Here is an 80,898-nt window from a genome sequence, read left to right on the forward strand (position 1 = left end):
TGTGCCGTGTAAGGGAGAGAGAGTCTTGGCGTGCAATACAGGGTTGCCAAGGGCCGCTAATAATTGTGCCTGAGCGCGGCAAATTTTATGGTATTTCTGCGCCGCAGAAACCTTTCTCGGATCGGTGCTAAACACCCCTTGTGTATCGGTCCAGATGCACACTTCGTCTACGCCCATATAACGAGCAAATAAGGTGGCGCTGTAATCGCTGCCATTGCGCCCCAAGGTCACTGTTTGACCCCGCTGATCGGCGGCGATAAAACCGGTGATCACATTAATCTTATCCGAGCTAATTAAACGCTGACACTGCTGCTCATTAACGCGATGCAATAGTTGTCCCTGTTGGGCACATAACAGCTGGCGCGCATCCCAAGCCAGCGCCTCAACGCCCAGTTGCTGCAAATAGCTGGATAACAAACGCGCCGACCATAGCTCGCCATGGGCCAATAATGCCGCCTCCTGCAAACTCCCCTGCTCAAATTCTTGCCATACCTGCGCTAATTCCTGCTCCAACAGATTTAATACCAGCGCTTTGTTCTCGCCGCTTAACAGCTCTTGGATCAGCTCCTGCTGATGATTACGCAACAGGCTTATCACATCCACAGCGCAATGCTGATCTTGTTGCTCAAACGCCTGCCATAACTTAACCAAAGTATCCGTGGTCTTACCGGCGGCGGACACCACGACTATGTCACCCACCTGGCTATGTGCGAGAATAATATTGGCGACCGCATAATAACGCGCCGCGCTGCTTAGGCTAGAGCCGCCAAATTTATGTACTACCTTGGCCATGAATCCGACTCCCGACTAGCTGTTATGAAGTAGTGTAAAGGCACGCTCAAGATCGGCAATCAGATCTTCTTTATCTTCGATGCCAACAGAAATACGAATAAGGGTGTCACCCACGCCAGCTGCTAAGCGCGCTTCCTTATCCATGCCCGCATGGGTCATGGTCGCCGGGTGACAAATTAAACTCTCGACACCGCCCAGTGACTCGGCCAGGGTAAATTGCTGCACCGAGGTAAGAAACTTGGCACTGTCTTTTAGCTCGCCTTTGATATCAAAGCTCACCATGCCGCCAAAGCCACTTTGTTGCGCCTTGGCCAACCGGTGTTGTGGGTGAGTGACCAGGCCAGGATAGTAGACCTTCTCCACTCCAGGATGCCGTTCCAGATACTCGGCGATGGCCCGGGCGTTTTCTTCATGCTGGCGCAAACGTACTTTCAGGGTACGCAATCCGCGCAGGGTAAGATAGCTATCGAACGGCGCACCGGTAATACCAATATTGTTGGCCCACCAGGCCAGCTCTTCGCCCAGTTCCGGTGTTTTACAAATCACCGCACCACCCACCACATCGGAGTGACCGTTAATGTATTTGGTCGTTGAATGCACCACGATATCGCATCCCAATGCCAATGGGTTTTGCAGCGCCGGCGATAGGAAGGTGTTATCCGCCGCCACCAGGGCACCCACCTGGGCCGCGGCGGCGCACACGGCCTTAATATCGGTCAGGCGTAAAATTGGGTTACTCGGGGTTTCAACCCATACCAATTTTGGTTTAGCAGCGATCAATTGCTGATAGCACTGAGCGTCGGTGAAATTCACCACCTTCACCTGCAACAGACCCCGCTTTGCAAGCGAGGTAAACAGACGGTAGCTGCCGCCATAACAGTCATGAGGGATCACCAGGGTATCCTTTGGTGTCAGTAACTGCGTCACTAGATGCACCGCAGCCATGCCAGTGGCCGTAATGATCCCGCGTGCGCCGCCCTCAAGCTCCGCCAAGGTCTCGGCAAGAATATCGCGATTAGGGTTACCGCTACGGCCATAGTCATACTGGCGCTTGGTATCAAAGTCGGCGAAAGAATAGGTGGTAGATAAATAAATTGGGGGCACAACTGCGCCATGATGCTGATCGGCATCAATGCCGTGGCGCACCGCAATGGTCTGTTTATTTAGCTTGGGCATAGTGCCTCCAATCAGATATAGATGTTTAGACGTCCAAAAGGTTAAAATATCCAAGTTTAGATGTCAAAACATTTATACGTCTAAATAGCTATATGAGGAATATTTGACTATCCTTTCCAACACGATAAAATTTCGGCCTTATTGATGCCTAAGTGACCAAAAACAAGACGCAAATTATGGCCAAGTGGAATGGTGAATATATTCACCCTTATGCGGAACACGGTAAGAAAGCCCAACAGGTAAAAAAGATTACCGTTTCAATCCCGCTCAACGTTTTAAAAGTATTAACAGACGAACGCACCAGACGCCAGGTGAACAACCTGCGTCATGCCACTAACAGTGAATTACTCTGTGAAGCGTTTTTACACGCCTTTACCGGGCAGCCACTGCCCAGCGATGAAGACTTACGTAAGGATAATCCGGAAAAGGTGCCGCAGGAAGTGCGTAAGATCATGGCGGAAATGGGATTAGAGATCCCGGAGATCGGTGACGATTAAACGCTTAAAACATAAAAAAAGCCCCAAGCTAGCTTGGGGCTTTTTTTATTGGCAATGCCAGTAATTACTTGTCATTCATGTAGTCACTTGGCAGTTCAATTTGCGCTACACCCGATGCCACAGCCGCTTCGGCCACCGCTTTAGCAACACGAGGCAATAAGCGCGGATCCATTGGCTTAGGAATAATGTATTGCGGGCCAAATTCAAGCTCGGTGACACCCGAAGCCGTCAACACCTCTTGTGGTACCGGCTCTTTAGCGATACTACGAATGGCTTCGACCGCAGCAATCTTCATTTCATCGTTAATTGCCGTGGCACGCACATCCAGGGCACCCCGGAAAATAAACGGGAAGCATAATACGTTGTTTACCTGGTTCGGATAATCAGAACGACCGGTAGCCATGATCAAGTCTTGACGGACGCCGTGAGCCACTTCTGGCTTAATTTCCGGATCCGGGTTTGAACAGGCAAAGACCACGGGCTTGTCGGCCATCAACTTTAACTCATCGGCAGAAAGCAGATCAGGACCAGATACACCAACAAACACGTCGGCATCGGCAATCACGTCTTGCAGGGTACGCTTATCCGTATTGTTCGCAAATAGCTGCTTATATTCATTCAGGTCGTCACGACGAGTGTGGATAACGCCTTTACGGTCTAGCATATAAATGTGCTCGCGCTGAGCACCACATTTAATCAACAGCTCCATACAGGCTACGGCTGCGGCACCGGCACCTAAACATACGATAAGAGCGTCGCTGATATCTTTACCTTGAATCTCAAGGGCATTGAGCATACCCGCTGCGGTTACGATAGCAGTACCATGCTGGTCATCGTGGAACACAGGCACATTACAACGCTCGATCAGCGCTTTTTCAATTTCAAAACACTCCGGCGCCTTGATGTCTTCAAGGTTAATACCACCAAAGGTATCGGCAATGTTTTCAACCGTGTTGATAAAGTCTTCCGTGGTACGGTGCTTTACTTCGATATCGATCGAATCTAGGCCAGCGAAGCGTTTAAATAATAATGCCTTACCTTCCATTACAGGTTTTGATGCCAACGGACCTAAATTACCCAAGCCTAAAATTGCCGTGCCGTTTGAGATCACCGCAACCATGTTGCCTTTCGCGGTGTACTTATATGCATTGTTGGCGTCGGCGGCAATTTCGCGTACCGGCTCGGCCACACCCGGACTATAGGCCAAGGCGAGATCGTTGACCGTTTCTGCACTTTTAGTCAGCTCAACGCTGATTTTGCCAGGAACGGGATGAGCGTGATAATCGAGAGCTTGTTGACGAAAGTCTGACATGAAAAAGTATCCTGCTAGAAATGTTGGTGAGAGTTCAGGTAACTACGGCAACAATACTGCTTTTCCAGCTATATTCCAAGTAATATCAGGTCTATCCTGTTGTACGAAATTAAGCGGTTTTAGCATCATGATCCCGGTTAATTATTTTAATTTCCCCAAGCATGAGCGACATTCACATGCCTTTTAGGGGTGAAAAAAAGCAATTAAAGCTGCATAAATCATAACTAAAGATATAAAAAATGCAATTCATATAACAATAGAGAATAAAAAATAGGTTCGTTAACTAAATAGGAAAAATAGCACCAAATTTCCTCACTTTAACCTCATTTAGATGCATTATTGCTACTTTTATAAATACTATCGGCGGTAAAAAAAGCAAAGTGACTTGTATCAATACTGGGAATGGATAAAAACAATTGCGCTCATGAAGTGAGAACTAGAGCAGACAAGGCATTAATTTGGAGAGAGAAAAGCAACAGGCACAAAAAAAGCACCCGAAGGTGCTTTTTTCTAATAAGCAATGAATTACTTCTTGCTGCTAAGCGCACCGAAGCGCTTATTGAAGCGGTCAACACGACCACCTGTGTCAAGAATCTTCTGCTTACCAGTGTAGAAAGGGTGACACTCTGAACATACGTCAAGGTGAATGTCTTTACACAAAGTTGAACGAGTTTCGAACTTGTTGCCACAAGAGCACGTTGCATTGATTGCTTCGTACTTAGGGTGGATACCTTCTTTCATGGGGGTTACCTCTAAATAGGCCGTATCGCTCTCCAAACCCGAAGTTTGGCACCATACGCGTTAGTTTCAATGTGCTAAGACCAGTAAAGTTTTGCTCAGCACCCTTAAGGCCGCGTATTTTATTTAACTAGCGGTTAATGTTCAAGCATTAATTGCCGCTATTCACCTCGCCATGAATTTAGTACATTAACAGCATGTCTGATGCTGTGAGTTTACCCTTGTCGTCTTCACCGAGCCCCCAACAAGCTAGTATTTTAATAACCCAAAATGAAAGCTATGTGGAAGTGGCCATCAAGGTGCCCTTACACCGTAGTTTTGACTACCTAGTCGACGACCCGGATATGGCAGCCAGCCTTGAACCCGGTATGCGGGTGCTGGTGCCCTTTGCCAACCGCCAAGTGACAGCCCTAGTATTGGCTACCAAAGCCAGCAGCGAGTTGCCAAAAGACAAGGTAAAGACGGTGATTAAGGTGCTCGATAGCGCTCCTGTTATTGACACGACCCATTTGCAACTATTGAAATTTACCGCCCGTTATTATCATTATCCCTTGGGTGAGACTATTTTCACCGCCTTACCTAAGGCACTGCGCCAAGGGGAAGATATAGATAAAACCAGCATCAACTATATTCAGCTCACCGAAAAGGGCCGCGCGTTACCCACCCTAAGGGCAAAGAAACAGCAGGCGCTGATGTCGCAGTTGGCGCAATCGGGGAAATCACCGGTAACCGAGGTAAAAGCCCTGGGCTACACCAAGGCCACTATCGATGCCTTAGTCGATAAGGAACTGGCCGAGATCAGCATCGAATTCTCCAGTCATTGGCGCGACAATGAAATCAAGGTAGCAAGTAAGCCGAAGCTAAACGCCGAACAGGCGGTGGCTTGCAGTGCCATAAATCAAAGCTCAGGCTTTACCTGCTTTTTACTCGAAGGCGTCACCGGCAGCGGAAAAACCGAGGTTTACCTGCAATGTCTGGAAGAAGTCATCAAGCAAGGCAAACAAGCGCTGGTGTTAGTGCCGGAAATTGGCCTGACGCCGCAAACGGTCAACCGTTTTCGCCGCCGCTTCCCAGACACCCCAATTATGCTTTGGCACTCGGCGCTCACCGACAACGAACGCTTGCAAACCTGGCGCTTTTGTCAAAAAGGCAGCTGCGCCATAGTCATAGGCACCCGCTCGGCCATTTTTATGCCGTTTTTATCCCTAGGTATGATCATAGTCGATGAAGAGCACGACGCGTCATTCAAACAACAAGACAGCCTGCGCTATCACGCCCGCGACCTCAGTGCTTATCGTGCCCAACAGCATAATATTCCGTTGGTATTGGGCAGTGCAACCCCGGCGCTGGAGACCCTGAACCGGGCGATTGAGGGAAAATATCATCTGCTGTCATTAACGCAGCGAGCGCAAACCAGCAGCGATAACCACTATGAACTGGTGGATATCAAGGGCCAGTATCTGCAAGCAGGTTTAAGTCACGCCAGCCTCGCCTATATACAACGAGAACTAGGCCGCCATAAGCAGGTGATGGTATTTCTCAACCGCCGCGGCTTCTCACCTTCACTGATCTGTCACGAGTGTGGCTGGCTCAGCGACTGCCCGCGTTGTAGCACCAGCGCCACCTATCACAAGTCCATGCGACGCCTGGTCTGCCACCACTGCGGCGAACAAACGGCGCCCCCCATGCAATGCCCGGATTGCGGCAGCACACAGATACACCCTGTGGGCCTGGGCACGGAGCAGTTGGAAGAAGCATTAAGCAAACAGTTCCCAGACATCCCCATCAGCCGCATAGACAGGGACTCAACACGTAAAAAAGGCAGTTTAGAAGAGGAACTTGAACGCATCAATCAGGGCGGCGCCCGCATTTTAGTGGGCACACAAATGCTCGCCAAGGGCCACCATTTCGCCGATGTCAGCCTGGTGATAATCCTGGATGTCGATGCCGGACTGCATTCCTGTGATTTTCGGGCCACCGAGCATCTGGCGCAATTACTCACGCAGGTAGCAGGCCGCGCCGGAAGGAGTGGCGAGCCGGGCACAGTATTGCTGCAAACCCACTTTCCAGAGCATCCGCTACTGCAAGATCTGGTCAATAACGGCTATCAGCATTTTGCTCGCTACGCCCTGCAAGAGCGCCAGGAAACCGAGTTACCACCCTATAGTCATTTAGCCTTATTGCGTGCCGAAGCCCACGATTTATCGCTAGTGCTTCGTTTTTTAACGGATTTAGTTCCCGCAACCCGTATCCCTAAGATACAATTACTGGGACCAATACCCGCTCCTCTGGAGCGCGTTGCTGGTAAATTTAGGTACCAGTTGCATATCCAGGGTGCTGATCGAGGCGCGTTACACGCCTTTGTGACGCAACTTATCGACTACTTAGGCTCGCATAAGTTGGCACAAAAGGTGCGCTGGAATTTGGACATAGATCCCATCGACATGATGTAAAGAGAGTCAACACACACGTATGGCGCAACACGACTACATAAATCGCAAAAGACCCCAACGCGGCGCAAAGAAAAAGGCCCCGCCGAAAAAGAAGTTGCCTGTCTTGCTAATTATCGCCGCCATTATTTTATGTGCCGGCTTTGGCTATGGCCTGTGGTACATCAAAAATAATGCCGACCCCGAGGCCGTCGAACAGGTAAAACAGCCGCCGCAACAAGAGTCGAAACCTGTTATTCACAAACCAGAAACGCCCGAGTTTATCAACGAGATAAAACAGGCCGAAATTGAGGTGGAAGTTAAAGAGGTTGAGCAAAAAGGCCCTTACGTCATGCAGTGTGGTTCATTTAGAACCTATGCCCAGGCAGAAACGCTGAAGGCCAAAATTGCCTTTACCGGCCTGATGGCCGAGATCCGTCGCACCGAAGGTTCAAACGGCGTGTGGTATAAGGTGCGCTTGGGTCCTTACCCCACCAAGCGCGGCGCAGAAAGCGATAAAAACAAACTCAAACGCCAGGCCAAAATCATGGGCTGTGGCATCTGGCTGTGGCAATAAGCCTCAGCCCCCATTAAAAACACAGCCAGTCCGCGGGGATTTCGCCTTATACCTTGAAATCCCCGACCCACGCCCATATTACCTCGCTATTAGACTCAACAAAGCCCAGATTGATTAAGGGCAAAGGATTCACATGACTACGATAGTTTCTGTACGCCGCGAAGGTAAAGTCGTTATTGGTGGCGATGGCCAGGTTTCCCTTGGCAACACGGTAATGAAAGGCAACGCCCGTAAGGTGCGCCGCTTGTTTAACGGCAAGGTTATTGCCGGTTTTGCCGGCGGTACCGCAGATGCCTTCACCCTGTTTGAGCGTTTCGAAGCCAAATTGGAAATGTATCAGGGTAACCTCACTAAGGCGGCGGTAGAAATGGCTAAAGACTGGCGCAGCGACCGTGCTCTGAGACGGCTTGAGGCCTTATTGGCGGTGGCCGATGAAACCGCGTCATTGATCATTACCGGTAATGGTGACGTGGTACAACCCGAGAACGACCTTATCGCCATCGGCAGCGGCGGCAACTTCGCCCAGGCCGCAGCCACCGCACTGTTAGAGAATACTGAGCTATCAGCACGAGAAATCGTTGAAAAGAGCCTTAAGATAGCCGGCGACATTTGCGTATTCACTAACAACTTCCAAACCATTGAAGAATTGTAATTAAGGAGCTGCCATGTCAGCCATGACTCCCAGAGAAATCGTCCATGAACTTGATCAGCACATTATTGGTCAAGGCAATGCCAAAAAGGCCGTCGCCATCGCTCTAAGAAACCGCTGGCGCCGCATGCAGCTTGACGAAAGCCTGCGCCAGGAAGTGACCCCGAAAAATATTCTGATGATCGGCCCAACCGGTGTGGGTAAAACCGAAATCGCCCGCCGTTTGGCCAAGCTTGCCAATGCTCCTTTCTTAAAGGTTGAAGCAACTAAGTTCACCGAAGTTGGCTATGTTGGTAAGGAAGTTGAGACCATTATTCGCGATCTGGTAGAGATCGCTTTTAAAATGGTACGCGACCAGCAAGCTAAGAAGCACAGCTTCCGCGCCGAAGAAGCCGCCGAAGAGCGTATTCTCGATGCCCTATTACCGCCTGCGAAAGACAGCTGGGGTGAGACGCAGCCAAGTGAAAATACTTCGACTCGCCAGGCATTCCGTAAGAAGCTACGCGAAGGTCAGTTAGACGACAAAGAGATCGAAATCGATATCGCCGAACAAGGTGCCAACGTTGAGATCATGGCGCCTCCGGGCATGGAGGAAATGACCAGCCAGCTGCAGAGCATGTTCCAAAATATGTCAGGCGGCAAAACGAAAAAGCGCAAGCTGAAGATCAAAGAAGCATTCAAGCTTTTGGTTGAAGAAGAAGCGGCGAAGCTGGTCAACCCGGAAGACGTCAAAGAGCTGGCCATCGATGCGGTTGAACAAAACGGTATCGTATTCCTCGATGAAATCGACAAAATCTGTAAGCGTGGCGAAAGCAGTGGCCCGGATGTAAGCCGTGAAGGCGTTCAGCGCGACCTGCTGCCACTCATCGAGGGCTCTACGGTCAGCACCAAGTACGGCATGGTTAAAACCGACCATATCCTGTTTATTGCATCGGGTGCATTCCAAATGGCCAGACCGTCGGATCTGATCCCCGAGCTTCAGGGTCGTCTGCCGATTCGTGTCGAGCTTGATGCTCTAAGTGCTAACGACTTTAAGCGCATCCTCACCGAGCCACACGCGTCGTTAACGGAGCAACAAATCGCGCTGTTAAACACCGAGGATGTGAGTGTAGAGTTTACCGAAGACGCAATTGAGAGCATTGCTCAGGCGGCGTGGCAGGTCAATGAGAAGACAGAAAATATCGGCGCCCGTCGCCTGCATACCGTAATGGAGCGCCTAATGGAGGAGATCTCCTTCGAAGCCAGCGATAAGGCCGGCACAACCCTGGTGGTAGATGGCGATTACGTCAACCAGCACCTCGGCAACCTGGTTCAGGATGAAGACCTAAGTCGCTTTATTCTATAAGCGTAGGGGCCTTGTGCCCCTTCTTTGTTTTAGGGGAACATTATGCTGGTCAAGACGTTACATTATCATCGCCGTACCAAGTTGCTGGATATCCACTTTGATAATGGCGAGCAAGTAAGCCTAAGCGCCGAATTTTTGCGGGTGCACTCACCCTCCGCGGAGGTACAAGGGCACCATCAAGGACCACCGAAACTGGTGGCCAATAAAAAAGCGGTGGCGATTAGTGATATAGAGCCCGTTGGCCACTATGCGGTGCGCTTGCACTTTGATGATGGCCATCAAAGCGGCTTGTATAGCTTTGGCTATCTTGCCGAGCTCTGCAATCATCATGAGCAATTATGGCAAACCTATCTTGAGCGCTTAAAAATGGCCAATGCCCAGCGCGATGCCAGTATTGCTATCCGTGTAACCCCATAAGCGTGTGCCATGACATCATGGCTCCTATAAGCAGACAATAAAAAAGCCGCGAATGCGGCTTTTTTATTTATCCGTTGAGGCTACACCTGATACTTCGCCACGGCCTCACGTAATACTCTCGCCTGCTGCGCCACTTCCTCACTGGTGTGGGCATTGGTAGTGGCATGGCCGCTGGCCTGCTCGGCGATATCGCGAATACGTACTACGTTTTGGTTCACTTCCGACGCCACCTGAGATTGTTGTTCGATGGCCACCGCAATTTGCGTGCTCATTTCCATAATGGTTTCGATTTCTTGAGTGATATTACCCAGCAGATCTCCAGCTCTTGACGCCTGCTCGGCACTCTCGCCGCCTTGCTCACGACAACGCTGCATAATGCTTACCACTTCCTGGGTACGCTGTTGCAAGGCCGAGATGATGTTCTCAATCTCCTGGGTTGAATCCTGAGTACGTTGCGCCAGAGAGCGCACCTCGTCAGCGACCACGGCAAAACCACGACCCTGCTCGCCGGCACGGGCCGCTTCAATGGCGGCATTGAGCGCCAAAAGGTTGGTCTGCTCGGCAATACCGCGGATCACATCCAGCACCGAGCCTATGGTATCGGCATCTTTCTCCAGTTGACCGACCACCCCAGAGGCACCGCCAAGGGATTCGGACAACTCGGCGATACGTGAAACGGTCGATTCCACCTCCTGACGCCCCTGAGCGGCATTGTCATTAGTGGTTTGCGCGCGCATTGCCGCTTCCTCGGTGTTACTGGAAATATCCTGAATGGTGGCCTGCATCTCGGTGGCGGCGGTGGCCACCATGTCCGCTTCCTGCAACTGCTCCTGCACGCCACTGCTGGTCGATGCCGTGGTATTGGCCAGCTCCGCGGTGGCTCCGTTAAGGGTTTCCAAAGCACTGTTTACATCAAATATCAAGCCGCGAAAATCCGAGGTTAGGGCATTGATATTCTTGCTTAGTTCGGCAATTTCATCATTGCCTTGCACCGGTATTTGCAAGCTTAAATCGCTTTCCTGACGTATACGGGCGATAGCCGCCACGGCACTGTTGATAGGCTGAATAATGGCGCGACTGGTCATCACCAGCAGCACGACGACCAGGAGTGCGGCTAGAACCAAGGTGATGATCGCCACAGCCTGGGCCGAACGCATCTGCGTATCTATTTGCTCCTTGGTACTAAGCAGCACTTCAGTAGCAAGCTTATCGCTGGCTTCCACCGAGGCCAACAGCTGACCCAGGGCACCGCTTTCCAAGTTAAAACCGAGTGCTTGTTGCGCTTCAACTAACGCTTTGAATTTCAGATGGTACTGATTCAAAAGAGCAGTTAGACGCGAACGATAGTTGCTATCAAAATCGGCAATGGCAATCTGCCCCTCTAAGCGGGCAAAGTGTTGCTCAAATTTGTCAAAATATTTGCTGTCCAGACGCAGCATAAAATCTTTTTCAGCGCGGCGCAGCTGTAACATTAACGCCAACATTTCAAAGTTTTGCTGCTGTTCGAGGAGCTCTTCGACTTTATGTACGGCGCTGCGTAACTCGCCATAAAGGGCGTCTTTGGGGTGCAAGCCAATGACACGTTGCAGGCTGACCACGTGCTCAAAGTCTTCCTTATAAATGCGGGCCTGCTCGGCAAACCTATCTATTTGCTGTGGCGCCACGCCGAGGGCAACAAATTGCTCACGCAGCTGGGCAACCCGGTTTTCCAAGGCGCTATACTCATTGGCAAAGTATTCGAGGTCGGTTTCGCTTTTATAAAATAAGAAGTTTTTCTCGTACTTTCGCATGGATAGCTCATGAACATTCAGCTCTTCGGCATTTTCCAAGGTGGCGTTTAACAGGCCCATAACCTGAGCTGTATACATGACCACGGCGAAGAGCACCAACAAAGCTGCTGCGACCACCCCGCCGTTAACCTGAAGGCGACGTTTGATCGTGAGCTTTTTCATAAAATTCATGGCTAATACCTTATTATTTTTTACGGCAGTATTTATCCGCGGATTCTAGCTAGCAACGGGGATACATCGCAATATCTTTGTCGCTTTACGCCGTATTTGGGATAAAAACCGTACTAAATAACTAGCCAAAATTTATGTTAAAGCACTCCCTGCCAAAGTTGTTGATTTAGGCTTTGCCGCTCCTGCCACTGCCCCGCCAGCAACCAGGAAATTAACGGCGCCGGATCATGGGGAAAATTGATGCGCTCTTTTTTGTCCATATTGAGCCAATCGTCGAGGGCATCCTGGTCAAGATAATGCATCACATGCGCCCGCTGCATATTTTGCAGGGTTAAGGCATTGGAATGTTGCTCAAACTGACCGTTAAGGGGTTTCAACAAGAGTTTTTTGCCCAAGGTTAGTGCTTCACTCGACAATTCAAAGCCGGCATTGGCAATAACGCCGCTGGCACTGGCCAAGTCCCGTAAAAAGCCCAGCCTGGAGGGTTTTCGTAAATGAATATGGGCCATGGACTGATCTTCCGCCTTGGGGTGGTAACAATAAAATTCCTTGCCGGGAAAGTCCTTCAGATAGGCAATAACCTCATCGAGATCTTCAAAGGGAAGATAGACCAGCACCTTGTTGTCGACATACTCGCTGTCGACCGGGCCGGCATGCTCGATAAAGGGTGGAATAATCGAATCATCAAAGGGTTGCCAATGCACACCCAGATAAACATCGGCGGGGGCAAAATTACGTATCATCGCCTTGGTCAGTATATTGTCTCCAGTGACCGGCACACTGGCCGAGAGGAATGCGGCCTGATGACTCATGCCCACCACCGGCACCTTTTGCCGCTTTGCCGCCCAGGCGGTAATGGGTTCAAAGTCGTTAATCACCAGATCATATTGCTTGAGGTTCAGCTCACGTATGTCTTTGAGTAGTTCACACACCTTGGCATTTTTCAGGGTTTTTAAACCATTAACACGGCCACGTTCGGTGACAAATGTTAAGCCCTGCCGGGTCTGGTAAGGACCAAACTCATGCATATCAAAATACTGGTCACGGCTGCGCCCGGAAAATAAATAATCCACTTCCACACCGGCCTTGGAAAATGCCTTTGCCATCACCCGAGCCCGGGTGGTGTGGCCGTTCCCTGTGCCTTGTACGCCATAAAGAATCTTCATAAAGTCCCTGTGATAAGTAATGCAAATACGGCACAGCCGTAACCAAGTAACGAACCTAAAACTATGTCTAACGGATAATGCACTCCAAGCAACACCCGCGAGCAGGCCACGAGTGTCGCCCAACCATATAAGTATGGTGCAAGCTGTGGATAGAACTGGCCGACGATGACTGCAAACACCCAGGCCGCAGCACTGTGCCCCGAAGGCAAACTAAACTTATCGCTCGGACGAATATGGGCATAGCAGGTCAGCACATCACAGGGGCGTACACGTTGAAACAGGTTTTTGGTGAAAAAATAGATAGGCCGCTCGATGGCATAACCAAGCAATAACACCAGCAGCAGGGTGATCTGTTCGGGCGTGCTATATACCAACAAATAGAGTCCAAACAACGCATACAAAATGCCGTCACCGGAGCGTGACATCAAGCGAATGCCATGGTGCTGCCAGCGCCGATACCGAGCTCGAAACAACACCTTAAATAACGCCCGATCAAAGCGATCTAATTGCGCGAGTATCATGCTCTTTCGCCTGTGATATGTTCATTGTTTTGAATATAGTCAGCGAAAATAACAGTTACATGACGTTTTTTAGACAGTAATGTGTCCAGGGCCTGTGGTGCCTGGCACCTTTATATGTCAATACCTTAGCTTGCTAAGCCCCATAACCTAGGTATACTTGAGACAACAAAGTCTCTGGGAGAGTCCGATGGAATATAGTACCTCTGAACTGTGTGATCACTTTGCTGATGTAGTCGATGTACTCGAACCTATGTTCATTAATTTTGGTGGCCGTGGCGCTTTTTGTGGGCGCATCCGCACCATCAAGTGTTTTGAAAGCAACCAGCTCATTCGCGAAGTTTTGCAACAAGACGGTACCAATTCGGTACTCTTAGTCGATGGTGGCGGCTCAACTCGCCGCGCATTGATCGACATAGAACTGGCCGAGTTGGCGGTGGAAAACAACTGGGAAGGGATCATAGTGTATGGCGCCGTGCGTCATGTCGATGAACTCGAAGAGCTAGAGCTTGGCATTCAGGCCATTGCTTCGATTCCCGTTGCCGCCGACAACCTTGCCCCGGGCGAAGAAGGTATTCCGGTTAATTTCGCCGGCGTCTCCTTCTACGAAGACGATTTTCTGTACGCAGATAGCACCGGTATTATTATCTCCGCCGAAGAGCTTGAACTCGAATATGTCGAGGACGAAGAGCTGGTTGGCATAGAAGATTAATCACCGCTATGGAATATGCAGTTACTATCTATGACGAGCAGAGCATTGCCGATTTAGTCGCCGCCCGCAGCGCCGAGCAGCGAGTATTTCAGAGCATTGCCCTACTCGATACCGCGGTGGAATTTAGCCAGGCGCTAAAAGACGCCAAAGACTTTGGTATTCGCTATGTGATCGTCGGCATTCCCGAAGACATAGGCCCCCGAGCCAACTTAGGAAAAGGCGGAGCGGATCAGGGGTTTCGTGCCTTTTTGTCGAAGTTCCTCAATATCCCGGTGAATGAGTTTACCCCGGTGCAGGACGTCTTGTTACTTGGTGAGGTCGACTGTGCCGACTTACAACAGCAAAGTCAGGCGCTCGATAACGGCAACGCCGACAACTTGGCGCAATTACGCTCCTTATGCAGTGAGCTGGATCAGCGTATCGAACCGGTCATCGCCGCCATATTCGATGCAGGGCTGACCCCCATAGTCATAGGTGGCGGCCACAACAATTGCTACCCACTGCTGGCGGCCAGCGCTAAACATTACAATACCGCAATTAATGCCATTAACCTTGACCCACACGGCGACTTCCGTGCTCTTGAGGGACGTCATAGCGGCAATGGTTTCCATTACGCGGCGGCGGCGGGCTATCTTAAACACTATCATGTAGTGGCACTGGATCAGCAAAAGAACAATGCCGCAATTTTAGCGGCCATGGCGCAACATCACAGCACCTATACCAGCTATCACAGCCTCAAGGTGTTGGCACAAACCTCGATTGTTGACAGTGTCAATGATGCCCTGGACAGCTTTACCCATCAGGCACCTTTAGCCATAGAGCTGGATATCGATGCCATTACCCTGGCACCGGCCAGCGCCTTAAATTATCGTGGTATGTCTTTGTCTGACGCCGAGCAATATGTCTATAACGCCACCTGTGACAGCGATGTAGCCTATTTGCATTTATGTGAGGCTGCCCCCAGTCAGGATCCCAATGGTCTTAACGCCGGCTTTAATGCCGCAGGACAATTGCTGAGCGCTCTGGTTATCGCCTTTTTACGCGCTCGCTACCACAACTAAACTATGGTTGAACGCCTCTACCAGGTAGGGGCGTTCTGCTGTTGTAACTTCTGCTGCCATTGTCGCGACCAGCTCAATAAGCCATCCGCCGGCAAAGGATGAGTAAATACATAACCCTGCGCCCCCTGCACATTAAACTCTTTCACATAGCTTAATTGCGTGCTGCTACCAACGCCCTGACAGATGACCTTGGCCTTAAGATGACGATGCATTTCGATTAATCCGTTTAACAGTGCCTTATTAGCACTGGTGTAGTCGACATCGGCCGAGAGGCTTGGATCGACTTTGACGTATTCGAGATTGATCTTCGGCAACTTTGCCAGGAATAGTGGTGTTTCACCCATGCCATCGAGACACAAATGAATCCCCTGCTGATGCAGGCGAGTTAATAGTGCGAGTCCACGTTTATCCAATGACATCAGCACCGAAAGCGGGCATTCGATAATCAAGTCTCCCGGCTTTAGGGTATGCTCACGCAGGATGCGGCCGGCAAACTCAACAAATTCATCGTGCAATATTTCCTCACCGAAAAGGTTGACGCTTACCGGCATGGCCAAGCCGTCCATCTTCAGCGCCATAGCCATTTCGGCGGCGCGCTCCAACACATGGAAGGCCAACTTATAACCGCGCCCCACGGCCCGTAAGTCATGAATAAAGTCTTTCGCTTCCACCACACCACGCTCAGGGTGCTGCCAACGCAAAAGTAACTCGGCATAAAGAGGCTTATTATCCTCCAGGCCAATGACCGGCTGGAAATACAAAGAAAAATCACGTTCAAAGTCCGCCGTGCTCAGCAAATGTAGTTGCTGCTGATGGGCTGCGGCTTGCTGCTCGAGAGCATCATTATAATGGCAGATACGCTGCTGCGGATGATACTCGATGGCTTTGTAGCCCTGTTGTAATAACTCATCCAAAGAGGTTTCACCGGCCATCCCTGTACTAAGCGCAATATGCGGCTTCAGTTCCACCACCCCATGACGGGAGTTAAAGGGCTTTTGCAATACCTCGGCGATGTCCTCGGCTAGCCGCTCATGACTATGGCTGTCTGGGCTGATATCTATGACTAAACCGTAGCACAGGGGAGCTACCTGAAAGACCTCGACGGCAAACTGCTGGCGCTTCTGCAGGTTCAGCACGGTAGGCTGCGCCGCCGCCTGATTAATACGAGCCAGGCTTTGCATCAATACCAGCTCGGCAAACTCCTGACCGAGCGAGCGGTTTAGCTGCTCGTAGCCTTCAACCTGAAGAAGTAATAAGGCAACTCGGTGATTATGCTCTTGGCGCCAAAGATTATATTGGGCAACCGCCTGTCCCCAGGGAATAACGGGCAGGTTACGGGCGTTAAGCTCATTATGTTGCGCCTTTAACAACTGCTCATCGTCGCTGCCTTCGAGTTCCATAAAAGCCATGACTTGCAGTACTAGAGGCAGGATACACAGCCAAGCAAAATGCAATGGCAACACCAGATTGAGAGCTACAACCAGTAATTGCAAGGCGACTAAGGCGCCCCGAGCGAGCACCATTTGTCGACCTTGATGGCGATAGAAAAGCCACCAACGCCCGGCAAAAGCCAGGACCAAAATCCCGCTAGCCACATGCCATTGGCCACCAACATAGGCTAATCCTGCAAGCGAATAGCACATGGCGCTGATGCCATCTTTACGTTCACTGAGCAACACCACGCTGATCAGTAATGCCATTATAAATAAGCCGCAAATAAAGGCACCAAGATGAATACTGGTTATCATAGTTTTTATAATCATTGTGTGAGTGGCTGAGACTCCAGCCACTTAGGATTTAGTCACACATGATCAAAAAGCCTTACTTAATGCACCCTGAATCCATAGTTTTTTCAACGGTGCGGTGCCGAACTCGTAGCTCAATTGCGATGGGTGCTCAATGTCCCATAAGGCTATATCGGCACGCATATTGGCAGCAAGCTGACCACGATCATTCAGGCCCAGGGCCTTGGCAGCATGACGGGTTACCCCAAGTAAACTCTGCCCCGGCGTTAAGCGGAACAGGGTGCAGGCCATGTTCATCATTAACTGAATAGAACACAGTGGCGAAGTACCCGGGTTAAAATCGGTCGCGATGGCAATAGGCACTTCATAGCGCTGCAGCAGCTCAATAGGTGGGTACTTGGTTTCGCGTAGGTAGTAAAAGGCGCCGGGCAGCAGCACAGCGACCATGTCTGCATCCTTCATGGCTTTAACACCGGCCTCGTCAAGGTGCTCTAAGTGGTCCGCCGACAAGGCCTGATAGCGGGCTGCCAATGCTGTGCCATGCATGTTGGAAAGCTGTTCGGCGTGCAGTTTTACATTAAAGCCCAGCTCCTTGGCACGCTTAAACACGCGCTCGGTTTGCGCCTGATTAAAACCGACATTCTCACAAAACACATCAACCGCGGTGGCCAGTTTTTTCTGCGCTACCGCTGGCAGCATCTGCTCACACACAAGATCGATATAGCCGTCGGCATCGCCTTTGTACTCAGGTGGCAGGGCATGGGCACCCAAGAAGGTACTTTCGATATGCACCGGGTGGTGCTCATTGAGTAACGCCGCAACTTCCAGCAACTTGATTTCGCTGGCTAAATCCAGTCCATAACCAGACTTGGTTTCTACCGTGGTGACACCTTCACGCATTAGCGCATCAAGACGCTGCTTGGCTTTGGTAAAGAGCTCTTCGGGCTCGGCGGCGCGTGTTGCTCGTACCGTGGTGGCGATACCACCGCCTTGTTGGGCAATGCTTTCATAGCTTTCACCCTGCAAACGGCGCTCAAACTCCTGTGAGCGATTACCCCCAAAAACTATATGGGTGTGGCAGTCCACCAACCCAGGAGTCAGCCAGGCACCGCCCGCTGAATACACGGGTAATGACAACAGATCCACCTCTGGCATCTCTGCCATAGGCCCCACCCAAGCGATTTTATCGCCGCTTAGCAATACAGCGCCGTTTTCGATAATACCGTAGTCATCGCTGGCAGTCGCAACCATGGTCGCAATATTGGCATCAATAATAACCTGATCAATGTGCATGCTGTTCTCCAAAATTAGCCCTACTTGTCCAGGGTCTGTGGACCTTCGCTGTTTTTTCTGCAGCAGTTTGTTGTGTATTTATACAAGGCAGAGCGTGTATGGTGTAGTTATTCTACACGAGCATGCGATACCACAGTAGAAATACACTACAGGCGCTGCCCTGCGGGTTTACCTGAACGCTTCCTGATCTTTGTTGCTCGCTGTTTACATAGAATAACTATGCTGCATAGCTCGCATGACGATCAGAAGGCGTTTAGATTGAACATAAAGTGAACCGCAGAGATAAACAGACCCTAGAAGAAATTATGCGCCATGTTACACACGGCCAGTCAACAGCGCAAAGTTTCTCCCCCTTGCACAAAGCAAGCGTTAGGAGAGAGTGTTCAGTAAATTGTGCAAAAATCTTTGCGCTTTAGATATCCAGGCTATAGGTAAAGCCAAGCGCTTCGATGGCGCTGCCATCTATTACCCGTGCCACGGGTTGCTCGGCGCTAAATTCCGGCACTTGAGTTCCCTGACGCTGACAATGCGCTTGGTAATATTCCAGCTTGCTGGGATGGCGAGGGTGTACCAGGTTATAAACGGGTTGTGCCTTTGGATAGTTCTCAATTAAGGCAAGAATGCCGGCTATCACATCATCGCGCTGCACCATATTCACCACATCCTCCGCGTGCGAGGATAAGATTTTACCGGCGACAAAGCGACCAGGCTCCCTTTGTGGTCCAATTAAGCCCCCTAAACGCAGTACCTTAGCACCAGATGCCAAAGCCACTTGCTCGGCCGCGGCCAAACGCTGTTGCCTTGCCGTTACCAGACCTAGGGGACTGTGCTCGTCATATTGACCGCTTTGTTGATCATAAATCCCGGTGCTGGAACAAAGCACAAAGCCTTTCCCATGGAGTTGTTGATATAAAGCCAAGGCGTGCTCTAGGCTTTGCTGATAATTACTCGGCTGACGCCTGGCCCCGGGACTCATAGCACAGACCCAATAGGCATCGGTAAGGGACACATTGTGCAACAGGGTGCCGTCCTCTTGCAGCGCAAACTGACGCTCATGGGCTTGCGTCCCCAGCTCCCTGTGCGTGGCCTGTACCTGCCACCCCTGTGCTATTGCCGTTTGTGCCAGAGCCTCACCAAGCCAACCGGCACCGATTATCACTAATTTCTTATCCATTTATTACCACCATTTGCCACACCATCATAGTTATGCGCGCGTCTGTTTTGGGTTGAAGCACATCATACTATTGTCGCCACAAACCGAACAAGAGTCGCAACTATTGTTGTAGATCAACACCCGGTCAGAGGCTTTTATTTACACTGCACCGCATCATTAACCAAAATGAATATGCGTCGTGATCAAACAAGTGCAATGGCAGAGTAAACTCATTAACAAATACAATGTGTCTGGGCCTAGGTACACCTCGTACCCAACGGCTTTGCAACTGGAGCCCGGCGCCAATACACAAACCCTGGTGCAGGCTTTGCAGCAGTGCCCAAATGGCGGACTCTCGCTGTATATTCATATCCCGTTTTGTCATCAACTGTGTTACTACTGCGGTTGCAACAAGGTGGTCACTCGCCATCAGCACAAGGCCGACCTATATCTGGATTATCTTGAAAAAGAAATGGCGTTACTCAGCGCCCATTGTCGGCACCTGGAGGTGCAACAACTGCATTTAGGCGGCGGCACGCCCACTTTCTTGGATACAGGGCAAATGGCACGCCTTATGGCAATGCTGGAGCAACACTTTACGTTTTCCGTCGACGGCGAGCGAAGCATAGAAGTTGACCCAAGGGATCTCGCCCTCGAGCGCATCGATGAATTACAGCAACTGGGCTTTAATCGTATTTCCTTTGGGGTACAGGACTTCAATGATGAGGTACAGCTGGCGGTCAACCGCCCACAATGCGCCGATCAGGTAGAAGCCCTGGTACGCCGCGCCAAAGCGGTGGGGTTTAACTCGGTGAATGTGGATATGATCTATGGCCTGCCCCTGCAAACACCCGAATCCTTTGCCGTCTCCATTGAGCGTCTATTGAATATAGGTCCGGATCGGGTATCGGTATTCAACTATGCTCACCTGCCAAGCCGGTTCGCCGCCCAGCGCAAGATTAAAGATGCCGACCTACCCGATGCAGCGGCCAAGCTCACCATGTTTAAACAAACTCTAGAGCGCATGACAGCGGCAGACTATCAGTTCATCGGCATGGATCACTTCGCGAAGAAGGATGACGAGCTGGCCATTGCCCAGCGCGAGGGACATCTGCACCGCAACTTCCAGGGCTATACCCTGGGTGGCGACCTGCCCTTGCTTGGCCTTGGGGTGTCGGCCATCTCGCAGTTGCACGGCCATATTATCCAAAACCAAAAAGAGCTAAAAAGCTATTATGGGGATTTAGAGCAAAACCGCCTGAGCGCCTGTAAGGAAATCCGCTTAAATGAAGAAGATGAGTTAAGGGCGGCTGTGATCAAGCAATTAATTTGTCACTTTGAACTCGATATGGCGGCGTTTTCACAGCGCTATGATATCGACTTTAAACAACATTTTGCCACCGAATTAGCGCAGCTACAGGGCTTTATCGACGACGATATGCTCACTATCAAGGACGACCTCATCAGCATCAATGCCTCCGGCGTGCTTTTTATTCGCATCATCTGTATGTGCTTCGATGCCTACCTGCAAGGCCAAATAAATCAGCAGCGCTTCTCTCGGGTTATCTAATAACGCTAGACAGCAAAAAGCCGCCAACAGGCGGCTTTTTTAATGGGTACTTTTACAAGCAAAGCGCAGATGTTTACATAAATACATGCTTGGTATTCGGGTCGGCGGAAAACTGGAGAACCAGCTTTTCACTGTCGACCAGGATTTGCTCTTCAAGCTCCTGCTCTTTACGCCAACGGGCACTGTCTTGCTTAAAGATTTCCTTCTTCGAGTACTTTTTACGCGCCTCATGGGTCGGCAAGTCTTTAACCGCCTCATACATAGCAAAAACACCTGGGTATTCCACTTCCAGGTCAAGCTCCTGGGCACTGGTGTGTTGACTCATCAACACCCATACCCGCAAGCACCCCTCTGAATATTCACACTGACCCTCTTTCATGGCCTTGGCGATCAGGTTAATGCTATCGCTGAGCTTAGCGTTACGGGCGGCGCGCTTTTGCGCATATTCGGCCTGCTGTTTTGCCAGGCGCTGATTTTGCTCACGCACCTGCCACAATAAGCGACCGGCATAAAATGCCAGGCCGGCAATGATCAAGGCGCCAATAACTAGAGCTATGATCCACAGGCCATTCATTTTTCATCCTCGTCATCAAGCCATTCGTTGGCCAAAGAATCATTCATATAATCATCAAGCAGGTCTTCATCGTCCTCGAAATCGTCATCCAAGCCGAGGATTTCACACAGCTGCTGATGGCGCTCAACCTTGGCATTAAAGTACTTGGCATCTTTGCCTTGCAGGATTTCGCCATTATCGTGGCGCTCAATCAAGGCCAGTAGGCGCTCATCGGACTCCAACTGTTCCAGCTCTTGCTCCGGTGTTAGCTCCGGCTCTTTGTAGGTGCTGAGCACCGCCTGCGGTTTAAGGTCTTTACGTACCTGCGGCTTTTGCGGCTGTGCTGTCACAGCCTCAGGGGTCAGGCTCACCTGCTTTTTACTGCCAACACGCTTATCGCTATTGACGCTGCCCTTAGCCTCAGTGCTTTCCACCTTTAATAGCTGCGAATTACGGTTACCCGCCTGGGCACCCTTTTTCTTTTTCTTGGTGCGCATCTCTTTTAGCGCACGAAGCTCTCTTAGTTTGTCTTTACTTAAGCGCGCGGTGCCATTGTTAATGACTTTGCGTGACTTCTTCTTTCTGGTCATAGCGTTCTCTATGTTGCGGGCTTTGTTAAAAAGATGACATCGGCCGCGATAAATTCAAGGGTTAATCCAAAACGCTCGGCAATATAAGCAAAGGTCTCTTTGCTATAAAAGGCAATGTGCGTCGGATCATTTTTGTAGTGCCAGGTAGCAAAGCGTTGTACATCGATCACCAATTTTGTCATTAACGCTAACGTCCCACCTGGGCGCAATAATTCTAGCCACAAGTGCAATTGCTGCTGCGGATGTGCTAGGTGCTCGATCACTTCGGTACTACAAACGAAATCATAGCGAGCCTGTAATACCTCTTGCCTAGGCTGGTAATACAGATCATACAAGGCCACGGTATGCCCCTGCTCTTGCAACATGGTTGCCAATAATGGCGCCGGACCACAGCCAAAATCCAAACCTGAACTGGCCGTCGATAAGCGCTCATTTAAGGGCGTAAAAATCCGTGTAAGAAAGCGACGATAACCTTCATCGGCGAGGTCATTCTCGTGCTGATCATAGATGGCTTTTTCATCGGCTGCACTTAAGTGCTGATGCGCGGCCACAAACACTAAGGCGCAACCGGCACATTGCCAATAGTCGCGTACTTTATCTTGATGATAATGGCTGGTTTGCGCACTGTCGCACAAGGGGCAGGAGATCGCTTTCATGGTGCGCATTGTAACAGGACAAATAAAAAGGCGGTAGAGCAAAACTCTACCGCCGGATAACTCGAGCGCCAACTACTATTGGACACTTCTCCCTTCGACTTTTTTATCAGTCTGTATTTATTATTTTTATTATTACTTTCCGTATTGTTTTTATTTTTCTTCCGTGTATTGCTTTATTTTTCTCGGTCTTCCTAACGCTTTCTATTTCTTCCTTGTGGTGCATCTTTCGATGCTCCCCTAGCGCACTAGCTTGTCGCGCTTCCTATGCTCTGATCCCTGTTGTAATTCTTTGTTGCGACAGCAGATAATTTACTGACTCATAAATTAGTTACAACTAATTTATAACCTTTTTATTAAAAAACACCTATTCAGTTATAACTAACCCTAACCTTTTCATTAAGTTAGCATTAATTATCCATTTTATTTGAGCAATAACTCACATAAAACTATGGTCAATATCTCACAATCAAGTAAGACATATCCCAATTTAAAAAGAGCCGTTAAAAAAGCAGCTAGTGCTGCTTTTTTAAATATTTAACTAAGCTGTCGCTGCTAAGAGGTCTACTCTAGGCAGGAGAGTTCTTAGTGCAGACCACCAAGGTACTTAGAAAGTACTTCAATGTCTTTATCGGTTAGCTTCATCGCGATATCACGCATCATGCCGTTGTGGTCATTGCCACGCACACCGCTGCGGAACTTCTCAAGCTGACTCTTGATGTACTCAGGATGCTGGAAAGACACCTTAGGGAAACCTGCTAATGAGGTACCGTTACCACGAGGACCGTGACACGCTGCACAGGCAGGAATACCACGCTCGGCATCACCGGCTTTGTAAAGTTTTTGACCAACTTCCACTACGTCTTCAGGAGTTGAGCCTTCAGACATATGTAAAGATGAGAAGTAAGCAGCCAAGTCTTTCATGTCTTGGTCGCTCAGTGGCATAGCCATGCCACTCATAACAGGATCCATACGACCCTCTTTGCCGCCAGAAGTCATGCCAAGTTTGAATTCTTTCAATTGCTTGTAAATGTACTCTGCATGCTGACCCGCAATCTTAGGGTACATATTAACTGGGGCGTTACCATCTGCGCCGTGACAAGCAGCACATGTAGCCGATTTGTCTTTACCAGCGTTAATGTCGCCATCGAATGCTGCTGCGTTGTTTGCACTCAACACACCAACTAGCAAAGTTAAAGATAGTGCTAATTTCTTCATGGTAAATTCTCTGTTCCAGACCCTGTATTTCAATACAATCGTTTCGATGCAATGGCACTATTCTACACGATAAAAATTTCTCTGGCACGTTTTCTACCCATATTAAACTTATAAAAAGCGGGGTTTTAAGGAAAAAAATTGAAGTGAACTGGATTTAAATCAATTTATCCTGTGGTTGGAGAGCCTTTAGGTTCACCCCAAACTGATATAAAATAACCCTTAGATCAGTTTCGAGCCCCTCACTTCAGGAGTCAATGTGGCTAAATCACGTGTCAATTACACCCAAGCGCAATTCATCACCAGCGCCCCGGATATTACTAAATTACCGGAAGATACTGGTATTGAAATCGCGTTTGCAGGGCGTTCAAACGCCGGAAAGTCTAGCTCGCTCAATACCCTTACCGAGCAGAAATTGGCGCGAACCAGTAAAACTCCGGGCCGTACCCAGTTGATTAATGCCTTTGCCTTAGGCGAAGATCAACGCTTAATTGACCTACCCGGCTATGGTTTTGCCAAAGTTCCTATCGAAATGAAAAAGAAGTGGCAGAAATCTTTAGGTGAATATTTGCAAAAACGCCAAAGTCTAAAAGGCTTGGTGGTGCTTATGGACATTCGTCATCCGTTAAAAGATCTGGATAGACAACTTATCGAGTGGGCGACCGGCAGTGATATTCCGGTGTTGGCGCTGCTTACCAAGGCCGATAAATTCAAACAGGGTAAGCGTAAATCCGAAGTACTTAAGGTGCGTCGAGAGCTGGCCGAAGTCTCCGAGTCTATCAAGGTACACGCCTTTTCTTCCCTCAAAGGCACCGGCTTGAACGAGCTGCAAAAACAGCTTGATGAATGGTTTTTGGGCCCGGTTCAGGTTAACCCGCCGAGCGAAAACGAAGCCGCTCCAGAGTAAATCACAAATTCCTGCTGCGTGGTCTCAACCAACTCCTGAGCCCACGCATAAAATACCGCCCGCGAAATCTTGGCCTCGACATTATGAGGCAACTGCAAATAAGGCACTTCCTGGCCTTGTGCATCTTTGCGTACCAGCAAAGGGTGCGCTGCACCGACTATGAACTCACGGCCGATATTGTCACGGCAAATCACCAGCGGATGCTCGGCATCGTGCTCCGGCAACTCTTGCAGACGCCAATCTACGATCAGCAGGGGCGCATCGGCAACGCTGATGGCCATTTTTTCAACCGGTGTTTTTAAGTAATACTGACCCTGCTCGCGGCACAGCACCTTGGCAAACAATTGCACCAAGGGCATGCGCTTTATGGCACTGCCCTGGTGATGCCAAACACCATCGGCGCTGATATGAATGTCAATGGCGCCGCAATCCTGCGGCTGCCACTGCTCCATCGGCGCGCTTTGCTGTTCGATCAAACGCGACAAGGAGGCTAAAGGATCGTTATTTTGACTCATTCAGGGTCAGCACAAAAGAGACTGGCACGGCGCGGGTAATGGATTTCAACCCGGCCACTTTTTGCAACTCGTCAATGCCCGAGGTCAGGGCAAAATCAGCAGGCTTTACCAATACCGGGGCCATTGAGCTTACCTGGATATTATTGTTTTTATCCAGGCTGGCCAGCAGATCGATATTAACGGTTTGCGTTTTCCCATGCAGGCTGACGGTCGCGTCCAGGTTGGCTTGCGCGCTACCTTGTTGCTTAAGCTCGGCCAAAAGCGCTTTAACATCCGCCTGCAAAGTTAATGCAGGAAACTCTACGGTGTTAAATAACATCTTCTGCATGCGCTCGTTGCGAATAGGGATCTGCGTTTCCACGCTGGCCAGGTCTATGGTTAAATTAAACTCACCGGCGTCGCTCAACACCCCTGAAATCTGCTTAAAGTAATGATTTTCTGCTATTTGGTTATTCTTAACGGAAACAAAATTCACACGGCTTTGGTCATTGGCCACCTGCCAATCGGCATGAGCCTGAGCACCACCGAATAGCGCGGCGGAGAGCAAAAGTGTACGAGTAATCGAATTAAACATAACGCAGTTCCTTAATTAGCGAGATTGACCTAGGGTAAGTTGGATCCTAGAACTAGAGTGTAATTGAGATAACGGCGAAAGTTAATATAGGAAGAAAAAGCCGGCTTACCAATTAGCAAGCCGGTTATAGCAATCTGGGGAGAAGCTATCAATACGCTGTACCATCGCCAGGCGAGTGGCACATCATCAACAGGATGTCCTACAGGATGAGGACGGGCGGACTTTACCAAATCACCCCCCATAAATAAACGCCCTCGCCGCCTTTATGCGCATATTTAATTCCTTATAAACCAAAAAATACCAAATATTATACAATTTAACAAAAGCTTAACTATTGAACAGTTTTTGCAAAAATTTTTCGCAGGCACCCAGCCTAAATTGGCAAAGTGAGGTTAAAAGGGCAAAAAGAAAGAATAAGGGGAGCCGACGCTCCCCCCTTTATTTTGACTTAATGTGCTTGTTGCCAGTTGTCGCCACTGTCGGCTTCGGCGATCAAGGGCACATCCAGCTCGGCGGCTGCGGCCATCAGCGCACAAATTTGCTCTGTGTAGGCTGCAACATTCTGCTCCTTGATTTCAAACACCAATTCATCGTGCACCTGCATCAGGATCTTCACGCTGTCCTTGGGCTGTTCTTTTACCCACTGATGTACAGCGATCATGGCTTTTTTGATGATATCTGCGGCCGTACCCTGCATCGGCGCGTTGATCGCTGCACGCTCGGCGGCCTTACGGCGAGCACCGTTGCGGGCGTTGATCTCGGGCAAATGCAAACGACGACCAAAGAGGGTTTCCACATAGCCCTTTTCGGCGGCGCTTTCACGGGTGCGCTCCATATACTCTAAAACACCGGGGAAGCGTTCAAAGTATTTATCCATATAATGCTGGGCTTCATGGCGCGGAATATCTAACTGGCGCGCCAAACCGAACGCCGACATACCATAGATCAAACCGAAATTAACGGCCTTGGCCTTACGACGCATATCGCTGGTCACATCTGCCAACGGCACCGAGAAAACCTCACTGGCGGTGGCACTGTGCACATCCAGCCCCTCGGCAAAAGCATTAAGCAAACCCTTATCCTGAGATAGATGCGCCATGATACGCAGCTCGATTTGCGAGTAGTCGGCGGCGACGATCTTGTAACCAGGGCTTGCAATAAAGGCTTCGCGAATACGGCGGCCTTCTTCCGAACGAATCGGAATATTCTGCAAGTTCGGATCCGTCGAGCTTAAGCGTCCGGTGGCCGTTACCGCCTGATGATAGGAGGTATGCACCCGCTTGGTTTTCTCATTGACCATCAGCGGCAGCTTATCCGTGTAGGTGGATTTGAGCTTGGATAAACCGCGATGCTCGATGATTAACTTAGGCAACGGATAGTCGTGGGCCAGCTCCTGCAATACCTCTTCTGCGGTGGAGGGTGCGCCCTTCGGGGTTTTCTTAATCACCGGCAGTTCCAGCTTCTCGAATAAGATGGCTTGTAGCTGCTTGGGCGAGCCCAGATTAAACTCCTCGCCAGCCATCTCATAGGCTTCTTTTTCCAGCTCCTGTAGGCGCTCACCCAGACGTTGCGAGTGTTGCGCCAGCATCTGCGAGTCAATCACCACACCGGTGCGCTCGATATCGGAAAGCACCTCGACCAAGGGCAATTCAATATCGCAAAACACCGATTTCAACTTGTCGTCGGCGGCGACCTTGGGCCATAAATGTTGATGCAAACGCAAGGTAATATCGGCGTCTTCGGCGGCATACGGAGCGGCTTGCTCCAACTCGATTTGGTTAAAGGTCAGCTGCTTTTTACCCTTGCCAGCAATGTCTTCAAAGCTGATATTTTTGTGACCCAGGTATTTTAACGCCAGCGAGTCCATATCATGACGAGTGCCGACGCTGTTAAATACGTAGGACTCAAGCATGGTATCGAAGGCTAGCCGTTAAATTCGATGCCGGCATTGGCCAATATGCTCTTATCGTATTTAAGGTTTTGTCCAACCTTGGCTTTATTTTTATCACTTAAGATAGGTCCCAGCTTGGCTAGGATCAGCTCCAGCGGCAGTTGCTCGGGTGCCCCCGGATAGTCGTGGGTGATAGGCAAATAAGCGGCTTCGCCTACTTCCACGGCAAAGCTCATGCCCACTAGCTGCGCCTGCATATAATCCACACTGGTGGTTTCTGTATCAAAGGCAATCAGCTCGGCGTCTTGTAACTTCTTAACCCAGGTATCCAGCTGCTCTTCGGTCAAGATGGTTTCATAATGGGCGTCCGCTTTCGGTACTTCCTGTGCATCAGTAGGCGTGTCTAAATGCGTGTCGGTATCCGTGCCTTTATCCAGCAACTCGGCGAGCCAGCGGCGGAATTCACATTCACCGTATAGTTTAATTAATGCATCGGTATCCGGCTCAAGTAATTTCAGCGTCTCAAGATCGGATTCAAGCTCGACATCAAGCTTAATGGTTGCCAGCTCATAGCTCAGTGGCAATTGGCTAACTGCATTACGTAACTTTTCACCAATTTTGCCCTTGATCTCATCGGCATGATCAATAACCCCTTGTAAGGAATCATATTTGTCCAGCCACTTCACCGCGGTTTTCGGGCCACAACCCTCAACACCTGGGATATTATCAACCTTATCACCCATGAGAGCGAGGTAATCGATAATGCGCTCCGGGCCAACACCAAACTTTTCTTTTACCGAGTCGGGATCGGAAATACTGTTGGTCATGGTGTTGATAAGGGTGACATGCTCGTTTACCAATTGGGCCATGTCTTTATCACCGGTGGAAATCAACACGTGGCGCTTTTGTTCACTGGCAATACGGGCATAGGTGCCGATCACATCATCGGCTTCTACGCCTTCAATACTGATCAACGGAAAACCCATGGCACGGATGATCTCGTGCAAGGGCGCTATCTGGCTGCGCAGATCGTCCGGCATAGGAGGTCGATGCGCCTTATATTCGCTGTACATATCGTTGCGGAAGGTTTTGCCCTTGGCATCGAAGACCACCACCATATGGGTTGGGTCGTATTGCTTCACCAGGCTCTTAAGCATGTTTACCACACCATAGATGGCGCCGGTGGCCTCCCCTTTGGAATTAGTTAAATGTGGCGGCGCATGATAGGCACGAAATAAATAGGAGGAGCCGTCAACTAAGATAAGCGGATTTTCAGGGATTTGCGCCATTTTTCAGCACTCAAGTAGGGTTATTGCTAATGGCTAAAGGATGCCATAAGGCGACTAAGAAAACGAGCGGCAATATAACTCAAACGATCTTTAGATTGGCTTCTAAGGCCCGGTTTTAGATTGCGTAACATTGGCTGCCGGTCACACCGGCACATGATCGGGGAAAACCGGCTCAGTGTAGCCGGTGGGATGCACTAATACGGCGCATATGCACCATTATAAGCTGTGGATAACTTTGTAGATAAAAAGCACGCGAAAACCTCCGAAGTCATAAAACTGACATCAGATTTAATTTAACTCTTTGTTTTTAAGCGAAAAAAAGAAGAGACTCCGTATCTTATTTTCTTATTATTTTTTTAATCCTTTGTGGAAAGTGGTTATTGCTAAGGGGCTTTTAGAGTAACCCTTCTAAACAACCAGCTAAGCATTCTAGCATAATGGATCAAAGATCCCAGCGATCCTTTATAACTTTTTTCTCTTAAGTTATCGTTCATAAAGCATAAATGAGCATTGACGGGAGCTGGCTTAGCTGGCTACCTTACTGTTTTAGTTATTTTTCAGTTAGGAACTCAAGTTATGACCAAGGTAGCGATCATCCTTAGCGGCTGTGGTGTATTTGATGGAGCCGAAATTCACGAATCGGTATTAACCCTGCTTTATCTCGACCTGGCTGGCGCCCAATACCAGTGTTTTGCCCCCAATATTAATCAACATCATGTGCTCAATCATCTTACCGGCGAAGAACAGCCGCAAACACGCAATGTACTTGAAGAAGCGGCGCGCATTGCCCGCGGTGAGATCCTTGATCTGAAAGAGTTGAACGTTGACGACTACGATGCCCTGGTGGTCCCCGGCGGCTTTGGCGCCGCAAAAAACCTGTGCGACTTTGCCCTAAAAGGTCCAAATAGCAGCCTGAACGCCGACGTTGAGCGCGCATGTAAGGCCTTCGCTGAGCAGCATAAACCCGCCGCCTACCTATGTATCGCCCCGGCAATTATCGCCCATATCTATCCGCAAGGTACCAAGGCGACCATAGGTAACGATGCCGATACCGCCGCCGCACTGACCGCATTAGGCGCCGAACACGTAGACTGCAGCGTAGATAACATAGTGGTTGATGAGCAGGCCAAGGTGGTGTCTACTCCGGCTTATATGCTGGCGGGATCGATTAAGGAAGCGGCCAGTGGCATTGAAAAGGCCATTAATAAGTTGCTGAGCCTGGTTTAATAACTGAGCAATAATCAACCAGAGGCAAGTGAAAATTTGCGCTAAAGCATAAAATGTCTACTTTTTAACACATTAATAAAGGCTAGGCATTTTATAAATTGTTTGGCGAGGTTATAATTTGCCGATATTTCGTCACCCGGTCGCTTTGACCGCTAGCATCCGAATGAGCAAAGAAACATGAAGAAATTATCTGCCGCATTGTTATTGTTATCCACTGCTGTATACGCACAGCCTCAAGACAACGCTATGACCGAAGAAGCGATCAAGAAGCGTCTTCAGCCTATTGGCGCAGTTTATCTAGCTGGTCAAACGGCTGCCGCTGATGCCGCCCCTGCTGGTCCTCGCAGCGGCGAACAGGTATATCAGGCTTCATGTTTCGCATGTCACGGCTCTGGCGCACTAGGTGCACCTAAAACAGCGGCCGACTGGGAGCCTCGTCTAGCCAAGGGCGAAGACACTCTGCTTGACCATGCAATCAACGGCTTCAACGCCATGCCACCTCGCGGTACCTGCATGGACTGCTCCGATGATGAGATCAAAGCCGCTATCGCATTTATGACTAAGCAATAAGCGCTTAGCACATAACATATTGTTTTAAGGGAGGCTTTGCCTCCCTTTTTGTTATCTGAATACCTTGACCTGAGTTACAAAAGATGGAATATTCAACGGTTAAGATTTAGCCAAAAACCTAGTGGCACGTTCAGTGGATGAGTGTTCGGTAATTAAGTTGCGTAAGCAAAACAAGCGGTTAAAGGAACTGCTGCAGAAATATAAGCATCAGCATCATCTTCAATATGCGCTGATCGGCCTTTCCGAGCAGGCCAGTACGCATCCGGATCTAAACTCCTTTTATCCCGCAATCCGACAACTCCTCGCCGACTATGTCCCCAGTAAAAACTTCTATGTAGTGTTACAAAACCCCAGCTCCGGGCTACTCGAACTGTCTTACTTCGTTGATCAAAAAGACACAGAGTCACATCCGGAATTAACCGAGCAACATTTTGAACAAAGCCTCACCGGCTATGTATTTCGCTCCCGTGCCACCGCCTACTTTAACCGCGCCACCATGGCCGCGGCGGCGGCGGAAGGTAAATTTAAGCTACACGGCACCCGCTCTGAGCATTGGCTGGGAGTGCCCATCTATCAAGACACCCAGGTTATTGGCGTCATGGTGTCGCAAAGTTACGAGCGAGAGCTAGGTTACAGCCAGGAGCAAATTGAGCTGTTCGAGGTGATCGCCCTGTATTTGGCCACCGCCATTGAGCGGGTGAAAAAACGCGAGCTATTAGAGCGGCAGGTGGAGCAGCGCACCCTGGCACTGACACAAAGCAATCATGCCCTCAATGAAGAAATCGCCCAGCGCAAAAAAGCACTGGAGCGCCAGCAAACCCTGTTTAAAATTGCCGATCTCGCCACCCAGGCCATCAGTATCGATGATGTGTATTACCATGTGCATCAAATCATGAAGACCATCACCTATGCCCAAAACCTCTATATTGCCCTGTATGATCGCGACAACAACTGGCTGACCTTTCCCTATGCCGTTGATGAAAGCGAGCCGGACTTTAGCCCCCGCCCCTTTGCCAAGGGCTACAGTGAATTAGTGCTTACCAGCAAAAAATGCCAGTTGATCAGCCGTGAGCGCGGTGAACGGCTTTGCGAGCAGGGCCTGGTTGAACGCACCCGAGCGCTCACCCAAACCGGACGATGCACCAGCTGGCTCGGCGCGCCGCTGAAAACCGCCCAGGGAGTTATAGGCGTGATAGTCTGTCAGGCCTACAACAATAAATATGAGTTTGTGCAAGAAGATGTCGAACTGATCGCTTACGTCTCCAACCAAATTGCCAATGTCTTACAAAACCAGCTCTCACAGCAGGCGCTAAGAAAAAGCCACCAACAACTGGAGCTGCGTGTGGCCGAGAAAACCAAGGAGCTGCGCCAGGCCAATGTCCATCTGCAACTACAAATAGACGAGCGTCGTAAAATAGAACAACAGCTGTATCATGATGCCCACCATGATGCCCTCACCGGGCTACCCAATCGCAACCTCTTTATCGCCCAGCTCGAACGAACCATGGCTCATTTTCAGCACATACCCGAGCAAAGCTTTGCCGTACTTTTTATCGATCTTGATAAGTTTAAAGACATCAATGATCAGCTCGGGCACCAGTTTGGCGATCAATTCCTGATTGCCGTGGCCACCAAGTTAAAACAATGTGTGCGAGAGCATGATTTGGTCGCCCGTTTGGGTGGCGATGAATTTGTCGTCTTGCTGTCGCGCCTGCAGGAAAAGCAGCAGGCAGAGGATGTGGCCAAGCGTATTATCGCGGTGATGCAACAACCCTTTTGCCATCAGGGAAATTGCATTCAAGGCGGCGCCAGCATCGGCATTACCTTTAGCCATGAGCACTACGGTGACATCGACGAGGTGATCCGTGACGCCGATGCCGCCATGTATTACGCCAAGCAAAGCGGTAAGGGACGCTTTGAGTTTTATCATCCCCTGCTGAACTATGGCGATGAGCAAACGCACAGCCAAAGCGAACACCATTTAATGGACTTACACACCCATTTTCAAAGCAGCCAGGTGCTCGCTGCCGACCAGCAACCAATCTGCCACTTGCTCAGCGCCTATGGCGAGCATCCGGTACTGGGCAGCACCAGTTTCGAGCAGCTTAAACGCTTTAGCAGCGATCGCTATGAGCTGGCCCAGGTAGAGCTCAAACTATTGCAACAAGGCTTTGCCCAGCATAATAACCAAGGCTTAACCCTGCTCCCTTGTTCCGTTCAGTTGCTTGAAGATGAGTATTTCCCAAGTCTGTATTCTTGGGTGAGCCAGATAGATGACATCGAGCATTTATGTTTGCTGTTTGAGGAACCGGAATTGAGTTGCGCCAGTGCCAAGCAGTTGCACAATCTGGAGACCCTGTACCAAAGTGGTGTGGACATCGGCCTGAATGACTTCGCCAAGGAGCGCTGTGAGCTAGGGCTGTTGGCACAATTCCCCTACTACTGCGTGCTGCTAAGTAACACCTTTAGTCGTCGCCTGCTGCAAGAGCCTGCCTATATGCGCATGCTGCCTGGCATACTAGCGCTGACCCAGCAGGCGAACTGTAAACTAATAGCAAAAGACCCGGAAGCCTTGGCCGAGCGCGACAAGCTTGAGCGCCTGGGCATAGAATACTTTGTCGGTCAACGCTCGCCGCTGGCACAACAAGGGCCGTTAGATACGCTTACTTCTTTAGCATCGCCCGTAAATTAGCGACCCGCGCCTGCCCCTGTTGCATGCGCTGCTCCTGGTTTTGCGGCGGCTTTCTCGCCTCAAAGGCAAGATCCTGTTGCGGCAGCTCCTCAATAAAGCGGCTGATCTCCGGGGTGATCACCTCACCGAATTGGCGGCGATTTTTGGCATAGGTCATCACCAATTCCTGCTGCGCCCGGGTAATGCCCACATAGGCCAAACGCCGCTCTTCTTCGACATTGTCCTCATCGATGCTGCTCTGATGCGGCAGCAGGCCTTCTTCCATGCCCACCATAAACACATAGGGGTATTCCAGACCCTTGGAGGCATGCAGAGTCAGCAGTTGCACCGCATCGCTGTCGTCCTCTTCCTCATTACGCTCCATCATATCGCGCAGCGCCAGCTTGGTGACCACCTCAGGCAGGGTCAAAGGCTCATTATCGGCATCACCGGTGAGCATATCGGTGATCCAGCGGTACAGCTCGGAGACGTTTTTCATGCGCATCTCGGCGGCCTTGGCGCTGGTCGAGGTTTCATACAAATAAGCCTCGTAGTTGATCTGGCGCACCAGATCTTTAACCGCCTCCAGGGTGTCGCTACGCTGGGCATTATCCGCCAGCTCCACCACCCAGCGGGCAAAACCCATCAGCGCATTAAAGCCACGCCCCTGCAAACGCCCAGCCAGCTCGGGCTCAAAACAGGCGGCAAACAGACTAATGTGTTTTTCATTGGCCAGGCTGCCGAGCTTTTCCAAGGTCACCGGGCCGATTTCCCGCTTCGGGGTATTGACGATGCGTAAAAACGCATTGTCGTCATCCTGGTTCACCAACAAGCGCAGGTAGGCCATCATGTCTTTGATTTCCGCACGGGCGAAAAACGACATGCCACCGCTGATCTTATAGGGAATGCGGTTGCTCATTAGCGCCTTTTCAAATAACCGGGCCTGATGGTTACCGCGGTAAAGAATGGCGTAATCCTTGTAATTGGTGCGTTTGGTAAACTTATGGGAGATGATCTCCGCCACCACCCGCTCCGCCTCATGCTCCTCATCCCGGGTGGCGATCACCTTGATCTCCTCGCCATAATTGAGCTCACTAAAGAGCTTTTTATCAAACACATGAGGGTTATTAGCGATCAAGATGTTGGCCGCTTTTAGGATGCGCCCGGCACTGCGGTAGTTTTGTTCCAGCTTAATCAAGCGCAAGCCGGGAAAGTCTTTGCTGAGTAACACCAGATTTTGCGGCTTGGCACCACGCCAGGAATAAATCGACTGGTCGTCGTCGCCCACCACGGTAAAACGGGCGCGCTGCCCCACCAAGAGCTTTACCAACTGGTACTGGCTGGTGTTGGTATCCTGGTATTCATCCACCAGCAGATAACGGAAGCGGTTTTGCCAACGCTCGCGCACCTCGGCATTGGAGCCGAGCAAGAGGGTTGGGATCATAATGAGATCGTCAAAATCCATGGCGTTATAGGCGCGCAACTGGGTTTGATAGCGGGCATAGAGCTGAGCAAACAGCGCCTTTTGCGGCTCTCTAGCCATGGCGATGGCCTGCGGCGGCAGGATGAGTTCATTTTTCCAATCGCCAATCTGCATTTTCAGCAGATTGAGTAAGTCTTTATCCCCTTGCAATTCATCGGCGGTCAGCTCATTAAGCAGCTGATTGGTATCCTGATCATCGAAAAGTGAAAAACCCGCCTTAAAGCCCAAGGTCTTCAGCTCTTTTTTAATGATCTCCAAACCCAGGGTGTGAAAGGTCGACACCCACAAGCCTTTGGCCTCTTGCTTGCCCAGGGTTTGTGCCACCCGCTCGCGCATTTCCCGCGCCGCCTTGTTGGTAAAGGTCACCGCAGCAATATTTCGCGCCTGATACTGACAGTTTTGCACCAGGTGGGCGATTTTATTGGTAATAACCCGGGTTTTGCCCGAGCCGGCACCGGCCAACACTAGGCAGGGTCCGCTAATGTACTTTACCGCTTCATTTTGCTGGGGATTGAGCTTCATAAACACTAATCTAAATCACATGGGACCGGCTATTTTAGCCTATCTGTGACCACGATACAGCCATGATAGGCAGGGCTATGGAAATTAGTTACACTTAGGGCAGATAAAGATAGGAGCCAGAACATGATTAACCCGAGCAAAATTGAAGAAATCGCCCGCCAGATCGGCAGCAACATGCCCAAGGGCATGCGCGATATCGCCGAGAATTTTGAGAACAAAACCAAGCAGGTATTGCAAAACAAACTTGCGGAGATGGATTTTGTCAGCCGTGAAGAGTTCGACATTCAAAGCCAGGTACTGGTGCGCACCCGCGAAAAGTTAACGGCGTTGGAAGAGAAGGTCGCTGCGCTTGAAGCCATACTGGCGACACAAGCGAAGGACGCAGGTTCGGAATAAGGCTCCCGCCTTACAAACCGGCTGTGGCGCTGACTGCGCTTTTAAATTGACTTTATGTCATGGTGACGACTTCACAAAAAAGGGGAATAACACAGTCCCCCTTTTTTCATCCCCAGCTTTCCAGCAGTTGCAAGCCCGTTTCGGACGCAATGTAAGTAGACAACACTGATACACCGAATTACATATTTAAGGGCATTGGCTTTGTTAGCCTGTCACTCTTATTACCTTGAAGATATATAGCTCCTGGGAAGACGAAACTAGCTAATTCTATAGCAATTTGTTATTTATATAGCTGTTAAGTGAACATAGAAATTGTCAGCAGACAAGCGTCTTCAGTTCCCTCTAATAAGCAAGGACGAATACTTGACGAGTTCATCAATCAAACAAATAATCGGCTTCTTTGGTGTGTTGCTTTTGATGCCACTGTTACTAAGTGCTGAAGGAACCTATACAGAGAGAGATGGATTACTTGCTGTTGCGGTCATAGGCTTTATTATATTCTTGGTAATATTTTCGTTTATCTACTTCCTCACTGACCAAGGTGTAATTCTAAACCGCGAAGCTAGCAAGCATGAGAGAGTAGTGCTAAGCGGCTCTTTATCCGTTTTGCCTTCGACCCTGCTTGTGATTCTTTTACCTGCAATCAACTTCGTAGATGAATCAAGGTACATCCAAAGCATTCCTAAACATAAGGTCCGAGTTGAGTCTAAAAGTTGTGTTCTCAACTTCTGCACACTTGAATTAACTGACGTTACTAACGGTAAAACCTGGCTTTTCTCTTCTTTTAAGGGAGTTAAGTTAAAAGGCGATTGTTATTTTTTGGATACCGGAGTTGGAAGCTTAGGGCTCACCTACATGCATAATTTCTTTAGTTGTGAAGAGGTCCGAGCCTTCAATGGATTTCGGGATGTATATGAGCCAACTCAGTAAAAAAACCGCTAATTGTGTACTCGGTGTCACATTGCACTAAAACCCCAACCCTCTTTTTCCCTATTCAATAATTAAAATCAAAATTCACAGGTATTGGTCTTCCCGTTTAGATTCGCGGAGTTTCCAAGGGACGGTTGGCGCAAACCGCCCTTTGGTTGCCGTCGCCAACGCGGCAAATTCTTTTGGAGCAAAACCCCACTTACAGATATCACCAATAATCTTACATATTGATTTATTGATGTTTTTAATAGATTTCCCCTCCATCTATTTATAGACTGCCCGCTCTCCATAGGGTGGCACAGCCAATAAAGCCACTCGCTTCTCAAATGAAAAAGGAAATCACATCCATGCTCGAGTCTGATGTTTTTAATCGACGAGCCACCAGCAACAAAGAAATCAGCCCAGGGCTTTACAATCTGACCATAGGGCTGTGTTTACTCTGGGGTTTTTCTGTAAACTGGTTTTTGGTCGTTAATATCGACCCGCAAACCCTGTGGGCCATCAACCCCTGGGTCTTCTTTATCGGCTATTTTGCCTCCTGCTTTGTCGGGGTCTGGCTCTTTAACGAGTCGAAGAAACCAGTTGTCAGCTTTCTCGGTTACAACCTGGTGGTGGTGCCCTTTGGCTTAATCGTTAATATGGTGGTGGCGCAATACAATGAGGCTCTGGTGATTGAAGCGATTCGCCTTACCGCCGGCGTCACCCTGATCATGATGCTGTTGGGCTCCATGTTCCCTCGCTTCTTCCAACGCATTCTCGGAGTATTAAGCATCGCCTTGCTGACAGTCTTAGTGGTCGAACTATTTCAGATATTTGTCCTGGGGATACATCATGAGTGGATCGATTGGGCCGTCGCAGTGATCTTTTGTGGTTACATTGGCTACGACTGGGGTCGAGCAAACCAAATACCGAAAACCCTGGATAATGCCGTAGACAGTGCTGCGGCCTTGTATATGGATATAATTAACCTGTTCTTACGCATCCTTCGCATACTGGGGCGAAAGCAGTAACAAAAAAGGGAAGCTCATGGCTTCCCTTTTTTCATCATCTTACCGAGGTTAGTCGGTCAGCTCGCCACGAACACGCTTAGCCACGTCTTCAAGGGCTTCTTTGTAGCTGTCACCCAACTCCTGCTGACAACGCGCCACAGAATTCATGTCGTGCAGGCGGCCATTTTCCAGGCTGTACACCCAGCCATGCACCGTTAGTTCCTGGCCACGCGCCCAGGCGTCTTGCACTATGTTAGTACGACATACATTGCGCACCTGCTCGATCACGTTCAGCTCGATTAATCGGGCGAGGCGCTCCTGCTCCGGTGCTTGCTCAAGCAGCTCCAGATGGCGCTCTTTAATATCGCCCACGTGACGCAACCAGTTGTCTATCAAGCCGAACTTCGCTTCGTCTAGAACTGCCTTAATACCACCACAACCATAGTGACCCACCACCATGATGTGTTTAACCTTAAGTACCTCAACGGCATACTGCATGACCGACAAACAGTTGTGGTCGGTGTGCACTACCACGTTTGCTACGTTGCGGTGCACAAATAGCTCGCCCGGCATCAAATCAACGATTTGGTTTGCCGGTACGCGTGAGTCCGAGCAGCCAATCCACAGATACTCAGGGTTTTGTTGCTCTGAGAGTTTCTTAAAGAATTCCGGATCTTGTTCGGTAGTACGCTTAGCCCATTGCTTATTGTTTTCAAAAAGATGACTTAAGTTTTTCACAACAACTCTCAATTTAATTTCGCTTCTATAAAGATATTTCTCGGTGTCAGTGACGCTTCACAAAACTCGAAAATATCCACCCGATAATTTGCTTGCTGCAAATATAAAGCACGATCGAGCACGAGCCAAACCTCAATTGCCCGCCGAAACAGATGTCTTACCAGTTCGATACGATCCGTCATGTGTTTTCGATCAGCGCCAAGGAGCAAATAATGCGGGTAATTCAAGCCTTCGGGAAGGGTTAACCCCTTCTGCGCCGCCGCCCACTGGCAAAAATCTTTAAACTCGCCGCTAAATACTTGTTTGCCCACCGAAGGCACCGGAGTGTACTCACTGCGAGCAAACACATCGCGCACCAGCTGATCAAAACCAAGACGCCATTGCACCTCGGTTTGGCGCAGTCGCTGCACTCGCTGCCCGGCGGTCACCGTTTGCTGCAAGGCCAGTTTCAGATCGCTGCTGTAAAAGCTGTTTTGGCTGGCCCTCGCGGCCTGGCTCATGGCCTGGTAACGCTCGCCGTCGATAAACAAATGATAGCAGCACGGAGAAATAGATAAACGTGGTGTGCCCAAGCGGCTGGCCTGACGCATCAGTTCCTGATGCAAACCGCCGCAGGCATGCAGAGCCACCGCATGGTCGCACTGGCGCAACCAACTCTGGCAATCATCCTCAAGCACATTGGCGACGTTAAAGCGTATCGGCAAGGCAAAACGCTGCGCCAATTCTTCTCCCTGGGCACATAACTGCGGCTGAATTTCAACGCTCTGTACGCCGATACCGTATTGATGTGCCAACAGACGCCCTAAATGACCCTTGCCCGCACACCACTCCAGCAGGGTTGCGGCGTTTTCTTCGGGCTGCAAATGGGCAACAAAGGCCTGTAGCTGAGTGAGCTTTCTGCCCTTGATGCCATTGCTCAACCAAAAGGGTAAGGCCGGTTGCTCACCGGCTTCACCGTGACGTTGCGGCAACATACTCAGCTCATTCAGCTGTGCCAATTCGGGAATGTGGGATTGGAAAAACGCCAGCAACTGTTGAGGTTTGGCTTCAAGCTGCGCCACTTGCTCATCGCTTAGACCATCCAGTACCCGGGCCAGCTCGGGCCAGGGGTATTGGCTACAGGAAAAGGCCACACACTGCCAGTAACGGCGGGTTTGGTATAAGAGATGATCCAGCGCTTCAAAGTGCGCAAGCAAGGCTGACATAAGGGTACGGCGGTTAACAATTTGCCGGCGATTATAGCAAAGTTAGTGCCGCCACGTCGCAGTAAATCTATGCCTTCTTGGAATGGCGGGCGCAGTAAAACAGGTGAATATAAGCGGGCACCGCCACCAGCATCAGCACTAGAGCCAGCACCATCATCCAAGATAAATTCACCGGCGAGTGCGGTGGCGCCGGCCGATAAATAAAACCGTCAAAATGCTTAGCCAGCTTTTTCGGCTCCAGGTGGTAAAGCTCGGTTATCACCCGCCAACGGGCATCGGACATGGCGCCGATGGAGTTGCCCGACTGCATGATCAGGGGCTTGAGCTGATCAGCCTCGAATGCCAGTTGCTCCAAGGATTTATTGGGCGCGTAATGTTGTTGCGTGATGGCAATAGCCTGATCGAGATTCAATAAGGCATAGCGCCAGCCGCGCATGCTCGCCTGATGAAAGCGCTCTACCACCTCGGGGGAATGGGCAAGCAGGTGCTGCGAGGTAAAAAGCACGTCGCCATAGACATTCAGGCCATAGCGTTTTGGGCAAACCAGACGATAATCTATGCCCATCTGGCTGAGTTGATAAGGTTCATTGGTGACATACACCTGCATGGCATCGATTTCTTGCGCCAGCCAGGCGTCTAAATTGGACTTGCCCACATGGTCCACCACCTCGACATCGACCTGACGATGATCCAACAGGCTCATCAGTTCGGCGTCTTCACCCTTGGTAAGCGGACTAATACGCTGGCCCTGAAAATCTTCGGGATTGAAAATCGCCGAGTCTTTGCGTACCAGCCAACAATAGGGAGAAGATTGCAGCAAGGCCGCCAGTGCCACCACCGGCTTACCTTCGAGTCTTTGCTTGATAATGCCCGAGTGGGTAATACCGAAATGAGCACCACCACTAAGCACCTTAGCCATAGTATCCGTGTCCGTTGGCGACGCCGGCACTATATTGACCTCTAAACCCGCATCACGGTAGTAGCCCAGCTCCTTGGCAACATAATAACCGGCAAACTGGAATTGATGTTGCCACTTCAGCTGCAGGGTCACCTCGGTGGGCGTATCGGCCCAAGCCCAAGGCGCTGTGCACAGCAACAACAGCCGAACACAATAGCTAGCGAATGCAGTTATTTTGTTCACGATTCATCCCTGATTACGTTGACTACTCCACTATAAGCAAGCTTCACCGATATTGCCAGCCGCGTTACTTTGGCCCTGGCGATGAGCCAAAAACTGCCGGTAACAAGGGTTCTCCGTTTCGTCTATATATTGATAACCCAAACGCTGCAAATGCTGATTAAATGCACCCTGCTCCACCTCGGGTACCTCAAAGGCGGCGAGCACATTGCCAGTCGCGGCACCATGGTTACGGTAATGGAACAGGCTAATATTCCACTTGCTGCCCAGGGTATCTAAGAAGCGCGCCAAGGCACCTGGATACTCGGGAAACTCAAAGCGCAGTAGTCGCTCTGCAAGCTGCTCGCTGGGCTTACCACCGACCATATAGCGCACATGCAGCTTGGCCAGCTCGTTATCCGACATATCGACATAGTCGTAACCTTGCTCGTCTAGCGCTGCCAGTAACTCTTGCAACTCGCTGGCGCCCTGGCGCAAACCAATGCCGACAAAGATTTGAGCCTCTCCGGGCCCGGCATACCGATAGTTAAACTCGGTAATGGCACGCCCCCCCAAGGACTGGCAAAAACGTTTAAAGCTGCCCTTCTCTTCTTTGATGGTGACCGCCAGCAAGGCCTCATTTTTCTCACCCAGCGCAGTGCGCTCGGCGACATGACGCAAGCGATCAAAATTCAGATTGGCGCCGGAGAGCACCGCCGCCAACTTAAGCCCCTTCTCCCCGGTGTTTTGCACCCACTTTTTCAAACCGGCCAGCGCCAAGGCTCCGGATGGCTCAGCGACGGCGCGGGTGCCGACAAAAATATCCTGCACCGCGGCGCAGATTTCATCGCCGCTAACGGTGACTACTTCGTCGCAGAATTGCTGCGCCAGCCTAAAGGTTTCGGTGCCAATGATCTTCACCGCCACACCATCGGCAAAGCTGCCAACACGCTCCAGCTCCACCGGCTTACCGGCGCTCATGGCTGCCTGTAAACAGGCGCTTTCTTCGGCTTCCACGCCAATCACGCGAATATCCGGACGCAGAGACTTAATATAGACCGCCATCCCGGCCAGCAAACCACCGCCGCCCACCGGCACAAACACCGCATCGAGCTCTGGCAACTGCTGCATCAGCTCACGGGCTATGGTGCCCTGGCCGACGATCACATCGGGGTCGTCAAAGGGTGGGACAAACACCGCCCCTTGGCGCTCGGTAAGTTCCAATGCATGGGCCTTGGCGGCATCAAAATGATGACCATGCAACACCACCTCAGCACCAAAGTTACGCACCGCATCGACCTTGATCTGCGGCGTGGTCAGTGGCATGACTATGGTTGCCTGATGACCGAGTTCGGTGGCGCTCAGTGCCACCCCCTGGGCATGGTTGCCCGCCGAGGCAGTCACCACCTTGGAGCCCTTGGGTAATTTGCTCAGCTTGTTGTAGGCGCCACGTAGTTTAAAGGAATAAACCGGTTGCTGGTCTTCGCGCTTAAGCCAGATTTTTGAGCCCAGTTTTGCTTCTAACGCACTGAGCTCACTGACCTCGGTCACCTTGACCAAGGGCTCCATATTGGCCTGAATGATGGCGCGAAAATAATCGAGTTCGCTTGCCGCCATCAACTTAACTCCTCAAGCTTTTGCAAGTCGCGCACCGCGCCCTTGTCTGCACTGGTGGCAAGCAAGGCATAGGCTTTTAACGCCGGAGTAACCACACGCTGGCGATCAAGCGGCTTATACGCCTGCTTACCACGAGCTTCTTGCTGGGCACGTCGCTCTGCCAGTTGATCCTCGCTCAGGGCTAAGTTAATGCCACGATTAGGGATATCTATGACGACCTTATCGCCATCCTCTACCAGGGCGATGGCGCCACTACTGGCGGCCTCTGGCGACACATGGCCGATAGATAAACCGGAGGTACCGCCGGAAAAGCGACCATCGGTGATCAAGGCACAGTCTTTATCCAAAGCCATAGACTTTAAGTAACTGGTGGGGTAAAGCATTTCCTGCATACCCGGGCCCCCTTTGGGGCCTTCGTAACGAATGATCACCACATCACCCTTTTGCACCTTGCCCTCGAGTATGCCATCGACGGCATCATCCTGAGATTCATAAACCTTGGCTGTGCCTGTAAACACCAGCATGTCTTCGGCGACGCCGGCGCTTTTAACAATACAGCCGTTGGGCGCCAGGTTGCCGTAAAGCACGGCCAAACCGCCATCCTGGCTAAAGGCATGTTCGACACTGCGAATACAGCCCTGCTGACGATCCAGGTCTAACTCATTCCAACGATAGTCCTGGCTCATGGCCTTGGTGGTTCGAATGCCCGCCGGACCGGCGCGATAAAAGGTCTGCGCCCGCGTATTTTGCGAGTCGGTGGCGTCAAAACGGGCGATCACCTCGGCCAAATTCTCGCCGGCAACATGGCCAACGGATAAATCGAGCTTATCGGCCTTGGCCAGCTCATTGAGTATGGCCATTATGCCACCGGCGCGGTGCACATCTTCAATGTGGTATTGCTGCGTGGCGGGTGCCACTTTACAGAGAAATGGCGTGCTGCGGGACAGTCGGTCGATGTCCGCCATATCAAAATCAACGCCGGCCTCTTGCGCCGCGGCCAACAGGTGTAACACGGTATTTGACGAGCCGCCCATGGCGATATCCAGGGTCATGGCGTTCATAAAGGCCGCCTGGTTGGCGATATTGCGCGGCAGTACAGACGCATCATCGTCGCCATAAAAACGGTTACACAAATCGACGATGCGCTGACCCGCCTCCACATAAAGCTGCATGCGATCCTTGTGGGTTGCCAAGGTGGTGCCATTACCCGGCAGAGCCAGACCTAAGGCTTCGAGCAAGCAGTTCATGGAGTTGGCGGTAAACATGCCGGAGCAGGAACCACAGGTAGGACAGGCCGAGCGTTCAACCTGATCCGAGTCTTCATCACTGACCGTGGGGTCTGCGCCCTTGACCATGGCATCGACCAAATCCAGCTTGATATCTATATTTGCCAAACGGGTTTTACCCGCTTCCATGGGGCCGCCGGAAACAAAGATCACCGGGATATTTAAACGCAATGCGGCAAGCATCATCCCCGGAGTGATCTTATCGCAGTTAGAGATACACACCATGGCATCGGCGCAGTGGGCATTGACCATGTATTCCACCGAGTCGGCGATGAGGTCGCGCGATGGCAGCGAATAGAGCATGCCGCCATGGCCCATGGCGATGCCGTCATCGATGGCTATGGTATTAAATTCGCGGGGAACACCACCGGCATCGCGAATGGTCTGCGCCATTAAATCGCTCAGTTGGTTTAGGTGTACATGCCCGGGCACAAACTGAGTGTAGGAGTTTACTACGGCAATTATCGGTTTTTTAAAATCGCTGTCGGTCATCCCAGTTGCTCGCCATAGGGCGCGGGCGCCCGCTCGTTTACGTCCTTCGGTTGTCGTTGCACTGCGTAATTTAGCCATGTCTACCTCAATAGTTTTGCGAACACCAATGTGTGTCGACTTTCCTCATTCCCAAAAAATATGGCAGCGTCAATGCGCTGCCCTCAGTATTATTCGTTTACGTATTCCAACCAACCACGCGGGTCTTCGCTTTGTCCCTTAACCAGGTCAAAGTAAGCCGTTTGCAGCTCTTCGGTGATAGGACCTCGCTCGCCCTGACCCACCTGAATTTGATCCACGCTGCGTACCGGCACGATTTCCGCCGCGGTACCGGTCATAAAGAACTCGTCGGCAAGATAAAGCGCCTCACGCGCGATCGGCTCTTCACGTACGTCGTAACCACGCTCCTTGGCCAATGTCATAATGGTGTCGCGCGTTAAGCCCGGCAGAATGCAGGCGGTGGTCGGCGGGGTATAAAGCACACCATTTTTGATCACGAAGAGGTTTTCACCGGCGCCTTCGCTAAGTAAACCATTGGTATCCAAAGCGATGCCTTCAACATAGCCATTACGCTTGGCCTCACCTGAAATAAGCTGTGACGACAAATAGTTACCACCCGCTTTCGCGGCCGTTGGCATGGTGTTCGGGGCCAAACGGTTCCAGGATGAAATACACACATCCACACCTTGCGCCAGGCTGTCATCCCCCAGGTATGCCCCCCATTCCATTGCCGCCACTGTCACTTCGGCGCGATGGGATTTAGGGTTCAGGCCCAAGCCCACATGACCCAAAAAGGCGAATGGACGAATATAAGCATTGGTAAAACCGTTTTGTCTTACCGCATCCTTACACGCCTGGTTGAGCTGCTCTAAGGTAAAAGGAATTTCCATACGGTAGATCTTGGCCGAATCGTAAAGCCGTTTCATATGATCGGTTAAACGGAAAATCGCCGGACCGTTTGGCGTGTCATAGGCGCGAATGCCTTCAAAGACCGAGCTACCATAATGCAGGGCATGGCTTAATACGTGTGTTGTTGCCTGGTGATAAGGGATCATTTCGCCGTTATGCCAAATCAGTTCAGAGGTTTGTGTCATGTGTTGTACCTTCTTTAAAATCCAGTTGCCTAGCCGGCCCAAATGGGGCGCGGATTAACTTGCTTGTTGTTGTAGTTGCGCCATAGTGACACTGTGCACATCTACTAATTTATTCAGTTGCTGTGTTAAAAGATAGATAGGTTTATCGCTATCTACCGTGATCTTGACCGCATATTGATCTTGGTCACAGGCCAGCTCCAAAGCGGTCAGCTTAAAGCCACGGTGACGGGCCACACGCAGGAAACGCTCCACGGCCACGGTTTGATTCGCTAAGTTTAGGGTTAAACGGTGTTTCATGGTTGCTCCTAGGTGTTGGCTTGGGTCAGCATTTGGTCATTGGCGGCACCCGGTGGAACCAGAGGCCAAACATTGTCTTTGTCATCGATGCAGACATGTAACAGATAAGGTCCTTGGCTACTAAGCATGGCATCCAAGGCCTCATCGACTTGTTCCTGGCGCGTGATACATTGACCATCGATGCCAAACACACGCGCCAAAGCAACGAAATCCGGGTTATCTGACAGGTTGGTCTCACTATAACGTTCGGCAAAGAATAGCTGCTGCCACTGACGCACCATGCCGAGGCGCTGGTTATCTATAATCACGATTTTCACATCCAGGTTATTACGACGTATGGTGGCCAATTCCTGGATATTCATCATGATTGAACCATCCCCCGACACCGTCAGCACCATATCGGTCGGCCGCGCTATTTTGGCGCCTATGGCCGCTGGCAGGCCAAAGCCCATGGTGCCGGCACCGCCACTGCTTAAGTGATTGCTGGGGTGAGAAAATTGCATATGTTGCGCCACCCACATTTGATGCTGACCCACGTCACAGCAGACCACCGCATCGGCGCTTAAGCGCTGCGACAGTTGATTTAGTAAGGCCGGCGCGTAAACCGTTTCGCCAGGATAGTCATAGCGCCATGCATGCTGCTGTGCCAAGGCGGTGATATGCGCGCACCAATTCGGCTCGGTGACAAAACAGTGCAGCTGCGGCAAGGAGGCTTTTAAATCCGCCACCAAGGATGCGGCAACCGGCTTGCGTTTACCCACCTCGGCGGCATCGATATCCAGGTGAATAACCTGGGCATTGGGGGCAAATTTAGTCAGGTTACCGGTCACCCGGTCATCGAAGCGTGCTCCGATACACAACAATAGATCGCATTGCTGCACCGCCAGGTTGGCTGCTTCACCACCGTGCATGCCTAACATGCCAAGGTTCAGTTCATAGTCTGGGGTCACACTACCCAGGGCTTTTAGCGTTTGTACCGCTGGCATCTGGGTTTTATACAAAAACTGCATCAATTGTGCTTGCGCATCCGCGGCCTGCACGCCGCCACCGATATAAGCGACCGGGCGCTGGCATTCGCTGAGTAGCTGATTGGCTTTATTCACCTGTTCCTGACACGGCTGCTGTCGCGCCTCGCTATCGGCCAGCCACGGCTGGTACTGTGCTTCACCCATTTGAATGTCCTTGGGGATATCCACCAGCACTGGGCCGGGACGACCGCTTTGGGCTAGATGAATAGCCTGCTGCAATATGGGCGCCAGATCTTCACTACGCTCCACCATAAAGCTGTGTTTGGTGCAGGCCAGAGACATACCCAAGACATCCACCTCTTGGAAGGCGTCAGAGCCGATGGCGGCGGTGGGAACCTGACCTGTGATCGCCAATAAGGGCACCGAGTCCATCATGGCATCGGCCAAGGCGGTGATCAAATTGGTTGCGCCCGGGCCACTGGTGGCCATACAAACTCCCAACTTGCCACTGCTACGGGCGTAGCCTACTGCGGCAAAACCGGCACCTTGCTCGTGACGAGTAAGATAGTGAGTTACCTGAGATTCATACAAGGCGTCATAAATGGGCATGATGGCTCCGCCTGGGTAGCCAAATACCTCGTTTATTCCTTCCATTGCCAATATCTCTACTACTAATTCTGCGCCGGTCATTGTTCCTCATTCCTCAATGTGTTGGCCCTGAAACGAAAAAGCCCCCCGAACTTTTCAGTGCGGGGGGCTTTAAGCGTGTTAATTTTTTAACGCACTACGAAGCCCCCGCGGTAATAATAATCACCACGGTGTTAATCACTAGGACTAGGCTTGATAGCAGGTTAAGCATAAATTAATTCGTTCTAAGTCTAATTAAAAAATCTAATGGACGGCTGGACCGTCGCTCTTTTTCTATTAGTACCGCGAGCACTGTCGCAAGTCAACCACAAAAACAATGCAAAATTGCAGATTAAAAAGGAGCAAGAAGCATAAAAAATCCCTGAAACAACCTAAAATTTAAACCTATCAACCTTACAGCCCTCAACTGCATATAACTTACCTTCACTTACCGATAGCACTAGCTGATTAATTTTTCGCAATTATTTTCCGGTCAATGGGTTTTATGAGTTAACTCGGTTACACTCGGAGGCGACTCTAGTATCAGGATGACACGATGAAAAAATTAACTGCATTTTGGCTCTTTTGCCTGTTTATTATTTTTACCCAACCCGCATTTGCCGAACTGACACCGGCTTTATGGCAGGTGGAAAAGCAGGGAAAAACCTCGTACTTATTCGGCACTGTGCATGTTGGCGACAGCAGCATGAATGGCCTACCCAAGAAGATCGAAAAGGCCATCGCCGACAGTGAAGCAGTGGTGGTGGAAGTTGACTTGAGCGCCCTGACTGCGGTGCAAATTCAACAGCGCTCCATGCCATTTTTAATGCTGCAAAATGGCCGTACTTTGCACTCGGAATTAAGCCCACAAAGCTACCAGAAGCTCGACCAGTACTTTGGTGAAAAAAGCATTAATATCAAGATGTTTTCGGCGTTAAAGCCGTGGGCCGTGTTGCTTACCGTAATGCAGATTGAGCTGCAAAATGCGGGCTACTCGGAGCAATTCGGCATAGATAAACAAGTGATGGCCAGCGCCGCGCAACAAAACAAGCCCATCATAGAGCTGGAGTCCCTCGAGCAACAGTTAGAAATGTTTACCGTCATGGAAGAGCATGCCGACCATATGGTCGCCGACACCTTTCGACAAATCAGTCAATTTGAAGAACAATTTCAACGCCTGATCGATGGCTGGAAAAAGGGCGAAACGGCCATGCTTGCCGAGGCCTATGAGCAGGCCTTCGATGACTCCGAATTTGGCCAACTTAATGAACATGTGCTCTTGATTGAACGTAACCATAAGTGGATAAAACAGCTGGAAAAACCCTTGAGTGAGCAATCTCTTTTTATTGCCGTCGGCGCCCTACACCTGGGTGAGGAAAATGGTTTAATCAAGCTGCTAAAAAAGCAAGGATTTAAGGTGACTCGTAGCTAATTTAGCGCCAATCTGCGCGGATAAACACGGAAATTAATGCCTCCATGAACGTTGACAGCGAGGCATGGAAAGTGTTTGAATAAAAAAGCACCCTATTGATTCGGCCATTTAGATGGCCGCAAGGGCTAGAAGAGGTGCGTCATCCAGGTAGTTATGATGAGGAGAGCAAGCTCCAACGATTCATAATGAGGGGGATGTACGCCGAGAGGTGAGGTAAATTGCTTAATACTCCCTCGGGCGCTTGGGTTGAATCCCGGCGACTGTCACCAATAGCACATAATTGCTATATGTTTGGTGGAGAGCTTCTGGTCTTAGCATAACAGGCCGGCAGGCTCTGTTACGTATAAGCCCATTCGCTCTTCGAATTTAACCTGTTCGAGTCGGCGAATGCGGAAACCACTCCCCTTTGTTGCTCTCGAACTCGCACTAAGTTCGGATGAGATGACAACTACTCAATCGTTATCACACACTGTGCTGTGGACAGCACTGATCACCCCGATGCTTGAAGATGGCGGCATTGACTTTGATGGCCTAAGCGCGCTGGCACAAGAGCAAGCGGCAGCCGGTAATGGCGTGCTGATCCTTGGCTCCACAGGCGAAGCCCTGGCCCTGGATGTAGCCGAGCAACAAGCCGTGGTGAAACACATTTGCGCCCTGGAACTAAACACCCCGATCATGGTCGGTGTGGGCGGCTACAATCTGGAAGCGCAGCGCCAATGGCTGGCCTTCTGTAATGACTACCCGATAGACGCTTATTTGCTTGGCGCTCCCTTGTATGCCAAGCCCGGTCCGGTAGGGCAAGAGCAATGGTTTCGCGCTCTACTTGATGCCAGTGAGCACCCCTGCATGCTTTACAATGTCCCCGGCCGTGCCGCGGTCAGTCTGGACCCGCAGGTACTCGGCAAGTTGCAAGATCACCCGCTCTGCTGGGCGTTGAAAGAAGCCAGCGGCAGCATCGACTGTTTTGAACAATATCGTCTTGCGGCACCTGAATTGGCTATTTTCAGCGGCGACGACGCGCTGATCCCTTATTACGCTCAGGCCGGCGCCGCCGGTTTGGTGTCGGTGGCGGCAAACGTGTGGCCCGAGGCTACGCACCGTTTTGTGCAGTTAAGCCTGCAGGGACAAAGCCATAACGCATTTTTGCATTGGCGCGAGGCGGTGGCGGCACTCTTCCATGTCAGCAACCCGATTCCTTCAAAGTGCTTGTTACACGCGCTTGGGCGCATCACATACCCAACTCTTCGCGCCCCGTTAACACATGCAGAGGTGGATGATTTACATCTCCTTTTACGCGTACACGACAGCATCACATCTTGGCATTCAACACAGGTTTAAAATTTTCATGAACTGGTTAGAACTTCTTAATAATTTAGAAACGGGCGCCGTTCGCGCCGCATCACAGGACGAAAATGGTCAATGGCAGGCCAATATCGAGGTTAAACAGGGCATTCTTGAAGCCTTTAAAAACGGCACCAATACCGAATTCCCCGGCGGTTTTGTCGATAAAGACAACCTGGCACCGCGCGGTTTTAGCGCCGAAGACAATATCCGTATGGTACCGGGCGGCACCTCGGTACGTCGCGGTGCCTATGTGGCTGCGGGCACCATCATTATGCCACCGGCGTATGTCAATATTGGCGCTTTTGTCGATGAAGGCACCATGGTCGACAGCCATGCGCTGGTCGGCTCCTGCGCCCAGGTAGGCAAAAACGTACACCTAAGCGCCGCAGTGCAACTCGGTGGTGTATTGGAGCCAATCGGCGCCAATCCCGTGGTAATCGAAGACGATGCCTTTATTGGCGCTGGCTGCGTAATCGTCGAAGGCGTGGTCGTGAAAAAAGGCGCGGTACTTGCGCCGGGTGTACGCCTGAGTGCCACCATTCCAGTTTATGACTGTGTCAATGAGCGTCAGCTCGACAAGGGTGAACCCATCCCGGAAAACGCCATTGTGATCCCGGGGTCACGTCCAAGCTCAAGCGACTGGGGCCGTGAGCAAGGCCTGTCGATGAGCTGTGCCCTGATTGTGAAATACCGAGATGAGCAAAGCGATGCATCATTAGCGCTGGAAGAGGTGTTACGCTAATGCGCCCTGTCGGTACCGAATTGCAAGGGCACCTTGAGTGCATCAGCCAGGAGCAGCTGGAGCCGTGCTTTGTATACGACCTCGACGCCTTACGCCAGCACTTGGATAAGCTGATGGCACAAGACGTGGTCAAGCTCTGGTATGCGGTCAAGGCCAACCCCTTGTCGCGTATTATCCGCACCCTGGCCGAAGCGGGCTTCCAGTTCGACGTGGCCAGCAGCGGCGAGTTGCATCAGGTACTGGCACAACAAATCAACCCGGAGCAGGTACTGAATACCGGCCCGGCGAAATCAAGACGACAAATCGATGAATTTATCGCCCTGGGCGTGCGCACCTTTGTGGCCGAAAGCCTCAATCAGGTGCGCTGGTTAAACCAGGCAGCTCTGGCTCATAAGGTGCAGCTAAAACTCTTGTTAAGGGTGCAACTGCGCTGGCCCAAGGGTGAGAAAAATCCGTTGGGCGGTGACACCCTCACCCCCTTTGGTCTTGACCCGCAACAGTGGCACGGTCTGTATCTGGCCGACTATCCAGCGCTCACCTGCATCGGCGTGCATATTTTCCAATGGGGCAATATGCTCAGCGCCGATAAACTGCTAAGTCTGTGGCAGCAAATGCTACCGCCACTTCAGGCCTTAAGTGAGCAGCTTGGTTTTGCCATGCAGGTGCTTGATTTAGGCGGTGGCCTGGGCGTTCCCTATGACGACGAAAGTGAGCCGCTAGCCTGGCAGGATGTACTTACGGCGCTGGAGCAGATAAAACGCGAAAGCGGCGTGCAGGAGCTGTGGATGGAGCTAGGTCGTTATGCGGTCGCCGAGTGTGGCTATTACCTAAATCCTGTGGTTGAGCAAAAGGAAAACTATGGCGAGCAGCAGTTGATCGTCAGTGGTGGTATCAACCACCTACTGCGCCCTGCCGTGGCCGGTCAGGCCTTCCCGTGCACCCTATTGCGTACCAGCGAGGCGCCGACGAGAGCATTCAATATTCATGGGCCCTTGTGTACGGCGCTGGATAGCCTGGGCACCCACTTGCTTCCCGAAGACATTAACGAACAGGACTGGCTGGTGTTTGCCCAAACTGGTGCCTATGGGTTCACCGAAAGCATGCCGTTTTTCTTGTGTCACCCGCTGGCGGCGGAGTATGTGATCCAAGACGGCAATTTACATCTTTTGCGCGAAAGTGCTGCCCCCAGCAGCTATTTGAGGTAGTCGCCATGAACAAGATTGAGCAACAAAATATTCAGGTTGGCGAAATCGCCAACGGCCTGCCGCTGACCATTCCTGTTTACCGCCTTAAGGGCGATGGTACGGGTAAAAACGTCTATATCCAGGCCAATATGCATGGTGCCGAGGTACAAGGCAATGCGGTTATTTATCAATTGCTTGAGCAACTTAAAAACTTAGGGTTGCACGGCGACATCACCTTGGTGCCCTATGCCAACCCCATCGGCTGTAACCAAAAATCGGGGGAATTTACCCTGGGTCGTTTTGACCCCATAACCGGCGTTAACTGGAACCGCTTATATCACTACAACGCCGAGCTAGTCAGCCATTTTGCCGAGCAAAGCGACAGCCTCTGCGATCAAGATTTGATCGCTCAATTTAAAGCAGCTCTAGTCGATGACGTGGAGCAGCGCTTAAATGGTCCGCAGCATGCGTTATCTACGGGCAAGCGTATTGCCCTGAATCTGCAACGCCTGGCGCACCAAGCGGATATCGTACTGGATTTGCATACCGGTCCCATTTCGGCCAAGCACCTGTATTGCCCCGAGTATGCCCGTGCCAGCGCCCGCTATTTTAATATTGAACATGTGCTGTTGATCCCCAATGAATTCGATGGCGCCATGGACGAGGCGGCATTTTGCCCCTGGTGGGAGCTGCAAACTCAACTAAAACGTCGGGGCCGCGATTTTGAGGTGCCGGTGGAGGCTTACACGGTGGAACTGGGCTCGCAAGAGCGCATTGATTTAACCGAAGCCTTGGACGATGCGCAAAGCATTTTAAGCTACTTGAATTACCAGGGCCTGTTTGTGGATGCCGCCTATCAGCCTAAATCCATGCAGCGCCACGCCTGCTATCTGAAAGACTATGTGGCCTATTATGCGCCCATGGGTGGGATGATCGAATATCTGGCCGGGTTGGGTGAACATCTGAAAGCCGGTGATGCCATTGCCCGTATTCTGAGAATGGAGCGCTATTTGAGTGAAGAGCCGCTGCATACCTTGCACTTCGACCAAGATGCCATCGCAATTTTGCACTTTGCTTCGGCCAGTGTGAATCAAGGCACCGAACTCTATAAATTCTTTACTAATACCTTCGAGTTATAACCGATTGCGTGAGAGTCAGTGAGAGGTACTCACTGCGCATGGGCGGCCTAGCCGCCCATTTTTTTCAGCTTAAATTCACCTAATTGCTGCGAAAGTAGCACCCTATCAGTATAATTCTTCGTATCTCCAACGAGTTAATAACAGGCAAGTTATGGATTGGCGCTATCTAATTGCCGGCCTAGCCACCAGCACACAGCTGTGGGCAGCCGAGCCGGACCCTACGCAGCAAAGTCAACAGCAAGAAGAGCTCAGCATAGTTAAGCAATGTATTCTCAATGAAGCCATTGCCGGCGATGGCGAGCAAACCCTTGCCCAATTGCGAGAAAAATGCGCCGCCCTCGAGGTGAGCAGGCAGCTCAGCGCGATCGATAAGCGCAAGGCTCGAGAGCAGGTGACGGAAAAAAATCGCAACGTCATCACCCCGCATAATCGCAACTATATTTTGCCCGTCACCTATATCAAGCATCCCAACGAGAAGCCCTTTGGCGATCTTGAAAACCTGACCAAAAATGACGATGGAGAAAACCTGGATAACGTCGAAATTAAATACCAACTTTCGCTTAAAGTCCCAGTTTTCGACGACTTTAGCGACAAGGACCAGGCTATTTATTTTGCCGTGACTCTGCAATCCTACTGGCAATTCTATAACGACGATATTTCCTCGCCGTTTCGCGAGACCAACTATGAGCCGGAAATTTTCTGGATAAACTACCTAGATGAAGAAAATGTCTGGTGGGGCGATGAACTCGCTATTGCCCTCGGGATCTCGCACCAGTCGAATGGTCGCAGTCAGCCCTATTCACGCTCCTGGAACCGCATCTATGCCAACTTTATCTGGGAGCAAGACGGCTATGTATTTAGCTTTAAGCCCTGGTACCGCCTTCCCGAAGACGAAAAAGACGATCCCATGGAAGCCAAGGGCGATGACAACCCGGATATTTACAAGTACATGGGTTACTTTGAGTTTCGCGGGGTGCGCCGCTTTGACGACCACGAAGTCAGCTTTATGCTGCGCAACAACCTCAACTCGGATAACCGCGGTGCCTTGCAGCTCGACTGGTCCTTCCCGCTTTGGGGCCGCCTGCGCGGCTATGCCCAATATTTCAATGGCTATGGCGAAAGCATGATCGACTATAACGCCGATATCGAGCGCTTTGGCGTTGGTATTTTGTTGACCGACTTGCTGTAAGAAGCAGCCATTATCATTAAAAAAGCCAGCATAATGCTGGCTTTTTTGTCTCTGTTATCAAATCGTTGACGATAAGGCTATTTCGCTACAACAACAAAGCGCCCTTCAAACTCGCCGACCAGGATATCACCATCATAAATCTTCACCGGCACCTTGTAGCTGGCTTTGCCATCGCTTTCCAGCTCATCAAAGCAGCCTTCACAGACTTGCTGATCGACATGCGCCCTGGGCTCCGACTTAATTGGCTTCATGTACTTGATATTGGCATTGGCAAGAACAATATCGCCTTCTTTACCCGCTTCTCTCAAGGCAAGGTAAGTTGCGCCCCACCCAGCCAAAGTCGCCATGGAATACACCGAGCCGGCAAACATGGTGTTATGCACGTTGATGTTGGCATCAAGATCGGCCACTACACTAAATTGCCAGTCCGTGTACGACTCCACCTTAATGCCCATCTTATCGCTGATAGGGATGGATTCACGCCAGGTATTTTGCAGCACCTGAGTCCAATCCGGGTGACGGAACCAGCCCGGCTCGCTGGGACGTTGTTTGACCATGCGCCAATGCTGTACATCACCAAAGGCCAGATGTGCTTTTTCTTTTAATTCATAGCCATGGCGCTTATAGAACTCAAGCGCACGTTCGCGGGCAAACAACACCAGCTCATCGGCATTTTGCGTCCAGGCAATCTTCTCTAGCTCGTGCAATAAACGGCTGCCCAAGTGCTGGCCACGATGTTCTTCGGCCACCGCCATGTAGCGCACCTGAGCCTGCTGACTATTGTTAAAATGCAGTCGGGCTACGGCGATCACTTCACCTTCTTTATTTTTGATAAAGCGATGCTCTGATTCCTGCTCTAAATCATCCTGCTCACTGCCGCGAGGCTGATCCCAGGGCGCGCGTAATACCTGCCAGCGCAGTTGGTAATACGCCTGCCAATCATCACTACTTTGTGGGGTGGTAACCTGGAACATACTTCCTCCAATCACTTTTTTGCCATTCACCTTACAAGATTTAAGCTCAAGCGCAAATAACACTAAAGCACAACTAGCCAAATGAACGTAAAATATTATGCACGGCTAGGCAATGCCGCCAGTTGAGTCTATGCTGAGCTAATGAACGCTGCGCTTATACACAACGATGAAGCCTCAGCGCACTTTATTACCAATTGTGCCAATCTGGGACATTTACTTTATTGGTATCGACAAGGTGGCACGCGCATTGAGGTTAGACAACAGCAAGAATTTCGCTGGCTGTTGCTCAACCACACCCTGCAATCCGTCATTGCCGCCAATCAGCCACAAAGATTACTGCTGCCCCACCTGCATATTATGGCGCAATATTGGCAAACACTAAAAAGACCTGAGCGGGTGTTGGAGCTGGGCCTTGGCGGCGGCGCCATTCGTAATTACCTACTGCACAGCTATCCCGAGGCCGAGCTGGTCTCGGTGGAGCACAATGCTCAGGTGATCCACTGTTACAAGCGCTTTTTTAGTACGGGGAAAATCGGCAACCTTTGCTGCCTTGATGCCGAGCAGGCACTCAACCGTTGCGGTCGTTTTGACTGGCTAGTGTTAGATTTATTTAGTGAACTGGATGCGCCGCTGTTTTTATATCAGCGGCAATTTTATGAACTGCTGCGCGAAGCCTTGGTGCCCCACGGACATATTTTTATTAACTTTTTGGCACACCATCCCAGCCAGTTACATCATTTGCAGCGCCTTCTTAGCGCTAGCTTTGGCAAGGGCGTACAAATTATGTCCGTGCCCGGCTATGCCAATCATGTGTGCTTTATCAGCCTCTAAACCGCCAGGTTAAAGGTCACCGGGCCGTCATTGGTTAAACTCACCTGCATGTCGGCGGCAAACTGCCCGGTGGCGACGCGTATCCCTTGCGCTTGCGCCTTAGCGACAAAGTATTCATACAAATGGGTAGCCTGCTCCGGGGTTGCGGCACTGGAAAAACTCGGGCGCATGCCCTTTTTAGTATCCGCCGCCAGGGTAAATTGCGACACCACCAACAGCTGGCCGCCAATGTCCTTAAGACTGAGGTTCATCTTGCCCTGCTCGTCGGTGAAAATCCGGTAGTTGCTCACCTTATGCAGTAGCTTATCCGCCTGCTCTTCGCCGTCGGCTTTTTCCACCCCGAGCAACAACAAAATGCCCTGATCTATTGCCCCAACAATACTGCCTTCAACTTCCACCTTGGCGTTACTTACACGCTGAATTAATCCTTGCACCGAGACCTCTTTAACTGCAGATACATATGGTCGGTCGCCCGACATAGAGCCTGACAATATACCTCATTTTCAGGGGCGCGACCAAGCTCGGCGACTATTTGCAAACGGGCTTGCAACCGAGTTGCCAGGCGCTGTACCCGAGCAAAGGAGCAGCGCAAATCATAGCGCCCATGGACCATATAAACAGGTAACGTTTTAAGACTAGCGGCCTGTTCCAGCAGGTGATCATCCGCTAAGAAAAACCTATGTATAAGGTAATGCAGCTGCAATCGCGCCTGCTGCAGATGATGGTCATGCTCTATGGTTTGCCGGCCCAGTTGCTGCTGCCAGGCGCACCAGGCGTTAGCGGCTTCTATCTGGGTCAACTCGTTGGCGCCAAAAAGGCGCTGTTGATAGTCCTTCGCCAAGGCTTCCGGGCCAAGCTGCTTAGGGTTAAAAAGTTCATACTGCTGCGGATAGAAATGTGCCGCCGCGCCGGATAACCCAAGGCTCCAGGCCTGATCTTCGGTTGCGGCTAAATAGCTTGCCCATAACAGCAGTGATGACATCCGTCGGGGATAAGCAAAGGCATAGCAAAGGGCTAGCAGAGCACCAAACCCTTCCCCGCAAACGCTCCAATGGCTAAGGCCAAAGTGATCACGGATCTGCTCTACATCTGCGACCAATAAATCGAGCGTGTTATGCTCACAACTGTGCGGGGTGGAGTTGCCACAGCCTCGCTGGCTGTAGAGGAAGATACGATAATGTTCTGGATTAAAGTAGGCACAAGAAGCGCGATTAAGGCCGGCTCCGGGGCCATCATGGCAGATAATCACCGGAAAGCCATCGCGATTGCCGTGTTCTTCGATCTCGAGTTGGTGCCCATGGGCGACGGCGAGATGATACACCTGCCGCGGCGCCCTAATGGGATAGCTTAGCGCCATGCTCACTCCTTGCGAGCGGCCACCTCCTCGGCAACGATATCCTTGATAGGCGGTCGGCTCACACTAATACATACGGTAAATTCCGCGCCCAGCAAGACCACAATCCACGACAGATAAACCCAAACAAACAAGATAGGCACGGTAGCCAGAGCACCATAGATCAGCTCGTACGAGGGAAAATGGCTAATGTACAGTGCAAAGCCTTTCTTGGTCAGCTCAAACAACAAGGCCGCAAAAATAGCGCCGGGGATCGCTGCCCTAAAGGGAACACGGGTGTTAGGTACTAGAGTATAGAGCATTATAAAGCCCACGGTGGAGATCACATAAGGCAACGACTTAATCACAAAGCCACTAAACCCCGGGATCCCCTCGTCGGCGAAGGAAACCAGGGACACGATATAAGAAGTGGCACCTATGCTTAGGCCAAGCAACACGGGGCCAAGGCTGAGCACCATCCAATAAATGGCGAAAGAAATCATCGCCGGACGCTTTTTCTTGATGCGCCAGATACGATTTAGGGTGGCATCGATATTGCGGATCAAAAACAGCGCCACCACCGCCAAAAAGCTTACCCCCACCGCGGTCATCTTATTGGCGTTGCCTGTAAAGGCGCCTATATGCTCCTTGATCACATCGGATGAAGTCGGCAGAAAGTTGGTGAATAAGAACTTCTCAATGGCGATGCGGGTATCTTCAAAACCTGGGAATGCCGAAAAAATAGCCACACCGACCGCGATTAAAGGCACCAGGGATAATAAAGTGACATAAGCGAGGTAGCCGGCATTGACGGCGATCTGGTCTTCACCGCAACGGGTAAAAAAGTAACGCCACCAGCGCGGCTGGGCTTTAACCCATATTGCCAGGGTTGTTTTTATTTTGTCACTGTCCCACTTCATCGCTACCCCAGATAAGAAAATCTTTTGCTTATCATAGCAATCAGCCACATAATTTACAGTATCAAGTATAGAGACAGGACACTCACATGCTCAAAAAATTAGCCCTAGCGACGGCTTTTCTCTCCCTTAGCGCGTGCCAATCGGCCTACTACTCGGCCATGGAATCCGTGGGCGTACATAAACGCGATATTCTTGTCGACCGGGTGGAAGAAACCAAGGAATCGCAAGAAGAATCCCAGGAAGAGTTTCAGTCCGCCCTTGAGCGCCTAAGCACCCTGATCAACTTTGACGGCGGTGACCTGCAAGACGCCTACGAGCAACTCAACGACGACTACGAGTCGAGCCTGGCGGCCGCAGAAGAGGTCAGCTCCAATATCGATAAGGTCGAAGACGTAGCCGAAGCCCTGTTCGAAGAATGGGCCGATGAGCTCGAGGAGTACAAAAGCGCCTCATTAAAGCGCGAAAGTGCGAAAAAACTGCGCGCCACGGAGCGCCAGTTTGCCCAGCTGTTACGCTCGATGCGCGCCAGCGAAGCGAAAATGGAGCCGGTGCTTGAGTCGCTGCAAGACAACGTGCTTTACCTCAAGCATAACCTTAATGCTCAGGCCATCGCCGCCATCAAGGGGGAGTTTGCCAATCTCCAACGCGACATCAAGGTGCTTATCGACGATATGAACAAGTCGATTGCCGACTCCAACCGCTTTATCGAACAGATGAGTCAGGGTTAATCATCATGGTAAAAAGGAGTCGCACGACTCCTTTTTACTTGTTATGGCTACTTAGCTCCCTCATTAGCTTGAGTGCAGCCGCCACAGCATGAATCATTATCAATTGCTCCCTGCTCGGTCCCGGCTAGCACCGGTGATGTCACTCCTGTAGTGACAGGCAGCGATACATCCTTATCAATACCGAACACCCCTTTCACAACCTGCCACGTCACCGCAAAAGCACCAATAATGAATACCACATCGCCAATGGTGCGGATCCAACGCAATGCCACTAATACATCGCTTTGCAATAAAGCCTCTGAACGGGCATACCACAAGCCCTTGGATGCGCTGGCGTAAAATTGAATTAAGCCCACAGGCAGTAAGCTGGTAAACAGCATCAGGGCCAGACCGATATTCATCCACCAAAATGCTGTTTTCATGAGTTTGTCATCAAATTGCATAGTGGGGCGAATATAGCGTAACACCAACAAGGTAAAGCCCAGAGCAAGGAAACCATACACGCCAAATAGCGCCGCATGAGCATGCGTTGCCGTGGTGTTTAAGCCCTGTACATAGTACAAGGAAATGGGTGGATTGATGGAGAAGCCCAATACGCCCGCTCCCAACATATTCCAAAATGCGACGGCGACAAAAAACATCAAAGGCCATTTTAATTTTGCCATCCATGGGCTGCGCTCTTTAAGCTTGTAATGCTCCCAAGCTTCATGGCCAAGGACAATAAGTGGCACAACTTCCAACGCACTAAAGGTCGCGCCAACCGCCATAACCGGTGTGGTTGTACCTGAGAAGTACAAGTGATGGAATGTTCCAGGCACGCCACCTAATAGGAAGAGTGACGCGGAAGCCAAAGAGGCAACGGTCGCTGAACGCTTAGAAACCAGACCCATACTATGGAAGATAAAGGCTAATGCTGCGGTAGCAAATACCTCAAAGAACCCCTCAACCCAAAGATGGACAATCCACCAGCGCCAATACTCCATCACCGAGATATGGGTACGCTCACCGTAGAAGAATCCTGCGGCATAAAATAAACCAATGGCTACAACCGAGGCACTGAACAAAGCCAAAAGGTTTTTATCACCTTCCTGCTTAAAAACAGGCAGAATCGCTCTCAACATCAGCACTAGCCAAAATGCTACGCCAGTAAATTTACCTATCTGCCATACACGTCCTAGATCAACGAATTCATAGCCCTGATGACCGAGCCAGAAGTTTAAATGCGCAGGCATGATTTGTGCGATAGCCAGATAGTTGCCAACAAATGAGCCAACAACCACGACCACTAAGGCCCAGAATAAAATGTCTACACCCAGCTTTTGGTATTTGGGGTCACGTCCACCATTGATAATCGGAGCCAAGAATAAGCCTGCGGCCAAAAACCCTGTAGCTATCCAAAACAGCGCGGATTGAATATGCCAAGTACGCACTAAGCTATAAGGAAACCATTGCGATGTCTCTATCCATAAAAGCTTTGTCCTTCGACTGTATAGTGTGCCGTGAAGCCGCCCAGCAAAACCTGAAAAGTAAATAGCGCAACCACTAAGAATAGATATTTACCCAAGGCTTTTTGCGATGGCGTTAACGAAAATGAAGTGATGGGATCCTGCTTAGGCGGCGTTGGTGCCTCATCATCTTTATGCAAAAAGGACCACGCCCACACGAGCGCACCTATGCCAGCGATCAGCAAAACGACGCTGACAATTGACCACATAACGTTTTCTGCTGTTGGTTTATTATCGATCAGGGGTTCATGAGGCCAGTTGTTAGTGTAAGTGGCCGAACCATCCGGGCGCTCAGTGGCTGCCGCCCAGGCCGTCCAGAAGAAGAATTCTGTTAGTTTTTTGCGACGTTCGGCATTGGGTAAGGTAATTTCTTTCATCGCATAATGTTCACGCGTTTGCTTTAATTGCGGATCACCTCCGAATAGCGCATCGTAATAAGCCGCCGTTTTCTCAATGGCAGCCAAGCGTCGAATAGATAGGGTTACCGTACCCGAAGTTGGATCGTAGGTGTTGGTTCTGTACTCTTTTTTGAGAGCCCAAAGTAAAGGCTGCTGCAGCTCTTCTGACAGTTCGTCAAAACTCACTCCATGCGTGTCTTGGGCGGCTAGATCCAGCCACTGTGTGAGTTCACGATGCAACCAATCGGCTGTCCAATCAGGCGCCTGATAGGCACCATGCCCCCAAATTGATCCTAATTGCATCCCCCCGACCGATTGCCAGGCGGTCTGCCCATCTAAAATGGCTTCTTTAGAAGTGTAAGTGTGGCCGTCCTGACTAATAAACTGCTCGGCAATAGGTGGCGCAACACGATAAACCTCTTTACCAAAATAACCGAGGATGGCGAAAGTGATGGCGAGCACCGCAAACAGTGTCCACCATAGTTTTTTATATTCTCTCATAATCTTGTTCCCTTAAACCCTTGCGAATAAGGTGTTGTTTTCAATATGTATATGCATATTCAGATCACTAATAAATTCCTGTAAACCAAGATATAAAGCGGTCCATGTATTACAGGCTTGTGGGTGCAAAGTAACGTCATTGGTCATGACATAAATCTTTTCTATATCTTGGAGATGTTGCTGGTGCTCGGCAGTCATCACACTGATCGGCCCACTGACCATTGGGTTTACAGGAGTGCTAGCTAGAAGAGGAAATAATATTTGCTCCTCTTTTTGCATGTGTGCTTCAAGTTCCGAGCGCATTTCATGCAGATGTGCAGCGAGGCCTAACGGGCACAAGCTATGATCTTGGTGCACCGTTTCAACACGCTCACTCAGACGAATCAGTTCGTCTAGCTGTTGACGATGAACTTGGTGGTAGCGGGATAAAATATAATCAATCAGCTCATTGTTCGTATATTGCTGAATCTCCTTTGGCTGTGCTCGTTTTGCCAGTTCTTCAATCTGCGTAGCGACTGTATGAGTTTCCACCCCGCGCTTTCTAAGTGCATCGGCCAAAGTGACCTCAGCGTGACAACAGAAGTTAACTCGGTTAGCGAACAAGATAGCTGTAGCTCCGGGTATATGGGTTGCAATTTGGCCGACGGGCCAACTCAGATAATCTTCCAACTTAACCTTCCTCTATAACATGTATTTCAAATGAATCTTAATGAGCGAGTTTACACCCCCTTTTTAAAGATGTAAAATAAATGCATATTTAAAATTATGAATAATTAATTTGCTGCTAAGGTCCCTAGTTAATGAATATCACCCGATTTACTGACTATTCACTGCGTGTGCTTATATACACAGCGCTCCATGACGGGCAGACCGTAACGATAAAGGCGGTGGCGGAGAAATACGATATTTCCAAAAACCACCTTATGAAAGTTGTCCAAGAGCTAAGTAATAAAGGCTATCTAATCGCTACTCGTGGAAAAAATGGCGGAATCCGGTTAGGGCGCGAGCCATCATTAATCAATGTTGGCGAGATAGTGCGGCTGCATGAGCAAAACTCCGTTCTAGTGGAATGTTTTGGCAGTGATAATCAGTGCGTAATTACCCCTGCCTGCAAATTAAAAACTATTTTATCTAAGGCAATGGAGCAATTTTTTGCTCATTTAGATCAATATAGCTTGGCCGACTTAGTGAATTCGGACTCTCAATCGGAGCTAAAACAATTGTTGCAAGTAAGCGAACCATCTACATTTTGAGATAACAAAGAGAGGTTATCATGGCAGTGTTACTACCCAGTGGACAAATTGCGGAACCCAGTGAAGAGGCTCGGGGCTGGGCTTTTTTCCGTTTAGCGTTTCGCCCGCTGTTTTGGCTCGCGGCACTATTCAGTGTATTGAGTATTACGGCGTGGAGTTTGAGCTTTACCGGCCATATACAATTTACTCCGTTTGGCGGCGGCTATTTTTGGCACATTCATGAAATGCTATTCGGTTTCGCCGTTGCGGTGATTGCCGGCTTTTTACTCACCGCAGTGCAAACATGGAGTGGCATTGAAAGTATTAAAGGGCGACGCTTAGGCGCCTTAGTCTTACTTTGGCTCAGCGCACGAATATTGCTCGCCTTTCCTGGTTTGGCTCCCGATGCTTTAATCATCACCCTCGACTTAGCTTTTTTACCGGCCACCGCTTTTTTCTTGGCGCAACCGATTATTAAAGCGCAGCTGTGGCGCAATCTATTTTTTATTCCCGTTCTGTTACTGATGGCCGTCTTAAATGCTTTGACCTACTTGGCCTTGTTTAACCTCATCGAGACAAGTTTTGTCACCTTAAGCCATAGCATGGTTCTAGCTATTACCCTAGTCATGGTGATCATGGGTGGGCGGGTTTTCCCTATGTTCACCGCCAACGGCACACAGACACCGCGGGTAGCCAATATTGCTTGGCTGGATAAAGTCGCCATTATCTCGGTAATCGCATGTATTTTCTTAACCCTCATGGGGCCATCAATTCCGCCTGAAGTACAAGCCGCATTATTTATTTTTGCAGGCGTGAGTAACTTTATTCGTGCGCTGCGTTGGCGTATTTGGGTCACTTTAACAACCGCATTGGTTTGGCCATTGCATATTAGCTATTGGGCTATATGCGCAGGTTTAATCATGCTTGGCTTAGTTAAATTATCCCTGCTCACTCAACCCTCGTTGGCATACCATGCCATCACCGTTGGTGGCATTGGCTTAATGATCCTGGCAATGATCTCACGTGTGTCATTAGGCCACACTGGACGCATGATAAAGGTCGGAGCGGTAATGACAGGAGCATTTATTGCTATGTTCACCGCCCTTGGCGTACGCGTGTTGGCACCGCTTTTAAGCGATCAATATCAAGTACTTATTTTGCTCTCCGCTGGCCTTTGGGGGTTTGCCTACCTGATTTATGTCATCACCTATGCGCCCGTGGTATTTAAACCCCGTGTCGATGGCCGCGATGGTTAAACATGACGGCGTCAATACGCCGTCTCTGCCTAACGTTTTTTACTTCGCCCATTTAAGGCTGGCGTCACGACCAGCATCACGCCGCTGACAAAAGCAAACACAGCAATAAAGGTCAGCACACCATTTATCATCCTGGGGTGCTCAATCGCGGTACTTTGGAAAAACACCCGTCTTCCACCATCAACCCGCTCTTCAAATTTTACCCCTAGCATATCAAAACTGTATCTATAGGTTTTATCGGCCCGCAGATACATTTCTTTTCGCTTTTTATCCACTTCTACGGGGTCTTGCTCATCAGGTAACAAATGGCGCCACCTTGAAAAAACATCATCTGGCTCAGAATCTTTTATCACCCCTTGCGACTCATAAACGATTTGCCGCTCAGGGAACAGCAGGGCATTGTGGGCGCAATAGAAAAGTGCACTGCCAAACGCAATCAAGGCAATGGCCCAAATCTGCATCTGTGCCCGGCGACGCTGTAACGCACTTTGCTGTTGCTGCAAATACCGCTTGGTTTGTGTAATTTGATTCAGCTGCCCGCGGTCTATACCCTCTCCCAACTGTTCCATAAACTGTTCGACGGTAAGATTAAACGCGCTTAATAAGCGCTCAAAGATATCGTGAGAAGGGGTCGATTTATCATTTTCAATCTTAGACAAGTAGCTTTGCTCTATGCCCACCTTGACCGCCAGCTCGGGCTGACTCAACTGATACTGCTGACGCAGATTTTTTATTGCCGTTCCTAAACTCATTTCTGCTCTCCGTGTAGATAATCAGCCCAAGTCTTTCTAATTCCTTAAAGAATAAAAACATGAATAGTGATGAATACTCAAGAATTTTCAAATAGCTACACACGCATCAAGGAACTGGAGTAAGCTTTGCACAGCAATTTTTCAACCCGCACAAAAAAGCCCGCAATCAATGCGGGCTCTTTTTTGTAACTAGCTTAAGGAACTAATTAGCTTTTCTTCGCTTCACGCGAAGCGCGCTTACGTTCGTTTTCTGTAAGATACTTCTTACGGATACGAATGCTTTCAGGCGTTACTTCTACTAATTCGTCATCATCGATGAACTCAAGCGCTTGCTCTAGGGTCATCTTGATTGGCGGTACAAGTGTTTGCGCTTCGTCGGTACCTGATGCACGAACGTTGGTTAACTGCTTACCTTTAAGGGCGTTTACAGTTAGGTCGTTATCACGGCTGTGAATACCGATAACCATACCTTCGTATACTTCAACACCGTGGCCGATAAATAACTTACCACGCTCTTGCAGGTTGAATAGTGCGTTCGTAAGTGCTTTACCTTGCGCGTTAGCGATCAATACACCGTTCTTACGCTGACCGATCTTACCGCCTTTGTGTGGACCGTAGTGATCGAACGTGTGGTACATCAAGCCAGAACCTGAAGTAAGCGTCATGAACTCAGTTTGGAAACCGATTAAGCCACGGCTAGGAACCATAAAGTCCATACGAATACGGCCTTTGCCATCTGGAGACATGTCGGTCATTTCCGCTTTACGCAGACCAAGCTGCTCCATGATTGAGCCTTGGTGCTCTTCTTCACAGTCAATCGTTACTGTTTCATACGGTTCTTCAAGAACGCCGTTTACTTCACGAAGGATTACTTCTGGACGTGAAACGGCAAGTTCATAACCTTCACGACGCATATTTTCAATCAATACGCCTAAGTGAAGTTCACCACGACCCGATACACGGAAGCTATCAGGGTTGTCAGTGTCTTCTACACGCAGTGCTACGTTGTGAACAAGCTCAGCGTCAAGACGCTCACGAATGTTACGTGAAGTAACGTATTTACCTTCTTGGCCAGCAAACGGTGAAGTGTTTACTGAGAAAGTCATGGTTACTGTTGGTTCGTCAACGCTTAGCGGTGGAAGGGCTTCAACCGTGTTCACATCACAGATAGTATCTGAGATTTTCAGCTCACCAAGACCGGTAATTGCAATGATGTCGCCCGCAGCGGCTTCTTGCGCCTCGTGACGATCAAGACCTAGGTAAGTCAGCACCTGACCTACTTTACCGTTGCGTGTTTTACCATCGGCACCGATAACGGTAACCTGCTGGTTAACTTTAACCGTACCACGCTTGATACGACCAACACCGATAACACCCACGTATGAGTTATAATCAAGCTGAGAGATCTGCATTTGCAGTGGACCTTGAGGATCCGCATCAGGTGCTTCAACTTCTTTAACGATGGCTTCAAACATGGGTTCCATGTTGTCTGAAGGCTCATCTAGATCAAGCGTTGCCCAGCCATTAATAGCCGATGCGTAGATCACTTTAAAGTCTAGCTGTTCGTCGGTGGCACCTAGGTTATCGAATAGGTCAAAAACCTGATCCATTACCCAATCAGGACGTGCGCCCGGCTTATCGATCTTGTTGATAACAACGATTGGCTTCAAACCCTGTGCGAACGCTTTTTGCGTTACGAAACGCGTTTGCGGCATAGGACCTTCTTGAGCATCGACAAGAAGAAGTACAGAATCAGCCATCGATAGTACGCGCTCTACTTCACCACCGAAGTCGGCGTGTCCAGGAGTATCTACGATGTTGATATGGTAATCTTTCCAGTTGATTGCCGTGTTTTTGGCTAGGATGGTAATGCCACGCTCTTTTTCAATGTCGTTGGAGTCCATCACTCGCTCTTCGTTACCACCGCGAGTTTGCAGTGTGCCCGATTGCTCAAGCAATTTATCAACCAGAGTCGTTTTACCATGGTCAACGTGCGCGATAATCGCAATATTTCTTAACTTTTCGATGCTCATATATCTACTTAAGAGGCAAGCCTCATTGTTCCTAGATGATCCACGCCCGGCAAACTGCTACCAGCGTTGGGTTTAAAAGGGCGCGTATTATCCCTTATAACGCCACTAGATGAAAGTTTATCCAACATTATTTTTCTATGACTGTGGCCTAATTGTCACAACACGCCAATAAAATGGATGAAAATCAACCACAGCGGAAATCTTAGCAGGTATTTTTCAGCTAACCTATGTATCTTAAAAAGCGAAGGTGTTTAACTAATTGAGCGACGGGTGACTAACACACGTCCAAAGTGCAAAAGTATACGCACCAAAATAACGCAAAGCAGCACCAAAAAGGTGCAAAACAACTAAACCCTGAAAGCGTATTTATAAAAAAACCTTTATAAATAGATAGTTGAAAAATTGGCACGCTTTAAGCTTACTAGCGCACAATTGCAGTAACATGCAGCACACAAAATATTCCTAGTTGGAGGACACATGTCTCATACGGTTTTAACTTTTATTAAAGAAAATGACGTTAAGTTCGTAGATTTACGTTTTACCGATACCAAGGGTAAAGAACAGCACGTTTCTATCCCGCATCACCAAGCAGACGAAGATTTCTTCGAAGAAGGTAAGATGTTCGATGGCTCTTCAATCGCTGGTTGGAAAGGCATTAACGAATCTGACATGGTGCTTCTACCAGACGCAGACAGCGCAAAGCTTGACCCGTTTGCAGAAGAAACCACACTTATCGTACGTTGTGACGTAGTTGAACCTTCAACGCTACAAGGCTATGAGCGTGACCCACGTTCAGTAGCTAAGCGCGCCGAAGAGTACATGCGCTCTACCGGCATCGCCGACACTGTACTATTCGGTCCAGAACCTGAGTTCTTCCTTTTTGACGACGTGAAGTACAAAACCGATATGTCTGGTTCAATGTACAAAATCGATGCCGAAGAAGCGTCTTGGAACTCAGATAAAGATTACGAAGGCGGTAACACAGGTCACCGTCCAGGCGTTAAAGGCGGTTACTTCCCGGTTGCTCCTGTTGACTCTTCACAAGATTGGCGTAGCGCAACTTGTCTAGTTCTTGAAGAGCTAGGTCAAGTTGTTGAAGCACACCACCACGAAGTAGCCACTGCTGGTCAGAACGAGATCGCTACTCGCTTTAATACCATGGTATTGAAAGCAGACGAAATTCAGGAAATGAAGTACGTTATCCACAACATGGCGCACCTTTACGGTAAAACGGCAACCTTTATGCCTAAGCCAATCGTAGGTGATAACGGTTCTGGTATGCACTGTCACCAATCACTTGCTAAAGATGGCAAAAACATCTTCGCTGGTGACAAGTACGGCGGTCTTTCAGAAGAAGCACTTTACTACATCGGTGGTATCATCAAGCACGCTAAAGCGATCAACGCCTTTGCTAACGCTTCAACTAACTCATATAAGCGTCTAGTCCCTGGTTTCGAAGCGCCGGTAATGCTTGCTTACTCAGCACGTAACCGTTCTGCTTCTATCCGTATTCCAGTGGTTCCTTCGGAAAAAGGTCGCCGTATCGAAGTACGCTTCCCGGATCCAACTGCTAACCCATACCTAGCCTTCTCAGCAATGCTAATGGCTGGCCTTGACGGTATTAAGAACAAGATCCACCCTGGCGATGCCATGGACAAGGATCTATACGACCTACCTGCAGAAGAAGCAGCAGAAATCCCAACGGTTGCGTCTTCACTGGACGAAGCCCTTGCTTGTCTAGATGCAGACCGTGAGTTCCTAACTCAAGGTAGCGTATTCACTGATGACCTAATCGACGCTTATATCGCGCTTAAGTCACAAGAAGTCGAAAAGCTGAACATGACAACTCACCCAGTTGAGTTCGAAATGTACTACAGCGTATAAGCTAGATAATGACAATTTAGTTATATCATGTGTGTTCTCAAAGCCTGCTCTGCAGGCTTTTTTTATGGAAAAAGTACAACCTTTGGACTAAAGTTAAAGCCTAGCCAATAACTTGGCTTTTTTTGCTAACTATAAGAATAACAACCGTAAAATAGGATTTCATGTGAACACAAGGCTGTATATTTTAAGCATGGTCGTGCTGCTATCTATTATCAGTACAGCATGGGCCGCACCGAGCAAAAACATCTACGTTTACAAGGATGAGAATGGCGTATTGGTGTTTTCTGACACCCCGCGTAAAGGGGCGGAGAAAGTCACCCTGAACGCACCGGTTATGAACATGCCCACCATAGACACCAGTGTTCTCGACGAAAAAGACGACGAGCTGGAACAAGTCAAATTTAACATCACAATCAGTTCTCCGACGCACGAAGAAACCATCCGTGACAACACCGGCTCGGTGCATATCAGCGGACAGGTTAAACCGAGGTTTTTACAAGGGCATAGCGTACAGCTGTTTATGGATGGTCAACCCTACGGTAAACCACAAAGTTCCAGCCTTTTTGCCCTGCGTGATGTCGATCGCGGTGAGCACAGCCTAGTACTGAAACTGCTCAACAGTGAGGGTGAAGTACTGGCCAGCTCTAAGTCCGTCACCTTCTTTATGCATCGCCGCTCGGTGATCACCGGGCCTTAATGGCGGTGAAACCGAGGAAATGGCTGCGCACTCCCCCATAAACCTGCTAAGATGGTTGCACCATACTGGTGCAACTGATTACTAAAGATGAAACTTCACGGCGATTTTTTCCAACAGATGTGGGAAAACCTGCATACTGCCATATTAATTTTAGATAAAGACTTTAACCTGGTTTATGCCAATACCAGTTGCACCGAACTGCTTGGCCAAGGCTTAAAGCGCATTAAGGGCCAACCTTTTAACTCGCTTTTTAACTATCATTCGGTAGAGCTTGAACGCATCGCCAACTACACCCTAAAGCAAGGGGTAGATTGTCACCAGCACAGGGCTGACGTGGTGTTTGTCGATACCCGACATGCCAACCTGGCGCTCAATAGCCGCCGCATTAGCTACCACAACGAAGCATATTTATTGTTTGAAATCCGCCAAACCGACGAAGAAATACGTCTCGATCAGGCGTCAAACCAAATGCATCAACATCAAGCGGCGAGAACCCTGATCCGCAATTTAGCGCACGAAATTAAAAATCCTCTAGGGGGAATTCGCGGAGCGGCGCAATTATTGCAGTATGAGGTTGATCAGCAGGAGCGCGATGAGTGTGCACAGCTAATAATTCACGAAGCGGATAGATTAAGGCAATTGGTCGACAGGTTATTGGGGCCAAACCAACGCTTACAAAAACAAGCGACCAATATCCACCAAACCCTCGAGAATGTATTAAAGCTCTGCGTGCTGGATAACAATAAAGAGATTGCGCTTATAAAAGACTACGACCCGAGTATTCCGGATGTGGTAGTTGATGGCGATAAAATTCAGCAGGTCCTCCTTAACATAGTGCGCAATGCCATGCAGGCGCTCAGTGCGGGAGGCGAAATAAAAGTATCGACCCGGGTTCGTTATCATGTGCGCCGCTACGATACCACTCTCAAAAAAGCCCTGCAGATCAAAATTTGTGATAATGGCCCAGGCATTGCGCCCGAGGTAAAGGAAACCCTGTTTTATCCCATGGTCACCAATAAGGAAGGAGGCTCGGGATTGGGACTGTCGATCGCACAAACCTTGATCGATCAACATCAAGGCTTTATCGAGTGCGACAGCTGGCCTGGCCATACTGAGTTTACACTGTACTTGCCACTGTAAGCGGCTAAGAGGGCTATGATGAAATCTGTTTGGTTGGTAGATGACGACGCATCGATTCGCTTTGTGCTGCAAAAGGCGCTCACGCGCAGCGGTTTTCAGGTGGAAAGTTTTGATAACGCCCAGGATGTATTAACCGCCCTGACCTTTTCTCAGCCCGCGGCACTGCTCTCGGATGTGCGCATGCCCGGAATGGACGGCATGGCCTTGTTAGAGCAGATCAGCGAAGAGAACCCCAATCTACCGGTGATTATCATGACCGCCCACTCCGACCTGGACTCGGCGGTACAGGCATTTCAAAAAGGGGCCTTTGAATACCTGGCCAAACCCTTTGATCTGGAAGAAGCGGTCAACGTAGTTGATCGCGCCGTACGTGCCCACTCGCAAAAGAAGGCTAAAAAAGCCACCAAGGAACAAAAGCGTTCGGTAATTATCGGCGAGGCTCCGGCAATGCAGGAGGTGTTCCGCGCCATAGGTAAGCTCAGCGCCTCAAGCATGAGCGTACTGATCAACGGCGAGTCTGGTACGGGTAAAGAACTGGTCGCCAGTGCCTTGCACCAACATAGCCCACGCAAGGATAACCCCTTTATTGCCCTGAATATGGCCGCCATCCCCAAGGACTTGGTGGAGTCCGAGCTCTTTGGCCATGAAAAAGGCGCCTTCACCGGCGCCGACAGCGTGCGCAAGGGACGCTTTGAGCAAGCCAATGGTGGCACCTTGTTCCTCGATGAAATCGGCGATATGCCTTTAGACGTGCAAACCCGCTTATTACGGGTGCTGGCCGACGGTGAGTTTTATCGCGTTGGTGGCCACCAGAGTATTAAGGTGGATGTGCGCATCATCGCCGCCACCCACCAGGATTTAGAGCGTCTGGCGCAACAGGGCAAGTTCCGGGAAGATTTATTCCACCGTTTGAATGTCGTGCGTTTAAAATTGCCACCACTGCGCGAGCGCACCGAAGACATAGAGCAGTTAGTTGAGTATTTCCTCAATAAAAGCGCCCAGGAGTTAAAGGTTGCCAGCAAAACCTTAAGCCCACAGGCGTGCGAGCAAATGAAACTGTTCCATTGGCCGGGCAATGTGAGGCAGCTTGAAAATACCTGCCGCTGGCTCACGGTCATGGCCCCAGGGGAATACATAGGTGCGGAAGATCTACCGCCTGAGCTCAGCGCCAGCACGGAGCAAGCGGTCGATGCCGACTGGCTCGATCTATTCCAACAGTGGCTTAACAACGAATTTAAACAAGGCAAAGACAATGTCTGGCCCGATATTCAGGCGCAGTTGGAAACGCGGCTGATCAAGTCGGCCTTGGCCAGCTGTGGTGGCCATAAGCAAGAGGCGGCGCTGCGCATTGGCTGGGGGCGCAACACTTTGACGCGTAAGTTAAAAGAACGCAATATAACGACGTCCTAATGATGAGACTACTGGAAAATATCGCCATGTTTAAACGCATGGAAATTATTAATCGGGTGCCCTTCTTTCGCGATTTTGAACTTGCCGAGCGGCAAATGCTGCTAGAGTCATTTTCGCACTGGTATATGGTGCGCCAGGGGCAATATGTGTTTAAACAGCACGAGCAACAAAACCAGTACCTTTACATAGTGCTCAGCGGTGAGCTGATCGTCTTTCGTCAGCACGATATGAAAAACCTGGGTCATATTCATCCCGGCGAATTTGTCGGTGAAGGGGCCTTTATCAGTCACAGAGAGCGCAGCACCAACGCTCGTGCCAAAGTCGACACAGTGGTGCTGGCCATCGACCCACAGGCGCTTTTCAAACTGCCGGTCGTGGTGCGGGAAAAGATAAAAGATCAATTGCTTGTCGGCATGAGTGAGCGCATTGCCAAACTCAGCAGCGGCACCAATAGTTGTGACGTTAACGAAACGCCAGCCACGCCTGCATCAGAGCGATAAGGTCTTCGACTCCACAAGCGGCAACTAATTCGGATTCATCAAGCACTAGCTCATCGGTAGCATAGGCTTCGAGATCTTGCTCATCATGGTGCAAGCCGTGGCTTTCAAAGAGCACCTCTCCGTGAGCTATCACCACACGCATCTCTTTGCCGTTGACCACCTGCTCTTGAGAGCCATCTGGAGAGCCCTGATGCAAGGCCTGCTGAAAACGCTCTAGCAGCACGTCATTGCCTTGTAACTCGTCATTAAACCAGCGCGCCACCAAGCGATGCTCGTCACTCAGCTTTACACGCTTGCCCCATAAGGGATCAGAATATAGCTGATATTCCATAGTATTTAAGCCCTTGCGAATAAGGCGCGCATCATACCAACAAGCATAGCTTATTGCCCAGGGAATTAGTTGTCCGGTCTACTCCTTGAGCATGTTAAAATCTCTTCATGTACCGCTAGTTACTATCACCATGATCGATACCTTTGCCATTATATTTCCATTGATTTTTATCGCCGGCGTCGGCTTTGGCTGTGCCAAACTGCGCTTTCTTAATGGCGAGCAACTCTCCGGCATCAGTCGTTTTATCTTTTATATCAGTATTCCGGTATTTTTATTTATCAATATGGCGCAGGCGCAGCTGGGCAGCGTGGTTAGCCTGGAGCTGATGCTCAGCTTTTATATTCCGGTGGTGCTGATGTTTACCCTGATGCTGATTTTGTATAAGTACTACTGCGGTGACTGGGCACAGGGGTCGGTCTTGGCGTTGGGCGCCAGTTATTCCAATACAGTGTTAATCGGTCTGCCCATTGCTATCCAGGCATTGGGCAAGGATATCGCCGCCACCGTGTTTGTACTTATTACCTTTCACAGCGCGCTGTTGTTCTTACTGACCTATGCGTTTTCGGGGCGTTCGCAAAGAGTAAGCTGGCTCACCACGGTACGCCAACTGCTGTTAAATCCGGTGATCTTAGCCATTGGTTTAGGACTGCTATTCAACCTTAGCGGCTTTGCCCTACCCATACCCCTGGAAAATGGCTTATCGCTGTTAGCGGAGCCGGCCATCGCCGGTGCCCTGTTTGTATTGGGCGCCAATTTACATCACTACCAAATCCGCCCGGGATTGCGTTTGGCCCTGATGCTTTCACTAAGCAAGTTATTACTCTTACCCGCCCTAGTATGGCTGGTCGCCAGCCAGGTATTTACCTTACCACAGCCACAAGTCTTACTTGTTGTTCTGCTGAGCGCCTCACCCTTGGGTGTGAATGCTTATTTAGTAGCGAAACAGCTCAATACCCGCAGCGAGGTGTTGGCGAGCACTGTAGTATTAAGCACACTGTTGAGTATTGTGAGCTTTTTCTTTTGGCTGACTCTGGTATAAAAAAAAGCGTGCCCTAAGCACGCTTTTTTCTGTCTCAATCGTAAGAACGATATTTAGCGGCGTCGATAATGGCCCATACATACACGATTGCAGCAATAATGCCGGGCACAACCAGCCACCATAGGGCGGCACCGCCGAAGAAAAAGATGGCAAACAATAAGGCGGCGAGAATACGCCCCTGTACCAATTGCCCGAGTCCCGGGAAGAAAACGTTACATAAAGCGGCGATTACGTTACCACCTGAACCTTGTCCTGACATATAACCCTCGTTAGTCAATTACTATTCTTAATTACCATAACCATTTACAATAATCAGGCCAACTTTTTATACTTTACTTTCAATAAGTTAAAGCTCAGGCCGTTTTGTAATTCCATTAACTTTAGCCTATCATGCTAAAGTTTAGTCTTTTTAACATTACCCTATATATGTTAAGAGAGTAACAGTTAAAACGATAATATTTAAAACCAAATAGTTGCACACCTATGCTCGCCAAAATTGCTAAACCCATCGCCAAACTTACCGACAAATACATGCCAGACCCACTGCTGATCGTGATGCTGTTAACCCTGGTCAGTTTTATACTCGCTCTGCTAAGCAGTGATCATTCACCACTCACCCTGGTGCAGATGTGGGGGGGCGGCATCAGCAACCTTTTTACCTTTGCCATGCAGATGCTGCTGGTTTTGGTATGCGGCTACCTGCTGGCGACGACACCTAGTGTTGAGCGTGGTTTAAACTTTGTCGCCCGACGCCTGAATACGCCGGGCAAGGCGGTGGTCGTCACCACTTTAGTAGCTCTGCTGGCCAGTTGGCTTAACTGGGGTTTTGGCTTGGTTGTCGGCGCCCTGTTTGCCAAGGCGGTGGCACGCTTTTGTCGCGTCGACTACCGAGTCTTGGTAGCCAGTGCCTATTCCGGCTTTATTATTTGGCACGGGGGTCTATCCGGCTCAATACCACTGACCATAGCCACCCCTGGGCATTTTGCCGAGCAACAAATTGGCCTGATTGACACCTCGCAAACCTTGTTCTCGACACTGAATCTGGCATTGGTCATAGGCTTGGCGATCATTTTGCCCGTGCTTAATTACTGGCTGCTTCCTAAGCCGCAAGATGCGGTGTATGTCGATACTGAGCAACTGAAAACCAATAATGATATGGCACCACAAAACGTATCTGGCAACCGCTTAGAGCAGGCCCGCTGGCCCACGGCAACCTTAGGTATACTAGGTCTGGTTTATTTGGGCAGCAGCTTTTATACGGGCGAGCAAGGCCTGAACCTCAACACCATAATCGCCCTGTTTCTGTTTTTTGCGCTGCTGTTGCAGCCTAACACCAGTGCGCTGATTACCCAGCTCAATAATGCGGTACGCAGCGGCAGCGGCATTGTGATTCAGTTTCCGTTTTACGCCGGTTTGATGGCACTGATGAGCCAAAGCGGCTTGGCCAAAGATATCTCTGAACTGTTTATCGCTCTCTCCGATAGCAGCACGCTGCCTATTTGGAGCTTTCTCAGTGCCGGCCTGGTCAATATATTCGTTCCCTCTGGAGGAGGCCAGTGGGCGGTACAAGCACCTTTACTGTTACCCGCAGCTCAGGCCCTTGAAGTGCCCGTATCATCGGTGGCCTTGGCCGTGTCTTGGGGCGATGCCTGGACTAACTTGATCCAGCCATTTTGGGCTATTCCTGTACTGGCCATTGCTGGTTTAAAGGCCAAAGATATTATGGGCTTTTGCCTGATCCAATTGCTCGCCAGTGGCCTGTATATCATCTTGCTGTTAGCCTTACTCGCTTGATGGCTCACCGGAGCTAAAATAGGCGCCAGCAATATGAGATGGGGGATAATTTACGGGACATACTCAGTACCCAAATATTTTTACTGCTTGCTCACCATTGATAGCGTGCCTCAGGGCTTTAACGTTAATAGTTGGCAGTGAGGCCATTACACTATAAAGTTGGGGGGTGAAAACTGTCACCTATTTAGGTCAATAATACGCTAGGTAAAACCATATGCCCGTTCATGTGTTACTTGTTGAAAACGATGAGCTGCTTGTTAAGCGCATCGAAAGTCATTTTGCCAATACCGAGTTCTGCATCCATGTTGATAGCACAGGAGCGCAAGCATTGGCGTTGGCGCAAGCTTCACAGGCCGATACCCAACAAGCGATTGAATTAGCCATAGTCGATATTGTCTTACCCGAAAAAGATGGCCTTACCCTAGCCCGGGAGCTAAGTACCCTCACCGAGATGGGTGTGATTATGCTCTCGAGTCGAGACTCGCAATCGGATCGCATCGCCGGTCTGGCACAAGGAGCCGATGATTATATTTGTAAGCCCGTTGATTTACTTGAGCTCGAACTGCGTATGCGCGCCGTTTACAAACGCCTGCATGGCGCCGCGAGTCAGGCCAACGATAGCATCGAATATATCGAGTATGCGGATTTCAAACTGCATCCGGATAACCGCACCCTGATCACCGCCGGCAATGAAGAGCTACGCCTCACCGAGGCTGAGCACAAGGTATTAATTTGTTTAATTGCAAATGCCGGCAAGGCCACGTCGCGAGAAAAGGTGTCCGAGGAAATAGGGCAACCGGACTGGAGCCCTACGGATCGCACGGTGGATGTGCTTATTGGTCGCCTGCGTAAAAAACTGGGTGATGAAAAAGAGCAAAAGCGCATTGTCACGGTGCGTGGCAAAGGCTATATGCTCTCCTCGAGTTAAAACAGGATATTCCCCTGCTGATAGGCTGCTAGCGACTGCTGAAATGGCGCCTGATCAAAAGCCTGCTCATTGGCCTCACTTAACGCCTGTTGTTGATAATCAACGGCCTCTTCAAAGTTACCTAATTTAGCGTGCGCCGCAGCCAAGTATGCATAAGCAAGGGGGTGGTCATTTTCATCGGCCACTTCCTCGGCTAACTCAATGGCCTTTTCCAACTCACTGCCATTATCGGAATAACGTACATACCAACCAGCCAGCTTACGCTTGGCGATTAAGTTACCCTGCGCCGCCGCTCTTTCTAACCAATACTTAGCCTGATTCGCATGCACCGTAGCACCATCGGCTTTAGCCAATAAACATTTGCCCAGTTGTAATTGTGCACGACTGTGATCCTGCTTCGCCGCCAGAGTCAGTAGACGTATATTACAGTTCACCCCCAGTTGAAAGAGGGTATCACTGTGCCCGCCCATGGCCGCCTTCTGCTGCCAATAGCGCCATTGTTGCATCTTTTCTTTGTTGATCAGTGGCTTCACCTCAACGTAGGCAACAATTTGGTCGTTCAAATACTCTGGATTAGTGACCTGATTATTATAGAAAAACTGCACATAGTACCAGTTCTCGTCATTGAGCTCTCCCTGGGCAGGACTGAGTTGCCATTGCTGCATTAGCTTTTCAGCCTTTTTGCGCAACACCTTGGGGATTTTAACCTGTTCATACGGCTGCTTATGAACCACCTTGCCCTCAGTATTGAGGTTAACCAGGTAGGAAAAATTAAAGGTGCTGGTCTCGAGCTTGGTCTGCTTGGTAAATTCTGGCTGCGTAATGCTGCTATAGCTTATTTCCGGTGCTACAACCGGGATGGCCTTAACACCGCCGTCAATGGCATGATATTGAGGCTGATCATCCAACAGTTTTAATACCGTGGCTAACTCTGCCTGGGCATTAACGTCATCTCTTTTAGCTTGCAGCAATAACTGCTGTGCCCTGGCCTGGAGCTTCTGACTCACTTCACTATCCTGGGCACCGGCAAAAACGCCGCGAATAATGGCGTTATTAAATTTTTTATCGGCGGCAACAAAACGCGTCTGGCGCAGTTTTTCGGCAATACTTTGACCAAACTCAGGTGCAGGATAGGAATTGAGTAAAATCAGATCCCTCGGCACACCATTTTTATCTATATCGAAAAGATAACTGGCCAGACCCGGCACCCCGTCGCTGTGTAAGGCGTCGGGGTAAACAGTTGCGGGGTTGACGGTTTTCTCACGAGTCGGGTTATAGGTAAGGGTGCGGCTTATTTCATAGTTGATGCTCTGACTACCGGATTTACCGTAACGAGCGATAAGTTCAGCGGCCAGCGTTTTAGCCTTAGCCAACTGTGACTTATCTAAGCGTCGAGCCACCGACTTTCGGGCTTGCTCGGCCATTTTAAAGCCATTGTCTATGGCTACTGAGAAGTAACCATAAGCCTTAATTGGATCGGCTTTCACCCCTTGTCCACGCAGGTACTGCACCGCAAGGTTAAACTGACTACGGCCATCGCCAAGCTCGGCGGTTTGCTCAAACAAGGTAAAGGCTTTTTGGTACTGTTGGTCAAGGTAAAAGGACATGGCATCGCTGGCATTTGCCAGGCAAAGTTGAGGTAACAGCGCGGCCGCAAAAATCCACTTTTTCATTGAACACTCCAATAAGGCTAATCTAACAATGTTAACAGGTGGTAAATACAGGTGCAACGGCAATTACCCCAGCGCCGCCACCATGCGTTCAAAGGCACGATAACTTAGAGCTTCTTTAATAGCGGCTTGAGAAATTTCGGTCTCACCGGCGAGATCGGCTATGGTCCGTGCGACCTTAATAATGCGCTGGTGCGAGCGTGGCGACAACTGAAACTGTTCGCTGGCAGCACCAAGGTAATCACGACAAAGGGAAGTTAATGAACAGTGGATATGCAACTCCTGAACCGAGAGTAAGGCATTGGCTTTTCCCTGACGTTGTTGTTGCCTCTGCCATGCTATGGCAACACGTGAGCGAATAGTCGCGCTGTCTTCTTCGGCTTGTGGCGATAGCAGCTGAGCACTGGGAATGCGAGGTAGTTCAATCTGTAGGTCAATGCGATCGATAAAGGGGCCCGAGATCCGCGCTAAGTATCGCATTACCTGATCGGGCGTTGCGCGCTTATCACTATGGTGCCCGGTAGGACTGGGGTTTAGTGCGGCAATCAGCTGAAAGCGAGCGGGAAAATCCACCTGCTGGGCGGCCCGGGAAATCGTCACCTTACCGGTTTCCATCGGCTCCCTTAGGCTATCTATGACCTTACGCTCAAATTCGGGTAGTTCATCCAAGAATAAGACGCCATTATGCGCAAGGGATATCTCCCCCGGTTTTGGTTTCGACGAGCCGCCAACCAGAGCGACCGCAGAGCAGGTATGATGGGGGCTACGAAAAGGCCGCTGCAGCCATTTGCTGGCATCAATGGCCTTTCCCGAGACCGAATACACGGCGGCGGTCTCCAGAGCTTGCTGTGTGGACATTTGCGGCAAAATCGTTGCAAATCGTTGTGCCAGCATGGACTTACCGGTGCCGGGCGGACCGCTAAACAGTACGTTATGCCCACCCGCTGCGGCAATTTCTAATACTCGCTTAGCCATTGCCTGTCCCTTTACATCACTGAAGTCAACGCTAGCAGACGTCGTTCGCTGTTCAATGGGGAGGGGGGTAACCAGGTCTAGTTCCTGCTGCCCAGATAGATCATGCCAAACTTGCTGTAATGAATGGGCACACTTGACCTTGGCACTGTCGATTAACGCCGCTTCGTCTTGATTCTCTGCACTGAGGTAAACTAAGCGCTTGGCCTTGTTGGCGGCTAACACCGAAGGGATAACCCCACGAATGGGCCTTAGCTGGCCATCAAGGCCAAGCTCGGCGAGCAGCTCTACCTCAGCAAGATTAGCAAACTTAAGTTGCTCGGAGGCGATAAGTATACCCACGGCGATAGCGAGATCGTAGCGCCCACCTTCCTTTGGTAGGTCGGCTGGAGCAAGATTGACGACGATACGTTGACTTGGAAATATAAAATGGCCATTCTCAATGGCACTGCGTACCCTGTCTTTAGCTTCCTTTACCGAAGTTTCAGGTAAACCAACGATATTGAAACTGGGAAGACCGGAGCCGAGATAGACCTCAACACGAACCTCAATGGCTTCGATACCGATTTGTTCACGGGTATATACTTGCGCTAAAGACACATCCCTGTCTCCTTGCCTGACTTATTACTTAAGTCTAGCTAGGATATCGAAAAACGTATAAACCTAGATTCCAACGAATGGCGATTAGTCGTACCAACAAGGTCGCGGCGCCTCCCAGCCACATGGCCAGCTGCGGGTTAATATCCAGGTGCAACAGTAAGATATATAGACCAGCCCCGACAACGCAAGCAATGGCGTACAAAGGCCCTTTTAACAACATGGGGACCTCCCCGGCTAAAACATCGCGGATAACACCGCCAAAGCACCCGGTCAAAACCGCCATTATCACCGCGGTCATTGCTGGTACACCTATTTCCAGCGCTTTCTGAGCACCCATAATGGCAAAAAAGGCTATCCCTAAGGCGTCGGCTACTTGTAAGAAATAATGAGGAAAACTTTGCTTGTAATTAAGCCACATTATGGTGATAAAAACCGTGACTAATATGGTGATAAAGTAACTGGTATCATGCACCCAAAACACCGGCACATCTAAGATTATATCACGCAGGGTACCACCACCTATGGCAGTCACGGCCGCTAAGATGATCACCCCAAAACCATCCATGCTCTTTTCATGAGCCAAAAGCGTACCTGAAATGGCAAAAACGGCTACACCTAACAGATCAAACCAATGATAAAGCTCATACATAGTCGCGGCTCATGGGTAAAAACTCTTTGTAACATAAGCATAAAAGTACTGGCAACCTTGTTTGGGCAAGGCTTTTCGGTAATGGTGCTTAATCACTCGGAGTAACAAAGAAACTTCACTGTAGATTAAACTGGAGTCAGTACGAAGAGGTTACAAGCAATTTTTTAAGTTACAAACGCAAAAAACCCGCTGCATTGCTGCAACGGGTTTCTTTAATAAGGCCCTGACGATGTTCTACTTTCACATGGCAAATGCCACACTATCATC

General features: G+C 50.0%; 73 protein-coding genes, 1 pseudogene and 1 riboswitch (1 of these 75 running past the window's edge). Of the genes and pseudogenes, 34 read left to right on the forward strand and 40 right to left on the reverse strand.

Going from position 1 to position 80,898, the window contains the following annotated elements:
- On the reverse strand, positions 1–792 hold the 5' portion of the coding sequence (metL, locus tag C2M29_RS04230; protein ID WP_105188538.1) for a bifunctional aspartate kinase/homoserine dehydrogenase II. It extends 1,554 nt beyond the left edge of the window; the window shows 792 of its 2,346 coding nt (coding positions 1–792); it begins with the start codon at positions 790–792; the stop codon falls past the left edge of the window.
- Between the two features lie 15 nt (positions 793–807).
- Positions 808–1,968 (reverse strand): cystathionine gamma-synthase, encoded by a 1,161-nt coding sequence (gene metB, locus C2M29_RS04235; RefSeq protein WP_105188539.1) that lies wholly within the window; start codon positions 1,966–1,968, stop codon positions 808–810.
- 176 nt (positions 1,969–2,144) lie between these two features.
- Between metB and metJ the strand changes: the two genes are divergently transcribed.
- Positions 2,145–2,465, forward strand: coding sequence for a met regulon transcriptional regulator MetJ (metJ, locus tag C2M29_RS04240; protein ID WP_105188540.1), 321 nt, complete (start codon positions 2,145–2,147; stop codon positions 2,463–2,465).
- 64 nt (positions 2,466–2,529) lie between these two features.
- On the opposite strand, the gene C2M29_RS04245 is transcribed toward metJ, so the two are convergent.
- Complete coding sequence (locus tag C2M29_RS04245) at positions 2,530–3,777, reverse strand: malic enzyme-like NAD(P)-binding protein (protein ID WP_105188541.1); 1,248 nt, start codon at positions 3,775–3,777, stop codon at positions 2,530–2,532.
- Between the two features lie 525 nt (positions 3,778–4,302).
- Positions 4,303–4,518 carry a 50S ribosomal protein L31 gene (rpmE, locus tag C2M29_RS04250; protein WP_105188542.1) on the reverse strand — a complete coding sequence of 72 codons (216 nt, stop codon included), beginning with the start codon at positions 4,516–4,518 and terminating at the stop codon, positions 4,303–4,305.
- A gap of 194 nt (positions 4,519–4,712) precedes the next feature.
- On the opposite strand from rpmE, the gene priA reads away from it, so the two are divergent.
- The 5 genes from priA (at position 4,713) to C2M29_RS04275 (ending at position 9,932) form a co-directional block, all read left to right on the forward strand.
- The gene (gene priA, locus C2M29_RS04255) at positions 4,713–6,968 is read left to right on the forward strand and encodes a primosomal protein N' (protein ID WP_105188543.1); all 2,256 of its coding nucleotides are present in this window, start codon (positions 4,713–4,715) and stop codon (positions 6,966–6,968) included.
- 19 nt (positions 6,969–6,987) lie between these two features.
- Complete coding sequence (locus C2M29_RS04260; protein WP_105188544.1) at positions 6,988–7,521, forward strand: SPOR domain-containing protein; 534 nt, start codon at positions 6,988–6,990, stop codon at positions 7,519–7,521.
- Positions 7,522–7,654: 133 nt separating this feature from the next.
- Positions 7,655–8,173 carry an ATP-dependent protease subunit HslV gene (hslV, locus tag C2M29_RS04265; RefSeq protein ID WP_105188545.1) on the forward strand — a complete coding sequence of 173 codons (519 nt, stop codon included), beginning with the start codon at positions 7,655–7,657 and terminating at the stop codon, positions 8,171–8,173.
- Positions 8,174–8,186: 13 nt separating this feature from the next.
- A complete protein-coding gene (gene hslU / locus C2M29_RS04270) occupies positions 8,187–9,515 on the forward strand; it encodes an HslU--HslV peptidase ATPase subunit (protein WP_105188546.1) in 1,329 nt (442 codons plus the stop codon).
- Between the two features lie 39 nt (positions 9,516–9,554).
- Entirely contained in the window at positions 9,555–9,932 is a 378-nt protein-coding gene (locus tag C2M29_RS04275) for a gamma-butyrobetaine hydroxylase-like domain-containing protein (RefSeq protein WP_442792534.1), read from the forward strand.
- Positions 9,933–10,012: 80 nt separating this feature from the next.
- Here C2M29_RS04275 and C2M29_RS04280 read toward each other — a convergent pair whose 3' ends face one another.
- From C2M29_RS04280 to C2M29_RS04290, 3 genes are all read right to left on the reverse strand, one after another.
- Positions 10,013–11,893 carry a methyl-accepting chemotaxis protein gene (locus C2M29_RS04280; protein ID WP_105188548.1) on the reverse strand — a complete coding sequence of 627 codons (1,881 nt, stop codon included), beginning with the start codon at positions 11,891–11,893 and terminating at the stop codon, positions 10,013–10,015.
- Between the two features lie 137 nt (positions 11,894–12,030).
- Entirely contained in the window at positions 12,031–13,059 is a 1,029-nt protein-coding gene (locus C2M29_RS04285) for an MJ1255/VC2487 family glycosyltransferase (protein ID WP_105188549.1), read from the reverse strand.
- Positions 13,056–13,580, reverse strand: a complete 525-nt coding sequence (locus C2M29_RS04290; protein WP_105188550.1) for a phosphatase PAP2 family protein — start codon at positions 13,578–13,580, stop codon at positions 13,056–13,058. Before C2M29_RS04290 ends, C2M29_RS04285 begins: the two co-directional genes overlap by 4 nt.
- A 187-nt stretch (positions 13,581–13,767) precedes the next feature.
- Here C2M29_RS04290 and rraA point away from each other — a divergent pair, with 187 nt between their 5' ends.
- Positions 13,768–14,289, forward strand: a complete 522-nt coding sequence (gene rraA / locus C2M29_RS04295; protein ID WP_105188551.1) for a ribonuclease E activity regulator RraA — start codon at positions 13,768–13,770, stop codon at positions 14,287–14,289.
- Positions 14,290–14,297: 8 nt separating this feature from the next.
- On the forward strand, positions 14,298–15,350 hold the full coding sequence (locus C2M29_RS04300; protein WP_105188552.1) for a formimidoylglutamase: 1,053 nt from the start codon (positions 14,298–14,300) through the stop codon (positions 15,348–15,350).
- Between the two features lie 17 nt (positions 15,351–15,367).
- On the opposite strand, the gene C2M29_RS04305 is transcribed toward C2M29_RS04300, so the two are convergent.
- The 3 genes from C2M29_RS04305 to C2M29_RS04315 all read right to left on the reverse strand — a co-directional run bounded on the left by C2M29_RS04305 (position 15,368) and on the right by C2M29_RS04315 (position 19,562).
- A complete protein-coding gene (locus tag C2M29_RS04305) occupies positions 15,368–17,098 on the reverse strand; it encodes an EAL domain-containing protein (RefSeq protein WP_158684643.1) in 1,731 nt (576 codons plus the stop codon).
- A 63-nt stretch (positions 17,099–17,161) separates the two neighbouring features.
- Positions 17,162–18,388 carry an imidazolonepropionase gene (gene hutI, locus C2M29_RS04310; protein WP_105188554.1) on the reverse strand — a complete coding sequence of 409 codons (1,227 nt, stop codon included), beginning with the start codon at positions 18,386–18,388 and terminating at the stop codon, positions 17,162–17,164.
- A 412-nt stretch (positions 18,389–18,800) separates the two neighbouring features.
- Positions 18,801–19,562, reverse strand: coding sequence for an NADP-binding protein (locus C2M29_RS04315; protein ID WP_105188555.1), 762 nt, complete (start codon positions 19,560–19,562; stop codon positions 18,801–18,803).
- A gap of 178 nt (positions 19,563–19,740) precedes the next feature.
- Here C2M29_RS04315 and hemN point away from each other — a divergent pair, with 178 nt between their 5' ends.
- Positions 19,741–21,111 (forward strand): oxygen-independent coproporphyrinogen III oxidase, encoded by a 1,371-nt coding sequence (gene hemN, locus C2M29_RS04320; protein WP_105188556.1) that lies wholly within the window; start codon positions 19,741–19,743, stop codon positions 21,109–21,111.
- A gap of 73 nt (positions 21,112–21,184) precedes the next feature.
- Here hemN and C2M29_RS04325 read toward each other — a convergent pair whose 3' ends face one another.
- The 4 genes from C2M29_RS04325 to C2M29_RS04340 all read right to left on the reverse strand — a co-directional run bounded on the left by C2M29_RS04325 (position 21,185) and on the right by C2M29_RS04340 (position 24,125).
- On the reverse strand, positions 21,185–21,685 hold the full coding sequence (locus C2M29_RS04325; RefSeq protein WP_105188557.1) for a DUF2489 domain-containing protein: 501 nt from the start codon (positions 21,683–21,685) through the stop codon (positions 21,185–21,187).
- Positions 21,682–22,254: a Der GTPase-activating protein YihI gene (gene yihI, locus C2M29_RS04330; RefSeq protein WP_105188558.1), complete on the reverse strand. Its 573-nt coding sequence runs from the start codon at positions 22,252–22,254 to the stop codon at positions 21,682–21,684. The genes C2M29_RS04325 and yihI overlap by 4 nt, the downstream gene beginning before the upstream one ends.
- Before the next feature lie 8 nt (positions 22,255–22,262).
- Positions 22,263–22,919, reverse strand: a complete 657-nt coding sequence (locus tag C2M29_RS04335) for a class I SAM-dependent methyltransferase (RefSeq protein ID WP_105188559.1) — start codon at positions 22,917–22,919, stop codon at positions 22,263–22,265.
- A 573-nt stretch (positions 22,920–23,492) separates the two neighbouring features.
- On the reverse strand, positions 23,493–24,125 hold the full coding sequence (locus C2M29_RS04340; protein WP_105188560.1) for a c-type cytochrome: 633 nt from the start codon (positions 24,123–24,125) through the stop codon (positions 23,493–23,495).
- Between the two features lie 256 nt (positions 24,126–24,381).
- Here C2M29_RS04340 and yihA point away from each other — a divergent pair, with 256 nt between their 5' ends.
- Entirely contained in the window at positions 24,382–25,029 is a 648-nt protein-coding gene (yihA, locus tag C2M29_RS04345) for a ribosome biogenesis GTP-binding protein YihA/YsxC (protein ID WP_105188561.1), read from the forward strand.
- Here the strand turns inward: yihA and C2M29_RS04350 are convergent.
- The 3 genes and pseudogenes from C2M29_RS04350 to polA form a co-directional block, all read right to left on the reverse strand.
- On the reverse strand, positions 24,987–25,544 hold the full coding sequence (locus C2M29_RS04350) for a DUF1285 domain-containing protein (protein WP_105188562.1): 558 nt from the start codon (positions 25,542–25,544) through the stop codon (positions 24,987–24,989). The two genes, yihA and C2M29_RS04350, sit on opposite strands and share 43 nt — an antisense overlap.
- Complete coding sequence (locus tag C2M29_RS04355; protein WP_105188563.1) at positions 25,531–26,118, reverse strand: YceI family protein; 588 nt, start codon at positions 26,116–26,118, stop codon at positions 25,531–25,533. The genes C2M29_RS04350 and C2M29_RS04355 overlap by 14 nt, the downstream gene beginning before the upstream one ends.
- Before the next feature lie 448 nt (positions 26,119–26,566).
- Positions 26,567–29,298 (reverse strand): annotated as a pseudogene (gene polA / locus C2M29_RS04360) (DNA polymerase I).
- Between the two features lie 576 nt (positions 29,299–29,874).
- Here polA and elbB point away from each other — a divergent pair.
- The 3 genes from elbB to C2M29_RS04375 all read left to right on the forward strand — a co-directional run bounded on the left by elbB (position 29,875) and on the right by C2M29_RS04375 (position 33,787).
- Positions 29,875–30,525 carry an isoprenoid biosynthesis glyoxalase ElbB gene (gene elbB / locus C2M29_RS04365; protein ID WP_105188564.1) on the forward strand — a complete coding sequence of 217 codons (651 nt, stop codon included), beginning with the start codon at positions 29,875–29,877 and terminating at the stop codon, positions 30,523–30,525.
- 177 nt (positions 30,526–30,702) lie between these two features.
- The gene (locus tag C2M29_RS04370; RefSeq protein WP_105188565.1) at positions 30,703–31,095 is read left to right on the forward strand and encodes a c-type cytochrome; all 393 of its coding nucleotides are present in this window, start codon (positions 30,703–30,705) and stop codon (positions 31,093–31,095) included.
- A gap of 121 nt (positions 31,096–31,216) precedes the next feature.
- On the forward strand, positions 31,217–33,787 hold the full coding sequence (locus tag C2M29_RS04375; RefSeq protein ID WP_233998347.1) for a sensor domain-containing diguanylate cyclase: 2,571 nt from the start codon (positions 31,217–31,219) through the stop codon (positions 33,785–33,787).
- On the opposite strand, the gene rep is transcribed toward C2M29_RS04375, so the two are convergent.
- Complete coding sequence (gene rep, locus C2M29_RS04380; protein WP_105188567.1) at positions 33,759–35,771, reverse strand: DNA helicase Rep; 2,013 nt, start codon at positions 35,769–35,771, stop codon at positions 33,759–33,761. The two genes, C2M29_RS04375 and rep, sit on opposite strands and share 29 nt — an antisense overlap.
- 123 nt (positions 35,772–35,894) lie before the next feature.
- Between rep and ubiK the strand changes: the two genes are divergently transcribed.
- The 3 genes from ubiK (at position 35,895) to C2M29_RS04400 (ending at position 38,107) form a co-directional block, all read left to right on the forward strand.
- The gene (ubiK, locus tag C2M29_RS04385; RefSeq protein ID WP_105188568.1) at positions 35,895–36,167 is read left to right on the forward strand and encodes a ubiquinone biosynthesis accessory factor UbiK; all 273 of its coding nucleotides are present in this window, start codon (positions 35,895–35,897) and stop codon (positions 36,165–36,167) included.
- Between the two features lie 363 nt (positions 36,168–36,530).
- Positions 36,531–37,097: a hypothetical protein gene (locus C2M29_RS04390; protein ID WP_158684644.1), complete on the forward strand. Its 567-nt coding sequence runs from the start codon at positions 36,531–36,533 to the stop codon at positions 37,095–37,097.
- Between the two features lie 347 nt (positions 37,098–37,444).
- Positions 37,445–38,107: a Bax inhibitor-1 family protein gene (locus C2M29_RS04400; protein ID WP_105188571.1), complete on the forward strand. Its 663-nt coding sequence runs from the start codon at positions 37,445–37,447 to the stop codon at positions 38,105–38,107.
- Positions 38,108–38,155: 48 nt separating this feature from the next.
- Here the strand turns inward: C2M29_RS04400 and can are convergent, their stop codons facing one another.
- The 8 genes from can to ilvG all read right to left on the reverse strand — a co-directional run bounded on the left by can (position 38,156) and on the right by ilvG (position 47,587).
- Complete coding sequence (can, locus tag C2M29_RS04405; RefSeq protein WP_105188572.1) at positions 38,156–38,824, reverse strand: carbonate dehydratase; 669 nt, start codon at positions 38,822–38,824, stop codon at positions 38,156–38,158.
- A gap of 8 nt (positions 38,825–38,832) precedes the next feature.
- Entirely contained in the window at positions 38,833–40,029 is a 1,197-nt protein-coding gene (locus tag C2M29_RS04410) for a methyltransferase (RefSeq protein WP_105188573.1), read from the reverse strand.
- A 67-nt stretch (positions 40,030–40,096) separates the two neighbouring features.
- The gene (locus C2M29_RS04415) at positions 40,097–41,170 is read right to left on the reverse strand and encodes an ABC transporter substrate-binding protein (protein ID WP_233998348.1); all 1,074 of its coding nucleotides are present in this window, start codon (positions 41,168–41,170) and stop codon (positions 40,097–40,099) included.
- 30 nt (positions 41,171–41,200) lie between these two features.
- Complete coding sequence (ilvA, locus tag C2M29_RS04420) at positions 41,201–42,763, reverse strand: threonine ammonia-lyase, biosynthetic (RefSeq protein ID WP_105188574.1); 1,563 nt, start codon at positions 42,761–42,763, stop codon at positions 41,201–41,203.
- On the reverse strand, positions 42,763–44,619 hold the full coding sequence (gene ilvD, locus C2M29_RS04425; RefSeq protein WP_105188575.1) for a dihydroxy-acid dehydratase: 1,857 nt from the start codon (positions 44,617–44,619) through the stop codon (positions 42,763–42,765). Before ilvD ends, ilvA begins: the two co-directional genes overlap by 1 nt.
- A gap of 89 nt (positions 44,620–44,708) precedes the next feature.
- Positions 44,709–45,632 carry a branched-chain amino acid transaminase gene (locus tag C2M29_RS04430; RefSeq protein WP_105188576.1) on the reverse strand — a complete coding sequence of 308 codons (924 nt, stop codon included), beginning with the start codon at positions 45,630–45,632 and terminating at the stop codon, positions 44,709–44,711.
- A gap of 54 nt (positions 45,633–45,686) precedes the next feature.
- Positions 45,687–45,929 (reverse strand): acetolactate synthase 2 small subunit, encoded by a 243-nt coding sequence (ilvM, locus tag C2M29_RS04435; RefSeq protein WP_105188577.1) that lies wholly within the window; start codon positions 45,927–45,929, stop codon positions 45,687–45,689.
- 8 nt (positions 45,930–45,937) lie between these two features.
- Positions 45,938–47,587 (reverse strand): acetolactate synthase 2 catalytic subunit, encoded by a 1,650-nt coding sequence (ilvG, locus tag C2M29_RS04440; RefSeq protein ID WP_105188578.1) that lies wholly within the window; start codon positions 47,585–47,587, stop codon positions 45,938–45,940.
- 493 nt (positions 47,588–48,080) lie between these two features.
- Here ilvG and C2M29_RS04445 point away from each other — a divergent pair, with 493 nt between their 5' ends.
- The 6 genes from C2M29_RS04445 to C2M29_RS04470 all read left to right on the forward strand — a co-directional run bounded on the left by C2M29_RS04445 (position 48,081) and on the right by C2M29_RS04470 (position 54,554).
- Positions 48,081–48,956, forward strand: a complete 876-nt coding sequence (locus tag C2M29_RS04445) for a TraB/GumN family protein (protein ID WP_105188579.1) — start codon at positions 48,081–48,083, stop codon at positions 48,954–48,956.
- Between the two features lie 121 nt (positions 48,957–49,077).
- Positions 49,078–49,269, forward strand: a riboswitch (Lysine riboswitch).
- Between the two features lie 128 nt (positions 49,270–49,397).
- On the forward strand, positions 49,398–50,294 hold the full coding sequence (gene dapA / locus C2M29_RS04450) for a 4-hydroxy-tetrahydrodipicolinate synthase (protein WP_105188580.1): 897 nt from the start codon (positions 49,398–49,400) through the stop codon (positions 50,292–50,294).
- Positions 50,295–50,301: 7 nt separating this feature from the next.
- Positions 50,302–51,042, forward strand: a complete 741-nt coding sequence (locus C2M29_RS04455) for a 2,3,4,5-tetrahydropyridine-2,6-dicarboxylate N-succinyltransferase (RefSeq protein ID WP_105188581.1) — start codon at positions 50,302–50,304, stop codon at positions 51,040–51,042.
- Positions 51,042–52,247 carry a PLP-dependent decarboxylase gene (locus C2M29_RS04460; RefSeq protein WP_105188582.1) on the forward strand — a complete coding sequence of 402 codons (1,206 nt, stop codon included), beginning with the start codon at positions 51,042–51,044 and terminating at the stop codon, positions 52,245–52,247. The genes C2M29_RS04455 and C2M29_RS04460 overlap by 1 nt, the downstream gene beginning before the upstream one ends.
- Positions 52,248–52,252: 5 nt before the next feature.
- A complete protein-coding gene (locus C2M29_RS04465) occupies positions 52,253–53,365 on the forward strand; it encodes a succinylglutamate desuccinylase/aspartoacylase family protein (protein WP_105188583.1) in 1,113 nt (370 codons plus the stop codon).
- A gap of 151 nt (positions 53,366–53,516) precedes the next feature.
- Positions 53,517–54,554: a phospholipase A gene (locus C2M29_RS04470; protein ID WP_105188584.1), complete on the forward strand. Its 1,038-nt coding sequence runs from the start codon at positions 53,517–53,519 to the stop codon at positions 54,552–54,554.
- 77 nt (positions 54,555–54,631) lie between these two features.
- Here the strand turns inward: C2M29_RS04470 and C2M29_RS04475 are convergent, their stop codons facing one another.
- Complete coding sequence (locus C2M29_RS04475) at positions 54,632–55,528, reverse strand: bifunctional GNAT family N-acetyltransferase/hotdog fold thioesterase (RefSeq protein ID WP_105188585.1); 897 nt, start codon at positions 55,526–55,528, stop codon at positions 54,632–54,634.
- A 141-nt stretch (positions 55,529–55,669) separates the two neighbouring features.
- On the opposite strand from C2M29_RS04475, the gene C2M29_RS04480 reads away from it, so the two are divergent.
- Entirely contained in the window at positions 55,670–56,359 is a 690-nt protein-coding gene (locus tag C2M29_RS04480) for a spermidine synthase (RefSeq protein WP_199774852.1), read from the forward strand.
- On the opposite strand, the gene dtd is transcribed toward C2M29_RS04480, so the two are convergent.
- The 3 genes from dtd to C2M29_RS04495 are packed head-to-tail and all read right to left on the reverse strand — an operon-like array spanning position 56,356 to position 58,612.
- Positions 56,356–56,793, reverse strand: a complete 438-nt coding sequence (gene dtd, locus C2M29_RS04485; protein WP_105188586.1) for a D-aminoacyl-tRNA deacylase — start codon at positions 56,791–56,793, stop codon at positions 56,356–56,358. The genes C2M29_RS04480 and dtd overlap by 4 nt on opposite strands.
- Positions 56,781–57,716 carry an alpha/beta fold hydrolase gene (locus tag C2M29_RS04490; RefSeq protein ID WP_105188587.1) on the reverse strand — a complete coding sequence of 312 codons (936 nt, stop codon included), beginning with the start codon at positions 57,714–57,716 and terminating at the stop codon, positions 56,781–56,783. Before C2M29_RS04490 ends, dtd begins: the two co-directional genes overlap by 13 nt.
- Before the next feature lie 2 nt (positions 57,717–57,718).
- Positions 57,719–58,612, reverse strand: coding sequence for a virulence factor BrkB family protein (locus C2M29_RS04495; RefSeq protein WP_105188588.1), 894 nt, complete (start codon positions 58,610–58,612; stop codon positions 57,719–57,721).
- An 86-nt stretch (positions 58,613–58,698) separates the two neighbouring features.
- Here C2M29_RS04495 and C2M29_RS04500 point away from each other — a divergent pair, with 86 nt between their 5' ends.
- On the forward strand, positions 58,699–59,340 hold the full coding sequence (locus C2M29_RS04500) for a DUF2959 domain-containing protein (RefSeq protein WP_105188589.1): 642 nt from the start codon (positions 58,699–58,701) through the stop codon (positions 59,338–59,340).
- A 47-nt stretch (positions 59,341–59,387) separates the two neighbouring features.
- Here the strand turns inward: C2M29_RS04500 and C2M29_RS16685 are convergent, their stop codons facing one another.
- Genes C2M29_RS16685 through C2M29_RS04510 form a run of 3 tightly spaced genes read right to left on the reverse strand, consistent with a single transcriptional unit; the run spans position 59,388 to position 62,413 of the window.
- Positions 59,388–60,770, reverse strand: coding sequence for a cbb3-type cytochrome c oxidase subunit I (locus tag C2M29_RS16685; RefSeq protein WP_233998349.1), 1,383 nt, complete (start codon positions 60,768–60,770; stop codon positions 59,388–59,390).
- Positions 60,771–60,799: 29 nt separating this feature from the next.
- The gene (locus tag C2M29_RS16690) at positions 60,800–61,744 is read right to left on the reverse strand and encodes a hypothetical protein (RefSeq protein ID WP_233998350.1); all 945 of its coding nucleotides are present in this window, start codon (positions 61,742–61,744) and stop codon (positions 60,800–60,802) included.
- A 12-nt stretch (positions 61,745–61,756) separates the two neighbouring features.
- A complete protein-coding gene (locus C2M29_RS04510) occupies positions 61,757–62,413 on the reverse strand; it encodes a DUF542 domain-containing protein (protein WP_105188590.1) in 657 nt (218 codons plus the stop codon).
- A 131-nt stretch (positions 62,414–62,544) separates the two neighbouring features.
- Here C2M29_RS04510 and C2M29_RS04515 point away from each other — a divergent pair, with 131 nt between their 5' ends.
- Both C2M29_RS04515 and C2M29_RS04520 read left to right on the forward strand, forming a co-directional pair.
- On the forward strand, positions 62,545–62,997 hold the full coding sequence (locus C2M29_RS04515; protein WP_105188591.1) for an Rrf2 family transcriptional regulator: 453 nt from the start codon (positions 62,545–62,547) through the stop codon (positions 62,995–62,997).
- 20 nt (positions 62,998–63,017) lie between these two features.
- Positions 63,018–64,232: an NnrS family protein gene (locus tag C2M29_RS04520; RefSeq protein WP_105188592.1), complete on the forward strand. Its 1,215-nt coding sequence runs from the start codon at positions 63,018–63,020 to the stop codon at positions 64,230–64,232.
- A 29-nt stretch (positions 64,233–64,261) separates the two neighbouring features.
- Here C2M29_RS04520 and C2M29_RS04525 read toward each other — a convergent pair whose 3' ends face one another.
- Positions 64,262–64,984, reverse strand: coding sequence for a helix-turn-helix domain-containing protein (locus C2M29_RS04525; RefSeq protein ID WP_105188593.1), 723 nt, complete (start codon positions 64,982–64,984; stop codon positions 64,262–64,264).
- Between the two features lie 206 nt (positions 64,985–65,190).
- Positions 65,191–67,017 carry a translational GTPase TypA gene (gene typA, locus C2M29_RS04530; RefSeq protein WP_105188594.1) on the reverse strand — a complete coding sequence of 609 codons (1,827 nt, stop codon included), beginning with the start codon at positions 67,015–67,017 and terminating at the stop codon, positions 65,191–65,193.
- 477 nt (positions 67,018–67,494) lie between these two features.
- Between typA and glnA the strand changes: the two genes are divergently transcribed.
- The 5 genes from glnA to C2M29_RS04555 all read left to right on the forward strand — a co-directional run bounded on the left by glnA (position 67,495) and on the right by C2M29_RS04555 (position 72,648).
- Positions 67,495–68,901 (forward strand): glutamate--ammonia ligase, encoded by a 1,407-nt coding sequence (glnA, locus tag C2M29_RS04535; RefSeq protein WP_105188595.1) that lies wholly within the window; start codon positions 67,495–67,497, stop codon positions 68,899–68,901.
- Between the two features lie 163 nt (positions 68,902–69,064).
- Positions 69,065–69,598, forward strand: coding sequence for a DUF4124 domain-containing protein (locus C2M29_RS04540; protein ID WP_158684645.1), 534 nt, complete (start codon positions 69,065–69,067; stop codon positions 69,596–69,598).
- 87 nt (positions 69,599–69,685) lie between these two features.
- Complete coding sequence (glnL, locus tag C2M29_RS04545; protein WP_105188597.1) at positions 69,686–70,738, forward strand: nitrogen regulation protein NR(II); 1,053 nt, start codon at positions 69,686–69,688, stop codon at positions 70,736–70,738.
- Between the two features lie 18 nt (positions 70,739–70,756).
- Positions 70,757–72,148, forward strand: a complete 1,392-nt coding sequence (gene ntrC, locus C2M29_RS04550) for a nitrogen regulation protein NR(I) (protein WP_105188598.1) — start codon at positions 70,757–70,759, stop codon at positions 72,146–72,148.
- A 2-nt stretch (positions 72,149–72,150) separates the two neighbouring features.
- The gene (locus tag C2M29_RS04555) at positions 72,151–72,648 is read left to right on the forward strand and encodes a cyclic nucleotide-binding domain-containing protein (protein WP_105188599.1); all 498 of its coding nucleotides are present in this window, start codon (positions 72,151–72,153) and stop codon (positions 72,646–72,648) included.
- On the opposite strand, the gene C2M29_RS04560 is transcribed toward C2M29_RS04555, so the two are convergent.
- Positions 72,611–72,979, reverse strand: a complete 369-nt coding sequence (locus C2M29_RS04560) for a YacL family protein (RefSeq protein WP_105188600.1) — start codon at positions 72,977–72,979, stop codon at positions 72,611–72,613. The two genes, C2M29_RS04555 and C2M29_RS04560, sit on opposite strands and share 38 nt — an antisense overlap.
- Positions 72,980–73,070: 91 nt before the next feature.
- Between C2M29_RS04560 and C2M29_RS04565 the strand changes: the two genes are divergently transcribed.
- Positions 73,071–74,018 (forward strand): AEC family transporter, encoded by a 948-nt coding sequence (locus tag C2M29_RS04565; RefSeq protein ID WP_325050576.1) that lies wholly within the window; start codon positions 73,071–73,073, stop codon positions 74,016–74,018.
- 34 nt (positions 74,019–74,052) lie between these two features.
- Here the strand turns inward: C2M29_RS04565 and C2M29_RS04570 are convergent, their stop codons facing one another.
- On the reverse strand, positions 74,053–74,277 hold the full coding sequence (locus C2M29_RS04570) for a hypothetical protein (RefSeq protein ID WP_105188601.1): 225 nt from the start codon (positions 74,275–74,277) through the stop codon (positions 74,053–74,055).
- Positions 74,278–74,501: 224 nt separating this feature from the next.
- On the opposite strand from C2M29_RS04570, the gene C2M29_RS04575 reads away from it, so the two are divergent.
- Together C2M29_RS04575 and C2M29_RS04580 are read left to right on the forward strand one after the other, a co-directional pair.
- Positions 74,502–75,812 carry a short-chain fatty acid transporter gene (locus tag C2M29_RS04575; RefSeq protein WP_105188602.1) on the forward strand — a complete coding sequence of 437 codons (1,311 nt, stop codon included), beginning with the start codon at positions 74,502–74,504 and terminating at the stop codon, positions 75,810–75,812.
- A 214-nt stretch (positions 75,813–76,026) separates the two neighbouring features.
- Positions 76,027–76,740, forward strand: coding sequence for a response regulator transcription factor (locus tag C2M29_RS04580; protein WP_105188603.1), 714 nt, complete (start codon positions 76,027–76,029; stop codon positions 76,738–76,740).
- Here the strand turns inward: C2M29_RS04580 and C2M29_RS04585 are convergent.
- From C2M29_RS04585 to C2M29_RS04595, 3 genes are all read right to left on the reverse strand, one after another.
- Positions 76,737–78,413, reverse strand: coding sequence for a tetratricopeptide repeat protein (locus C2M29_RS04585; RefSeq protein WP_105188604.1), 1,677 nt, complete (start codon positions 78,411–78,413; stop codon positions 76,737–76,739). The genes C2M29_RS04580 and C2M29_RS04585 overlap by 4 nt on opposite strands.
- 63 nt (positions 78,414–78,476) lie before the next feature.
- Entirely contained in the window at positions 78,477–79,982 is a 1,506-nt protein-coding gene (locus C2M29_RS04590) for a YifB family Mg chelatase-like AAA ATPase (RefSeq protein ID WP_105188605.1), read from the reverse strand.
- 34 nt (positions 79,983–80,016) lie between these two features.
- Positions 80,017–80,631: a trimeric intracellular cation channel family protein gene (locus tag C2M29_RS04595; RefSeq protein ID WP_105188606.1), complete on the reverse strand. Its 615-nt coding sequence runs from the start codon at positions 80,629–80,631 to the stop codon at positions 80,017–80,019.
- Positions 80,632–80,898 lie beyond the last annotated feature (267 nt).

The organism is Pseudoalteromonas sp. T1lg48, assembly GCF_002964785.1.
GTDB lineage: Bacteria > Pseudomonadota > Gammaproteobacteria > Enterobacterales > Alteromonadaceae > Pseudoalteromonas.

Excerpts from the sequence above, each read along its gene's own strand:
- metB (WP_105188539.1), bottom strand. The coding sequence starts at position 1,968 with ATGCCCAAGCTAAATAAACAGACCATTGCGGTGCGCCACGGCATTGAT.
- metJ (WP_105188540.1), top strand. The coding sequence starts at position 2,145 with ATGGCCAAGTGGAATGGTGAATATATTCACCCTTATGCGGAACACGGT.
- C2M29_RS04245 (WP_105188541.1), bottom strand. The coding sequence starts at position 3,777 with ATGTCAGACTTTCGTCAACAAGCTCTCGATTATCACGCTCATCCCGTT.
- rpmE (WP_105188542.1), bottom strand. The coding sequence starts at position 4,518 with ATGAAAGAAGGTATCCACCCTAAGTACGAAGCAATCAATGCAACGTGC.
- priA (WP_105188543.1), top strand. The coding sequence starts at position 4,713 with ATGTCTGATGCTGTGAGTTTACCCTTGTCGTCTTCACCGAGCCCCCAA.
- C2M29_RS04260 (WP_105188544.1), top strand. The coding sequence starts at position 6,988 with ATGGCGCAACACGACTACATAAATCGCAAAAGACCCCAACGCGGCGCA.
- hslV (WP_105188545.1), top strand. The coding sequence starts at position 7,655 with ATGACTACGATAGTTTCTGTACGCCGCGAAGGTAAAGTCGTTATTGGT.
- hslU (WP_105188546.1), top strand. The coding sequence starts at position 8,187 with ATGTCAGCCATGACTCCCAGAGAAATCGTCCATGAACTTGATCAGCAC.
- C2M29_RS04280 (WP_105188548.1), bottom strand. The coding sequence starts at position 11,893 with ATGAATTTTATGAAAAAGCTCACGATCAAACGTCGCCTTCAGGTTAAC.
- C2M29_RS04285 (WP_105188549.1), bottom strand. The coding sequence starts at position 13,059 with ATGAAGATTCTTTATGGCGTACAAGGCACAGGGAACGGCCACACCACC.
- C2M29_RS04290 (WP_105188550.1), bottom strand. The coding sequence starts at position 13,580 with ATGATACTCGCGCAATTAGATCGCTTTGATCGGGCGTTATTTAAGGTG.
- rraA (WP_105188551.1), top strand. The coding sequence starts at position 13,768 with ATGGAATATAGTACCTCTGAACTGTGTGATCACTTTGCTGATGTAGTC.
- C2M29_RS04300 (WP_105188552.1), top strand. The coding sequence starts at position 14,298 with ATGGAATATGCAGTTACTATCTATGACGAGCAGAGCATTGCCGATTTA.
- C2M29_RS04305 (WP_158684643.1), bottom strand. The coding sequence starts at position 17,098 with ATGATAACCAGTATTCATCTTGGTGCCTTTATTTGCGGCTTATTTATA.
- hutI (WP_105188554.1), bottom strand. The coding sequence starts at position 18,388 with ATGCACATTGATCAGGTTATTATTGATGCCAATATTGCGACCATGGTT.
- C2M29_RS04315 (WP_105188555.1), bottom strand. The coding sequence starts at position 19,562 with ATGGATAAGAAATTAGTGATAATCGGTGCCGGTTGGCTTGGTGAGGCT.
- C2M29_RS04325 (WP_105188557.1), bottom strand. The coding sequence starts at position 21,685 with ATGAATGGCCTGTGGATCATAGCTCTAGTTATTGGCGCCTTGATCATT.
- yihI (WP_105188558.1), bottom strand. The coding sequence starts at position 22,254 with ATGACCAGAAAGAAGAAGTCACGCAAAGTCATTAACAATGGCACCGCG.
- C2M29_RS04335 (WP_105188559.1), bottom strand. The coding sequence starts at position 22,919 with ATGCGCACCATGAAAGCGATCTCCTGCCCCTTGTGCGACAGTGCGCAA.
- C2M29_RS04340 (WP_105188560.1), bottom strand. The coding sequence starts at position 24,125 with ATGAAGAAATTAGCACTATCTTTAACTTTGCTAGTTGGTGTGTTGAGT.
- C2M29_RS04350 (WP_105188562.1), bottom strand. The coding sequence starts at position 25,544 with ATGAGTCAAAATAACGATCCTTTAGCCTCCTTGTCGCGTTTGATCGAA.
- C2M29_RS04355 (WP_105188563.1), bottom strand. The coding sequence starts at position 26,118 with ATGTTTAATTCGATTACTCGTACACTTTTGCTCTCCGCCGCGCTATTC.
- elbB (WP_105188564.1), top strand. The coding sequence starts at position 29,875 with ATGACCAAGGTAGCGATCATCCTTAGCGGCTGTGGTGTATTTGATGGA.
- C2M29_RS04370 (WP_105188565.1), top strand. The coding sequence starts at position 30,703 with ATGAAGAAATTATCTGCCGCATTGTTATTGTTATCCACTGCTGTATAC.
- rep (WP_105188567.1), bottom strand. The coding sequence starts at position 35,771 with ATGAAGCTCAATCCCCAGCAAAATGAAGCGGTAAAGTACATTAGCGGA.
- ubiK (WP_105188568.1), top strand. The coding sequence starts at position 35,895 with ATGATTAACCCGAGCAAAATTGAAGAAATCGCCCGCCAGATCGGCAGC.
- C2M29_RS04400 (WP_105188571.1), top strand. The coding sequence starts at position 37,445 with ATGCTCGAGTCTGATGTTTTTAATCGACGAGCCACCAGCAACAAAGAA.
- C2M29_RS04410 (WP_105188573.1), bottom strand. The coding sequence starts at position 40,029 with ATGTCAGCCTTGCTTGCGCACTTTGAAGCGCTGGATCATCTCTTATAC.
- ilvA (WP_105188574.1), bottom strand. The coding sequence starts at position 42,763 with ATGGCGGCAAGCGAACTCGATTATTTTCGCGCCATCATTCAGGCCAAT.
- ilvD (WP_105188575.1), bottom strand. The coding sequence starts at position 44,619 with ATGGCTAAATTACGCAGTGCAACGACAACCGAAGGACGTAAACGAGCG.
- C2M29_RS04430 (WP_105188576.1), bottom strand. The coding sequence starts at position 45,632 with ATGACACAAACCTCTGAACTGATTTGGCATAACGGCGAAATGATCCCT.
- ilvM (WP_105188577.1), bottom strand. The coding sequence starts at position 45,929 with ATGAAACACCGTTTAACCCTAAACTTAGCGAATCAAACCGTGGCCGTG.
- ilvG (WP_105188578.1), bottom strand. The coding sequence starts at position 47,587 with ATGACCGGCGCAGAATTAGTAGTAGAGATATTGGCAATGGAAGGAATA.
- C2M29_RS04445 (WP_105188579.1), top strand. The coding sequence starts at position 48,081 with ATGAAAAAATTAACTGCATTTTGGCTCTTTTGCCTGTTTATTATTTTT.
- dapA (WP_105188580.1), top strand. The coding sequence starts at position 49,398 with ATGACAACTACTCAATCGTTATCACACACTGTGCTGTGGACAGCACTG.
- C2M29_RS04455 (WP_105188581.1), top strand. The coding sequence starts at position 50,302 with ATGAACTGGTTAGAACTTCTTAATAATTTAGAAACGGGCGCCGTTCGC.
- C2M29_RS04460 (WP_105188582.1), top strand. The coding sequence starts at position 51,042 with ATGCGCCCTGTCGGTACCGAATTGCAAGGGCACCTTGAGTGCATCAGC.
- C2M29_RS04465 (WP_105188583.1), top strand. The coding sequence starts at position 52,253 with ATGAACAAGATTGAGCAACAAAATATTCAGGTTGGCGAAATCGCCAAC.
- C2M29_RS04470 (WP_105188584.1), top strand. The coding sequence starts at position 53,517 with ATGGATTGGCGCTATCTAATTGCCGGCCTAGCCACCAGCACACAGCTG.
- C2M29_RS04475 (WP_105188585.1), bottom strand. The coding sequence starts at position 55,528 with ATGTTCCAGGTTACCACCCCACAAAGTAGTGATGATTGGCAGGCGTAT.
- C2M29_RS04480 (WP_199774852.1), top strand. The coding sequence starts at position 55,670 with ATGAACGCTGCGCTTATACACAACGATGAAGCCTCAGCGCACTTTATT.
- C2M29_RS04490 (WP_105188587.1), bottom strand. The coding sequence starts at position 57,716 with ATGGCGCTAAGCTATCCCATTAGGGCGCCGCGGCAGGTGTATCATCTC.
- C2M29_RS04495 (WP_105188588.1), bottom strand. The coding sequence starts at position 58,612 with ATGAAGTGGGACAGTGACAAAATAAAAACAACCCTGGCAATATGGGTT.
- C2M29_RS04500 (WP_105188589.1), top strand. The coding sequence starts at position 58,699 with ATGCTCAAAAAATTAGCCCTAGCGACGGCTTTTCTCTCCCTTAGCGCG.
- C2M29_RS16690 (WP_233998350.1), bottom strand. The coding sequence starts at position 61,744 with ATGAGAGAATATAAAAAACTATGGTGGACACTGTTTGCGGTGCTCGCC.
- C2M29_RS04515 (WP_105188591.1), top strand. The coding sequence starts at position 62,545 with ATGAATATCACCCGATTTACTGACTATTCACTGCGTGTGCTTATATAC.
- C2M29_RS04520 (WP_105188592.1), top strand. The coding sequence starts at position 63,018 with ATGGCAGTGTTACTACCCAGTGGACAAATTGCGGAACCCAGTGAAGAG.
- C2M29_RS04525 (WP_105188593.1), bottom strand. The coding sequence starts at position 64,984 with ATGAGTTTAGGAACGGCAATAAAAAATCTGCGTCAGCAGTATCAGTTG.
- typA (WP_105188594.1), bottom strand. The coding sequence starts at position 67,017 with ATGAGCATCGAAAAGTTAAGAAATATTGCGATTATCGCGCACGTTGAC.
- glnA (WP_105188595.1), top strand. The coding sequence starts at position 67,495 with ATGTCTCATACGGTTTTAACTTTTATTAAAGAAAATGACGTTAAGTTC.
- glnL (WP_105188597.1), top strand. The coding sequence starts at position 69,686 with ATGAAACTTCACGGCGATTTTTTCCAACAGATGTGGGAAAACCTGCAT.
- ntrC (WP_105188598.1), top strand. The coding sequence starts at position 70,757 with ATGAAATCTGTTTGGTTGGTAGATGACGACGCATCGATTCGCTTTGTG.
- C2M29_RS04555 (WP_105188599.1), top strand. The coding sequence starts at position 72,151 with ATGAGACTACTGGAAAATATCGCCATGTTTAAACGCATGGAAATTATT.
- C2M29_RS04560 (WP_105188600.1), bottom strand. The coding sequence starts at position 72,979 with ATGGAATATCAGCTATATTCTGATCCCTTATGGGGCAAGCGTGTAAAG.
- C2M29_RS04565 (WP_325050576.1), top strand. The coding sequence starts at position 73,071 with ATGTTAAAATCTCTTCATGTACCGCTAGTTACTATCACCATGATCGAT.
- C2M29_RS04570 (WP_105188601.1), bottom strand. The coding sequence starts at position 74,277 with ATGTCAGGACAAGGTTCAGGTGGTAACGTAATCGCCGCTTTATGTAAC.
- C2M29_RS04575 (WP_105188602.1), top strand. The coding sequence starts at position 74,502 with ATGCTCGCCAAAATTGCTAAACCCATCGCCAAACTTACCGACAAATAC.
- C2M29_RS04580 (WP_105188603.1), top strand. The coding sequence starts at position 76,027 with ATGCCCGTTCATGTGTTACTTGTTGAAAACGATGAGCTGCTTGTTAAG.
- C2M29_RS04585 (WP_105188604.1), bottom strand. The coding sequence starts at position 78,413 with ATGAAAAAGTGGATTTTTGCGGCCGCGCTGTTACCTCAACTTTGCCTG.
- C2M29_RS04595 (WP_105188606.1), bottom strand. The coding sequence starts at position 80,631 with ATGTATGAGCTTTATCATTGGTTTGATCTGTTAGGTGTAGCCGTTTTT.